The sequence below is a fragment of the Methylobacterium indicum genome, from assembly GCF_017347565.1.
Classification (GTDB): Bacteria; Pseudomonadota; Alphaproteobacteria; order Rhizobiales; family Beijerinckiaceae; genus Methylobacterium; species Methylobacterium indicum.
The window spans coordinates 678677-792117 of sequence record NZ_AP024145.1 but is presented as its reverse complement, the minus strand read 5'-3'; the positions used below and the strand labels follow the sequence as shown (position 1 = coordinate 792117).

General features: G+C 71.3%; 102 protein-coding genes, 4 tRNA genes and 1 pseudogene (2 of these 107 running past the window's edge). 52 read left to right on the top strand and 55 right to left on the bottom strand.

The features are described 5' to 3' along the window. Window positions 1–455 carry the final stretch of an SMP-30/gluconolactonase/LRE family protein gene (locus miv_RS03635; RefSeq protein ID WP_207181478.1) on the top strand. It extends 481 nt beyond the left edge of the window, so 455 of the gene's 936 nt are visible here — the last part of the coding sequence; its start codon lies off the left edge, out of view; the stop codon is at window positions 453–455. Window positions 456–479: 24 nt separating this feature from the next. Here the strand turns inward: miv_RS03635 and speB are convergent, their stop codons facing one another. Continuing rightward, the gene (gene speB, locus miv_RS03630) at window positions 480–1559 is read right to left on the bottom strand and encodes an agmatinase (RefSeq protein ID WP_207181476.1); all 1080 of its coding nucleotides are present in this window, start codon (window positions 1557–1559) and stop codon (window positions 480–482) included. 348 nt (window positions 1560–1907) lie between these two features. Between speB and miv_RS03625 the strand changes: the two genes are divergently transcribed. Both miv_RS03625 and miv_RS03620 read left to right on the top strand, forming a co-directional pair. Continuing rightward, window positions 1908–3206 (top strand): MFS transporter, encoded by a 1299-nt coding sequence (locus tag miv_RS03625; RefSeq protein WP_207181474.1) that lies wholly within the window; start codon window positions 1908–1910, stop codon window positions 3204–3206. Between the two features lie 121 nt (window positions 3207–3327). After that, window positions 3328–4359: a helix-turn-helix domain-containing protein gene (locus miv_RS03620; RefSeq protein ID WP_207181472.1), complete on the top strand. Its 1032-nt coding sequence runs from the start codon at window positions 3328–3330 to the stop codon at window positions 4357–4359. 86 nt (window positions 4360–4445) lie between these two features. Here the strand turns inward: miv_RS03620 and miv_RS03615 are convergent, their stop codons facing one another. After that, window positions 4446–4964 (bottom strand): Ros/MucR family transcriptional regulator, encoded by a 519-nt coding sequence (locus miv_RS03615; RefSeq protein ID WP_244748852.1) that lies wholly within the window; start codon window positions 4962–4964, stop codon window positions 4446–4448. A gap of 486 nt (window positions 4965–5450) precedes the next feature. On the opposite strand from miv_RS03615, the gene miv_RS03610 reads away from it, so the two are divergent. Both miv_RS03610 and miv_RS03605 read left to right on the top strand, forming a co-directional pair. Then, window positions 5451–7796 carry an Orn/Lys/Arg family decarboxylase gene (locus tag miv_RS03610; RefSeq protein WP_207181470.1) on the top strand — a complete coding sequence of 782 codons (2346 nt, stop codon included), beginning with the start codon at window positions 5451–5453 and terminating at the stop codon, window positions 7794–7796. After that, entirely contained in the window at window positions 7796–8401 is a 606-nt protein-coding gene (locus tag miv_RS03605; RefSeq protein WP_207181469.1) for a GNAT family N-acetyltransferase, read from the top strand. Before miv_RS03610 ends, miv_RS03605 begins: the two co-directional genes overlap by 1 nt. Window positions 8402–8936: 535 nt before the next feature. On the opposite strand, the gene miv_RS03600 is transcribed toward miv_RS03605, so the two are convergent. Further along, window positions 8937–9890 carry an acetyl-CoA carboxylase carboxyltransferase subunit alpha gene (locus miv_RS03600; protein ID WP_207183378.1) on the bottom strand — a complete coding sequence of 318 codons (954 nt, stop codon included), beginning with the start codon at window positions 9888–9890 and terminating at the stop codon, window positions 8937–8939. 271 nt (window positions 9891–10161) lie between these two features. Here miv_RS03600 and miv_RS03595 point away from each other — a divergent pair, with 271 nt between their 5' ends. From miv_RS03595 to miv_RS03575, 5 genes are all read left to right on the top strand, one after another. Then, window positions 10162–11289 (top strand): patatin-like phospholipase family protein, encoded by a 1128-nt coding sequence (locus miv_RS03595; protein ID WP_207181468.1) that lies wholly within the window; start codon window positions 10162–10164, stop codon window positions 11287–11289. A gap of 24 nt (window positions 11290–11313) precedes the next feature. Beyond that, window positions 11314–12057 (top strand): acetoacetate decarboxylase, encoded by a 744-nt coding sequence (locus tag miv_RS03590; protein ID WP_058618730.1) that lies wholly within the window; start codon window positions 11314–11316, stop codon window positions 12055–12057. Between the two features lie 13 nt (window positions 12058–12070). Beyond that, on the top strand, window positions 12071–12856 hold the full coding sequence (locus tag miv_RS03585) for a 3-hydroxybutyrate dehydrogenase (protein ID WP_048430949.1): 786 nt from the start codon (window positions 12071–12073) through the stop codon (window positions 12854–12856). A 948-nt stretch (window positions 12857–13804) separates the two neighbouring features. Then, complete coding sequence (locus miv_RS03580) at window positions 13805–14608, top strand: YfdX family protein (RefSeq protein ID WP_048430948.1); 804 nt, start codon at window positions 13805–13807, stop codon at window positions 14606–14608. A gap of 115 nt (window positions 14609–14723) precedes the next feature. Beyond that, window positions 14724–15161, top strand: a complete 438-nt coding sequence (locus miv_RS03575) for a hypothetical protein (protein WP_207181467.1) — start codon at window positions 14724–14726, stop codon at window positions 15159–15161. Between the two features lie 98 nt (window positions 15162–15259). Here the strand turns inward: miv_RS03575 and miv_RS03570 are convergent, their stop codons facing one another. Together miv_RS03570 and dapB are read right to left on the bottom strand one after the other, a co-directional pair. Then, entirely contained in the window at window positions 15260–15883 is a 624-nt protein-coding gene (locus tag miv_RS03570) for a 2,3-bisphosphoglycerate-dependent phosphoglycerate mutase (RefSeq protein ID WP_058619586.1), read from the bottom strand. Between the two features lie 32 nt (window positions 15884–15915). After that, entirely contained in the window at window positions 15916–16713 is a 798-nt protein-coding gene (gene dapB / locus miv_RS03565) for a 4-hydroxy-tetrahydrodipicolinate reductase (protein ID WP_207181466.1), read from the bottom strand. A 171-nt stretch (window positions 16714–16884) separates the two neighbouring features. On the opposite strand from dapB, the gene miv_RS03560 reads away from it, so the two are divergent. After that, entirely contained in the window at window positions 16885–17916 is a 1032-nt protein-coding gene (locus tag miv_RS03560) for an alpha/beta fold hydrolase (RefSeq protein ID WP_207181465.1), read from the top strand. Here the strand turns inward: miv_RS03560 and miv_RS03555 are convergent. Next, window positions 17882–18601: a MarC family protein gene (locus miv_RS03555; protein ID WP_207181464.1), complete on the bottom strand. Its 720-nt coding sequence runs from the start codon at window positions 18599–18601 to the stop codon at window positions 17882–17884. The two genes, miv_RS03560 and miv_RS03555, sit on opposite strands and share 35 nt — an antisense overlap. 5 nt (window positions 18602–18606) lie before the next feature. Then, window positions 18607–19347: a class I SAM-dependent methyltransferase gene (locus tag miv_RS03550; RefSeq protein ID WP_058619583.1), complete on the bottom strand. Its 741-nt coding sequence runs from the start codon at window positions 19345–19347 to the stop codon at window positions 18607–18609. Window positions 19348–19526: 179 nt separating this feature from the next. Between miv_RS03550 and gloB the strand changes: the two genes are divergently transcribed. The 5 genes from gloB to miv_RS03525 all read left to right on the top strand — a co-directional run bounded on the left by gloB (window position 19527) and on the right by miv_RS03525 (window position 22227). Next, window positions 19527–20306, top strand: coding sequence for a hydroxyacylglutathione hydrolase (gloB, locus tag miv_RS03545; protein ID WP_207181462.1), 780 nt, complete (start codon window positions 19527–19529; stop codon window positions 20304–20306). A 5-nt stretch (window positions 20307–20311) separates the two neighbouring features. Next, a complete protein-coding gene (locus miv_RS03540) occupies window positions 20312–20749 on the top strand; it encodes a cupin domain-containing protein (RefSeq protein ID WP_048430941.1) in 438 nt (145 codons plus the stop codon). 300 nt (window positions 20750–21049) lie between these two features. Continuing rightward, a complete protein-coding gene (locus miv_RS03535) occupies window positions 21050–21331 on the top strand; it encodes a hypothetical protein (RefSeq protein WP_207181460.1) in 282 nt (93 codons plus the stop codon). Continuing rightward, window positions 21331–21972 (top strand): Shedu anti-phage system protein SduA domain-containing protein, encoded by a 642-nt coding sequence (locus miv_RS03530; RefSeq protein ID WP_207181458.1) that lies wholly within the window; start codon window positions 21331–21333, stop codon window positions 21970–21972. Before miv_RS03535 ends, miv_RS03530 begins: the two co-directional genes overlap by 1 nt. 60 nt (window positions 21973–22032) lie before the next feature. Further along, a complete protein-coding gene (locus miv_RS03525) occupies window positions 22033–22227 on the top strand; it encodes a hypothetical protein (RefSeq protein WP_207181456.1) in 195 nt (64 codons plus the stop codon). An 18-nt stretch (window positions 22228–22245) separates the two neighbouring features. On the opposite strand, the gene yddG is transcribed toward miv_RS03525, so the two are convergent. Further along, window positions 22246–23133: an aromatic amino acid exporter YddG gene (gene yddG / locus miv_RS03520; RefSeq protein ID WP_207181454.1), complete on the bottom strand. Its 888-nt coding sequence runs from the start codon at window positions 23131–23133 to the stop codon at window positions 22246–22248. Between the two features lie 146 nt (window positions 23134–23279). Here yddG and miv_RS03515 point away from each other — a divergent pair, with 146 nt between their 5' ends. Beyond that, window positions 23280–23936 carry an alpha-ketoglutarate-dependent dioxygenase AlkB gene (locus miv_RS03515; protein WP_207183377.1) on the top strand — a complete coding sequence of 219 codons (657 nt, stop codon included), beginning with the start codon at window positions 23280–23282 and terminating at the stop codon, window positions 23934–23936. A gap of 127 nt (window positions 23937–24063) precedes the next feature. Further along, the gene (locus tag miv_RS03510; protein WP_244276333.1) at window positions 24064–25023 is read left to right on the top strand and encodes a hypothetical protein; all 960 of its coding nucleotides are present in this window, start codon (window positions 24064–24066) and stop codon (window positions 25021–25023) included. Between the two features lie 45 nt (window positions 25024–25068). On the opposite strand, the gene betA is transcribed toward miv_RS03510, so the two are convergent. The 5 genes from betA to miv_RS03485 all read right to left on the bottom strand — a co-directional run bounded on the left by betA (window position 25069) and on the right by miv_RS03485 (window position 31599). Continuing rightward, window positions 25069–26763: a choline dehydrogenase gene (gene betA, locus miv_RS03505; protein ID WP_207181452.1), complete on the bottom strand. Its 1695-nt coding sequence runs from the start codon at window positions 26761–26763 to the stop codon at window positions 25069–25071. A gap of 94 nt (window positions 26764–26857) precedes the next feature. Then, window positions 26858–28327 (bottom strand): betaine-aldehyde dehydrogenase, encoded by a 1470-nt coding sequence (gene betB / locus miv_RS03500; RefSeq protein ID WP_207181446.1) that lies wholly within the window; start codon window positions 28325–28327, stop codon window positions 26858–26860. A gap of 99 nt (window positions 28328–28426) precedes the next feature. Continuing rightward, a complete protein-coding gene (gene choV / locus miv_RS03495; RefSeq protein WP_244748851.1) occupies window positions 28427–29707 on the bottom strand; it encodes a choline ABC transporter ATP-binding protein in 1281 nt (426 codons plus the stop codon). Further along, complete coding sequence (choW, locus tag miv_RS03490) at window positions 29704–30561, bottom strand: choline ABC transporter permease subunit (RefSeq protein WP_048430935.1); 858 nt, start codon at window positions 30559–30561, stop codon at window positions 29704–29706. The genes choV and choW overlap by 4 nt, the downstream gene beginning before the upstream one ends. 96 nt (window positions 30562–30657) lie before the next feature. Further along, on the bottom strand, window positions 30658–31599 hold the full coding sequence (locus miv_RS03485; RefSeq protein WP_048430934.1) for a choline ABC transporter substrate-binding protein: 942 nt from the start codon (window positions 31597–31599) through the stop codon (window positions 30658–30660). Between the two features lie 291 nt (window positions 31600–31890). Here miv_RS03485 and betI point away from each other — a divergent pair, with 291 nt between their 5' ends. The 3 genes from betI (at window position 31891) to miv_RS03470 (ending at window position 36330) form a co-directional block, all read left to right on the top strand. Then, window positions 31891–33873, top strand: coding sequence for a transcriptional regulator BetI (gene betI, locus miv_RS03480; protein WP_207181443.1), 1983 nt, complete (start codon window positions 31891–31893; stop codon window positions 33871–33873). A gap of 486 nt (window positions 33874–34359) precedes the next feature. After that, complete coding sequence (locus miv_RS03475; RefSeq protein WP_053221129.1) at window positions 34360–35337, top strand: TorF family putative porin; 978 nt, start codon at window positions 34360–34362, stop codon at window positions 35335–35337. A 186-nt stretch (window positions 35338–35523) separates the two neighbouring features. Continuing rightward, window positions 35524–36330 (top strand): trypsin-like peptidase domain-containing protein, encoded by an 807-nt coding sequence (locus miv_RS03470; RefSeq protein ID WP_207181442.1) that lies wholly within the window; start codon window positions 35524–35526, stop codon window positions 36328–36330. 10 nt (window positions 36331–36340) lie between these two features. Here miv_RS03470 and miv_RS03465 read toward each other — a convergent pair whose 3' ends face one another. The 14 genes from miv_RS03465 to miv_RS03400 all read right to left on the bottom strand — a co-directional run bounded on the left by miv_RS03465 (window position 36341) and on the right by miv_RS03400 (window position 48532). Next, entirely contained in the window at window positions 36341–36703 is a 363-nt protein-coding gene (locus miv_RS03465) for a hypothetical protein (RefSeq protein WP_207181439.1), read from the bottom strand. A gap of 26 nt (window positions 36704–36729) precedes the next feature. Next, window positions 36730–37296: a hypothetical protein gene (locus tag miv_RS03460; protein ID WP_207181437.1), complete on the bottom strand. Its 567-nt coding sequence runs from the start codon at window positions 37294–37296 to the stop codon at window positions 36730–36732. 8 nt (window positions 37297–37304) lie between these two features. Beyond that, window positions 37305–38258, bottom strand: a complete 954-nt coding sequence (locus tag miv_RS03455; RefSeq protein ID WP_244748849.1) for a YncE family protein — start codon at window positions 38256–38258, stop codon at window positions 37305–37307. Beyond that, on the bottom strand, window positions 38255–38839 hold the full coding sequence (locus miv_RS03450; RefSeq protein WP_207181435.1) for an SRPBCC family protein: 585 nt from the start codon (window positions 38837–38839) through the stop codon (window positions 38255–38257). Before miv_RS03450 ends, miv_RS03455 begins: the two co-directional genes overlap by 4 nt. A 2-nt stretch (window positions 38840–38841) precedes the next feature. Next, window positions 38842–39822: a VWA domain-containing protein gene (locus tag miv_RS03445; protein WP_244748847.1), complete on the bottom strand. Its 981-nt coding sequence runs from the start codon at window positions 39820–39822 to the stop codon at window positions 38842–38844. Between the two features lie 26 nt (window positions 39823–39848). Next, on the bottom strand, window positions 39849–40469 hold the full coding sequence (locus miv_RS03440) for an MxaK protein (RefSeq protein WP_244748846.1): 621 nt from the start codon (window positions 40467–40469) through the stop codon (window positions 39849–39851). After that, window positions 40466–41530 (bottom strand): vWA domain-containing protein, encoded by a 1065-nt coding sequence (locus tag miv_RS03435; protein ID WP_244748845.1) that lies wholly within the window; start codon window positions 41528–41530, stop codon window positions 40466–40468. The genes miv_RS03440 and miv_RS03435 overlap by 4 nt, the downstream gene beginning before the upstream one ends. Then, window positions 41527–42495 carry a nonribosomal peptide synthetase MxaA gene (locus tag miv_RS03430; RefSeq protein ID WP_207181431.1) on the bottom strand — a complete coding sequence of 323 codons (969 nt, stop codon included), beginning with the start codon at window positions 42493–42495 and terminating at the stop codon, window positions 41527–41529. Before miv_RS03430 ends, miv_RS03435 begins: the two co-directional genes overlap by 4 nt. Then, a complete protein-coding gene (locus tag miv_RS03425; protein WP_207181429.1) occupies window positions 42492–43334 on the bottom strand; it encodes a DUF58 domain-containing protein in 843 nt (280 codons plus the stop codon). The genes miv_RS03430 and miv_RS03425 overlap by 4 nt, the downstream gene beginning before the upstream one ends. Continuing rightward, window positions 43331–44362 carry an AAA family ATPase gene (locus miv_RS03420; RefSeq protein WP_058619588.1) on the bottom strand — a complete coding sequence of 344 codons (1032 nt, stop codon included), beginning with the start codon at window positions 44360–44362 and terminating at the stop codon, window positions 43331–43333. Before miv_RS03420 ends, miv_RS03425 begins: the two co-directional genes overlap by 4 nt. Window positions 44363–44547: 185 nt before the next feature. Beyond that, window positions 44548–44832, bottom strand: a complete 285-nt coding sequence (locus miv_RS03415; protein WP_048431240.1) for a methanol dehydrogenase [cytochrome c] subunit — start codon at window positions 44830–44832, stop codon at window positions 44548–44550. A 111-nt stretch (window positions 44833–44943) separates the two neighbouring features. Continuing rightward, complete coding sequence (gene moxG / locus miv_RS03410) at window positions 44944–45540, bottom strand: cytochrome c(L), periplasmic (RefSeq protein ID WP_048431241.1); 597 nt, start codon at window positions 45538–45540, stop codon at window positions 44944–44946. Window positions 45541–45609: 69 nt separating this feature from the next. Then, window positions 45610–46557, bottom strand: coding sequence for a methanol oxidation system protein MoxJ (gene moxJ / locus miv_RS03405; protein WP_207181427.1), 948 nt, complete (start codon window positions 46555–46557; stop codon window positions 45610–45612). Between the two features lie 100 nt (window positions 46558–46657). Beyond that, entirely contained in the window at window positions 46658–48532 is a 1875-nt protein-coding gene (locus tag miv_RS03400; protein WP_048426430.1) for a methanol/ethanol family PQQ-dependent dehydrogenase, read from the bottom strand. A 554-nt stretch (window positions 48533–49086) separates the two neighbouring features. Between miv_RS03400 and miv_RS03395 the strand changes: the two genes are divergently transcribed. The 7 genes from miv_RS03395 (at window position 49087) to miv_RS03365 (ending at window position 58729) form a co-directional block, all read left to right on the top strand. Then, a complete protein-coding gene (locus tag miv_RS03395) occupies window positions 49087–49989 on the top strand; it encodes a LysR substrate-binding domain-containing protein (RefSeq protein WP_048426427.1) in 903 nt (300 codons plus the stop codon). A 318-nt stretch (window positions 49990–50307) separates the two neighbouring features. Beyond that, window positions 50308–51882, top strand: coding sequence for an ABC transporter substrate-binding protein (locus tag miv_RS03390; RefSeq protein ID WP_048426428.1), 1575 nt, complete (start codon window positions 50308–50310; stop codon window positions 51880–51882). 4 nt (window positions 51883–51886) lie between these two features. Continuing rightward, window positions 51887–52828 carry an ABC transporter permease gene (locus miv_RS03385; RefSeq protein WP_048426429.1) on the top strand — a complete coding sequence of 314 codons (942 nt, stop codon included), beginning with the start codon at window positions 51887–51889 and terminating at the stop codon, window positions 52826–52828. Further along, window positions 52825–53751, top strand: coding sequence for an ABC transporter permease (locus miv_RS03380; RefSeq protein ID WP_244748844.1), 927 nt, complete (start codon window positions 52825–52827; stop codon window positions 53749–53751). Before miv_RS03385 ends, miv_RS03380 begins: the two co-directional genes overlap by 4 nt. A gap of 8 nt (window positions 53752–53759) precedes the next feature. After that, on the top strand, window positions 53760–55433 hold the full coding sequence (locus tag miv_RS03375; protein ID WP_207181425.1) for an ABC transporter ATP-binding protein: 1674 nt from the start codon (window positions 53760–53762) through the stop codon (window positions 55431–55433). A gap of 200 nt (window positions 55434–55633) precedes the next feature. Next, window positions 55634–57112: an amidase gene (locus miv_RS03370; protein ID WP_207181424.1), complete on the top strand. Its 1479-nt coding sequence runs from the start codon at window positions 55634–55636 to the stop codon at window positions 57110–57112. Between the two features lie 165 nt (window positions 57113–57277). Then, a complete protein-coding gene (locus miv_RS03365; RefSeq protein WP_207181421.1) occupies window positions 57278–58729 on the top strand; it encodes a M81 family metallopeptidase in 1452 nt (483 codons plus the stop codon). 22 nt (window positions 58730–58751) lie between these two features. Here miv_RS03365 and miv_RS03360 read toward each other — a convergent pair whose 3' ends face one another. The 5 genes from miv_RS03360 to miv_RS03340 all read right to left on the bottom strand — a co-directional run bounded on the left by miv_RS03360 (window position 58752) and on the right by miv_RS03340 (window position 64562). Further along, window positions 58752–58898 (bottom strand): hypothetical protein, encoded by a 147-nt coding sequence (locus miv_RS03360; RefSeq protein ID WP_207181420.1) that lies wholly within the window; start codon window positions 58896–58898, stop codon window positions 58752–58754. A 291-nt stretch (window positions 58899–59189) separates the two neighbouring features. Then, a complete protein-coding gene (locus tag miv_RS03355; RefSeq protein ID WP_048427250.1) occupies window positions 59190–59753 on the bottom strand; it encodes a histidine phosphatase family protein in 564 nt (187 codons plus the stop codon). Window positions 59754–59894: 141 nt separating this feature from the next. After that, window positions 59895–62930, bottom strand: a complete 3036-nt coding sequence (locus tag miv_RS03350) for a response regulator (RefSeq protein ID WP_425312962.1) — start codon at window positions 62928–62930, stop codon at window positions 59895–59897. 124 nt (window positions 62931–63054) lie between these two features. Next, window positions 63055–64359, bottom strand: a complete 1305-nt coding sequence (locus miv_RS03345) for an MFS transporter (RefSeq protein WP_207181419.1) — start codon at window positions 64357–64359, stop codon at window positions 63055–63057. An 8-nt stretch (window positions 64360–64367) separates the two neighbouring features. Beyond that, window positions 64368–64562, bottom strand: coding sequence for an Rmf/CrpP family protein (locus miv_RS03340; protein WP_207181418.1), 195 nt, complete (start codon window positions 64560–64562; stop codon window positions 64368–64370). 148 nt (window positions 64563–64710) lie between these two features. Here miv_RS03340 and miv_RS03335 point away from each other — a divergent pair, with 148 nt between their 5' ends. Then, window positions 64711–66009, top strand: a complete 1299-nt coding sequence (locus miv_RS03335; RefSeq protein ID WP_207181417.1) for a PLP-dependent transferase — start codon at window positions 64711–64713, stop codon at window positions 66007–66009. A 199-nt stretch (window positions 66010–66208) separates the two neighbouring features. On the opposite strand, the gene miv_RS03330 is transcribed toward miv_RS03335, so the two are convergent. The 6 genes from miv_RS03330 to miv_RS03305 form a co-directional block, all read right to left on the bottom strand. After that, a complete protein-coding gene (locus miv_RS03330; RefSeq protein ID WP_207181416.1) occupies window positions 66209–66541 on the bottom strand; it encodes a hypothetical protein in 333 nt (110 codons plus the stop codon). 344 nt (window positions 66542–66885) lie between these two features. After that, the gene (locus tag miv_RS03325) at window positions 66886–67077 is read right to left on the bottom strand and encodes a hypothetical protein (RefSeq protein WP_048427246.1); all 192 of its coding nucleotides are present in this window, start codon (window positions 67075–67077) and stop codon (window positions 66886–66888) included. Window positions 67078–67165: 88 nt separating this feature from the next. Beyond that, on the bottom strand, window positions 67166–67408 hold the full coding sequence (locus miv_RS03320; protein ID WP_048427245.1) for a hypothetical protein: 243 nt from the start codon (window positions 67406–67408) through the stop codon (window positions 67166–67168). Between the two features lie 168 nt (window positions 67409–67576). Next, window positions 67577–67653 (bottom strand) — tRNA-Arg (locus tag miv_RS03315). A gap of 130 nt (window positions 67654–67783) precedes the next feature. Beyond that, window positions 67784–68854, bottom strand: coding sequence for a single-stranded-DNA-specific exonuclease RecJ family protein (locus miv_RS03310; protein ID WP_207181415.1), 1071 nt, complete (start codon window positions 68852–68854; stop codon window positions 67784–67786). Next, a complete protein-coding gene (locus miv_RS03305) occupies window positions 68851–69096 on the bottom strand; it encodes a hypothetical protein (protein WP_048427244.1) in 246 nt (81 codons plus the stop codon). Before miv_RS03305 ends, miv_RS03310 begins: the two co-directional genes overlap by 4 nt. A 151-nt stretch (window positions 69097–69247) precedes the next feature. On the opposite strand from miv_RS03305, the gene miv_RS03300 reads away from it, so the two are divergent. Next, a complete protein-coding gene (locus miv_RS03300; protein ID WP_058617357.1) occupies window positions 69248–70573 on the top strand; it encodes an MFS transporter in 1326 nt (441 codons plus the stop codon). Window positions 70574–70944: 371 nt separating this feature from the next. Here miv_RS03300 and miv_RS03295 read toward each other — a convergent pair whose 3' ends face one another. The 7 genes from miv_RS03295 to miv_RS03265 form a co-directional block, all read right to left on the bottom strand. Continuing rightward, on the bottom strand, window positions 70945–71676 hold the full coding sequence (locus miv_RS03295; RefSeq protein ID WP_207181413.1) for an esterase/lipase family protein: 732 nt from the start codon (window positions 71674–71676) through the stop codon (window positions 70945–70947). A 19-nt stretch (window positions 71677–71695) separates the two neighbouring features. Then, window positions 71696–71771, bottom strand: a tRNA-Lys gene (locus tag miv_RS03290). A gap of 95 nt (window positions 71772–71866) precedes the next feature. Then, window positions 71867–71942, bottom strand: a tRNA-Lys gene (locus miv_RS03285). Between the two features lie 99 nt (window positions 71943–72041). Then, window positions 72042–72117, bottom strand: a tRNA-Lys gene (locus tag miv_RS03280). A gap of 138 nt (window positions 72118–72255) precedes the next feature. Continuing rightward, entirely contained in the window at window positions 72256–73827 is a 1572-nt protein-coding gene (locus tag miv_RS03275; protein WP_058617355.1) for a 2-isopropylmalate synthase, read from the bottom strand. A 429-nt stretch (window positions 73828–74256) separates the two neighbouring features. After that, the gene (locus tag miv_RS03270) at window positions 74257–75942 is read right to left on the bottom strand and encodes a methyl-accepting chemotaxis protein (protein WP_207181411.1); all 1686 of its coding nucleotides are present in this window, start codon (window positions 75940–75942) and stop codon (window positions 74257–74259) included. A 182-nt stretch (window positions 75943–76124) separates the two neighbouring features. After that, a complete protein-coding gene (locus tag miv_RS03265) occupies window positions 76125–78491 on the bottom strand; it encodes an oxidoreductase (protein ID WP_207181409.1) in 2367 nt (788 codons plus the stop codon). A gap of 389 nt (window positions 78492–78880) precedes the next feature. Between miv_RS03265 and miv_RS03260 the strand changes: the two genes are divergently transcribed. The 14 genes and pseudogenes from miv_RS03260 (at window position 78881) to miv_RS03195 (ending at window position 92292) form a co-directional block, all read left to right on the top strand. Then, window positions 78881–80080 (top strand): ABC transporter substrate-binding protein, encoded by a 1200-nt coding sequence (locus miv_RS03260; protein ID WP_207181407.1) that lies wholly within the window; start codon window positions 78881–78883, stop codon window positions 80078–80080. A 26-nt stretch (window positions 80081–80106) separates the two neighbouring features. Next, a complete protein-coding gene (locus miv_RS03255; RefSeq protein ID WP_207181405.1) occupies window positions 80107–81030 on the top strand; it encodes a branched-chain amino acid ABC transporter permease in 924 nt (307 codons plus the stop codon). Then, window positions 81027–82016, top strand: a complete 990-nt coding sequence (locus miv_RS03250; RefSeq protein WP_207181403.1) for a branched-chain amino acid ABC transporter permease — start codon at window positions 81027–81029, stop codon at window positions 82014–82016. The genes miv_RS03255 and miv_RS03250 overlap by 4 nt, the downstream gene beginning before the upstream one ends. Further along, window positions 82013–82765 carry an ABC transporter ATP-binding protein gene (locus miv_RS03245; protein ID WP_207181401.1) on the top strand — a complete coding sequence of 251 codons (753 nt, stop codon included), beginning with the start codon at window positions 82013–82015 and terminating at the stop codon, window positions 82763–82765. The genes miv_RS03250 and miv_RS03245 overlap by 4 nt, the downstream gene beginning before the upstream one ends. After that, window positions 82765–83460: an ABC transporter ATP-binding protein gene (locus miv_RS03240; protein WP_207181400.1), complete on the top strand. Its 696-nt coding sequence runs from the start codon at window positions 82765–82767 to the stop codon at window positions 83458–83460. Before miv_RS03245 ends, miv_RS03240 begins: the two co-directional genes overlap by 1 nt. A gap of 24 nt (window positions 83461–83484) precedes the next feature. Then, window positions 83485–83943, top strand: coding sequence for a cupin domain-containing protein (locus miv_RS03235; RefSeq protein WP_048442117.1), 459 nt, complete (start codon window positions 83485–83487; stop codon window positions 83941–83943). 4 nt (window positions 83944–83947) lie between these two features. Then, on the top strand, window positions 83948–85204 hold the full coding sequence (locus tag miv_RS03230) for a flavin-dependent oxidoreductase (protein ID WP_207181399.1): 1257 nt from the start codon (window positions 83948–83950) through the stop codon (window positions 85202–85204). 287 nt (window positions 85205–85491) lie between these two features. Continuing rightward, entirely contained in the window at window positions 85492–86259 is a 768-nt protein-coding gene (locus tag miv_RS03225) for an SDR family NAD(P)-dependent oxidoreductase (protein ID WP_207181398.1), read from the top strand. Continuing rightward, window positions 86190–86507: pseudogene (locus tag miv_RS33885) on the top strand (hypothetical protein); the annotation flags it as partial. The gene miv_RS03225 and the pseudogene miv_RS33885, both read left to right, overlap by 70 nt. Before the next feature lie 258 nt (window positions 86508–86765). Further along, window positions 86766–87599, top strand: a complete 834-nt coding sequence (locus tag miv_RS03215; RefSeq protein ID WP_207183371.1) for an enoyl-CoA hydratase family protein — start codon at window positions 86766–86768, stop codon at window positions 87597–87599. A 193-nt stretch (window positions 87600–87792) separates the two neighbouring features. After that, window positions 87793–88938, top strand: a complete 1146-nt coding sequence (locus miv_RS03210; protein ID WP_207181397.1) for an acyl-CoA dehydrogenase family protein — start codon at window positions 87793–87795, stop codon at window positions 88936–88938. A 153-nt stretch (window positions 88939–89091) separates the two neighbouring features. Then, window positions 89092–90663, top strand: a complete 1572-nt coding sequence (locus miv_RS03205) for an AMP-binding protein (RefSeq protein WP_244749024.1) — start codon at window positions 89092–89094, stop codon at window positions 90661–90663. Window positions 90664–91006: 343 nt separating this feature from the next. Next, window positions 91007–91450, top strand: coding sequence for a RidA family protein (locus tag miv_RS03200; RefSeq protein ID WP_048425796.1), 444 nt, complete (start codon window positions 91007–91009; stop codon window positions 91448–91450). Further along, window positions 91450–92292: an alpha/beta hydrolase gene (locus miv_RS03195; protein ID WP_207181395.1), complete on the top strand. Its 843-nt coding sequence runs from the start codon at window positions 91450–91452 to the stop codon at window positions 92290–92292. The genes miv_RS03200 and miv_RS03195 overlap by 1 nt, the downstream gene beginning before the upstream one ends. A gap of 13 nt (window positions 92293–92305) precedes the next feature. Here miv_RS03195 and miv_RS03190 read toward each other — a convergent pair whose 3' ends face one another. From miv_RS03190 to miv_RS03150, 9 genes are all read right to left on the bottom strand, one after another. Beyond that, a complete protein-coding gene (locus miv_RS03190) occupies window positions 92306–93520 on the bottom strand; it encodes an MFS transporter (protein ID WP_244748841.1) in 1215 nt (404 codons plus the stop codon). A 141-nt stretch (window positions 93521–93661) separates the two neighbouring features. Next, window positions 93662–93976, bottom strand: a complete 315-nt coding sequence (locus tag miv_RS03185) for a hypothetical protein (protein WP_207181393.1) — start codon at window positions 93974–93976, stop codon at window positions 93662–93664. A gap of 50 nt (window positions 93977–94026) precedes the next feature. Beyond that, window positions 94027–95082, bottom strand: a complete 1056-nt coding sequence (locus miv_RS03180; RefSeq protein WP_207181392.1) for a CobW family GTP-binding protein — start codon at window positions 95080–95082, stop codon at window positions 94027–94029. After that, a complete protein-coding gene (locus tag miv_RS03175; protein ID WP_048425792.1) occupies window positions 95079–95372 on the bottom strand; it encodes a hypothetical protein in 294 nt (97 codons plus the stop codon). The genes miv_RS03180 and miv_RS03175 overlap by 4 nt, the downstream gene beginning before the upstream one ends. A 4-nt stretch (window positions 95373–95376) precedes the next feature. Next, complete coding sequence (locus tag miv_RS03170; protein ID WP_058617340.1) at window positions 95377–96276, bottom strand: polysaccharide deacetylase family protein; 900 nt, start codon at window positions 96274–96276, stop codon at window positions 95377–95379. 160 nt (window positions 96277–96436) lie between these two features. Beyond that, window positions 96437–97565 (bottom strand): peptide chain release factor 2 gene (gene prfB, locus miv_RS03165; protein WP_207181390.1). Its coding sequence is split into 2 segments (ribosomal slippage): window positions 96437–97495 and window positions 97497–97565, totalling 1128 coding nucleotides; the frame shifts between segments, so codons are not numbered across the junction. Between the two features lie 130 nt (window positions 97566–97695). Beyond that, window positions 97696–97977, bottom strand: coding sequence for an addiction module antidote protein (locus miv_RS03160; protein WP_207181387.1), 282 nt, complete (start codon window positions 97975–97977; stop codon window positions 97696–97698). A 404-nt stretch (window positions 97978–98381) separates the two neighbouring features. Then, window positions 98382–100811 (bottom strand): penicillin-binding protein 1A, encoded by a 2430-nt coding sequence (locus miv_RS03155; protein WP_207181385.1) that lies wholly within the window; start codon window positions 100809–100811, stop codon window positions 98382–98384. Between the two features lie 204 nt (window positions 100812–101015). After that, window positions 101016–102380, bottom strand: a complete 1365-nt coding sequence (locus tag miv_RS03150) for an N-acetylmuramoyl-L-alanine amidase (RefSeq protein WP_244748839.1) — start codon at window positions 102378–102380, stop codon at window positions 101016–101018. 817 nt (window positions 102381–103197) lie between these two features. Here miv_RS03150 and miv_RS03145 point away from each other — a divergent pair. From miv_RS03145 to miv_RS03110, 8 genes are all read left to right on the top strand, one after another. Continuing rightward, window positions 103198–106515 carry an Rne/Rng family ribonuclease gene (locus miv_RS03145; RefSeq protein WP_207181383.1) on the top strand — a complete coding sequence of 1106 codons (3318 nt, stop codon included), beginning with the start codon at window positions 103198–103200 and terminating at the stop codon, window positions 106513–106515. 352 nt (window positions 106516–106867) lie between these two features. Next, the gene (locus tag miv_RS03140) at window positions 106868–108190 is read left to right on the top strand and encodes a methyl-accepting chemotaxis protein (RefSeq protein WP_207181382.1); all 1323 of its coding nucleotides are present in this window, start codon (window positions 106868–106870) and stop codon (window positions 108188–108190) included. A gap of 90 nt (window positions 108191–108280) precedes the next feature. Continuing rightward, entirely contained in the window at window positions 108281–108667 is a 387-nt protein-coding gene (locus miv_RS03135) for a YciI family protein (RefSeq protein WP_207181381.1), read from the top strand. Continuing rightward, the gene (locus miv_RS03130) at window positions 108664–109911 is read left to right on the top strand and encodes an RNA polymerase sigma factor (RefSeq protein ID WP_207181380.1); all 1248 of its coding nucleotides are present in this window, start codon (window positions 108664–108666) and stop codon (window positions 109909–109911) included. Before miv_RS03135 ends, miv_RS03130 begins: the two co-directional genes overlap by 4 nt. 90 nt (window positions 109912–110001) lie before the next feature. Then, on the top strand, window positions 110002–110412 hold the full coding sequence (locus miv_RS03125; RefSeq protein WP_207181379.1) for a VOC family protein: 411 nt from the start codon (window positions 110002–110004) through the stop codon (window positions 110410–110412). A 62-nt stretch (window positions 110413–110474) separates the two neighbouring features. After that, window positions 110475–110939, top strand: a complete 465-nt coding sequence (locus miv_RS03120) for an SRPBCC family protein (RefSeq protein ID WP_207181378.1) — start codon at window positions 110475–110477, stop codon at window positions 110937–110939. Window positions 110940–110952: 13 nt separating this feature from the next. Then, a complete protein-coding gene (locus tag miv_RS03115; protein ID WP_207181377.1) occupies window positions 110953–111429 on the top strand; it encodes a VOC family protein in 477 nt (158 codons plus the stop codon). A gap of 78 nt (window positions 111430–111507) precedes the next feature. Beyond that, the gene (locus miv_RS03110) at window positions 111508–112896 is read left to right on the top strand and encodes a sulfatase family protein (protein WP_244748837.1); all 1389 of its coding nucleotides are present in this window, start codon (window positions 111508–111510) and stop codon (window positions 112894–112896) included. 97 nt (window positions 112897–112993) lie between these two features. On the opposite strand, the gene miv_RS03105 is transcribed toward miv_RS03110, so the two are convergent. Further along, window positions 112994–113441, bottom strand: the 3' portion of a protein-coding gene (locus tag miv_RS03105; protein ID WP_207181375.1) for a class I SAM-dependent methyltransferase. 323 nt of this gene lie beyond the right edge of the window; 448 of the gene's 771 nt are visible here — the last part of the coding sequence; its start codon lies off the right edge, out of view — the gene reads right to left on this strand; its stop codon occupies window positions 112994–112996.

Genomic DNA, 113441 nt, shown 5'->3' with positions numbered 1-113441 from the left:
CGCAGAACGTCTACCGCCTCGACCCGGTCACGGGGGTGCTGGAGGCAGCGGCGACCGACCTCGCCGGGCCGAACGGCCTGTGCTTCTCCCCCGACGAATCGATCCTCTACCTCGTCGAGTCGCGGGCGCAGCCGAACCGCCGCATCCTCGCCTTCGACGTCTCGGGCGGGCGCCTCAGCAACCGGCGCGTCCACATTGATGCCGGGCCGGGCACGCCGGACGGCTTCCGCTGCGACACCGACGGCAACCTCTGGTGCGGCTGGGGCATGGGCGACGACGCCCTCGACGGGGTGATGGTGTTCAACGCGGAAGGGACGCTGATCGGCCGCATCCGCCTGCCGGAGCGCTGCGCCAACCTCTGCTTCGGCGGTCGCCACCGCAACCGGCTGTTCATGGCGGCGAGCCAGTCGCTCTACGCGGTGTACGTCGATACGCAGGGCGTGGCCGGGGGGTGAAGCCCCGGCCCGCGGAGGGGGCGGCTAACCGCCCTTGCGCCCCGCCGCGACGAGGCAGAGCAGCTCGAACAGCACCTGCGCGGCGCATTGCGCGGTGTTGCTGGTCGGGTCGTATTGCGGCGCCACCTCGACCACGTCGCCGCCGACGATGGTCAGGCCGGCGAGCCCGCGCAGCAGCTCCAGCACCTCGCGCGGCATCAGACCACCCATCTCGGGCGTTCCGGTGCCGGGTGCGAAGCCGGGATCGAGGCTGTCGACGTCGAAGGAGAGGTAGGTGGGGCCGTCGCCCGCGACCGCGCGGGCCCGGGCGATCACCGCGGGAATCCCGAGCTGCGGCACCTCCTCGGCGTGGATCACCGTCATGCCCGAGACGTAGGAGAATTCCCACAGGTACTCGGCGCCGCCGCGGATGCCGATCTGGATCGTGCGGGCCGGATCGAGCACGCCGTCGAGCACCGCCTGCCGGAACGGGCCGCCATGGTGGAACTTCGAGCCCTCGTAGACGCCGCCGGTGTCGCAATGGGCGTCGATGTGGATCATGCCGACCGGGCGCGACGCGCCGACCGCCCGCAAGGTGGCGCGGCTGATCGAGTGGTCGCCGCCGACCGCGAGCGGGATCACGCCGGCCTTCACCACGGTCGAGAAGAAGTCCTCGATGTCCTGGTGGCAACTCTCGAGGGAGAAGCGGCTGCGGAACGGCACGTCGCCGATATCGGCGGCCTTCAGCTCGGCGGCCGGCGTCATCCGCAGGACGTGCTCGTAGGGGCCGACGCGCTCCACCGCCCGCACCGCCCGCGGCCCGTGGCGGGCGCCGGCCCGGTTGGTGACGCCGAGATCCATCGGCACGCCGATCAGCGCCACGTCGAGGCCGCCGAAATCGGGGAGGGTCGCGGCGTCGGGGCGGTACGGCAGGTCGAGGAAGGTCGCGACGTCCGCGAACGGCCACTTGCGCCGGTCGCTCTCGCTGAATTGCTGACGCGCCGCCTTGGCGAAATCCGGGTCGTCGATGTCGCCGCCGGTCGCGTCGAGGTAGCGGGCGCGCAGGGCCGCGAGCTTGGCGGCAAACTCGGCCTGATCCTCGGCCTGATTCTTGGCCTGATCCATGGAAGACATCCGGGACGAAGGGCCCGCCGGTCGTCGCCGGCCGGGCGCAGCACTCGGGAGGTCGGCTCCGCGAGGGGGAGCCCCGGCGCGCCCGGCGTGCCCTCGGCCCGCGCCGCCCGGGCGCGACTGAAGCGCAGGCCGGCCGCGCTGGCAAGCCCGCGGCCGAAAAGCCGGGCTCCCCCGACGGGCTATCGAGCGGCGACGTTTTCTGCGACGAGACCCCTCGTCCTGCCGTCGCGCGATCCCGCCTCGATCGCGGCACGTTCCACGAGCCGAGAGAGCCACCCCGCATGGGCGAGATCCGCGCCGCAGCCGGTTCCGGCCTTGCACCCGGCGACGCCTGATCCGGTGCGCGCGTCCCGCCCCGGGGGCTTCTCCCTCGCGCCGGCCTGGCCGGGGGTGTGGCTGCTCGCCGCCGCCCATCTCCTGGCCTTCGCGGACCGGTTCATCGCCGCCCTTGTCGCCCCGGCGATCAAGGCCGACCTGGCCTTGAGCGATTTCGAGCTCGGCCTCGCCCAGGGGACCGCCTTCGTGGCGACCTACGCCGTCGCCTCCCTGGCGGTCGGCCCCCTGGTCGACCGGGTTCACCGCCCGCGCCTGATCGCGGGCGGGATCCTGGTCTGGGGCCTGGCCTCCCTGGCCTGCGGGCTGGCGACCGGCCTCGGCGAGTTCGTCCTCGGCCGGGCGGTGCTCGGCCTCGGCCAGGCGGTGCTCACCCCGGCCGCCCTGGCTCTCATCGCGGCACGTCAGCCGCCGGACCGGATCGGTCACGGCGTCTCCCTCTACACCGCCGGCGCCACCCTGGGGCGCGGGACGGCCTTGATGCTCGGCGGCGGGCTCCTCGCCCTGCTGCCGGCCGCGGTCCCCCTCGGCCTCGGCGCCCCGGTCGCGGCCTGGCGGGTGCTGTTCGCCCTGAGCGTGCTGCCGAACCTCGTCCTGGCGGCCCTGATGCTGCGTCTGCCCGATCCGGATCGGGGCGGGAGGCGGCCGGCGCGGCGGACCGCCCTCGCCCCCTGGCTCGCCCGGCATGCCGGGCGCTACGCCGCCATCGCGATCGCCGGGACCGCCGTCACCCTGGTGGTGCAGACCACCAACGCCTGGGCGGTGACGCTGCTCGTGCGGCGCTTCGGCCTGCCTCTGTCCTCGGCCGGGATGCTGTTCGGGGTGATCGTCGCCGTCGCCGCGCCCCTCGGCCAGTTCACCGGCGGACGCCTCCTCGACCGCACCGCACGGCGGGGCCTGCCCGGCGGACGGCTGATCCTCGGCTCGCTCCTCGGCACCCTGCCGCTCGCCGCGACGCTGGGACTGACCGACCGCTTCGCGCTCGCGCTTGCGGCCCTCGCCGCCCTGATCTTCGGCCTGGGCATCGGCTCGGTCGCCACGCTGGCGGGCCTGCAGATCATGACGCCGCGGGCGCTGCGCGGCCGCGTCACCGCGCCGTTCATGGCCTGCATCACGCTCGCGGGGTTCGGCCTCGGCCCGCCGCTGGTCGGGCTTCTGGCCGACCGGGTCTTCGGCGAGGCCGCGCTCGGCCACGCCCTGCTGGCCGCCAGCCTGCCGGCCTACGGGGCGGGACTCGTTGCCCTTCTGCTCGGTGCGCGCTACCTCGGGAGATCAGCGGCCCCAGCGGCAGGGATGTGCCGCTGAGCAACCGGCCTCGGCATGCCGAAGCGTCGTGTCGCCCATCGCCCCGGTGGATCGCAGGTCTCCGTCGCGGAACCGGCGTCTGCCCGAGGGGAAACCAGCCGAGGAGCCGCCCGCGCGCACGATGGACACGATCACCCTCGGCCCGGACCTCGCCGCCGACGACGACGCGTTCGAGGCGTATCGCGACCTCTACAGCAGCGGCACCGACGTCGATCGCCTGCCCGGGCCGTTGCGGACCGAGGTCGTCGCCCACCGGCTGCCGCGGATGCTGATCTTCGACCGGCAGCTCGCCGGGGTGTCGCATGCCCGCGGGCCGCGCCGGGTCGCCCGCGACGGCTTCGACCACGTCACGCTTCACCTCGTCCTCGCCGGCCGCATGATGCTGGAGGTGCCGGACGCGGTCCGCGCGGTCGAGGCCGGAAGCCTCGCGCTGTTCGACCTCACCCGCCCGCAGCGCACCTGGACCACGGGCGCGCGCATCGTCACCGCGGCGATCGCCCGCGACCGCCTCGACCCGGCCGTCCTCGACGGGCTCGACCTGCACGGGCTGGTGCTGGGCCCGCGCGAGGCGGGCCTGTCGATCGATTTCCTGCGCTCGCTCGCCGCGCACGCCGCGGGGCTGACGCCGAACCTCGCCGGCGTCGCGACCGAGTCGCTCTGCCTCCTGCTGGGTGCGACGCTCGCCTCCCTGCGCGACCGGGCCGCGCCGGTCCCGCCTCCCGTCGCCGCCGGACGGGCGCGGGCACGCGCCACGGCCTTCATCGATCGGCATCTGGGCGACCGGGATCTGTCCGTCGCGACGATCGCGGCCGGGATCGGCGTGTCGCGCAGCGTGCTCTACCGCCTGTTCGAGCCGGCCGGCGGCGTCGCCCGGTTCGTGCAGCAGCGGCGCGTGGCGCAGCTGCGCCGGTCCCTGTCGCAGCCCGACGAGCACCGCACCATCGACGAACTCGCGACGGCGGCGGGCTTCACCTCGCCGAGCCATGCCGGCCGCCTGTTCCGCGACGCGGTCGGCGTGCCGCCCGGCGAGTATCGCCGCAGCGCGCGCGGCACCGCGGAGCCGGACAGGGCCGAACGGAGACGGCTCACCCGCCCCGATCCGGCCGGCGTACCGCCGCTCGGCTTCGTGACCTGGCACGGCGAGCTGATGTGACGCGACGCGCGAAGGGCGACCTGCCCCCGCAGGTCGCCCTTCACTGCCGCGTCACGTGCGCGTCGCTCGTCGGCGTCGGTCGGCCCTCAGGCGCGGGCGCGCTTGGACGGCTTGCCGGCGGCCTTGGCGTCCGCCTTGGCGTCGGCGACGGGGGCCTTCACGACCGCATCCGAGGTGGCGCGCTTGGCGGCCGCCGCGACGGTGCGGCCCCGGCCGAGACCGATGCTCTTCGCCAGCTCCGAGCGCTGGGCGGCGTAGTTGGCGGCGACCATCGGGTAGTCGTGCGGCAGGCCCCACTTGCGGCGGTACTCCTCGGGGGTGAGGCCCCGGGTGGAGAGGTGGCGCTTGAGCGACTTGTACTGCTTCCCGTCCTCGAGGCTGATCAGGTAATCCGGGGTCACCGTCTTCTTGATCGGCATCAGCGGGGTCGGCTTCTCGGCCTCCTTGGCGACCGGCTGGCCGAGGGAGACGAAGGCGTTGTGCACGGTGCCGATCAGGCCGGCGAGGTCGGCGGCCGGAACCGAGTTGTTGGCGACGTAGGCGGACACGACGTCGGCGGCGAGCGCCACGTAATCGACGTCCTGGACCAGATCTTCTTGCGACACGGATATTTGTCCTAAATCAACGCACCCGACGAGCGGGCCTGGAGCCGATATCGGGCACACGCGTGCAGTTTCAACCCACCGTCGTACGGTCAGCACCGAATTACCCACAGATGCTTTTTGTAATCGGGCCGCCTTCACGTCGCGCAACGGCTTCATGCCGGCCCGGAGATTCACCCAAGCCTTGCGCATCGCGCGGGCTACTCGGCCGCAAACTCGGTCGGCGGTACCCAGAGTGGATTAGTCAGCGCCTGACCGGCCCCGACGAAGGTCCACCCCGATTAGGCCGCATGGCGGATTGGCGTGCGGGGCGGGGGATGCCCGCGAGAGATGCCCGCGAGAGATGCCCGGATGTCCGGCGCGTCGCCGCCTTCCCCATGCCGGCATCGCCCGGGGGAGTGGATTCGCCGCAGGGCCGGGACCGTCATCGGAACGTCATGAGAGGGGCCGACACGCAGGTCCGACTGCCCAGGACAGGAGCCCCGCCCGATGGACTTCCACCGCCGCTTCACCGTGCTGATGTGCACGCCGGCCTTCGACCCGGACGACCTCGAGGGCGCGCGCGTCAACCAGATCGTGGCGGCGGTCGAGCATCGCGGCTTCGAGGTGGTGCGGGCGCGGCGGGTCGAGGATGCGGCGATCGCGGTGCAGACCGATGCGGCGGTCGGCTGCCTGGTGGTGGATTGGGGCAAGCGCGGCCTCGACGGCAAGGCAGCGGCGCTCATCGACATGATGCGCAAGCGCGGCCTCGAGATGCCGATCGTCATCATGGTCCGGCGCAAGCGGCTCGAGGACATCCCCGTCGAGCTCCTCGACTTCATCGACGGCTACATCTTCCTGGCGGAAGAGACCCCAGAATTCATCGCCCGCGGCCTCGTCAGCCGGGTGACGCAATATGCCGAGACCCTGAAGACCCCGTTCTTCGGCGCGCTTGTCGATTACGCCGAGAAGGGCAACCAGCTCTGGACCTGCCCGGGGCATAACGGCGGCATCTTCTACAACCGCTCGCCGATCGGCCGCATCTTCGTCGAGCACTTGGGCGAGGCGATCTTTCGCGACGACCTCGACAACTCGGTCCTCGATCTCGGCGATCTCCTGACCCACGAGGGCCCGGCGCTCAAGGCGCAGAAGGAGGCGGCGCAGATCTTCGGGGCCGAAAAGACCTATTTCGTGCTCAACGGCACCTCGGCCTCGAACAAGATCGTGCTGTCCTCGCTGGTGGCCGAGGACGACCTGGTGCTGTTCGACCGCAACAACCACAAGGCGGCGCATCACGGCGCGCTCTTTCTCGGCGGCGGCATCCCGATCTTCCTCGAGACCGACCGCAACGCCTACGGGCTGATCGGCCCGATCTTCCACGAGGCGCTGGACGAAGAAAAAATCCGCCGGAAGATCCGCGACAATCCGCTCGTCAAGGACAAGGAGGCGTGGCGCAAGGAGCGCCCGTTCCGCGTCGCGGTGATCGAGCAATGCACCTATGACGGCACGATCTACGACGCCCGCGAGATCGTAGCCAGGATCGGACACCTCTGCGACTACATCCTGTTCGACGAGGCCTGGGCCGGCTTCATGAAGTTCCATCCGCTGTTCCAGGGCCGCTACGCCATGGGGCTGACGGGGCTGGACGAGACCTCGCCCGGCATCATCGCCACGCAATCGACCCACAAGCAGCTTGCGAGCTTCTCCCAGGCCTCGCAGATCCACACCAAGGACGGCCACATCCGCGGCCAGACGAGGCGGGTGGAGCACCGGCGCCTCAACGAGAGCTTCCTCGTTCACGCCTCGACCTCGCCGTTCTACCCGCTCTTCGCCTCCCTCGACGTCGGCGCCCAGATGATGAAGGGGCGCTCCGGCATGATCCTGTGGGACGACACGATCCGGCTCGGCATCGAGTGGCGCAAGAAGGTGCGGGCGATCCGCAAGGAATTCGAGGAGAACGAGCGCGACCCCAAGCGCCGCTGGTTCTTCGATCCCTTCGTGCCCGACATGGCGACGGGGGCCGGCGGCGCCGAGGTGCCGTGGGAGAGCCTGCCGACCGACGAGCTCGCTTCCGACGCGCGCCACTGGGAGCTGAAGCCGGGGGCCGGCTGGCACGGCTTCACCCATGTCGCGCCGGGCTACGCCATCACCGACCCGAACAAGCTGACCGTGCTCACCCCGGGCTTCGACCGGCGGACGGGAGAATACACCGAGCACGGCGTGCCGGCGCCGATCGTCGCCCAGTACCTGCGCGAGAACCGCATCGTCCCGGAGAAGAACGACCTCAACTCGCTGCTCTTCCTGCTGACGCCCGGCGTCGAATCCTCGAAGGCCGGCACGCTGATCTCCGGCCTCGTCGCCTTCAAGCGCCTGCACGACGACAACGTACTGCTCGAAGAGGCGATGCCGGAATTCGTCCGGCGCCGGCCGCAGCGCTATGGCGGCGTGCGCCTGCGCGACCTCTGCGCCGATTACCACGCCTTCCATCGCCAGTCGGACACCTCGGGGCTCCAGCGCAAGCAGTTCATGCCCGAGCACCTGCCCGAGATGGTGATGCCGCCCAAGGCCGCGGCCCAGATGCTGACCCGCAACAACGTCGACTTCGTGCCGATCGCCGAGGCCGAGGGACGCATCGCCACGACCCTGATGCTGGTCTACCCGCCGGGCATCGGCACGGTGCTGCCGGGCGAGCGGCTGGACGAGCGGGCCAAGCCCATGCTCGACTACTTCAAGATGTTCGAGGCCGCCGCCAACCTGTTCCCGGGCTTCGAGGCCGAGATCCAGGGCGTCTACCGCCAGGTCGAGCCGGACGGGCGCATCCGCTTCTACACCTACGTGCTGCGCGAGGGGCGCTGATGGACTCGGCGCCGACCCAGCCCGGGATCGTGATCCGCCCGTCGACCGACGTCGACGTGGCGGCGATGATCGACATCTACGAGCACCATATCCGTCACGGCGTCGGCGATACCGGCGACTTCGAGGAGGACCGGCTCCGGCCGGACGACCTCAAGCGCCGACGCAAGAACATGCGGAGCAAGCGCCTGCCCCACCTCGTGGCCGAGCGCCACGGGATGGTGGCGGGCTACGCCTACGCGGTGCCGTTCCGCAAGCGGCCGGCCTACCGCTACACGCTCAAGCACTCGATCTACGTCCATGCCGGGCATCTCCATGCCGGCATCGGCCGGCGCCTGCTGCCGGCCCTGATCGAGGCCTGCGCGGCGGGCGGCTACCGCCAGATGATCGGCTATATCGACGCCGAGAACGAGGCGTCGTTGCGCCTGCATGAGGCCTGCGGTTTCACGCGTGTCGGCCACCTGCCGGCCGTGGCCTACCGCCACGGCCGCTGGGCCGACAGCGTGATGGTGCAATGCGCGCTCGGCACGGGGTCGTCGGACCAGCCCTCGACCTGGCGCCAGGAGGCGGCGGCGCGGGACGCGCAGGCGGCCGTGGCGACGACGTGAAGAGGGAGTGATCGGCTCCCTCGCCGGCTGTTCCACCCCCCACGTCATGGATGCCGTCGTGCCGTCGCGGTGCAGCGACGGGACGGCGGCGGGCCACCGAGGGGTTCGCACAAGCATGCCCTTGTGAAGACCAGGCTCCCAACATCCCGACGCGCTGTGACGCGCGACGACACGGCGGAATGTCCTGGTCCCAGGGTCCCTCATCCTGCTCTGGCCTTCCGCCCTGGCCTTGGCCGTGCTTGCGGCTCCTCGTTCACCGAGGGCGGCGTCCCGCCGCTCCTCGAGCGGCGGCGGAACGCAGCCGACCGGCCCGGCCCGACGGTGGCGGGGATCTTCTCGAGCGCCGGCAGCAGCTTGTCGCGCGAGAGGCGGTACGGACGCTCTCCTCGGTTGGGTGTTCGACGTCCTCAACCTGGCACATTCGATGCCGTCGGAGGCCGTCCACCCCAACATTCCGGGGCCGCGCAGCGGAGCCCGGGATGACCCGAAGGATGGGAGATCTGTCGCGCGAACCGAACGAGCGGCGCGATCCGCCCTACAGGCTCCGCCCGATCTCCAGGAACTTCTGCGCCCGCTTGTCCCGCAGGGTATCGGCGTCGAGGGCGGCAAGCGGCTCCAGGGCGCTCGCGATCGCCTCGCCGGTCGCCCGGATCGCGGCCTGGCCGTCGCGGTGGGCGCCGCCGGTGGGCTCGGGCACGATGGCGTCGATGACGCCGAGCCGCAGGAGGTCCTGGGCAGTGATCTTCATCGCGGTCGCGGCGTCCTGGGCCCGGCCGGCGTCGCGCCACAGGATCGAGGCGGCGCCCTCCGGCGAGATCACGCTGTAGATCGAGTGCTCGAGCATCAGCACGGTGTTGGCGGTGGCGAGCGCGATGGCGCCGCCCGAGCCGCCCTCCCCGATCACCACCGTGACGTTCGGGGTCGGCAGGCCGAGGCAGGCCTCCGTCGAGCGGGCGATGGCCTCGGCCTGGCCGCGCTCCTCCGCCTCGATGCCGGGATAGGCGCCGGCGGTGTCGACGAAGGTGAGGACCGGCAGGCCGAAGCGGCCGGCGAGCCCCATCAGGCGCACCGCCTTGCGGTAGCCCTCGGGCTTGGCCATGCCGAAATTGTGCCGGATGCGGGCCTCGGTGTTGGCGCCCTTCTCCTGGCCGATGACGCAGACCGGCCGGCCGCGGAAGCGGCCGAAGCCGCCGACCACCGCCTCGTCCTCGCCGAACACCCGGTCGCCGGCAAGCGGCTGGAATTCCTCGATCAGGCCGGCGCAGTAATCGACGAAGTGCGGGCGCTGCGGATGGCGGGCGACCTGCGTCTTCTGCCAGGGCGTGAGGCCGGCATAGAGCTCGGCGAGGGCGGCGGCGGCCTTGGCCTCGAGCCGGGTCACGTCCTCGCTGATCGCCACCGCGCCGTCGCGGTCGCCCAGCGCCCGCAATTCCTCGAGCTTCGCCTCGAGCTCGGCGACGGGCTTTTCGAAGTCGAGGTAGGAGCGCATCGGGACCTGTGTTGTGTCGGGCCGCATCGCGGTGGCTTCGGCGCGAAGCGCGGGGTCGATGGCACGGCGGCCGGCCCCGTCCTCGCGTCCGGGCCAGGGCGGCGCGGAGGGTTGGCGGAGGGGCCCGCGCATGTCAACCCGGGACATCCCGCCCGGGACGCCACCCGGGCCCCGGCGCGAAAAGCTCGGCCGCCGCCCGCGGTGAGGCTTGTCTTGCGGCACTGCACCATCATCTTACGGCCGGAACGGGCGACGTTTTCCTGGAGGCGCCATGGACGAGCCGGAGCGGGCGGAGCGCGACGAGTGCCGGGTGCTGGTGCTCCAGGGCGGCGGCGCGCTCGGCGCCTACCAGGCCGGCATCGCCGAGGCGATGCAGGAGGCCGCGCTCTCGCCCGAATGGGTCGCCGGCATCTCGATCGGGGCGATCAACGCCGCGCTGATCGCCGGCAACCCGCCGGAGCGCCGGATCGAGCGGTTGCGGGCGTTCTGGGACAAGGTCTCGTCCGGCATCACCGTGTCGCCCTGGTTTCCCGGCGAGCAGGCCCGGGAAGTGTTCAACGCCTGGAGCGCCGCCTTCGGGGCGGTGGTGGGCGTGCCGGGCTTCTTCGCGCCGCGCTGGCCGCCCGCCGCCCTCTACCCGGCGGGGGCGCCGCAGGCGCTGAGCTACTACGACACCGCCCCCCTGCGGCAGACGCTGCTGGAGCTGATCGACTTCGAGCGGATCAACCGGCGCGAGACGCGGCTCAGCGTCGGCGCGGTCAACGTCCGCACCGGCAACTTCGTCTATTTCGACAACCACCGCGACCGGATCGGCCCGGAGCACGTCATGGCCTCGGGGGCGCTGCCGCCGGGCTTCCCGCCGGTGGAGATCGACGGCGAGCCGTACTGGGACGGCGGCATCGTCTCGAACACGCCGCTGCAATACGTGCTCGACGAGGAACGGGCGCGCGACCTCGCGGTGTTTCAGGTCGACCTGTTCAGCGCCCGCGGGCCGGTGCCCCGCACCCTGGCGGAAGCGGCCGAGCGCGAGAAGGACATCCGCTTCTCGAGCCGCACCCGCCTCAACACCGACGACCAGATCGAGATCCACCGCGCCAAGACCGCGTTCCGGCGCCTGTTCGACAAGCTGCCGCCGGAGCTGCGCCAGGACCCCGACGTCGCCTTCCTCGCCGAGGTCAGCCACCAGAACGCGGTCACGATCCTGCAGCTGATCTACCGCGCCAAGAACTACGAGAGCGACGCCAAGGACTACGAATTCTCGCGCGCCACCATGCTGGAGCACTGGAAGGCCGGGCGCCACGACATGCGCCGCTCCCTGCGCCACCGCCGCTGGATCGAGCGCTGCCGGCCCGACCAGGGCGTGACCGTGTTCGACCTCACCCGCGACGCGCGGGATTGAGTTTTTGAGAGGAAGGGACGCCGCATGACCCGCGACGAGATCCTGAAGGCCCCCTCGATGCCGGCCTTCAGCCCGAGCTACCCGCACGGGCCCTACCGGTTCATGCGGCGCGAATACCTCATCATCACCTACGAGACCGACCCCGATGCGCTCCGGGCCGCCCTGCCCGAGCCGCTCGAGCCGGCCCCCGGCAACCTCGCCTATTACGAGTGGATGAAGATGCCGGATTCCTCCGGCTTCGGCGATTACGAGGAGAGCGGCTCGGCCATCGTCGCGACCTGGAAGGGCGAGCCCTGCAACTACTCGGTCCAGATGTATCTCGACGACGAGCCGCCGATCACCGCCGGCCGCGAGATCTGGGGCTTTCCGAAGAAGTACGGCGTGCCCCGCCTCAAGGTGACGAAGGACACGCTCACCGGCACCCTGCATTACGACGACGAGCGGGTGGCGATGGGGACCATGACCTACAAGCATCGCAGCCTGGAGGACCGGCTCGACACGGTGCGCGCCGGCATCGGCCAGCTCAACGTCAACCTGAAGCTGATCCCGGACGTCGACGGCGGGGTGAAGGTGGCCCAGCTCGTCGGCTACCGGCTCCGGGACATCCAGGTCCACGGCGCCTGGGAGGGCGAGGCGCGGCTGCACCTCATTCCCCACGTCAATTGCCGCGTCGCCGACCTGCCGGTGCGCCGGATCGTCGGCGGACGCCACCAGATCGTGGATTTCACCCTGCCGTACGGCCACGTGCTGCACGACTATCTGGCCTGAGGAGAGACCCCACATGTCCCTGCAATCCAAGACCGCCCTCGTCACCGGCTCGACCAGCGGCATCGGCCTCGCCATCGCCAAGGCGCTGGCGGGCGCCGGCGCCAACGTGGTCCTGAACGGCTTCGGCAAGCCGGACGCCATCGAGGCGGCGCGGGCCGGCATCGAGTCCGAGTTCGGCGTCAAGGCGCATTACTCGGGCGCCGACATGACCAAGCCCGAGGAGATCGCCGCCATGGTGGCGGAGGCCGAGCGAGCCTTCGGCGCGGTCGACATCCTGGTCAACAATGCCGGCATCCAGTTCGTCTCGGCGATCGAGGAATTCCCGCTCGAGAAGTGGGACCAGATCATCGCGATCAACCTGTCCTCGGCCTTCCACACCATGCGGGCGGCGATCCCCGGCATGAAGACGAAGGGCTGGGGCCGGATCATCAACACGGCGTCGGCGCATTCCCTCGTCGCCTCGCCCTACAAGTCGGCCTACGTGGCGGCCAAGCACGGCATCGCCGGCCTGACCAAGACCGCGGCGCTCGAACTCGCCGCCCACAAGATCACGGTCAACTGCATCTCCCCGGGCTACGTCTGGACGCCGCTGGTCGAGGCCCAGATCCCCGACACCATGAAGGCCCGCGGCCTGACCAAGGAGCAGGTCATCGACGAGGTGCTGCTGAAGGCCCAGCCGACGAAGGAGTTCGTCACCGTCGAGCAGGTCGGCGCTCTCGCCGCTTTCCTGTGCACCGATGCGGCGAGCCAGATCACCGGCGCCAACCTGCCGGTGGATGGCGGCTGGACGGCGCAGTAGCGGGAGCGGCCGGGAACCGCGCCGTCATGCCACGGACCCTCGGCGGTGGTCTTGGCACCTGATAGTAATCGGATCGAGCATTATCCGACGAAGCGGATCCCGGTTCGTCGGAAGAAAATACGGTAAAATCAAAAACACAGGATAGATCCTGGCTGCAACGCCACGGCACACGACGCAGCAGGTTGTGCGACGCAGGCGAGACGGCCGAGACGTGCGCCCTCCCCCCCTCTGCGGGGGATGGTGCCCTACGGCGAGTGCGAAGCACGCGTGCTGGGGCGGGAGAGGAACAGCGCGACGTTGCCGAGTGTGGCGCCCATCACTACGGTCGCGACCTCTCCGGAAGCGGCGTCCGCTCTCCCGGCCCCTTCCGGGGGCCGCCCTCCCTCGCAACGGGGGGAGTATTTACCCTCTCGGCGGCCGCGCCTGCACCGCGTAACCTGCTGCATCGTCTACCGTTTCGCCTCGCGATCGGGCATGGATGTCGTATAGAGATTCCCGGGACATCCTTCTCAGTCAGTCCGTCATTGAGGAACCGACGCCTCGGAACGACAGGGACGGTCGGACGCAATAATCGTCCGAATATATTATCGATCAATTTATAAAATATCCATTCCCGCGCCACCGTCGAACTTCTCTGCGTGACGTGGACAGACCGGCTCCGCGGCAGACTGCGGCGTCACGGGCCAGCTCGCCCGATCCTCCTGCATGTACGCCGCAATCCTGTTTGCCGCTTGCGTCGCCCCCGTGGCGATCGACTGCATACTGCCCTCGCCCCCTTCACACCTCGACCGCAAGTCGACCACCGCGCGAACGACACTCTTCCGTTGCGTTACGGACTCTTAATGTTTCAGACAGGCAACCTAGATCCTGCAAGCGTATTATCACGATGTAGACGATGCGTTGATGTCGCGAAAACAAACCGACATCAACTCAAGAGGAGGCACTATCATGTTCTATCGCAAGTCTCTCGCCGCCGCCCTCGTCGCCACCACGGTCCTCGGCGGTGCCGCCTATGCGGCCGAGCAGGCGACCAAGCCCGCGGTGGTGCAGGAGACCGCGGCCCAGAAGGCGGTCGACAAGGATGTCGGCAAGCTCTCGAAGGACGGGGCCCAGGCCTTCCGTGACATGCACCTCGCCCGCATCGCCATCTTCGATGCCGATCCCTCCCAGGCCAAGAGCCTGATCGGCAAGGCGCAGGCCGCCCTGGCCAAGGCGAAGACCGACGACGCGGTGTTCACCAAGGCCGAGGCCGAGCTGAAGACGCCGGCCGAGATGGCGGTGGCGAAGGACAAGGCCGCGGCCGACAAGACCGCCGCCGCGGATACGACCGCCAAGGATGCGACCGCCAAGAGCAAGGACAAGGTCGCCTGGGTGCCGGTCGACGCCCAGATGACCCTCGGCGAGGACTTCGTGGCGACTCCCGAGAAGGCGGCAGCGGTGACCGAGGCGAACAAGAGCCTCGCCAAGGGCGACCAGAAGGGTGCGATCGAGAAGCTGAAGCTCGCCCATGTCGACGTGAACTTCGTCATGGCGGTGCTGCCCCTCGACAAGACCACCGCCGACGTGAACCAGGCGGCGACGCTGATCGGCCAGGGCAAGTACTACGAGGCGAACGCGGCCCTGAAGACCGCCGAGGACGGCATGCGCTTCGACGTGATCGACGTCATCGGCATGCCGAAGGTGGCCGTCACCGGAAGCACCAAGGCCGCCGCGCCGGCTCCCGCCCACACCGACGCCAAGCCTGCGAAGTGATGAAAGCCTGCGACACGGGCGGGTGGTGAAAGCCTGATCGGGTGGTTCCGGGACGCGAGCGCCGTCCCGGAACCACCCGATCGAGCACGTCGGATCGACCGTGAGGAGGATGGCCGTGCAACCGGATGCCGCGCGATCGACCCGCATCCTGCTGGCTCTCGGGACCGGGCTGGTCCTGGCGGGGTTCGGCACGCCGGAGCCCGCCCGCGCCCGGTCCGCGGACGTCCCGGCCTTCCCGATCCGGGCGATGTGCCGGCCGGATCGCACGGCCGGATCCGGCATCGACGACCCGCAGCGCTACCGGGGCTGCCTCGCCGACGAGCGGTCGGCCCGGGCGATCCTGCGGCAGCGCTGGCGGCACTTTCCGGCCGCCGACCGGCGGGACTGCGTGCGGGAGAACGACATCGGGGCGCCGTCCTACGTCGCCCTGCTGACCTGCCTGCAACTCTCGGACGATGCGCTGCCCGGGCAGCCGCCGCCCCTGTCCGGGTCTAAGCAGATTTCGCCGAAGTGGACACCGGTTCGGCGGCAAAAATCTGCGACACATCAATAATCTAAGCGGGCGAAGCGTTGGCCTGCCAACGCAAGTCTGCTTAGGCATTAGCGGAGCGACGACGAGGGGCGCCCGGCGACGGGCGCCCCTCGCGCCGTTCAATCGCGGTCGAGGACGTCCTTCGTCTCGACGGTGGTATCGTCCTTGAGGCGATAGACCAGCGGCACGCCGGTATGCAGCTCGAGGCCCGGGATCGTCTCGGTGGTGAGCCCGTCGAGCACCATCACCAGGGCGCGCAGCGAGTTGCCGTGGGCGGCGACCAGCACGCGCTCGCCGCGCATCACCCGGGGCAGGATCTCCCGCATCGTGTAGGGCAGCACCCGCGCCACGGTGTCCTTCAGGCTCTCGCCGCCGGGCGGGGGCACGTCGTAGGAGCGGCGCCAGACATGCACCTGCTCCTCGCCCCACTTGGCGCGGGCATCGTCCTTGTTGAGGCCCGACAGATCGCCGTAGTCGCGCTCGTTGAGGGCGGCATCGGCATGGGTCGGCAAGTCGGATTGGCCGAGCTCCTCCAGGATCAACGCGCAGGTGCGCTGGGCCCGGGTGAGGTCCGACGTGAAGGCGACGTCGAACTGCACGCCCTTCGCCTTGAGCCGCCGCCCGGCCGCCCGCGCCTCCTCGACGCCGAGCTCGGTGAGCCCCGGGTCCTTCCAGCCCGTGAACAGGTTCTTCAGGTTCCACTCGCTCTGGCCGTGGCGCGCGAGGACGAGAAGACGCTCCATGATGCGGTTCGCTCCGTTTCGAGAAAAAGGGGTCAGAGGCCCAGCACGTCGTCCATGCCGTAGAAGCCGGGCTCGCGGGTTTGCGCCCAGAGGGCGGCCTTGACGGCACCGGCGGCGAAGAGGCCGCGGTCGCTCGCCAGATGGGTGAGCTCGATGCGCTCGCCGGCCCCGGCGAAGATCACGCTGTGCTCGCCGACCACGCTGCCGCCGCGCAGGGTGGCAAAGCCGATCGTGCCGGGCTCGCGGGCGCCGGTATGGCCGTCGCGCACCGCGACCTTGCGTTCGGCGAGCGCGACGTTGCGCCCCTGCGCCGCCGCCTCGCCGAGCAGGAGCGCGGTGCCGGAGGGGGCGTCCACCTTGTGGCGGTGGTGCATCTCCAGGATCTCGATGTCGTACTCGTCGCCGAGCGTCGCCGCGACCTTGCGCACGAGGCCGGCCAGCAGGTTGACCCCGAGCGACATGTTGCCCGACTGGACGATGCGGGCGTGGAACGCCGCCGCCTTGAGCTTCGAAAGATCGTCCGGCGACAGGCCGGTGGTGCCGACGACGTGGACGATGCGGGCCTGGGCGGCGAGCTCGGCGTAGAACACGGTCGCGGCCGGCGCGGTGAAATCGAGGACACCGTCGGCCTCGGCGAAGGCGGGCAGCGGGTCGTCGGTGACCGAGACGCCGAGCGGCGGGAGCCCGGCGAGCACACCCGCATCCTGGCCGAGCGCCGGCGAACCCTCGCGCTCGATCGCCCCCGACAGCGTGCAACCCTCAGCCTCGGCGACGGCCTGGATCAGCATCCGGCCCATCCGCCCGGAGGCGCCGACGACGACGAGACGCATGGGTCACGCTCCTGATGCGGGCGGCTCCCGGCCGTCCCTTCCGGGGCCTCGTACAGGGGCGGGCGGATGCTGCCAAGGCGCATGACCGGGATATGACTGGCCCGCGGGGATATGCGCGGGCCGGCGGATGCCCCATCTTCTCCCGCAATGCAGCATCGCGCCGGAGATCCCATGGCCTTTCGGTTCGTTCCCGGGCGCGCCTCGCGCCGCGCCGCCAGCGGCGCCGTGCGGATCCTGCGCGCCACCGCCAAGGCGAACGCCGCCGCCGCCCGCCAGACCGGCGCCCTGATGCGGCGGAGCTCGGAGGCTCTGAAGCCGGAGGAGCCGGCGCACACGCCGCCCGGGCGCTTCGTCGAGGTCGACGGGGTTCGGGTGCACTGCATCGTCAAGGGCCGGGGCCGGCCGGTGGTGCTGATCCACGGCAACGGCACGATGGCGGAGGACTTCGTCATCTGCGGGCTGGTGGAGCAGCTGGCCAAATCCTACCGGGTCATCGCGATCGACCGGCCGGGCTTCGGCCATACCGAGCGACCGCGGCACTGGGTCTGGAGCGCCGCCGCGCAGGCGCGGCTGATCGCCCACGCGCTCGCGGCGCTCAAGGCCGAGCGTCCGGTGGTCGTCGGCCATTCCTGGGGCACCATCGTGGCGCTGGCGCTCGCCATCACCGAAGGCCTCGACCTGCGCGGGCTGGTGCTGCTCTCCGGCTACTACTATCCGGGCCGGCGGGCCGACGTGGCGCTGATCGCGCCGCTCGCGGTGCCGGGCCTCGGCGACGCCGCCCGCGCCCTGGTGCCGGGAGCGGTCGGGCGGGCGCTGGCGCCCCAGGTCTTCCGCCACGTCTTCAAGCCGCAAGCCGTGCCGGACCGTTTCACCGCGCGCTTTCCCGTGGCGCTCTCGCTGTCGGCCACGCAGGCACGGGCGAGCGCCGAGGACACCGCCGGCATGAACGGCGCGGTCGCCCTGCTGCAGCCGCGCTACGCGTCCTTGCGCCTGCCGGTCGCGATCCTGTCCGGGGATGCGGACGCGGTCGTCGATGCGGACGAGCAGTCGCGCCGGCTGCACGCGGAGGTCGCGGGCAGCACCCTGACCCTGCTGCCGGGCCAGGGCCACATGATCCACTATGCGGCCAGGGCCCGGATCGTGCGGGCCGTCGACGCCCAGATGGCGCTCACGGGACGGACCCTGGCCTGGCGTTCGCGATGAGCGGACCCAGCACGTCGGTGACGCCGGTCAGCGTGATCTGGGTGCCGACGCACAGCAGCAGGAAGGCGGCGAGCCGTCCGAGCACCCGGGCCCGGGCGTGGCCGAGCCGCTCCACCAGCCGGTCGGCCGAGGCGTAGGCGAGCAGCACCATCAGGGCGATGACCAGGGCGGCGGCGGACGCTCCGGCGAGATAGGCGATCCGGTCGACGCCGGCCTCGGGCCGGCCGGCGCCGAGCGCGATCGCCACCGCGATGGTGCCGGGCCCGGTGGTGAAGGGCAGCGTCAGGGGGAAGAACGCCACCTCGGCCAAAGCGGCGGGCTCCGGATGCGCCTCGCTGCCCTGGACCGGCTCGGCCTGGGCGGTCTTGCGCGCCTCGCGCTGCTCGGGCGCGGCGAGCAGGTTCCAGGCCTGCGCCGCCACCACGAGGCCCCCGGCGATGCGCAGCGCCGAGAGTGAGATGCCGAAGAAGCTGAGCACCGAGGCCCCGGCCCAGAGCGAGACCAGCATCACGGCGGCGGCGTAGACGCCGATGCGGCGCGACAGCCAGGTGCGGTCGGCATGGCTGCGCCCGGCCGTCACCTGCGCGAAGATCAGCGCGGCGCCGGGCGGGTTGACGATCGAGAACAGGGCCGAGAAGGCCAGGAGAAAGCTTTGCAGCGCGGCATCCGCGCCCGGAAACGGCATCGGGATCAGGCTCCTCCCGGCACGGGGGCGGGCACCGGCACCAGGACCCGGGCGCCGAGCCGTGCGGTCTTGCGGGCATGGACCGCCACCGGGCGGTGGAGCTGCTTGCCGGCCTCGACGACGTGCAGGCCCGCGAAGGGCAGCGACAGGCCGGTCCCGACCCGCTCCCAGGCGCTGGCGGTGCGGAGCGTCAGCCAGCCCTCCACCGGCGGCACGTAGAGGGTCTCGGCCCAGTCCTCGGGGGCGAAGAGGGTCTCGCGCATCAGCCGGCCGAGCTGCGAGCGGCTGTAGGGCTGGCCGTGGCCGAAGGGCGTCGCATCCCGGCGCGCCCAGAGGCCGCGGCGGTTGGGCACCGCCATGATCAGCCGGCCGCCGGGCGTGAGGACGCGCCAGACCTCCTGCATCAGCTCGGCCGGGCTCTCCACCGCCTCGACGGCGTGGATCAGCAGCACCCGGTCCACGGCGGCGTCGGGCAGCGGCATCATGGTCGGATCGACGAGGCACGAGGCCGAGCGGCCGGAGACCGGCCAGTTCGTCACGCCTTGCGTCGCCGGCATGAAGGCCAGCGTCCGCTCGGCGGCGTGGCGCACCGGGCCGAGATACGGCACCGCGTAGCCGAGGCCCATCACCCGGAGCCCCGAGACCGAGCCGAGCATGCGGTGGACGGAGCGGCCGACGAGCCGCTGCGCCACCTCCCCGAGGGGGCTGGCGTAGAAGGCGCGCAGTTCGGTGACGTCGAGGCTCATCGGTTCTCGCGACGTGCGGCGGGGGGCGCCGTCGGGGCCATCAATGGGGAGTGGCCCAGCCCGCGGCAAGGCGTCAACCCGCCGGCCGGCCGCACGCTCCCCGCTATTCGCCGGAACCGCCTCACCCGGCGGCGCGCCCGCCCTATCTTCCGCTCGCAGAGCCGCCGAGGACTACCGCCATGCCCGAGACCCGTCCCCAGATCCGCACCTTCCCGTGCCGGAGCGACAATATCGGCGTGCTGATGCGCGATCCCGCGACCGGCGCCTGCGCGGCGATCGACGTGCCGGAGGCGGCGGCCGTGCTGCGCGCCCTCGACGAGACCGGCTGGACGCTCACCGACATCCTGGTCACCCACCGCCACGGCGACCACGTCGAGGGCATCCCGGAGGTGAAGGCCCGCACGAGGGCGCGGGTCACGGCACCGGCCAGATCCGGCAGCGCCGTGCCGCAGGTCGACGCCACGGTGCGGGAGGGCGACGTGGTGACGGTGGGCTCGCTCGCGGCCGCCGTCTGGGAGACCCCGGGGCATTGCGACGACCACGTCACCTACTGGTTCGAGGAGGCGGGCATCGCGTTCGCGGGCGACACCCTGTTCACCCTCGGCTGCGGCCGGGTGCTGGAAGGCCCGCCCCAGGTGCTGTGGCGCTCGCTGTCGCGCTTCCTGCCGCTGCCCGACGAGACCGTGATCTATTCCGGCCACGACTACGTGCTGTCGAACGCCCGCTTCGCGCTGGCCGCCGAACCGGAGAACCGCAACCTGAAGGACCGGGCGGCGCTCGCGGAGAAAGCCAAGGCGGAAGGCCGCGTCCTGGTGCCGACGACGCTGGCTGAGGAGAAGGCCACCAACCCGTTCCTGCGCGCCACCGAGCCGGCGCTCGCCCGCGCGGTCGGCCTGGAGCCCGGCGCCGACCCGGCGGCGGTGTTCACGGCGCTCCGCGAGTGGAAGAACCGGTTCTGACGACGATGCAGACTTTGACCGCCGCCGAGGTCGTGCGCCTCCTCGACCTCAAGCCCCACCCCGAGGGCGGGCATTACCGCGAGACCTTCCGGGACCCGCGCGAGATCGACGGCCGCTCCGTCTCGACCGCGATCTACTACCTCCTCGACATCGGCGAGACTTCGGAATGGCACCGGGTCGACGCGGCCGAGATCTGGCTGTGGCATGCCGGGGCGCCGATGGTGATCACGACGAGCCCCAACGGCCACGACGCCGAGGCCCGCCATCTCGGCCCCGACCTCGCCCGGGGCCACCGCCCGCAGGTCGTGGTCCCGGCCGGCCACTGGCAGACCGCCACCAGCCTCGGTGCCTGGACACTGGTGAGCTGCACCGTGGCGCCGGGCTTCCGGTTCGAGGGTTTCGAGATGGCGCCGCCGGACTGGCGGCCGATGCCGCGGGGGTAGCGGCGGAGCTGCTCGGCAGACTTGAGTTGGCAGGCCAACGCTTCGCCCGCTTAGGTTCTTGTCTTGTCGCAGATTTTTGCCGCCGAACCGGTGTCCATTTCGGCGAGATCTGCTTAGGTTCGGATCGCCAAGAGGCGCGAATGCCGAGAGCCGCGAATGTTGACGGCCTCGGCCGCTGGCAGATGGGCCGTCTTCCCTGCCGCCACCGATCGTGGTGTGGCTGATCGACCCGGAACGTAGACGGGACGGACGGCAACGCCTACATTGAGGCCGTCTCGCAAAGTGCAACGAGGATAAGCGATGGCGGCGGCGCAGCGACAGGAAGCCGGCTCTGCCGCTCGACGCGTGCTCGTCAGCAACACCGCGGCGAACATGGTCTCGTCGCTCCATCCGTTCGACAAAAGCAAGGCCGAGGCTACGCTGGCAGCGGTCAGGTCGAGCTTTCTCGACGCCGAGAAAGCCAAGATCGAGAAGATTGCGGGCGTCGACAACGCCTTCGTGGCGAGCGTCGGCGATTTGCGCGTGATGTTCAAAACTGAAGGCGACACGGTCATCGTCACGTCGGTGATCGCGCCGGGCTGATGGCGAAGCCGTATTTCGACGCGCATGCTTTCAGCATACGCGACGCAGAAACCGAACTCGCCCAGTTCAAGCACCTGCTGGACACCCGGACCGATCTCGGCGAGCGCGATCAGGTTCTCGCGAACTTCAAGTTTTGGCCGAACCTCTGTGCGATGATGGGTCAATACAACGCTCGCCTGGGCTTCGCCAACCTCATCAAGCGCGAATTTCGAATCCTGCCGCATTTCAGGACCGATCTTACCGTGCGCCGCGCAGGAACGGACAACGTCTGTCTGGTCGAGTTCGAAGGAGCGTCCGATCGGCATATCTTCGAAGATAGCGATCGCGGTATCGACACCTGGGCGCGCGCATTCGAGAAGGGATTCAGTCAAGTCGTCGATTGGACCTGGGCGCTCGATCACTATCGAAGGACCGGCGACTACGTGGACGCTTTTGGCGGCGAGCGACCCAACATCGTGGGCGTCCTGGTCATCGGACGCTCGACCTCGCTCTCGAGCGCAGTTCGCAAGGACCGGTGGGAGTGGCGACGGAACAAGGTGAAGGCCGACAGCTTCACGCTCACCCTCGTGACATTCGATGAGCTGTATCGCGACTTCGAGATGTGGCTCGGCTTGAGAAAGATGGATGCTGCAGCCTCGTGAAGGAGGCAAGGCCGCGAAGGCATCTTGCGGGCAGCCGAGGCGGCGTCGAAGAGCTCCCGTATGACGGCCGAACCGGCCCGTCCGCGATGGCTGACCACGCTTGTGCTCATGGCTGCCATCGTCGTGGCGGCCGGATACGCCTTCACCGTCGTGCTGGACGCCCTCAACCTGCATATCAGCCGCTGTTCGGACCAGTCGGCACCAGAATACATCGCCGACCGAGCCGAGCGTGCCCATTCCTGCGGCCGGGAATAGGGCTCCGTTCAAAGCCCTTCACCCTTCCGGCGCCGCCGCACGGCCGTCACCGCCCCGGGTCGCCACCAGGGCACCGGCCACGATGAGCCCGCAGGCCAGCGCCAGCGACCAGGTCGCCGGGGCGTAGCCGGCCGCGACCAAGATCAGCGTCGAGAGAACGGGCGCGGCGTAGGAGCCGACGCCGAGGAGGCGGATGTCGCCACGCTTCACGCCGATGTCCCAGAGGTAGAACGCCGCCCCGACCGGCCCGAGGCCCAGCGCCGCCACCGCCGCCCATTGCGCCGCGCCCTCAGGCCACACCGTGCGCTCGAAAGCGAGGTGGCAGATCAGGCTCAGGGCCGCGGTGGCGAGGCAGAATCCCGCCACCGCGTCGGTCGGCACCGCGCCGACCCGGCGCGACAGCACCGAGTAGCCCGACCACAGGAAGGCGCAGGCGAGCGCCGCGAGGTAGCCCGGCAGGGCGGCGGCCTCGAAGGAGAGCGAGCCGCGGCCGAGAAACAGCGTCACCACGCCGGCAAGCCCGAGGAGCGCCCCGGCGAGGTGGGCCGCGCGCAGGCCGCCCTCCCCCGGCAGGAGCGCGGAAAACAGAACGATGAGGAGCGGCCAGAGGTAGCTGATGAGCCCGGCCTCCGCCGGCGGGGCGAGGCGGAGCGCGGCGAAGTAGAGCGCGTGGTAGCCGAACAGCCCGACGATCCCGAGGGCCCACACCGAGGGCGGCTGGCGCAGGGACGCGAGCCCCGAGGGCCGCACAATCCAGCTGGCACAGCCGAGGAGGCCGCCGACCAGGAAGGTCATCGCGGCGAGCTGGAACGGCGGCACCGCGCCCGAGGCCGCGGTGAAGAGCGCGAGCAGCGACCAGAGCAGGATGGCGCCGGAACCGATCAGGGTGGCGGTGCGGGTCGTCATGGGCGGACTCGTCGGCGGGATCATGCCGCTGGGGAAGGCGGGGGACAGTCCTATCACGCCGGGCCCGCCGGCTCAGCGAGAAAAAGCTGGCCTGCGGCCTCTTCGAAAACCCGCTATGACATTCGCCCGAGCGGAGGAACCATCCCCTGATCGAACTCGCCCCCGGCCTGATCCACGTCCCGGGCTACCTGGATGCCGACGCGCAGGCCGCGCTCGCCGCGGAACTGGCGGAGGTTTTGCGCGAGGCCCCGGCCTTCACGCCGACGATGCCGCGCACCGGGAAACCGTTCTCGGTCAGGATGACGAATTGCGGCCCTCTCGGCTGGGTCTCCGACCGGGCGGGCTACCGCTACCAAGCGACACACCCGCAGACCGGACGGCCCTGGCCGGCGATGCCGGCGGCGGTGCTGCGGGCCTGGGCCGCCCTCGCCGGCTGCCCGGCCGAGCCCGAGGCCTGCCTCGTCAACCTCTACGCCCCCGGCGCCCGGATGGGGCTGCACCAGGACCGGGACGAGGCGGAATTCGCCGCCCCCGTCCTGTCGCTGTCGCTCGGCGCGACGGCCCTGTTTCGCTACGGCGGCACCGCGCGCTCCGACCCGACCCGCTCGGTGCGTCTCGCCTCCGGTGACGCGATGGTGATCGGCGGACCCTCGCGCCTGATCCTCCACGGGGTCGACCGCATCCTGAGCCCCGCCAGCGACCTTCTCTCTCCCGCGCCGGGGCCGCTCCTCCCCGATTCGGTACCGGCGGGCGGGCGCCTCAACCTGACCTTGCGGCGCGTCTCGGCGATCCGTCGCGCTTGACAGAGCGGCGCGCGCGGCAGAGGCATCCGCGCTCGAACCTCCCGCGCGGCCCGCTCCCGGACCGCGCCCTCTCCCGAGCGCCGCCCGATCCCGGGCGGTCGCCCCCGCGAACCCAGAGACGAGTCTGATGTCGACGAGTCCCCTGTCGCTGCGCAGCCTGGCGCTCCTCACCGGCCTGATCGGCCTGCCGGCCGGGGCCTTCGCGGCCGACCCGGTCTATCCGCCCGGCTCGCGCTTCGGCTTCGAGCCGGCGAAGGAGATGGTGGTGTCGCGCCGCTTCACGGGCTTCGAGCGGCAGAGCGGCGGCGCCACGGTCTCGGTGGTCGAGCTGCCGGCGCAGGCCTACAAGGATCTCGCCACCAACTTCACCGACGAGAACCTGAAGAGCCAGGGCCTCGTGGTGAAGACCCGCGAGACGCTCAAGCTGGCCGACGGGCGCGAGGGGATGCTGGTCACCGGCGAGCAGCCGATCGAGCAGCCCGCGGGCGCGCCGGCCCTGCACAAATGGGTCTTCCTCGTCGCCGATCCGACCGTGACCGGCATCGTCATCGGCCAGACCCTGCCGGGCGCCGAGAGCGACGAGGCGATGCGCGCCATGCTGACGAGCGTGCGGGTCCGCCCGGCCCTGACCATCGACCAGCAGGTCGCGGCCCTGCCCTTCCGGGTCACCGACACGGCGGGCTTCCGGCCGGTGCGGGTGCTCGGCGGCAATTCGGTGCTCTACACCGTCGGGCCGAAGGACCAGATGACCAACCTCGACCAGCCGATCCTGGTGCTGGCCGAGGCGGTGCAGCCGGCTCCGTCCACCGACCAGCGCGACGCCTTCGCGAAGGCCGCGCTGTACTCGAACCAGACGATGAAGGACTTCGCGATCGAGCGCTCGCAGAGCTACCGCCAGAACGGCGCCGACTGGCACGAGATCGTGGCGCGGGCCGTCGACATCCCGTCCGGCACGCCGGTGGTGGTCTCCCAGACCATCCGCTTCCAGCCCGACGGCTATTTCCGCGCCGTCGGCGTGGTGCGCGCCCAGGACCGCGAGACGATGCTGCCGCGCTTCCGCAAGGTGGTGGACACCATCGCGTTCTGAGCCGGTCCCGGAGGCCGGCCCCCCGGGTTTTCTTCGGCCTCGCCGTCACGCCGCGCGGGCGGGGGGACTGCGGACCGGGGCCGCCCCGGCGACGAAGTAGGGCGCCTCGCTGCGCGGCAGCGGCGCCCGGCCGCGGATCCGGTCGGCGATCTTCTCGGCCATCATGATCGTCGGCGCGTTGAGGTTGCCGGTGACGATCAGCGGCATGATCGAGGCGTCGACGACCCGCAGGCCCTCGAGGCCGTGGACCCGGCCCTCCCCGTCCACCACCGCCATCGCGTCCTCGCCCATCTTGCACGAGCAGGAGGGGTGGTAGGCGGTCTCGGCGTGCTCGCGCACGAAGGCGTCGAGCTCGGCGTCGGTCCGTCGCGCCGGCCCGGGGCTGATCTCGCGGCCGCGATAGGGGTCGAGTGCCGGCTGGGCGACGATCTCGCGGGTGAGGCGGATCGCGTCGCGGAACTCGCGCCAATCCTGCTCCGTCGCCATGTAGTTGAACAGGATGCTGGGGTGCTGGCGCGGGTCGCGGGAGGTCAGGCGGATGCGGCCGCGGCTCGGCGAACGCATCGAGCCGACATGGGCCTGGAAGCCGTGCGCCTTGATCGGATTGCTGCCGTTGTAGCTGATCGCCAGCGGCAGGAAGTGGTACTGCAGGTTGGGCCAGGCGAAATCCGGGCTCGAGCGGATGAAGCCGCCGGCCTCGAACTGGTTGCTGGCGCCGATCCCGGTACCGAGAAACAGCCACTGCGCCCCGATGGCCGGCTGGTTCCACGGCCGCAGGGCCGGGGCCAGGGAGACCGGCTTCGTGCATTCGTACTGCACGTAGATCTCGAGGTGGTCCTGGAGGTTCTCGCCGACGCCCGGCAGGTCGAGCACCACCGGCACGTCGAGGCCGCGCAGGAGATCCGCCGGGCCGACCCCGGAGCGCTGGAGGAGCTGGGGCGAGGCGATGGCGCCGGAGCAGACCAGCACCTCGCGGCGCGCCCGCGCCTCGGCCGGCCGCCCGCCCTTCAGGTAGGCGACGCCGCTCGCGCGCCGGCCCTCGAACAGGATCCGGTCGGTGAGCGCCCCGGTGACGATGGTCAGGTTCGGGCGCGCCCGCGCCTGGTCGAGGTAGCCCCGGGCCGTGCTGGAGCGGCGCCCCTTCGGGGTCACGCTCCGGTCCATCGGCCCGAAGCCCTCCTGCTGGTAGCCGTTGAGGTCGGGGGTGCGCGGGAAGCCGGCCTGCACCCCGGCCTCCACCATGGCGGCGAAGAGCGGGTTGCTGCCCGGCTTGGCGGTCGTCACGCTCAGGGGACCGTCGCCGCCGTGATAGGGGTCGGGCCCGATGTCGCGGCTCTCCGCCTTGCGGAAATACGGCAGGCATTCGTCGTAGGACCAGCCCGAAAGGCCCGGCAGCTGGGCCCAGCCGTCGTAGTCGAGGGCGTTGCCGCGGATGTAGCACATGCCGTTGATGAGCGAGGAACCGCCGAGCCCCTTGCCGCGGCCGCATTCCATCCGCCGCCCGTTCATGTGGGGCTCGGGATCGGTGAGATAGGCCCAGTTGTAGCGCCGGCCCTGGAGCGGATAGGCGAGCGCCGCCGGCATCTGGGTGCGGAAGTCGAGCCGGTAATCCGGGCCGCCGGCCTCCAGCAGCAGCACCGTCGTGTCCCGGTCCTCGGTGAGCCGCGTGGCGAGCACGTTGCCGGCGGAGCCGGCGCCGACGATGATGAAGTCGTACTCGGGTGCGTCTGTCTGCGGCATGGTCTCGGATCCGGTCTCGGGGGACGGGCGGCGCGGGTCGGTCGCGGGGACCGGGACGCCGCGCCGCAGCGGCGGGTCGGTGTCGGTTCCTGCGTCAGAACACGGGGGCGAAATCGCCGAGCTCGACCTGGATCGACTTCGTGCGGGTGAAGCGCTCGAGCGATTCGAGGCCGTTCTCGCGGCCGAGGCCCGATTGCTTGTTGCCGCCGACCGGCATCTCGGGGGGCGACTCGCCCCAGGTGTTGATCCAGCAGATGCCCGCCTCGAGCCCGTGGACGATCCGGTGGGCGCGGACGAGGTCGCGGGTGACGACGCCGGCGGCAAGGCCGTACGAGGTGGCGTTGGCCCGGACGAGCACCTCGGCCTCGGTCTCGTAGGCGAGCAGGCACATCACCGGTCCGAAGATCTCCTCGCGCACGATCTCCATGTCGTCGCGGCACTCGGCGAACACGGTCGGCGCCACGTAGGCGCCGGCCGCGAGGGCGCCCTCCGGCGCGTGGCCGCCGACGAGGAGCCGGGCGCCCTGCTCGACGCCCGAGCGGATGAAGCCCAGGACCTTGTCGCGGTGGGCGTGACTCGCCAACGGCCCGAAATTCGTCGCCTCGTCGAGCGGGTCGCCCATGCGGATGCGCGCCACGCGCGCCAGCACCCGCGCGGCGAAAGGCTCCATGAGATGCGCGGGCACGAAGACCCGGGTGCCGTTGGTGCAGACCTGGCCCGAGCTGAAGAAGTTCGCCGCCATCGCGATGTCGGCGGCGCGATCGAGATCGGCGTCGTCGAGAACGATGAGCGGCGACTTGCCGCCGAGTTCCAGCGTCACGTCCTTGAGGGTCGAGCGGGCGGCGCCCGCCATCACCTTGGAGCCGGTGGCGGTGCCGCCGGTGAACGACACCTTGGCGATCGCCGGATGCTCGGTGAGCCAGGTTCCGATCTCGGTGCCCGGGCCCGGCAGGACGCTGAACACGCCCGCCGGCAGGCCGGCCTCGGCGTAGATCTCGGCGAGCGAGAAGGCGGTGAGCGACGTCACCTCGCTCGGCTTGAACAGCATCGCGTTGCCGGCCGCGAGGGCCGGTGCCGACTTCCAGAGCGCGATCTGGATCGGGTAGTTCCAGGCGCCGATGCCGGCGACGAGGCCGAGCGGCTCGCGACGCGTATAGGCGAAGGAGGTCTCCCGCAGGGGGATCTGGCGCCCCTCGATCGCGGCGGCGAGGCCGGCATAATATTCGAGCACGTCGGCGCCGGTGACGATGTCGACGCTGCGCGTCTCGGCGATCGGCTTGCCGGTATCGCGGGTCTCGATCTGGGCGATCTCGTCGTTGTGCGCACGCAACAGGGCGACCGCCCGCATCAGCACCCGGCCGCGCTCGCGCGCCGGGGTGGCGGCCCAGACCGCCTGGCCGGCCCGCGCGGCCTCGATGGCGGCCTCCAGGTCCTCGCGGGTCGTGTGCTCGATCTCGGCCAGCACGCTGCCGTCGGCCGGGTTGATGGCGCGGAAGCTGCGCCGCCCGGCCTCGGCGGCGGGGCGCCCGGCGATGAAGGGACGATGGATCGGAACGGACGACATGGTGGGCGACCTCGGCGGAGGTGGGATGTCGGGACGGCGCGCCGAAACGCGCTCGCGCTGGGGCACCGCGCCGGGGGCGGCGCCGGTGCGGGACGGCGCTCAGGGGTGCTGGAGCAGCCCGCGATAGATCTCGGTGTGGTCGCACAGGCCGGCCAGGCGCCCGAGATCGTCCACGAACACGATCGGGTAGGGCGAGCGCAGGCGCAGGTCGATCGCGGCTCGCAGCGGCAGGTCCACGGGGGCGACCACGAGGCCGGCCGAATTGCCGGCGCCGCTGCCGTCGACGTGGCCGAGGGGCATCTCGCGCCCGCGGACCTGGGCCGAGACCGGGCGCTCGGACCGGTCGACGCGCAGGCGCACCTCGCCGCTTCCGTCGAGCAGAACGGCGTCGCCGTCCCGGCGCAGGGCTGCGGCGGGCGTCATCACCGAGCCGCTGTCGAACACCTCGAGGGGGTTCATGTGCTTGACGAACTCGGCCACGTAGGCGTTGGCCGGGCGCAGCACGATGTCCGAGGGCGTGCCGTACTGGACGACGTGGCCGCCCTCCATGATCGCGATGCGGTTGCCGAGCTTCAGGGCCTCCGACAGGTCGTGGCTGACGAACACGATGGTCTTGTTGAGCCGGCGCTGCAGCTCCAGGAGGTCGTCCTGCAGCTTGTCGCGGATCAGCGGGTCGAGCGCCGAGAACGGCTCGTCCATGAGCAGGATGTCGGCGTCGGTGGCGAAGGCCCGGGCGAGGCCGACGCGCTGCTGCATGCCGCCCGACAGTTCCTGGACCATCTTGTCGGCCCAGGCGTCGAGCCCGACCATCGCGAGCTTCTCGTCGACGACGCGGTTGCGCTCCGCGGCGGGCACGCCGCGCAGTTCGAGCCCGAACCCGACATTGTCGCGCACGCTGCGCCAGGGCAGTAGGCCGAATTGCTGGAAGACCATCGACACGGTGTTGAGCCGCACGTCGCGCAGGGTCGCGCTCCGACAGCGGGTGACGTCGACCGGCTCGCCGCGGTGACGCACCAGCACCGCGCCGCGCGCGACCTTGTTCAGCCCGTTGATCGCCCGCAGCACGGTGGACTTGCCGGACCCCGACAGGCCCATCAGGACGCAGATCTCGCCGGGGCGCACGTCGAGGTTGACCTTGAACGTGCCCATCAGCACGTCGGTGCGCCGGCGGATCTCGTCGCGGGACTTGCCCTCGTCGGAGAGCGCGAGCGCGGCCTTGACGTTGCGCCCGAAGGCGATGTCGACGTCGCGCAGCGCGACGGCGCTCTCCCGCGCGACGTCCTGCGGCGCGGCGCCGGTGGGGGCCGCCGCCGGGGCGGTGGGGGCCGCCGCCGGGGCGGGGGCCGAGAGGGTGCGCATGTCCTGGTCGACGACGGTCATCGGGCAGCCTTCCGTTTGCGTGGCGCCGGACGCTTGCACACCCGGTCGAGGATGACGGCGAGGACCACGATGGCGAGCCCGGCCTCGAAGCCCATCGCGATGTTGACGGTGTTGAGGGCCCGTACGACCGGCTTGCCGAGGCCGTCGGCGCCGACCAGCGCGGCGATGACCACCATCGACAGGCTCAGCATGATGCACTGGGTGATGCCGGCGAGGATGGTCGGCATCGCGCTCGGAAGCTCCACCTTGAACAGCATTTGCGTCCGGGTGGCGCCGTAGGCGAGGGCCGCCTCGCGCAGGCTCGGGGGCACCGAGGCGATGCCGAGCTGGGTCAGGCGGATCGGCGCCGGGAGCGCGAAGATCACCGTCGAGATGATGCCCGGCACCGTGCCGAGGCCGAACAGGACCAGGGTCGGGATCAGGTAGACGAAGGTCGGGATCGTCTGCATCAGGTCGAGCAGCGGCCGGATCGCCTCGTAGAACATCGGCCGGTGCGCCCCCATGATCCCGATCGGCACGCCGATCAGCACGCAGACCGCCGTCGACCAGATCACCAGGGACAGGGTCTCGATCGTGGCCTCCCAGTAGCCGAGATTCACGACGAGCAGCAGCGAGGCGACGATGAACAGGGCGAGGCCGATCGAGCGGTGCAGCAGGTAGGCCCCGAGGGCGAACAGCCCGATCAGCAGCAGCGGCGGCACGGCGGTGAGCCCGTCGGTCAGTCCCTGCACCATCGCGCTCAGGACCGTCGAGACGAAATCGAAGAACGGCTGCGCGTGCGTGTTCAGGAAGTCGACGCAGACCTTGAGCCAGATGCCGAGCGAGATTTTGTGGCTGACGATCCAGTCGTACATGGGGGGCCTGCCCGCTTCGTGGGATGACGGGGGCCCGCCGGGCACCGCCGGCAGGCTCGGGGGCGCGGCGGAGGACGACGCCCCCGCCGCAGGGCGTCAGTTGAGCCCGAGGCTCGCGCGGACCGCCGGCAGGGCGGGCTTGCCGTCGAGGGTCTCGACGCCGTCGAGCCAGTGCGCCCAGGTCTTCGGATTGGCCTTCAGCCAGGCGTCGGCGGCCTTCTCGGCGGGCAACCCGTCGAACAGGATCGAGCCCATCACCACGTTCTCGGTCGGCAGGTCGAAGGTCAGATTCTTGAAGAACTTGTAGAGGTTCGGGCACTGCTCGCCGTAGCCGGCGCGCAGGTTGGTGAAGATCTCGGCCCCGCCGTAGTTCGGGCCGAAGGTGTCGTCGCCGCCCGACAGGTAGCGCATCTTGAACTTGGTGTTCATCGGGTGGGGCTCCCAGCCGAGGAACAGGATCGGTTCCTTGCGCTGGACGGCCCGCTCGACCTGGGCGAGCATGCCCTGCTCGCTCGATTCGACGAGATCGAAGCTGCCCAGCCCGTACTTGTTGTCCTTGATGATCCCGAGGATCGTCCGGTTGCCGTCGTTGCCCGGCTCGATCCCGTAGATCTTGCCCTTGAGCTGGCGCTTGAATTTCTGGATATCGTCGAAGCTCTTGAGACCCTGGTCGTACAGGTACTCGGGCACCGCGAAGGTGTATTTGGCGCCGGTCAGGTTCGGCCCGAGCACCTCGATCTCCTTCTTGTCGAGGTAGGGCTTCCGGTCGGCCTCCATCGTCGGCATCCAGTTGCCGAGGAACACGTCGATGTTCTTGGCACCGAGCGACGCATAGGTCACAGGGACCGAGAGGATCTGGCTCTTGGGCGCGTAACCCATGCCGGTCAGCACCCGGGAGGCGAGTGCCGTCGTCGCCGTGATGTCGGTCCAGCCGACATCGGCGAAGCGCACCGCCTTGCAGGAAGCCGGATCGGCCGCCGCCGCCGGCGTGGCCAACAATGACGCGCCCAGGAGCGCACGAGCCAGGACAGTTCGCATGACACCTCCCACCACACCCAGGCCGCGCCACCCGTCGGCCGAACCCGTTGAACACCCATTCAATACACAGACTGGCGTAAAGTCACGCAAATTTTTTCAACAATCCATGCTGCTTTGCGCGCCGTTCGCGCCGGATATTGTGCGTCGCAGCACGTTGATCGAAGTCCATGGGGGTATAGGGCCGGTACGGTCGGCGGGGCGACCCGGCGGACCGGCCTTGCCGTCGAGAATGCTTTGAATGATCATTCAACCGGCTGACGGCGGTGTGGCCACCCACGGGGCGAGGGGCGGATGAATCGACAGGAGACCCTGCAGAGCTTCGAGGCGGTCCGGCGCCGCCACCTCATCGAGGCGACGATCGAGACCCTGGCGGAGGTCGGCTTCAAGGCCGCCTCGCTGAGCGAGATCGCGCGGCGGGCCAACGTCTCGACCGGCCTCTTCGCCCACTACTTCGGCGACAAGGACGGGTTGCTCGAGGCGACGCTGCGCTTCATGGCCGCCCGCCTCGCCCGGGCCACGGCGGCACGGCTGGCGGAGGCCGCAACCCGGCGCGACCGGCTGTTCGCGGTCGGCGACGCGGCGCTCGCCGACGAGGAGTTCGACCGGCGCACCAGCGCCGTCTGGCTCGCCTTCTGGGGCCAGATCACGCATTCGAGGCGCTTCCAGCGGGTGCAGCACGTCTACCAGCGGCGCATGGTCACCAACCTGAGCCACGCCCTGCGCGGCCTGGTGCCGGAGGATTGCGTGGCGACCTACGCGACGATGATCTCGGCGATGATCGACGGACTCTGGCTGCGCTCCCACGTCGCCGCGGGCGGCGACGGAAGCGACGGCGACGCCGCGCAGGCGCGCCGCACGGTGCACGCCCTCATCGACGGCCTGCTGGCCGGCGCCTCGCCGCGGCCCGAGGCGGCGGCGCCGTCGATCCGGGTCTCCCGCCCCGCGGACGCCGCGCCCCCCATCCGCCACCTCAGCCCCGCGACCGGGGAGGAGATGGCGTGCTTCTCCCCGGCGCGCGCGGCCGAGATCGACCGCGCGGTCGAGGACGCGGTACGGAGCCTTGCCGCCTGGAAGGCCCTCGGCGCGCCCGGCCGGGGACGGGTCCTGCGGCGTTGCGCCGAGAGATTGCGGGCGGAGGGCGCGGACCTCGCCCGCCTCGAGAGCCGCGAGACGGGCCGTCCGCTCCGCCACACCGCGGGCCCCGACCTCGCCGACGCGCTGACCCTGCTGGAGCGGGCGGCCGCCCTCGCCGAGGGGAGCGCGACGACCTGGACCGATCTCGGCGAGGGCCGGGTCGCCCGCCTGCGGCGCGGGCCCGCGGGCGCGGTCGGCGCCGTTCTGCACTGGAGCGCGCCGATGGTGGGCCTGTGCGCGCGGGCCGGCACGCTCGCCCGCGGCAACGCCCTCGTCGTCTGCGCCGATCGCCGCGCCACGCGCACGCTTGCCCGCCTCGCCGCGCTCCTCGTCGGCGCGGGCTTTCCCGAGGGCGTGCTCACGGTCCTGCCGGGCGATGCCGAGAGCGCGCAACTCCTGCGCGCCCATCCGGGCCTTCTCGGAGAGCGGGACGCGGCGGGCGGCCTCGATCTCGGCGCCGGGATCGGGGCCCGCAAGGCCGGCACGATCGTGCTGCCGGGGGCCGATCCCGCCCGCGTCGCCGCGGCGATCCTCGCCGGCGGCCGGAGCTGGACCGGATCCTCCTTCGCGAGCCAGTCGCGCCTCTACGTCCAGACCGAGGCGCTGCCGGGCCTCCTGGACGCCCTGCAGGCCGGGGCGGCCGGCCTGCATCCCGGCGACCCGCTCGACATGGCGACCGCGATCGGACCCCTGGTGTCGCCGGAGCACCGGGCCGGCCTCGAGGCGGCCCTCGACGCCGACCTGGCGGCCGGTGCGAGGCTGGCGACCGCCGGGCCTGCCGGCTCGGGCTGGCCCGCCGTCCTGGTGCTCGATCGCTGCACGGAGGAGATGCGGCTCGTGCGCGGCCACGCCTTCGCGGCCGTCGTGGCACCGATCCCCTTCGACGACGAGCGCGGGCTTGCCGCCCGCCTCGCACGGGGACAGGGGATGGACGGCCCGACGGCGTTCGGCCTCTTCTGCGGCGATCCCGGACGGGCCTGGCGCCTCGCCGATGCCCTCGACGCGGATCTCTGCGTGATCAACGACGACGCGCCGAACCGGGACGGCCGGGGCGCGGCGGCCATCGACCCGCCGGCCGCGGGACGGGAACAAGATCGTGCGATGCGCGTTATCGGCCCTGGCCCCGGCAACGTGGAATGAACCCAGCCGGGGCGCCGCGATGCCGCGACGAGGACGATACCGCCCTCGCGCGAGGTGATGGACTGGCCGCTCCGGGCGTTTTTCCGACGCCGGCCTGTCGAAAGGCCGCTTCGGACGGGCGCCCAGCGTCGAATACCGAATACCCCGCTTAACTTTGCGTTATTTGACTTTATTTACTGACGTAATGAACGGCGTATAGCAGCACATCAGATATTCTAAACTTGTTCTAATTAAGAATCCCGACGAAAGCTCGACAACGATACCCTCCCCGATTCCGATTGTGGCAGGATTACATCATCTTGCCGTACGTCAATCTTAATCCGGGTTGAACGCGTGACAGGATGCCGCTGCTGCGGAACAAATGAAGTGCTCAAGGTGCGTTCTTTGGTGCAGACAAAGAGCCGCGGAGCCAAACACCACGCCAGTCCCTGCGCGCCGACCCCGCGCGAACGCTGTGCTGTTTTCCTCCAGCATCTGGACAATCCGATGTCGATTCGCCTCGCGCTGCTGTCCCTTTCCCTTACCCTGACCCTTCCGACCCTGGGGCATGCGGCCGACGCGCCGGTGCCGAAGCAGGCCCCGGCGGTGGTGCCGACGCTGCCGGCGGTGGACCCGCAGATGGTCTCTGCGGCCTTCGGCTTCCGCTTCGTGTCCGACTACAACTCGCGCGGCATCTCGCAGACCAACCGCCATCCCGGCGCGCAGGGCTACCTCGAGTTCCAGATGCTCGACGGGCTGTTCTACACCGGCATTTCGGGCGAGCAGGTCGACCTGCCGAACCGGCCCTCGATGGAGATGGATTTCTCCGCCGGCATCCGGCCGACCTTCGGCGCCTGGTCGTTCGATCTGGGCTACGTGTTCTACAACTACCCCGGCGAGCGCGCCCTGATCGGCCCCGACGGCACGATCTACACCGCCAACAACGCCGATTACTACGAGTTCGTCGGCAAGGCCGCGTACGCGGTGAACGATGCCCTGACGCTCGGCGTCAACGTCTACCATGCGCCGAGCTACTTCGGCACGCACGCCCCGGGCACCTACGTCTCCGGCATCGCCAAGTACACGATCCCCGAGGGCACCTTCGGCATGCTGCCGAGCGGCCTCCTGCTCTCGGCCGAGGTCGGCCAGTACTTCCTGGGCACGACGAAGGCCTCCTTCGGCGTGTTCAAACTGCCCGACTACACCTACGGCAACGTCGGCATCGCCTACACCTACAAGAACTTCACCGTCGACCTGCGCTATCACAACACCAGCCTGACGAAGAGCGAGTGCGGCCTGCTCACCGCGGATCCGCGCAGCATCTTCAACGGCACGTTCCGCTCCAACTGGTGCGGCCAGGCGGTGGTCGCGACGGTGTCGGTCGACGTCACCTCGAAGGATCCGGGCATCTTCTCCGGCCAGGAGACCCTGGCGCCGTCGGTGCCGGCGCGCACCAGCGACGCGGAAGGGCCGGCGGTGCGCTGACCGGACGCCTCGTCCTCGCGGACGGGGCGCGAAGGTCCGGTGTTGCCAGAATCCGGCCCTCGCAGGCTGGATCGGCGGTGAACGCAGGTGTCGCGGCGGCACGCCGATGTTGCCGCTTGACGCTGGGGCGTCACCGATCTGTAATTCTCGCGGGTTCGACAAGAAGACCCGCGAGGATCCAGGCCCATGCCCCATCCGAGACGGCGGATCCTCGCGGCCCTGGTCGGCATCGCGCTCCTGCCGGGGCCGGCGGTGGCGGAGACCGTCCGGCTCGCCGCGCTCTACCCGCAGGACGGCCGCCGGGCGATGGCCGCGCCGGATTTCGCCCGCTTCCCGGGCGCCGGCATCCTGTTCTGCCGCGACGCGGGCGGCGTGCCGAAGCGGGCGGCGGCGGCCTGGCTGATCGCCGGGCCGCGGGTGGTGATGTTGAACGCCCACAATTTCCGCAGCCGGCGCCTCGAAGTCACCCGCGCGGTGGCCGATTGCTTCTTCCAGATCGCCGGCCGCAACTACGATTTCGAGCCCGAGAGCCTGCATCTCGGGGTGCAGCCCGGGGCGAGCGCACTCCACATCACCGACGACTGGGCCCTCCTCGCCCTGCGCGAGCCGGTGACGGCCGCCGCCGCGCAGCCGCTCCCGGACGAAGCGGACCGGCTGCCCACCGGCGGCGAGACGATCCCGGTGACGATGGTCTCCCCGGCCGGTCACGAGAATTTCGGCAGCGCGACCAGCCTCGAGACCTGCGCCATCCGGCAGATCGACCGGCCGGGCGAGGACGGGATCCGCATGGCCCGGCACGATTGCAACAACGGCTATGGCGGTTCGGGATCCGGCCTGTTCGACGCGGCCGGGCACCTGATCGCGATGCACAGCGCCTCGCTGTCGATGAATTCCCGCCGCAGCTATGACGGCGAGTTCCATTACGGCTCGGCCCTGATGCTCGAAGGCCCGCTCCTCGACGCCTTGCGCGAGGCGGCGGCCCGGACCCGTTAGGAGCGGGGTCTCAGCCCGGCCCGATCAGTCCGGGCACGATCGTGCCGTTCGGGCCGAACCGCTCCTGCGCCAGGCGGCAGCTCGCCGACGGGTCCTTCTGGTAGGCCTGGGTGTAGGTCGCGGAGCGGATCAGCGCCTCGCCGTGCGACAAGGCCGCCAGATCGGTTCCGAGCCGTTCGACGACCTCCTTGAAGCGGGCGTAGTCCGGCTTCGTGCCGGGGCAGGATTCGACCACGAACCGGACCAGACCGGACAGCTTGATCGCATCGTTGCTGACCGTGCCGGCGACGGCGGGTCCCGGGGCTTCGGCGGACAGCGCCGGGGTGAACCACAGGGCGGAAGCGAGCCCCAGGGCGACGAGGGTGGTGCGCATCGGGATATCCTCGGGGAGGGATCGGGTCAGCGGGGAGCCGGGGGGCTCGCGGGACGGCGGTCGTCCGCCCCGTTCTCGTCGCGGTCCGGTCCGCCCTGCGCCGCGTAGCGCTCCCGGAGCCGGTCGAGGGCCGTGGCGTGGTCGGCGCCGGCACTGCGCAGGTTGACGTAATGCTGGCACAGGGCGCCGTAGAGCTGCCGGCGCCCGGTCGGGGCCGCGACCGCGGTGAGGCCGGAGATCAGGATTGCGGGCTCGGGGGCGCCCGCGATCATGCGGATGACCTGCGCCGTGCGGTTGGCGATCATCCGCTCGTCCTCGATGAAGTGCGGCCGTGCCTGGTCCAAGGCCGCCTTCAGGGCGGAGACCGCCGCGTCCCCGGCCGGCACCGGATGTCCGGCGGCGCGGGCGGCGAGCCACAGGGCGGGATCGGTCCGGTCGTCGGCCCCCAGCCATTCGGAACGGGCCGCGTCGGCGCTGCGAACGACGACCGGCGGAGCCTCTTCGCGAGCCGGCTCGTCGCCGCAGCCGGCAAGCGGCAGGAGGATGGCGGGCGGCAGGAGGGCGGCGAGCGCCGCGCGGAGGGGGACCGCCACCGCGTGCCTCACCGGAGCGCGACCGCGAGGCCGCGGGGACCGTCGGCCAGGGGCAGCCGCGCCAGTTCCCGCCGCGCCTGTGGGTCGATGAAGGACAGGTCGCCCGAGAACCAGTTGGCGACGGCGACGCGGCCGTCCGCCAGAGCCAACACGCCCTCTGGGTAGCGTCCGACCGAAACGTCGCCGAGGGGCGCGAGGCCGTCCGCCGCGATCACCGCGACGGCGCCGGCATGCTGGCGGCTCACCACCACGAAGCGGCCGTCGGCCGTGACGGCGACGCCGTAGGGCATCGCCCCGACCGTGACGGTGGAAAGCGTCGTCAGCGTCCCGGTCTCGATCACCGTGACGTCGCCGCTGCGCACGTTGGCGACGTAGAGGCGCGCATCGTCCGGGCTCAGGGCGAGCGCGAAGGGCCCCTCGCCGGCCGACGCGGTGCCGACCTCGCGCATGGCGGCGGTATCGATCACGACGACCCGCCGGTGCTCGCGGTCGGCGACGTAGAGCCGCCCGCCTGTACGGTCGAGGACGAGGCCGGCGGGATCGGGCACCGGTACCGCCGGGCCCATGGCCTCGCCGGTGCGGGGGTCGCGCCGCACCACCTCGCCCCGGCGCCAGTCGCCGACATAGAGCGCCGCGCCGTCGGGCGCCGCCGCGATGCCGAAGGGCGAGCCCGGCTGGTCGAGGCGGGCGACGACGCGGGCCGCCGGCCCGTCGATCACCGTGATCGCCCGGTGATCCGGGTGAGTGACGTAGACCCGTCCCCCGGGCCCGGTCGCGAGCCCGGCGGGTCCCGGCCCGACGGGAATCGTGCCGACCACCCGCATCGTCGCGGGATCGACCCGCGACACCACCCCGGCTTCCTGGCCCGCGACGTAGAGGTCGCCCGCGAGGGCGGCCCGGATGCCGCCCGCCAGGGCGCCGTGCGCGCAGACCAGGACGGCGAGGAGACGGAGTCCCCTCACCGGACGGCCCCGGCCTTGGTCCCCGCCCCGTTCCCCTCCACCTTCGCCTTCAGGCCGGCGAGGCCGGTCTCGAAATACGCCTTCATCGCCGCCCGGCCGGCCGCGTCGCTCAGCTCCTCCGGCGGCTCGTTGCCGGTGTCGCCGCGATAGAACCGGCCGAACCACGCCACCTTGCTGCCCGTGCCGTCCGGCGTCACCGTCAAGGTGGCGGAATAGGACGAGACCGGGAGCGCCTTCAGGTCGGGATCGTCGAGGCGGTAGGAGTAGCTGCGCTGGGCCGCGTCGTACTCGTCGAGGCTCTCGTGCAGGATGCCGCCGTTCTTGAGCGTCAGGGTCCGGGTGTCGCCGTTCTTGGTACCGGTCCCGGTGCTCTTGCCGCTCGCGACCAGGGGGTTCCAGGCGGCGACGTCCCCGAACCGGCCGGCGACGGCCCAGACCGCGTCGGGGGACGCCGCGATGGTGACGTCGGCCTCGATCTTCTGCGGGGTCGGCCCGTGGGCCAGCGCCGAGGACAGGCCGGCCCCGACCATCAGCAGGACGAGGGCGGCGCGGCGGGGCGGGAGGGCTAAATGACGACGCATGTCTACGCTCCGTGACGAAGGCGGGAGACGGCCCCGCCCAGGCGCGCACGCCACGGCAGGAGACCGAACAGGACGAGGAGGAGGGCGAGCGCCGCGGCGCCGAGCCAAGGGCGCAGGTCGAGGAGGACGGGCCGCGGCCGCGTCGTCGCCACCGCCGTGAGGGCGGCGGCCAGCCCCGCGGGATCGTCGAGTGGCACGTAGGCAAGGCCGGTCTCGGCGGCGAGGCCGCGCAGGTAGGTCTCGCGCACGCTCGACAGGTGCTCGGTGCCCCGGGGCGCCACGCCGCCGAAGGGGGCGTTGCGCGGGTTGTAGCCCTCGCGCGTCTCGGCGCCCGGGGGCGGCGGACCGAACCGGTTCTCGTGCGGCACGTCCTCGGGGCCGTAGAACCCGATCTCCCGGCCGCGGTCGTCGTAGCGGGGGATCGGCGCCAGGGCGTGGCCGCCCGCGCCGACGATCAGCCCGCGCACCGCGCCGGGCTTGCCCTCGAAGGCGGGCCCGCCGCGAGCCGGCAGCGGCGGCGCCTCGTGGCCGTCGGTGACGAAGACGAGGTCGCTGCCGAGTTCGCCCGCGAGCGCGATGGCCCGGAAGAGCCCGGCGGCGATCCGGCTGTCCCCCTCCCAGCCCATGCGCCAGTCGAGGCCGGCGATCGCCCCGTCGAGGGCCGCGAAGTCGGCGCAGGTGTCGATCGGCTCGAACAGCAGGAAGGTGCGCCGCTCGGCGAACAGGCCGAGCCCGAGGCGGGAGCCGCAGGGCAGGTTGGCGGCGAGCGCCCGCAGGGCGGCCTTGGTCTTGTCGAGCCGGCTCACCGGCTTGCCGTCGAGATGCTCGTCGCGGGTGTTCATGCTGCCGGTGATGTCGACCACCACCACCGCCTCGACGCGCTGCCCCGTCACCGGCAGCCGCGGCGCCGCGAGGGTGAGGAGCGTGAGGCCGAGCGCGCCCGCGAGCAGCCGCCCGCGGGCATCGCCGAGAAGGCGCCGCACGGCACCGGGAAACGGTCCCGAGACGGTCACGGCAGGCCCCGCGGCTGGCCCGGGATGTCGGTCCAGATCTTCTTCGGGTCGGCGGGCATCTCCTCGCCGTGCTCGCGGCCCCGCTCGGGGAAATCGCGCACCAGCCGCGAGGCGACGTCGAGGTTGAACTTCGCGTCCCAGGCTTCCGGCCGCAGGGTGAGCGCCCGGCGATAGGCCTGGCGGGCGAGACCCACCAGGGGGGCGGCCGGGTCGAGCTCCCCGGCCTCCAGCTTGGCGAAGGCCTGCCGCAGCCGCGCATTGGCGAGGGAGATCTGGGCGCGGCCGCGCAGGTCCGCCGATCCGGTGCGGTCGAGGGCGGCGAGAAGCGGCTCGGCCGCCTCGAACCGCTCCCGGGCGACGAGGAAGCGGATGCGGGCGAGCAGGAGTTCGGGCGGCGCGTCGACGCTCACCGGACGGTCGGTGCCGGCCTCGAGCGCCGCGATGGCCCGGTTGGCGCTCACGTCGCGCCAGGCGAGACCCGCGCACAGGATCGCCCCGGCCGCGCCGACGAGCGGCACCGCCACGAGGAGGCCGGTGCGGACGGGCCCCCGGGCCCGGTGCAGGAGAGCGGCGATGGACGGGGGCCTGGCGAGCAGGGACAGGGGCTTGGCACTCATGCGGCGCGCCGGGTGGGTTGAGACGCGGGATCCTCGGACGGGCGGGCCGACCGTCGGGCCTCGACCTTCCATCCCGCGAGGTCGGTCTCGGCGAGCTTGCCGGCGAGGAGGAGCCCGAGCGCGAAGGCGGCGAGGCCGTAGGCGAGGCCGGCGAGGTCGTGCTGCGGCCGGCGTTCGACATAAGTGATCGGCTTGCGCTCGAGCCGGTCGATCTCGCGGATCGCCTGCTCCACCGCCTCCGGGCTCTCGGCCTCGAAGGCACGGTAGGGCACGCCGAGGCTCTTGAAGAACAGGTCGAGATGGCGCTCCGGCGCGGCCTGCGGCGTGTCCTCGCCCGCCGGCCTGTCGGCGAGGCCGGGCGAGCCGGCCGTGCGCAGGAAGAGCCAGTACAGGGTCGGGTGGATCTTCGCGAATTCCTCGCGCAGGAGCGGTTGCACCCGCCGGTCGATGACCGCGGCGCCGTCGGAGACGAGGAGCAGGACGCGGGAGGCCTGCGGCGCGCCGGGCCCGAACTGCGACAGGGCCAGGCCGAGGCCGCGGGCGACGTTGGTCGCCTCCAGCCCGGGCCGGTCGATGGCGCGGATCGCCGCCCGCACGGCGTCGTGGCGGTCGGTCATCGGCAGCACCGCCATCGGCGAGGTCGAGAAGGCCGAGACCGCCACGAGGTCGTGGGCGCGGCGCCCGACGAAGCCTTCGAGGATACGCCGGGAGGCGGCGGCCTTCGATTCCTCGGCCCCCGAGGGCTGCCGTCCGGCGAAGGTCTCGTTCATGCTGCCGCTGCGATCGATGAGCAGCGAGACCTGAGCCCCCTCCCCCGTCCGCACGACGCTCTCGCCGGCCAGCCGCGGCCCGGCCAGCGCCAGGACCAGGAAGCCGATCCCCGCGACGCCGGCGAGGGTCAGCACGGCATCGACGAGGCGCGACAGCCCGTCCGCCGGCACCATGGCGAGCGCGGGCACCGGCACGCGACGCTGCGCCGTGGCGGCGAGCGGCAGAAGGGCGAGCGGCAGGAGCCACAGCCAGCCCGGCGCCGTCACCCCGAAGCGGCTCAAGAGGCTCACGGCGTACCCCCGTTTCCGGCCGGCGGTCCCGCACGCTCCGCCGCGGCGAGGCGGCGGGCGGTGGCGACGAGGTCCGGGAAGGGCCAGGCGCGCCGCGCCGCCGCGGGGTCGCGGCCGAAGAAGGCGGCGCGGGAGGCCGCGAAGAACCGGCCGAGGGGCTGGGCGAGGGCGCCGTAGGCCGGGTGGCGGCCGAGGAAGTCGGCGAGGTCCTCGCCCATCACCCGCCGCCCGTCGGTGCGGTCGAGGCCGCGATGGAGCGCCAGCAGCGCCGCGCGGTAGGCGGCCTCGTCCTCCGGTCGGGCGGCGAGGCGGCGCACCTGCCGCGCCGCCGCCGCGAAGGCCCGGGCCGGGCGGCGATGGAGCGGCCACCAGGCCCGGTCGCGGGCGAGGAGCGCGAGGCCGGCAAGACCGAGCGCCGCGAAGGCCCAGGCGAGGGCCCGGGCGGGCCCCGGATCCCGGCGCGGCACCGAGCTCTCGGGCCGCAGGTAGTCGACCGGGTCGGCGACCGGCGGCGGCTGGATCTCGCGCAGGGGGGAGACGAGGATCGGCCAGGTCGGCACCTCGGCGGTCGCGCTCGTCGTCGCCCGGGCGGAATCGCTGGCGAAGGTCACGGTGAAGGCCGGGATGTCGAGGCGGCGCACGTCGAGGGCGGCGTAGAAGGTCTGGTAGGCGAGCGACAGGCGCCACAGCCGGTTGCCGTTCGGCAGCAGAGGACCGGCCGCGACAGAGAGGCCGGTCAGGTCGAGCCAGTAGGTCAGCGGCCCGGCCTTCGGCAGCGAGGCCGCCTGCGGCACGAACCCGTCCGCGGCCTCGATCTCGACGGTCGCGCCGAAGCGGTCGCCGAGGAACAGCCCGAACGGCCGCGGGCTGCGCACCGTCACGGTGCCGATCTGGGCGGCGGCAGGCAGAGCCGGGAGCAGGCTCGCCGCGAGGGCCGCCGCCGTCAGGGGGGCACGCAACCTCATGCGGCGGTCCCGAGCAGGTGGCGGGAGAAGTCGTCGCCGTCGAACCGGTCGGCGAGGCGGTAGGGCGGCCGGCCGTACCGCAGGGCGAGGCGGCGCAGGGCCTCGCGCCGGTCCGCCTCGCGGGAGAGCCAGCGCGCCCGCAGGGACGGCCGCATGAGCACCCGGCGGCGCCCGCCGCCCTCCAGATCCTCCAGCTCGATCAGCCCGAAAGCCGGCAGGCCCTCGTCGAAGGCGCCGTCCTCGACCGCGACCGGCACCACGTCGTGGCCCTGGAGCCGCTCGAACAGGGCCGCGAGCACGGGCGCGGGCAGGCGGAAATCCGAGATCGCCACAACGAGCTTGCGCCGGCCGGCGAGGCTCTCCCCCGCCTCCGCCAGCCCGGCGGCGCTCGCGCCCCGGGGCTCGATCGCCGCGAGCGCATCCGCCACCGCCTCGGCGGTGCCGCGGCGGCGCGAGACCGGGACGACCGTCTCGGCCCGCGCCCCGCACGCCATCACCCCGAAGGCGTCCCCGATCCGCGTGGCCGAGCGGGCGAGCGCGGTGCACAGCTCCGTCACCAGCGCCCAGGTCTCGCCCCGGCCCCGGAAGCGCATCGAGGCCGAGGCGTCGACGAGCGCCCAGACCTCCAGGGCCCGGCTTTGCTCGAACCGCCGCACGACCGTGCCCTCGAAGGGATCGCGCAGGGTCGCCCGCAGGTCGATGCGGCGGGCGTCCGGGTGGCGCCAGAACGGCACCTGATCGCGGAAGACCCCAAGCCCGCCGGTGTCGCGGGCGCGGTGCGCGCCGGGGGCCGGCCCGGCGGCGGGGCCGCGCAGGCGGTAGAGGATGTCGATGCTCACGGCGCCGGCACCGTGGCGAGCACGGCGCGGCAGAACTCGGGCACGATCCGCTCGCGGCGCATCTCGTAGACCGGTTCGAGGAAGATCCGGTGCGCCATGGTCTCGTGGAAGACGGCGCGCAGGTCCTCGGGCAGCAGGACGTCGCGGCCCTCCAGCCAGGCCCGCACCCGGGCGGCGCGGATCAGGAAGGCGATGCCGCGCGGGCTCGCTCCGCCCTGGACCAGGGAGTCCATGGCGACGTCCGGCAGGCTGATCCCGGCTTTCGCCGGCTCGCGCACCGCCGACCACAGCCGGACGACGTAGTCCTCGAGGGCGGGACTGGCGTGGATGCCGTGCTGGAGCGCCGCCGCGATGCCCGCGACCGCGCCCTGGTCGATCACGTCCGCGGCGACCTCGGCGACGAGGGTGTCGGTGTCGTGGAAGCGCGGATCGAAGGCGAGGCTGCGGCGCAGGGCCGGATCGGTCGGCGCCTCCATGCCGATCTCCATCAGGAACCGGTCGCGGGCCGCCGCCGGCAACTCGAAGGTTTCCTCGCGCTCGACCCGGTTGCGGTCGGCGAAGACCTGGAGATGGGGGAACCGGTACTCGCGGTCGAAGGCCTGGACGCTGCGCTCGGCCATCAGGCGCAGGAGCAGGGAATGGACCTGCGGCCGCGCCCGGTTGATCTCGTTGAAGAAGAACACCGAGAGATCCTGCGACCGGCGCAGCACCGGCCCGGGCTCGATCCGCGGGCGGCCGTCCTCGGCGAGGTAGGTGTGGTAGATCAAGTCGGCCGGCATCATGTCGACCGTGCCCTCGACGCGCTCGTAGGCGCCGCCGAGGGCCCGGGCGACCGCCCGCAGCAGGGTGGTCTTGCCGACGCCGACATCGCCCTCGAGCAGGACGTGCCCGCGGGCGAAGATCGCGATGGTGACGAGGCGGATCGCCCGCTCCTGGCCCACCACCGCCTTGGCGATCTCCGCCTCGAAGCGCAGGGCGGCCTGGCGCCAGTCGGTCAGGGCCGCGTCGGCCGGCCGGATCTGGTTCATGCGGATCGACAACTCCGGGACGGATGCATCGCAATCGCGGGGGCGCGGCGCGATCGGCGCCACGCGCTATACCCTCGCGCCTTGGCATCGACGCGTCGATGCCAAGGCGTCCGGCGCCTCAGCGCCGACGCCCATTCGGGCTTGCCTTGCGCCTTCGAGCAGATCCGCTCGAAAGCGCCGCGGGATTACTGGGCCGCGATCTTGCTGACGTCGTATTCGAACTTGCCGGTCTTCTTGAAGTTGTCGACCCGCTTCTTGTTGCGCTCCTCCATCGCCTTGATGGAATCGGCCTGCTTGTTCAGCTCTTTGGGATCGTGCTTGGGATCGTACTTCGTCCCCGCGACCTTCTCGGGGAAGCCGGGCTTGGGCTCCCAGCAATTGCCGGGGGCCTTGCACTTGGTGCCGTCGTAGGCGAGCGCCGGCAGGGCCGAGCCGGCGACGAGGGCGATGACGGCGAGGGTCAGGCGCATGGTGTTCCTCCTGTCGAATTATGGTTCGGGGCGTGCGGGTCGGGAGACGGAGCGAAGACCGGCTCCGGCCCCGTCAGCCCGGGTCGTGCGGCGACCCGGGATCGATCGCCGTCAGGACTTGCCGGTCTTGGCGCACATCCCTGGCGGGTTGTCGGGGAAGGTCTCGCCGAGCTTGTAGGGCTTGTAGGCCTTCTTCTGCTCGTCGTTCAGCCACTCGGCGTCGGCCACCGGGCCGCTGTAGAGATGGCGGACCCAGGCGGTGACCTGCAGCATGTCGTCGAGGGTCAGGCTCTCGTTGTGCGGGCCCATCTGGCCGTTGGCACCGCCGAACACCGTCGAGAACAGGCCGGCATCGGTCGTGTTCTGGGGGTAGGTCCAGTAATTGTCGGCGAGGCCGGGGCCGATCTTGCCCTCGCCGATATGGCCGTGGCAGCCCGAGCAGGCGGCCAGGAAGGTCTGCTCGCCCTTCTTCAGGCAGCTCGCATCGGTGATGTAGGGGTTGTGGCCGGTGGCGAGGAACTGCTTCACCCCCGGCGTGTCCTTGCCCTCCGGCAGCACGTCAGAGAAGTCGAGCTTCTCGCCGGTGACGACGTTACGCAGGTCCACGGCGCTGCTCTGGGCCGTGGTGGGCCGCGGCAGGGCGCCGAGGCTGGCGATGACGATGACGAGCCCAAGGCTGGCACCGAGGGCGGTCCTACGCTGGATCATGACGTGACGCTCTGTTGAAGGAAGGGGCCACCTCCGGCGGCCCGCAGGACGAGGGGATGAAGCGGGGAATCAGGACCCGGTCGGCACCGTCGGGACGCCCTCGTCCTTCAGGATCGCGTCGATCGCCGGACGGGCCTTGACGAGGGCCGTGTCGAGGGCGGCGAGCAGCGCGTCGTCGCCGCGGCGCACGCCCATCGACTGGTCGAAGCGCATGGCGACCTTCTGGCCGTCGGCGCGGGTGGCGTCGTCCTTCACCAGGGTCATGCGCAGGGGCACGGTCGAGGCCTTGACGAAGCGGGCGACGTCGGGAGCGAAGGGCACCGCGACGTCGGCCTTGCCGCTCGCGACCTCGCCGACGAGGCGCGCCGGATCGATCTGGGTGTACTGGTTGCGCGGCGAGCGGAAGTTCACCAGCGAGTAGAGGTAGGCCATGTCCTCCTCGTAGCGGCCGATGTTCTTCAGCATCGTCTCGCTCGGCGAGCCGAACGGCACCGCGACGTGGCCGACCTGCTTGAGCCGCGGATCGGACCAGGAGGTCACGTCGGGCCCGTCCTTGGCCCGGGTCACGAAGACGTAGCCGCTGCGGTAATACGGCTTCGTCGTCAGCACCCGCGGGTCGCCGGTATCGAGCCCGGCGACGACGTCGCACAGCTTCTTGTCGAGGAAGTCGCGCACCAGGTAGATCGCGGGCTTCTCCGACCAGACGAACTGGACCTTGCGCCCCATCGCCTCGGCCACCGCCGCGGCGATGCGGTTCTCCAGCCCGGTGCCGTCCTTCAGCGACAGCGGCGGCTGGTTCGCCGCGGCGCAGACCCGCAGCACGCCGTCATCCTGGGGCGCGGCGGCATCGGCCGAGGGCTGGGTTTGGGGCTGGGCTTGGGGCTGGGCTTGGGCCGGCGCGCTCTGCGCGGGCTTTGCCTGGGCCAGGGCCGCGGTGGCGAAGGCCGGAGCGGTGAAGGCGGCGAGCGCCGTCAGGCCCGCCAGGCGCAGGCGGGATCGTCCGAACGATCTCAACATGAACGGATCCGTCGTCATCGAGGGGCAGCGGGCTGCCCCTCCCCGCATGGGGAGGGGCACCCCGTCCCGCTGGGCGGGACGGGGCGGGAGGGTCGGCGGATCAGTTCGCCGAGTACTCGCCGACGTTCGGATCGTCGTACGGGCCCTTGCCGTCGAGGGAGAACACCGTCACGCCGCCGCCCATCTGGGTGTAGTTCGCGAGCTTCTTGAACGCGCCCACCGCGCCGAGGCCGGCGGTCGGGTCCTGCAGGTCGAAGACCAGGCCGACGCCCGGCCAGCCGCCGACGCCGTAGTAGATGGCGACGTATTGCGTGCCCTTGTGGGTGTAGGTGATCGGGTAGCCGATCGCGCCGGACGGCAGCTTCGACTTCCAGAGCAGCTCACCCGTGTCGGAGTTGCGCGCCTTGATGTAGCCGTCGAGCGTTCCGTAGAACACCAGGTTGCCGGCCGTCGCCATGGTACCGCCCCAGACCGCGAAGCGCTCCATCTTCTCCCATTTGAACTTGCCCGTGATGGCGTCGTAGGCCTTGATCTGGCCCAGCCCCTCGGCGTTCTGACGGTCGCCCTTCGGTCCCGGATACATGTTCAGCGTCGCACCGACGAAGAACTGGCCGGCCCGGTAGGGCAGCATGAAGGGCTCCCAATCCATGCAGATATGGTTGATGCCCATGTAGAAGAGCTTGCGGTTCGGATCGTACGAATCGTGGCCCTGGTTGTGGTAGCCCATCGCCGAGGGACAGATGTCCTTGGAAAGGTGGTCCATCCGGGTGCCGTATTCGGGATCGCGCACCGGCAGGCCCGACTTGAGATCGACCGTCTTGAACACGTTGACCGTGTCGTCGATCTTGCTCGCCGTGACCAGCGAACCGTCGGTGCGGTCGAGGGTGTAGACGATGCCGTTGCGATCCGGGTGCGTGAGGAGCTTCCTCATCTTCCCCTCGCTGTCCTTCTGGTTGGACAGCATCATCACGTTGACGCCGGCATAGTCCCACTCGTCGTGCGGGGTCTTCTGGTAGCCGAAATGCGCCTCGCCCGTATCGACGTCGCGACCGAAGATGGTCATCGTCCATTTGTTGTCGCCGGGACGCATGGTCTCGTTCCACGGCGCCGGGTTGCCGGTGCCGAAGTAGATCATGTTGGTGCCCGGATCGTAGGCGTACCAGCCCCAGTTGGTGCCGCCGCCGATCTTCCAGGAATCACCCTCCCAGGTCTGCGTGCCGAGGCCGAACTGGCCGTATTGCGGGTTCTTGATGTTGAAGTCGGGCGCGAGCAGCAGGTCCTTGTCCGGCCCGGTGGCATAGGCGCGCCACTTCTGCTCGCCGGTCTTGACGTCGTAGGCGGTGAGATAGCCGCGCACGCCGAGCTCGGCGCCCGACGAGCCGATGATCACCTTGTCCTTCACCACGTAGGGGGCGATGGTCAGGGTCGAGCCCATCTTGATGTCGGAATTCTCGATCTTCCAGACCGTCTCGCCGGTCTCGGCGTTGAGCGCCGCGACATGGCCGTCGAGCAGGGTCTTCAGGATCAGGGCCGGGGTCTTGCCATCACCCGGCCAGTAGGCGAGGCCGCGGTTGACGAGATCGCAGCAGGCCACCGAGCGCGCGGCCGGGTTCTGCTTCGGCTTGTCCTGCCAGATGATCTTGCCCGGATCGTCGAGCCCGAGGGCGAAGGTGTTGTTCGGGAACGAGGTGTGAACGTACATCTTGCCGTTCACGACCAGCGGGGCACCCTCGTGGCCGTTGAGCAGACCAGTCGAGAACTGCCAGGACACCTTGAGGTTCTTGACGTTCTTGTCGTTGATCTGGGTCAGGCCGCTGTAGTTGTCCGAATCGTAGTTCTTGCCCGGCATCAGCCAGTTATCGTCGCTCTTCGACATCTCCAAGAGCTTGTCGTTGGCGAGCGCGGCAGACGGCAGCGCGAGCGGCGCCAGCGCCATCAGGGCTGCCACGGAAACGGAGTTCACAAACTTGCCCATGTTCAGCGTCTCCATTCGGCGTTTCACGTTCACGCGGCCGGCAGCCGCAAAGCGAAGCGTGTTCGCATGATGAGAAATGTCGGACCCGAGAGAGAATGGCCGAGCCTTGACGGCGCAGTCATAGTTTTCTCTCATCGATCACCCTTATAAATAACTTATTACATTTGCTCACCGAAGCCACTTTAGCATCGTGCCATTCTGATGTCTTCCGCTGAGTCGATCTATAGATCGGGAACAAGCGGCAATTCGTATAGCCTATTATCTCGCTTGTGAGATCGTCTTTCGCGCAGGGTCCGCGGCGGGCGGGCGTCTTAGCGTCTTCACAAGCGATTGGAATCGCGACGGGTCTGGGCGCGGAAGCGATGGTTTTGCATTGCCGCAAGGTCAGTGCTGCATCGCAGCAATGGCGCCTCGCGGGCCGTGTCCGGCCCAGCAAACTTGTAGCCTATTGACACCAATGGTCTTTCTTGGCACCGCATCGCCCCTGCGCGCATGCGCGGGCCGGCCCCGCGGGCGCTCTGCGACGGAGCGCCGGTGTCTCGGGTCAAGGCGGCATGGCGAAGATCGTCGCTCTCCACTACTTCGCCGTCGTCACCCGATGCAGCTCCCTGCGCGACGCGGCGAGCCAGCTCGACATCCATCCCAACGTGCTGGCGCGGCACATCTCCCAGCTCGAATACTACATGGACGCGCCGCTCCTCGAGCGCGGGCCGCTCGGCATCCGGCTGACGGCTGCCGGCGAGTTGCTGGCGGCCAAGCTCGACCGCACCATCAATGAGCTCGACCACGTCGTGCGGCTCATCGACGACCTGAAGGGCCTGCGCGGCGGGCTCGTCGGCGTCCACGCGGCCGAGGGCGTCGCCTCGGCGATCCTGGTGCCGGTGCTCTCCGCCTTCGCAGGCCGCCACCCCCATGTCCGCGCGCGGCTGCGCACCGGAACCGCCAAGGACGCGGTGCGGGCGATCGAGGACGCCTCCTGCGACATCGCCCTCACCTTCTTCGCTCCGCCCTCCGACGCGGTCACGGTGGCCCAGCGGATCTGGCTGCCGCAATTCATCATCGCACCGCCGGACCATCCGGTGACGCGGCCGGGCGGGGCCTCCCTCACGGCGCTCGCCGGCTACCGCTGGGTCCTGCCGGGCCCGGATTTCGGACTCCGCACCTTCCTCGACAGGGCGGCGGCCGAGGCGGGATGCCGGATCGTGCCGACCTTCGAGGCTTCGTCCCTCGATCTCCAGCGCACCCTCGTGGCCCAGGCCGGCGCACTGGCGGTTCTGCCGCGCGCCGCGGTCGCCGACGAGCTCGCCACCGGCACCATGACGGCGGTCCCCTTCCCCGAGACGATGCCGGTCGAGACCTCCCTCGACCTCTGCGTCCCGGCCGATCGCCAGCCGAGCTTCGCCGCCGAGCGGCTGCGCCGCGACCTCGAGACCGCCCTGAAGCGCCTGCGCACCTGACTGCACCGCAGTTCGTGACCGAGCGGCAGGGGTGACACGAAAAACGGTGCACCCGTCGCACGCTTTCGTCGTAGTCAGCCCGCCCGGCCTCCCGCATCCTGCCTCGATCCGCAGCGGCAAGGTCGCGCGACTATTTCAATGGTCGTGCCGCTGCTTTCCTAGACTTGTCCGGCGCGCAGAATAACGGCGCCATCGATCAGCGTCGCAGGCTGCATGCGAGCTGGTCTGTCGATTGCATGGATGGTGCCGCGTCGGGCGGTACCCGACGGCGTGTTTCGCCGCCGCACCGGCGGCTCGTTTGCGAGGGGAGACAGCTTGATGGCGTTTCGTCGGTCCGTTCTCGGCTTGGTTGCCGCATCCGCGGCCCTGCTCGCGCCTGTCGGCGCGCCGGCGCAGACGCTCAAGGCGGTGATGCATTCGGACGTCAAGATCGTCGATCCGATCTGGACCACCGCCTACATCGTCCGCAACCACGGCTACATGATCTACGATACGCTGTTCGCCCTCGACGCGAAGGGCGAGGTCAAGCCGCAGATGGTCGATACCTACACGGTGTCGCCCGACACCCTGACCTACACGTTCACCTTGCGCGACGGCCTGCTCTGGCACGACGGCAAGCCGGTGACGGCGGAGGATTGCGTCGCCTCGATCAAGCGCTGGGCGGCCCGCGACTCGCTCGGCCAGAAGCTGATGACCTTCGTCGAGGGCATGAGCGCCGACGACGCGAAGCGCTTCACCGTCAAGCTCAAGTCGCCGACCGGGCTGCTGCTGTTCGGCCTCGCCAAGCCGTCCTCGAACGTGCCGTTCATGATGCCGAAGCGGGTCGCCGAGACCGACCCGAACCAGCAGATCTCGGACTTCACCGGCTCCGGCCCCTTCGTGATGAAGACCGACGAGTGGAAGCCGGGCGACAGAATCGTCTACACCAAGTTCAAGGACTACAAGCCGCGGCCCGAGCCGGCCTCGGGCCTTGCCGGCGGCAAGGTGGTCAAGCTCGACCGGGTCGAGTGGCTGGCGATCTCGGACCAGCAGCAGGCGGTCAACGCCCTGCTCGCCGGCGAGATCGACCTGATCGAGCAGCCGGCCTACGACCTGATCCCGCTGCTCAAGGGCGACGACGGCGTCAAGCTCGTCGACTACAATCCGCTGGGCTTTCAATACGCGATGCGGCCCAACCACCTGATCAAGCCCTTCGACAACCCGAAGGTGCGTCAGGCCATGACCTATGCCCTCAACCAGACCGACTTCCTCCAGGCGGTGGTGGGCGACCCCGATTACTACAAGCCATGCAAGGCGCTGTTCGTCTGCGGCTCGCCGCTCGCCACCGACAAGGGGATGGACGGGCTGCTCGAATCGAATTTTGCCAAGTCGAAGCAGCTGCTGAAGGAGGCCGGTTACGACGGCACGCCGATCGTCCTCCTGCAATCGACCGATCTCCAGACCCTGACCAATCTCGGGCCGGTGGCCAAGCAGCTCCTCGAGAAGGGCGGCTTCAAGGTCGATATGCAGTCGTCCGATTGGCAGACCGTGGTGTCGCGCCGGGCACGCAAGGATCCGGTCGACAAGGGCGGCTGGAACCTGATGAACACCTCCTGGGTCTCGGCCGACATCCTGAACCCGGTGATGTCGAGCTTCATGAACATGAGCTGCGACAAGGCCCCGTTCGGCTGGCCCTGCGATGCCGAGATGGAGAAACTGCGCGACGACTTCGCCCGCGAGGTCGATCCGGGCAAGCAGAAGGCGATCGCCGAGGCCGTTCAAGTCCGCTGGCGCGAGGTGGTGCCCTACATCCCGCTCGGCCAGTTCTACATCCCGATCGCCGCGCGCAAGAACATCACCGGCATCCTGACCGCCGCCGCACCGGTGTTCTGGAACGTCGAGAAGAAGAAGTAGGGCGATGGCCGGCTACGTCCTGCGGCGATTGCTCGCCGCCATCCCGGTCCTGGCGATCGTCGCGGTGCTGGTCTTCCTGATGCTGCGGCTCACCCCCGGCGACCCGGCGGCGGTGATCGCCGGGGACAACGCGTCGAGCGAGCAGATCGCGCTGGTGCGCCGGACGCTCGGCCTCGACCAGTCGCTGCCGGCGCAGTTCGCGATCTGGGCCGGCAACCTGCTGCACGGCAATCTCGGCGAGTCGTTCTTCTTCAAGAAGAGCATCGGCGAATTGATCCTCGGGCGGATCGAGCCGACCCTGTCGCTCGCCGCCGCCACGATGCTGATCGCGGTCTGCGTCGCGATTCCCCTCGGGGTGGTGGCGGCCTACCGGCACGGCTCCTGGCTCGACCGGATCGTGATGGGCGTGTCGGTGCTGGGCTTCTCGGTGCCGGTCTTCGTGATCGGCTACCTGTTGATCTACGTCTTCTCGATCACCCTCGGCTGGTTCCCGGTGCAGGGGTACCAGCCCCTCGCGGACGGGCTCGGCGGCTACCTGCACCGGCTGGTCCTGCCGGCGACGACCCTGTCGGTGGTCTACATCGCGCTCATCGCCCGCATGACCCGGGCGAGCGTGCTGGAAGTCTTGAACGAGGATTACATCCGCACTGCCCGGGCCAAGGGCCAGGTCGAGCGCAAGATCCTCTTCCGTCACGCGCTCAAGAACGCCGCGGTGCCGATCGTCACGGTCGTCGGCATCGGCATCGCGCTCCTCATCGGCGGCGTGGTGGTGACCGAGAGCGTGTTCGCGATTCCCGGCCTCGGCCGCCTCACGGTCGATGCGGTGCTGGCCCGGGACTACCCGACGATCCAGGCGCTGATCCTGATGTTCTCGGGCGTCTACGTCCTCATCAACCTCCTGATCGACCTGACCTACAGCCTGTTCGACCCGAGGATCCGTCATTGAGTGCCGAGCCGACCCTGCTGGCGCCCGCCGCGGCCGCACCCCTGCCGCCCGGCCGCACCCTCGCCGCCCGCCTCGTCCGCAACCCGGTCGTCGCGATCGGTGCCGGCTTCCTGCTCCTGATGGCGCTGATCGGGACCTTCGCGCCGTTCCTCGGCACCCTCGACCCGACCGCGATCAACCCGGCCACCCGCAACCGGCCGCCGGGCTTCGAGCGCACGATCCGGGCCGAGGACGGCACGGCCACGACCTACCGCCACCGGCTCGGGACCGACACCCTGGGCCGCGACGTCTACAGCCGGGTGCTCTACGGCGCCCGGGTCTCGCTCCTGATCGCCGTCTCGGTGGCGACCCTGTCGCTGGCGATCGGCCTGCTGCTCGGGCTGGTGGCGGGATATATCCGCCCCCTCGACGGGCCGATCATGCGGCTGATGGACGGGCTGATGGCGATCCCCGGCATCCTGCTCGCCATCGCGGTCGTGTCGCTCTTCCGGGCCGGCCTTCCGGCGGTCATCGCCGCGATCGTGGTGCCGGAGATCCCCCGGGTGGTGCGGCTGGTGCGCTCGATCGTGCTCTCGGTGCGGGAAGAACCCTATGTCGAGGCCGCGATCATGGCCGGCACCCGCCTGCCGCTGCTGATGGCGCGCCACATCCTGCCCAACACGATCGCGCCCCTGATCGTGCAGGGCACCTTCATCGCCGCCTCGGCGATCCTGGTCGAGGCGGTGCTCTCGTTCCTCGGCATCGGCATCCCGCCGGAGACGCCGAGCTGGGGCAACATCATGGCGGAGGGCCGCAACCTGTTCCGGGTCTACCCCCACACCATCCTGTATCCGGGCATCGTCCTCGGCCTCACGGTGCTGGCCGTGAACATGCTGGGCGACGGCCTGCGCGACACCCTCGACCCGAAGATGACAGGCCGATGAGCGCACCGATGACGTCCGTGCCCTCCCCCGTCCTGCGAGAAGCCGCTCCGCAAGGACCCGTCCTCGAGGTCGAGAACCTCGCCATCGCGCTGCCGGGCGGCGGCGACCGGCTCCGCGCCGTCGACGGGGTCTCGTTCACGGTCGCCCGCGGCGAGATCGTCTGCGTCGTCGGCGAATCCGGCTCGGGCAAGTCGGTCACCGCCTTCTCGGTGATGGGCCTGCTCGCGAAGGTGCTCAAGCCCGTGGCGGGCGCCATCCGGCTCATCGGCGAGGACGTGCTGACGGCAAGCCCCCAGCGCCTGCGGGCCCTGCGCGGCGACCGGATGGCGATGATCTTCCAGGAGCCGATGACGGCCTTGAACCCGGTCCTCACCGTCGGCGACCAGATCGAGGAGGTGTTGCGCATCCACACCGACCTCGGGCCGAAGGAGCGCTGGGCCAAGGTGCTGGCGATGCTGGACGCGATGCACCTGCCCGATCCGGAGCGGATGCACGCCTCCTATCCCCACCAGCTCTCCGGCGGCCAGCGCCAGCGGGTGATGATCGCCGCGGCCCTGATCCTCGATCCGGCGCTGCTCATCGCCGACGAGCCGACGACGGCGCTCGACGTCACCACCCAGGCCCAGATCCTCAAGCTGATCCGCGAGATGCAGGAGCGCCGCGGCACCGGCGTGCTGTTCATCACCCACGATTTCGGCGTGGTGGCGGAGATCGCCGACCGGGTGGTGGTGATGCAGCGCGGCCGCGTCGTCGAGCAGGGTCCGGCCGCGCAGGTGCTGGAGCGGCCCCAGCACCCCTACACCCGGATGCTGATCGGGGCGGTGCCGACGATGACGCCCGCCCGGCGCCCGCCGGTCACCGGCACGCTGGCGCTGGAGACCGCGGCCCTCGCCAAGACCTACCGCAGCGGCGGCCTGTTCAAGAAGACCCGCGAGGTCCACGCCGCCGCCGACGTGGCCCTCCGGATTCATCGCGGCGAGACGGTCGGCATCGTCGGCGAATCGGGCTCGGGCAAGTCCACGGTGGCGCGCTGCATCGCCCGGCTGATCGCCCCGAGCGGCGGCCAGATCATGGTCGGCGACCGGGACATCGCCCGGCTGACCGAGCGCCGGCTGCGGCCGTTGCGCCAAAAAATCCAGGTGGTGTTCCAGGACCCGTTCCGGTCGCTCAACCCGCGCCGCACCGTCGGCGCCTCGATCATCGAGGGGCCGGTGAATTTCGGGGCGAGCCCGGAGGCCGCAACCGCGAAGGCCCGGGAGCTGATGAGCCTCGTCGGGCTCGATCCGGCGGCGCTCGCCCGCTACCCGCACCAGTTCTCCGGCGGTCAGCGCCAGCGCATCGCGCTCGCCCGGGCGCTCGCCATGGAGCCCGAGATTCTCATCGCCGACGAGGCGGTCTCGGCCCTCGACGTCTCGGTGCAGCGCCAGGTGCTGGCCCTCCTCGACGACGTGCAGCGCCGCTTCGACCTCGCGATCCTGTTCATCACCCACGACCTGCGGGTGGCGGCCCAGATCTGCGACCGGCTGATCGTGATGCAGCGCGGCCGCATCGTCGAGGAAGGCCCGACCGCGGAGGTCTTCGCCCGGCCCTCGGCGGCCTATACCCGGGCGCTGATCGCGGCGGCGCCGGGGCGGGAGTTCGGGCGGGGGGACGCGCCTCTTCAGGAAGCGGCGTCCGCCTGATGCAGACGAACAAGGATGAAGCACGTCCCCTCCCCCCTGTGGGGAGGGGCCGGGGGTGGGGGTGGTGCCGGATAGACCTCGGCGGTGCCTTCTGCTCCACCCCCACGCGGGATCTTCGATCCCCATAACCCCTCCCCACAAGGGGGCGGGGAAGCGCTTTGTCTTGAAACGATCTTCATAACAAAAACAGGACCACACCAATGACCCTCGCCATGACCTGGGAGGAATGGGCGCAGCACGATGCCTGCGCGCTCGCCGCGCGGGTGCGCGCCGGGGAAGTGACGGCGGCCGAACTCGCCGCGCAGGCGGCGGCCGGCGTGGCGCTGACGAACCCGGCGACGAGCGCCGTGATCGAGTTGTTCGACGACGCGGTCGCCGATCCCGCCCGGGACGGCACGAATCTCGACGGCGCCTTCGCGGGCGTGCCGTTCCTGATGAAGGACCTCGGGCCCACCCTGAAGGGTCGGCTCCAGGAGATGGGCTCGCTGCTGATGCGCGGGAACCGCGCGGCGAGCGACAGCCACCTGACGACGAAGATGCGGCAGGCCGGCCTCAACCTCGTCGGGCGCACCACGACGCCGGAATTCGGCGTGTGCAGCTCGGCCGAGAACCCGGCGGTCTACGTCACCCGCAATCCGTGGAATCTCGACTACACCACCTGCGGCTCCTCCGCGGGATCTGCCGCCGCAGTGGCGTCCGGCGTGGTGCCGATGGCGCATGCCACCGATGGCGGCGGCTCGATCCGCATCCCGGCGGGCGTCAACGGCAATCTCGGTCTCAAGCCCTCCCGCGGCGTCTTTTCGATCGCGCCCTACGGCTCGGACCTCACCAGCATCGTGTCGATCCAGGGCTGCCAGTCGCGCACCGTGCGCGACACCGCGACCTTCGTCGACCGGTGCCGCGGCGGCGCGCCGGGCGAGTTCATGCCCTACTGGACTGCGCCCGAGCCCTACGCCACGCTGATCGAACGCGATCCGGGCCGGTTGCGCATCGCGCTGTCGCACGAATGGGGCGATTACCGCGCCGTGCCCCACCACGTCGCCGAACTGGAGCGGATCGGGCGCTTCCTCGAAGGGCTCGGCCACCACGTCGAGTGGGCGCTGCCGGCCGTCGACATCCGGGCCGCCTTCGAGGCGCAGACGACCTGCTACATCACGAACTTCGCCCAGACCATCAACGGGCTCTTGGCCCTGAAGGGCCTCGAGCGGCCGCCCGAGGATCGGGTCGAGCCGATGAACGTCCGGATCTGGGAGGCCGGGCGCCACGCCGGCTACACCGAGCGGGCGGCGATGCAGGCGGTGTTCAACAGCACGGCGCGGGGCTTCGGCGCGTTCTTCGAGGAGTGGGACATCATCCTCACCCCGATCACCGCCCTGCCGACGCCGCGTGTCGGCACGACCGAGTACCTGACGATCAGCGACGAGCCCTCGGTCCACGCCTGGTTCGAGAACCTGTGGCGCAACTTCGCCTACACGCCGCTCGCCAATCTCTGCGGCCTGCCGGCCCTGTCGATGCCGCTCGCCTGGAACGAGCACGGCCTGCCCCTCGGCATCCAGGCCCAGGCGGCGCAAGGGCGGGACGGGCTGCTGCTGCAACTCGCCGCGCAGGTCGAGCGGGCGATCAGGGGGCAATGGAACGACGGGCGGCGGCCGGGGGTGCATGTGGCGGCGAAGGGCTAACGTGCCGCATGGATGAGGGAAGAAAGACCTGCCCGATCCCACCCGCGACCTCAGAATGAGGTTCGTGGGCAGGATGGACATTCCTCAGCCAGCCGGCAGCACAGCTGCCCGCAAACCAACACCCGAACACATCCAAGACCGGCCGATCGTCAGGAGACCCCACCCGTGAAACTCTTCATCGCCGCGCTCGGCACCGAGACCAACACCTTCTCTCCGATCCCGACCGGGCGCGCCGCCTTCCTGGACGACCTCTACGTCGAGACCGGCGCCTCCCGCACCTCCGATCACTGGTTCGCCGGGCCGCTCAAGGTCTGGCGCACGATGGGCGAGGCCGCCGGGTACGAGGTGGTGGAAAGCCTGGCGGCCTTCGCGCCGCCCGGCGGGCCGACGCGTCAGGACGTGTGGGAGGGCCTGCGCGACCGCGTCCTCGCCGATCTCCGGGCGGCGGGCCCGGTCGACATGGTGCTGTTCGACCTTCACGGCGCGATGATCGCCGAGGAGCAGGACGATTGCGAGGGCGAGCTCGTCGCCGCCGCCCGTGAGATCGTGGGCAAGGGGGTGACGATCGGGGTCGAGCTCGACCTGCATTGCCACCTGAGCGAGCGCATCGTCGCGGCCTCCGACGTCCTGCTCACCTACAAGGAATACCCCCACATCGACGTCGACGACCGGGCCCGCGACCTCTTTCGCCTCTGCGACGCGGCGCGCGCCGGCCGGATCCGGCCCGTGATCGCGGTCGCCGATTGCCGGATGCTGGCGGTGTGGCGCACGCCCAACCAGCCGACCCGCGGCTTCGTCGACCGGATGAGCGCCGCCGAAGGGCGGGACGGCATCCTGTCCCTGTCGCTCGCCCACGGCTTTCCCTGGGCCGACATCCCGGATGTCGGCGCCAAGGTGGTGGCGGTGACCGACGGCGACGCGGAGCTGGCCCGCCGCACGGCCGAGGCGCTCGCCCGCGAATTGTGGGAGATGCGCGAGGCGACCACCGACCGGCTGCTGACCCTCGACGAGGCGGTGCGGGTGGCGCTCGATCCCCCGGCGGGCGTGACGGTGCTGGCCGACGTCTCGGACAATGCCGGGGCGGGCTCGGCGAGCGATTCGACCTTCCTGCTGCGTGCGCTTGTGGAGGCCGGCGCGACGCGCTGCGCGATCGGCAGCTTCTGGGACCCGGTGGCGGTGCGCCTCTGCCGCGAGGCCGGCATCGGCGCGCGCCTCAACCTGCGCATCGGCGGCAAGACCGGGCCGATGTCGGGCGACCCCGTCGACCTCGCGGTGCGGGTGCTCGGCATCCAGGCGGACGCGGTGCAGACCTACGGCAACGGCAAGCAGCCGATGGGCGACTGCGTCATGGTCGAGGCCGGTGGCCTGCACATCGTCCTGAACGCCCTGCGCACCCAGATCTTCCAGCCCTCGGCCTTCGAGCAGTTCGGCGTCTCGCTGACCGACTACGCCACCGTGTTCGTGAAGTCGGCCCAGCACTTCAATGCCGGCTTCGCGCCGCGGGCCGACCGCATCCTCCACGTCGCGGTGCCGGGCAGCGCCAACCCGAACTTCGCCGCCCTGTCCCTGCCGCGGGCCGGCCGGCCGCTCTGGCCGATCGTCGCCGATCCGTTCTGACGGGCGGCGGCCGGGGGCCGGCTCAGGCCGCGTTCCCCCGGTCCTTCGCCCCCGTCACGACGGACAGGAGCTTCGCCAGCTGGGCCCTGACATGCGCCCGGATCTCCTCGCTGGACGCCTCCGTCGCAGTCTCCGAGAAATCGACCATGCGTCGTGCCTGAAGTCTCATCGCGCGGACCCTTCTCGATACCGGTGAGAACTGCGCGCCGCCGTCCTCGATACGGCGAACGCTCGGTTCTACGCCTCACAATGCCGGACCGGAAATATATCAATTGATGAACCGACGGCCGATCACGCCGTCGGTCCTCGATAGTGTGATGCATGTGTTGCGCCAATATTGCGTGCACGAGGCCCGAGAGCGCCGGCTCTGCACGGGGGTCCCGGCCCGCGGACGCGATGCGGGACCGATCGCTCCACGGTCTCGACCCGGGTCGACGACGCGGAGGCCGCACCCGGCGCGTCAGCGCTCCACGGCCGCGAGCCGTCCGGCCTCGTCCATCCGGCAGCGGACCCACTCGCCGTTGGCGAGGCTGCAGCCGGTGACCGCCATGATGAACCCCCAGTGGCACACGACGAGGGTATGGGCCCAGTCGGGATCCCCGGCCATCGTGGCACCGAAGGTCGCGACACGGGCCTCGAACAGGTGATCGGGCTCCTGGTCCGCCTCGTCGGCCCCGCGCCACCAGACCTCGTCCATGTGGCTGAGATCGAGATGCGGCCAGGCACGGGCGAGATCGGTCCGGCAGGTGCCGGTATCGCAGCTCGCGCCCCGGCGCTCACGCACCATCGGCGTGACAAGGATCGGCAGGCCGAGGCGGTCCGCCACCGGCGTCGCGGTCTGGAGCGCCCGGGTCAGGGGCGAGCACAGGATGCGCCGAAGCCCCTCCCCCGCCAGCGACCGGGAGGCGGCCTCCGCCTGCCCGTGACCGAGCGGCGTCAGGGGCGCGTCCACGATGCCGGGGTCGAGGCCGGTCGCGTGGAAATGCAGGTTGAACTCACTCTGGCCGTGGCGAAGCAGGATCATCGGGCCAAGGTAGGGCGCCGCGTCGCGCCGGCCCCGCGACGCGCAGCCGCGAGGCGGAGTGCCGGCGGATCGAACGGCCGTCGCCGCGCGAGGGCCCGATGCCACGGCGGCTGCGGCGTCGGCCCGCGGGCATGCCCCCTCTCACGGCGCGACCGGCCGGTCCGGCCCTTCCGCACCATCGCTCCCGGAGGACGGTCCCATCAGCCCGCGCAGGGTCGCGGCGAGGTCGGCCATGCCGAGGCCGGCCTTGGGCAGGATGCGGTCGGCCCGGCCGGCGAGGCGGCGGCGGTCCTCGGCGGTCACGTCCTTGGCGGTCAGGACGACGACCGGGATGTCGCGCCATTCGGGCTTGTCGCGCAGCGCCCGCAGGAAGCCGAAGCCGTCCATCTCCGGCATCATCAGGTCGAGGAGGACGAGGCCGGGCTTGCGCACGCCGACGGCCTCGAGGCCGGCAAGGCCGTTCTCGGCGCTCGCCACCCGCCAGCCCTCGCGGGTCAGCATGGTGGTCATGCGCTCGCGCACGTCGGGGTCGTCGTCCACCACCAGGACCGGCCCCTCGTGGATGGCCGGGCGGAAGCGCTCCATCGCCTCCTTGAGCGCGCCCCATTCCACCGGCTTGTGCAGGTAGTCGGTCGCGCCGAGGGAAAAGGCGAGGTTCTGCTCGTCGAGCACCGTGACCATGATCACCGGCGTGGCCCCGAAATCCGGATCGGCCCGCAGGGCCCGCAGCACCGCCCAGCCGTCCATCCGGGGCATCGTCACGTCGAGGAGGACGACGCGGGGGCGCAAGGCCCGGGCCTGCTCCAGCCCGGCGCGGCCGTCCGGGGCGGTCGCGACCTGGAACCCGTCCCGCTTCAGGAAGCGGACGAGCAGGTCCCGGGTCGCCGGGTCGTCGTCGACGACGAGGACGAGGTTGGAGCCGGCCTCGGGCCGGGCCGCGGCCGGGATCTCCGGCGCGTCGGGCGCGGGCGCGGCGGCCGGCTCGGCGGGGTCGCGCGCCTCGTAGAGGGCCGGCAGTTCCAGGGTGAAGGTGGTGCCCTCCCCGGGCCGGCTCGCCACCGCGATCTCGCCGCCGAGCATCCGGGCGAAGGCCCGGGTGATGGCGAGGCCGAGGCCGGTGCCGCCGAAGCGGCGGGTGGTCGAGGCGTCGGCCTGGGTGAAGCGCTGGAAGAGCCGCGCCTGCTGCTCCTCGGTCATGCCGATGCCGGTATCGGTCACGGCGAAGCGCAGGACGTCGCCGCCCGGTCTGCGCTCGCGCACGGCGGACAGGACGATCCGGCCGCCCTCGGTGAACTTCGCGGCGTTGCTCAAGAGGTTGATCAGGCACTGCCGGAGCTTGGTCGCATCGGTATGCGCGTGTCCGAGGCCGTCGCCGAGCTGCAGGTCGAGGGTATTGTCCTTCTTGACCACCAGGGCGTCGACCGTGGTGGCGACGTCGCGCAGGGTCTCGGCCACGTCGAGATCCTCGGCATAGACCTCCATCCGCTCGGCCTCGATCTTCGAGAGGTCGAGCACGTCGTTGATGAGGCCGAGCAGGTGGCGGGCATTCGCCTCGATCTTGCGCATGTCGGCGAGCAGGCTCTCCTCGCCGAGATCTTCCATCTCCTCCTGCAGCATCTCCGAATAGCCGATCACCGCCGAGAGCGGGGTGCGCAGCTCGTGGCTCATGTTGGCGAGGAACTGGCTCTTGGCGCGGTTCGCTTCCTCGGCCGCCTCCTTGGCGGCCTCGAGCGCCAGCTCGGCCTCCTTGCGGGCGGTGACGTCGGCATGCGCGCCGACCCATTCGCGCACCCGGCCGTCCTCCTCCAGGATCGGGACGGCGCGGCCCTCCATGTACCGCCAGACGCCGTCGTGGCGGCGCAGGCGGTGCTCGATGGCATAGAGCGTGCGGCCCGCCACCGCCTGCTCCCAGGCGACCCGCGTCGCCTCCCGGTCGTCGGGGTGGACCGCTTCCAGGAAGCCCTGGCCCGCCGCCTCGGCGGGGGGCTGGCCGGTGAAACGGGTCCATTCCGAGGTGATCTCCCGGAACGCCCCGTCCGGCGTCGTGGTCCAGACGATGGCCGAGGTGGCCTCGGTCAGCGAGCGGAATCGCTCCTCGCTGTCGGCGCGGCGGCGCTCGGCGAGCTTGGCCAGCGTCACGTCGTCCATCACGATGCCGACGCCGTCGGCCCGCTCGGTCTCGGGCCCGCGGCCGCGGCGGCGCAGCGGGAAGAAGCTGACCTCGAAGTGGCGCACGCCGCCCGGCGCGCTGGGTGCCGGCACCCCGACCTCGATATTGGCGGTGACGAGGCCGTTGTCGCGGGCCGCCGCGAGCTTCGGCGCCAGCGCATCGCGCAACGAGGGCAGCAGCGCCCAGATCGGCGCGCCGACATCGGCGCCGAAGCCGCGCTCGCTCATGTTGCCGAGCGCCCGGTTCATGTGGCGCAGGTTCAGGTCGCGGTCGAGGAAGCCGAGGCCGACGGGCGCGTTCTCCAGGACGCTCTCCAGGAGGTCGGCCATGCGCTGGCTCTCCCGGCGGCGCACCAGGGCGAGGCGGGCGAGCAGGCCGGCCGCCGCGAGCGCCGACAGGAGGGTGACGAGGGAGAGGAGCGGGGTGCGCAGGGCATTCGCCTCGGCGAGGCGACGCATCCCGCCGGTGGTGTCGTCCTGGACCTCCCGGGTGAGCGCACGCACCGCATCCATGGCGCGCTTGCCCTCCCCGGTCTGGATCAGCGCCAGGGCCGCGTCGCGTCCGTCGGCCCCTTCGCCACCGGCTCGCCGCGCGGCGACGACGCGACCGGCAAAATCCATCTCGGTATCGATCACGGCCCGGCGGCGCGTGCGCAGGGCCCGGTCGGGCGTGTCGGCGTCGAGCCGGTCGAGCTCGCCGCCGATCCGGCCGAGAGCCGCGGTATAGGGATCGAGGTAGTCCTCGCGGCCGGTGAGCACGAAGCCGCGCTGGCCGGTCTCGAGATCCTTCATGCTCGAGAGCACGCGCTCGCTCTGGGTCAGGACCCGGCCGAGCCGCTCGGCCTCCGCGCGGTTGCGGGCGGCCTCGACGTAGTTCCAGCCCCCGGTCGCCACCGCGATGGCGAAGAGCAGGAAGGCGAGCGGCGATCCCGGGACGCGCCGGCCGGGGGCGAGGAAGCGCCACCTCTGCGTCGTCTTCGCTTGCATCGTCTCAGTCTCGAGGCTCATGACGAGGTGGGTTTCCGTTCGAGGAACGCGGGGCGGGAGCCGCATCTCCGGCTTGTGGCACGGTTTGCCGTACGGGCCCGCCCGAAAAGTGCCCCACCCGAAATCGACGGGCGGGGCGCGACGATCATGCGGTGTCGTCGAGGTCGCGCCCGCGGGTCTCGGGCAGCATCCAGGCCGCCACCGTGCCGACGAGGCTGAAGGCGGCGAGGTAGTAGGCCGGCGCCATCCGGTCGCCCGTCGCCGCGATCAGCCAGTTGATCACGTAGTTGGTGCTGCCGCCGAAGACCGAGACCGCGAGGGCGTACACGATGGCGAGGCCGGAGCTGCGCACCGCGCGCGGCAGCGATTCCGGGATGCCGACGATGATCGCCGCCGCGTTGATCGAGGACAGGGCCGAGAGCAGGAAGGTCACCGCGTAGACCGCGATCGGCCCCGGCGCCCGCAGCAGCCAGGCGAAGGCCGGCACCGCCAGCAGCAGGATCAGCACGCGCGGCCAGATCATCACCGGGCGCCGGCCGACCCGGTCGGCGAGGAACCCGCCCAGCAGCGGAAACACCACCGAGGCGAGGCCGAGCGCGATCGGCACCGCGGTCGCGGCGGTCTCCGACAGGCCGAGGGTCGCCCCGGCATAGACCGGCATGTTGGTGCCCACGGCGTTCGAGACCGTCGAGGCGGCGATGACCAGGAAGGTCAGGGCGAGCAGGCGGCCGTGGTCGCGCAGGAGCCGGCGGATCACCGCGCCCGTCGAGGCGGCGGCTTCCGGATCGGCCTCGGCGCCGCCGGTCTCCGGCAGGTGGCTGCGGATGATCAGGCCGACCGGCACGACGGCGAGGCCGACGAGGAACATCACCCGCCAGCCCCACTGCGCCATGGCGGCATCGCCGATCGTGAGCGCCAGCGCCGTGGCGAGCAGCCCGGCGAAGAGGGCCGCGCAGCCCTGGCTGGCGATCTGCCAGCTCGTGACGAAGCCGCGATGCCGGGGCGGCGCGGCCTCGATCAGGTAGGCGGTGGAGGGGCCGACCTCGCCGCCGAGCGCCAGCCCCTGGATCAGCCGGCCGGCGATGACGATGGCCTGCGCCCAGCCGCCGATCTGCGCGTAGCCCGGGCAGGCCGCGAGCATCAGCATGCCGAGCGCCATCAGGGCGATGGTCACCAGCATGGCGGGCTTGCGCCCGACCCGGTCGGCGAGGGCCCCGATCAGGGCGCCGCCGATCGGCCGCATGACGTAGCCGACGCCGAACAGCGCCAGCGAGGCGAGCAGGCTGTGGCTCGCGTCGGAGGCCGGGAAGAATGCCTCGCCGATTGCCTTGGCGAAGAAGGCGTAGACGGTGAAATCGTAGAATTCGAGGGCGTTGCCGAGCACCACGGCGCCCACCGCCTTGCGGTCGAGGCGCGCGCCCGGCGGATGGGCGGGATCGATCGCGTCCATGCCGGGGCTCAGCGGCCCGGCTCGCGCTGGATCCCGCCCGTCACCGGCACGGTGCCGGCCGCCACGGCGGCGTCGTAGCCGGACAGCCACAGGGTGCGGGCCTGCGTCCCCTCGGCATACGGGCAGGCCTCGCGGGCCAGCCCCTTGGCGGGGGCGGCCTCGCCGAGGGCGCGGGCGTCGAGGTCGTCGGGCGGGGTCTGCATCGGGAGCGGCTCCGGTCGGGTGTTCGCCACGATCTAGGGCCTCGCCCGGCGAAGGGGATGGCGCCGCCCGGCATGCCCGACGGCACGAGTTGGCCGCCGAGGCGGCATCCTATAGGGCGGGATCTCCCGCCCGAGACGGAGCCGACCCGTGCCGCCCTCCCCGCCCTCCTCCGCGCCCCTCTCTCCCGAGGCCGGCGGCAAGCCCGGACGCCGCGCCGGCTTCCTGGCCGGGTGCCGGCCCGCCACGCGCCGCATCCATACGCCGATCCTCGACCTCGCCGCCTCCCGCGGCCACCTCAACCCGCGCGGCCTCGGCCGGGCCCGGGCCTTCTCGGATCTCGGCTCGCTCGGCCAGAGCAGCGTCGGGTTCGAGACGCTGGCCGCCTACGCGGCGGCCGACGAGGCCGGCCGGGCGCCCTATGGCGGCGCCGAATACGGCATCGTCCAATCGCCGGAAGCCGACGCGGTCGGCCGAAAGTTCGCGGCCCTGCATGGCGGGGCCGGCGCGATCGTCTGCGCCTCGGGCCTTGCCGCCATCGCGACGGTGCTCGACGCCTTCGCGCCGAAGCTCGTCCTGATCCCGGACGGGATCTACTTCCCGGCCTGGCGCTACATGAGCGAGACCGGGCGGGTCGACCTCCTGACCTACCCGGCCGGCGCCTCGGGCGCGGAGGTCGGCGCCCTGATCGGCGAGGCCGGTCGGCGCGCCGCCCCCGCCGACACGATGCTCTACCTCGAGGCGCCGGGCAGCGGCACGTTCGAGATCCCGGACATCGCCGGCCTCGTCGCAGAGGCGGCGCGGGCGGGCCTGCGCACCGTGATGGACAACACCTGGGCGAGCCACGTCCGCTTCCGCCCCCTCGACCACGGCATCGCCGTCGCGATCCAGGCGACGACGAAGCACGAGGGCGGCTACGGCGACACGCCGAGCGGCATCGCGGTGGCGCGGGAGGAAACCGACCTCGCGCGGCTGCGCCGACAGTTGCGGATCGGCGGCCACGGCGCGGTCTCGCCCCAGACCTGCACCCGGCTCTTCCACCGGGTGGACGGGACGGCGGCCCGGCTCGACCGGCACGCGGCGAGCGCCGCGACGCTGATGCGATGGTTCGAGGAGCAGGCCTTCACCGCCGACATCCTGAGCCCGGCGCGGCCGGCAAGCCCGTGGCACGCCCGCTTCACGCGGTATTTCGGCGCCGGGAACGGGCTGTTCACGGTGGCGTTCGACGAGGCGCTCCCGGCCGAACGGGTCCACGCCTTCGTCGATGCGCTCCTGCTGTTTCGCGTGGCCGAGAGCTGGGGCGGCCACGTCTCGCTGGTACTGCCGGTCCATCCGCGCCGCGATCCGGCGTTGCTGCCGAAGGGCACGATGTTCCGCTTCCACGCCGGCCTCGAGGAGGCCGACGACCTCGTCGCCGACCTCGCCCAGGCGGCGCGCGCCGTCTTCTAAGCAGACTTGCGTTGGCAGGCCAACGCTTCGCCCGCTTAGGTTCTTGTTTTGCCGCAGATTCTTGCCGCCGAACCGGTATCCACTTCGGCGAAACCTGCTTAGAGCGCTTCACGATCGGACTGCCATCGCGACGCGCTCCAAGTCTTTGGCTTGCCGAATTTCCTTCGACGAACCGGCATCCGCTTCGCCGGAGAATGCTCTAGCCCGGGTAGCCGTAGCGGGCGCGGGCGGCGGCGAGGAGGTGCAGGGCCTCGCCGTCGCGGCCGGCGGCGCAGGCCGCGGAGGCGTTGGCGAGATCGGCCGAGAAGCGCTTGCCGACCGGGGCGTTGAGGTTGCCGGTGGCGACGTCGCTGTCGACGATGGCCTGGGTGCGGGCGATGGCCGGGCCGCAGCCGGACCCGGCGGGCAAAGCCGCCGCCGGCAGGGCCGCGACCGGGGCGAGGCCCGCCGCCGGCGGGGCGGCCGGCTTCGACTGGCAGGCGGCGAGGGCGAGAAAGGCCGCGAGGGCGAGCCCGGGCTTCAGCTGCGACACGGGTGAGGCTCCACCATGAGAGGGCGCCGGGAGAGTGCGCTCATGCGGCCAAGCTTGTGGCAAGCGCGGCCGGGGTGGTCAATCGTGGGGGTGTTTCCGCCGCGTGGCATGGCGGATGCGGACCCCGCGCACGTCACAGGGGCCGGTCGGGCGGGCCGAGGGGACGGGGCACTCGATTCAAGGCGGCGGAGCCGCGGGCGGCCTCCGCCCGTACCGCCGCACGGTGCGATGCCGACGGCGTGCGCGAGCCCATCGAAAACAAGGCTGCCCCGAACCCTCGACCGCCCCTGCGAGACCGGGCCTGGCGGCGCGGTTCGATCGTCGAGGCTGGCGCGTGGCGGATCTCAGTCGTAGTCGAGCCCGACGGAGTGCTCGAACGCCGTTCCGCTCGTCCGCCGGCCCTTCGGGTCCGCCACCGAGATATCGCGGAAACCGCGCCCCATCAGCTCCCGGACCTTGTCGAGCGCCTGCAGATCGGTGCCGCAGGCGAAGGTCAGCGCGCGGCCGGTCGGGTCGGTTCCTGTTACCTTGTACACGCTCGGTTCCCTGTTCGGCGGTGAGCAGACGGTGGCAGGGATGTACCCGCTCGTCCGTCGCCTGTCGCCTTCGTCGCAGGGCCGATCCTCAGGCTCCCGGCGTCCAGTCGATCTTGGGCTTCTGCGACAGGATGCGCTCGAAGTAGTCCGCCACCGCCTGCGCGCCGTTCGCGTGCATCATCGCGACCGGATGGGCGAGGTAGGCCCGGGCGAGGTCGAGCGGGATCTCGCCGGCCTGGAGCGCGCCAAGCACCGCATCGATGAAGGCGTCGTTGGCCTCGTTGAAGTCGGACGAGAGCTTCTTGCGGTCGTTGAGCGCCTTGATCGGCATCGTGCGGGTCGTCCTCTCGTCGGTCTGCCCGGCCGCCGGCCGAGTCATCTTGGTCTCACAAGCAGACCGTGTACACGTCGAGGCCGCACCGAACGAGCAAGCTGCCACCGCAACGCGGTGCACAACCAACCTGGCGGAACAGTCGATCAAGCGACTTTTGGAGAAAGTTGGCGCACCCGACACGATTCGAACGTGTGACCTTTGCCTTCGGAGGGCAACGCTCTATCCAGCTGAGCTACGGGTGCTGACCGCGAAGCCTCTGTAGCCCGGCCCGAGGCGGAGCGCAACAGGCAAAGGGAGTGCGCATCCGCTCGACGGGTTCGGGCGATGGCACCGGCCGCAGGGATGACGCTTGTCGTGACCGCGCGGCCGACATCAGGCCATGGCCTCGGGCCCGAAGCCGAGACCGGCGGTGAAACGGTTCCAGGTCTCCCGGGTCACCTGCCCGCCGGTCGCGCGCCGGTGGCCCTGCGCGAACTGGTCGTCGGGGCCGAGGCGGGGGGCCCGTTCCTCCAGGAAGGCGATCAGGTCCGGCACCGTGGCGCTGCGCGCGGCGAAGTGGACGAAGCCCTCGCGAAAGCCCGCATTGGCGCCGATCACGACCTGGCGGCGCAGGCGGTGGGTCCAGGACTGGGCGACGAGGGGATGGATCTGGCAGGGCGAGTCGCAGCGGATCAGCGCGACCGGACCGGCGAAGAGCGGCGCCACCGTGCGGGCGGCGTCGAGCGCCTGCTTCACCTCGGCGCGGGCAGCATGCAGGGCTTCGCCGTCCGGCGAGACGTCCGACAGGATGTCGTCCGGGCCGTTCCCCCGCAGCAGCAGGCGCAGGGCGGGCGTGGCGTCGCCGCGGCGGGAGCGGCGCGGGGCGTTGACGAGGCTCACCGCCTCGCGCAGGGCCTTCAGGGTGGCGTGCCGTCGCGCACCGGCCATCACCTCCGGAAACTGCGCCGCGGCGGCGCGGTCCCCGAGATCCCCGATCGCCCCGAGGGCGGCGAGCCAGACGAGGGCGCCGGCCTCCGCCGCGCCGAGCCGCGCGACCGCGCAGCGATGCGCGAGCAGGCTCGATGTCGGCGTCGGCTCCTCGCCGTAGCCGCTGATCACGGTCGCGACGTCGGGCGCGGGCAGGCTGCGCGGCACGTGGTGATCGACGATCAGGGTCGGCAGCCCGGGCAGGATCGGCTCGGCCTGCACGCCGAGATCGGTGACGACGAGGCCCGCGACCGGCGGCCCGGCCGACAGTTCGGCCCGGATCGCGTCGGACCAGGCGCTCTCCCCCCGCCCGATCACCCGCACCCGCGCCGGGCCGTGCGCCGGGCTCGCGAGTATGCGGGCGAAGAGCGCGCCGGCCGACAGACCGTCGGCATCGTCGTGGCAGAGCACGACCGGCGCACCGGCCCCGAACCGCGCCAGGGTCTCGGTGAAGCCGGCGGGGGCGTCGCCACTCACGGCCGGGCTTCGGCCCGGAGGCTGGCGACGAAGCGGCGGGCGATCGCGCGCACGGCCTCGTCGTCCCGCGTCGCATCGCCGGCCGGATCGCCGAGATGGTCGACGCTGGCCTCGAGGGCGTCGAGCAGGTCCGGGTGCCGGGCCGCCACGAACCGGATGGTTGTGAAGAGCAGGTGCTCGGCGACGATCTCGCGGCGGCGGGCCTGGATCGTCGCGTCGGAGGGGGGCTGTGTCTCGGTCATGCGGGGGCAACACGCGAGCGGCGCCCCGGTTCTGCGCCTGCCGTCGCACACCGGGTCCGGCTTTGGACTCCCCTCACCGCCCCGGTCTCTGCTAGAGAGCGTCGAGGGCTGCCGCTCTGCAAGAACACAACCCAAGGGCAGGAACATCGCCGTGGAAGAGATCGAAACCAGAACAATCCGTAAGGTCATGTGGCGGCTGATGCCGTTTCTGGTCGTTTGCTACTTCGTTGCCTATCTCGACCGGGTCAACGTCGGCTTTGCCAAGCTGCAGATGAATGCGGCGCTCGGATTGTCAGAGGCGGCCTACGGCTTCGGCGCCGGGCTGTTCTTCATCGCCTACTTTCTGCTCGAGGTACCGTCGAACCTCGCGCTGGACAAGTTCGGTGCGCGGCTCTGGATCGCCCGCATCATGTTCAGCTGGGGCCTGATCTCGGCCCTGTTCGCCTACATCCAGCCAATCTCGCGCGCGACCGGGATCTCGAACGAGTATGTGTTCTTCATCTTGCGCTTCCTGCTCGGCATCGCCGAGGCGGGATTCTTCCCGGGCATCATCTTCTATCTCACATTGTGGTTCCCGTCGGTCTACCGGGCCCGCGTCGTCGCCCTGTTCATGCTGGCGATCCCGTTCTCGTCGATCGTCGGCGCGCCGGTCTCGGGCGCGCTCCTGAACATCACCGGGGCCGGTCACGACGGCTGGCAGTGGCTGTTCATCCTCGAGGCGCTGCCGTCGATCGTGATGGCCTTCGTGGTGATCTTCTACCTTACCGACCGGCCAGGCCAGGCGAAGTGGCTCGGCGAGGACGAGAAGGCCTGGCTCGAGACGCGGCTCGAGACCGAGCGCAAGCAGAAGGTCGCGGTCGAGCACATGAGCATCGGCAAGGCGCTGTCCGACCCGCGGGTGCTGGCCTGCTCGTTCGTGTATTTCTGCCTCAACGCGGCGAGCTACGGCGTGGCGTTCTTCCTGCCGACCATCGTCAAGGGGTTCGGCGTCAGCAACTTCCAGACCGGCCTGCTCTCGGCGCTGCCCTTCGTGTTCGGGGCGGTCGGGATGGTGCTCCTCGGCCGCAGCTCCGACCGGACCCTGAAGCGCCGGGAGCACGTGTGCTTCGCCATGATCGTCGCGGCGGTCGGCGTCGCGGGGGCGGGTCTCGTCTCGAGCCCGGTCCTGATCCTCGGGCTACTCTGCCTGAGCCAGATCGGCGTCTCGGCGACGCCGCCGCTGCTCTGGCCGATCCCGAGCGCCTTCCTCACCGGCAGCTCGGCGGCGGCGGGCATCGCGGCGATCAACTCGATCGGCAACCTGTCCGGCTTCGCCGGGCCCTACGTCATGGGCTACCTCAAGGACCTGACGGGCACCTTCACGGCCGGGCTGCTGGTGCTCGGCGCCGTCACCCTGGCGGGCGGCCTCGTGGCGATGACCCTGAAGGTCAGCCGCGACCTGGAGAGCGCGGCCACCAAGGCGGCACCGGCGGAGTGAGGCCGAGCGGCGGGCGGAGCGACGGCCGGACCGGTCTCCGCCCGCTTGCCTTGTCGCGCGCGACCGGTTCGGCGTGACGGACCGGTCGCCCTCCGGCCCCCGAGGGCCGACGCGGCGAGGCGCAACCCAGCGCCCGGCGTGAGCAACGGACCGGCTCGGCCGACATCGAGAGTCGCGCGACGCGCCATCGACCGGGCCGCTCCGATCCCGAGAGGTCGAGGACATGAGGGGCGGACGGCGCCGAGGGCCGTCCGAGGCCTGCGGCGTGCGGGCAGCCCCCTGGCGGATCACGGTGTCCGCTCAGTACCGTCCCCCAGCGCCCCCGCTTCCGATCACGGCGCCATCCCAGCCCTCCGACCAATGCGGTCGTTTCACCGGGAGGATCGCCCGCGCGGCTCAGAGACGTTGCGCGGATCGGATGCCCCGCCCTCCCCCATCGGCCTCGCCCGGCGGAGCGACGTCCAGGCGGCGAGCGCAGCGAGCGCGGCGGCGACGGTCGCGGGGTGGTCCATCAGGCGCGTGTGGTCGCCCGGGACCGCGCACCAGGTCTCGCCGAGGCCGGGCCGGGCCCGTGCGAGGCTCACCAGGCCGTCATGCGGCGGCGTGAGCCGGGCACGGAAGAACGGGATCAGCGCTCGGGTGCCGGCCACCGCGACCATCGGGCAGGCGGGCATCGGGATCGCGGCGGCGGCATCGGTGCGCAGGTCCAGGAGGGCCGGGCCGAACAGCATTCGTCCGAACCGGAAGGCCGAGACGAGATCGGCCGCCTCGCTGCCGCGGTGCGGCGTGCCGATCGTCACGAGGCCGGCGGCGAGGTCGGGCTGCGCCGCGGCGAGGTGGCGGGCGACGAGACCGCCCATGGAATGGCCGACGAGGACGATCGGGCATCCCGCCCGCTCATGGATCGCCGAGACGGCGGGCTGCACGTGGTCGGCGCAGGCTCGGAGGCCGAGGCGGCGGGAGGGATAGCCGAGGCACGCGGTACGGTAGCCGGCGGCGTCGAGATGCGCGGCGAGGCGCGCCATGCTGCGCCGGGAGCGCCCGAGGCCGTGCAGGAGCACCACCGTCCCGGGCGCGTGGTGCAGGCCGGTGCCCTGGGTCAACGTCGATCTGGGGAGAAGATGGTGGGCGCACTAGGGCTCGAACCTAGGACCCGCTGATTAAGAGTCAGCTGCTCTACCAACTGAGCTATGCGCCCATCGCCAGAAGGCGACAGGGGAGCGGCCACCAACCGCTCCGCCGGTTCCGATGGCGCGAGGCCGCCGGGGTGAGTTACCGCGAGAGTAACCTGAATGGTGGGCGCACTAGGGCTCGAACCTAGGACCCGCTGATTAAGAGTCAGCTGCTCTACCAACTGAGCTATGCGCCCATCGCCAGGAGGCGACGAGGGGAACGGCCACCAACCGTTCCTCTGGTGCCGAGTACCGCAAGGGTATTCGGGATCAGTTACCGCGAGAGTAACTTGGATTGGTGGGCGCACTAGGGCTCGAACCTAGGACCCGCTGATTAAGAGTCAGCTGCTCTACCAACTGAGCTATGCGCCCGCTCTCACAAGAGAACGTCCGGGGAAGCCACCAAACCGCCCCGGCGGTGAGGGTCGTTTAATCGGCCGGCGGGGGGCTGTCCAGCCCCGAAACCCGCCGGCCGTTCGATTTTTTGCCGGCTCGCGCCGGCATCCCCGACTACTCGGCGGCCGCGTGCTGGGCGTGCAGGCGGCTGGCGCCGGCCATCAGTTTGTTCAGCGCGGCGAGATAGGCCTTGGCCGAGGCGACCAGGGTATCGGGATCGGCGCCGCGGGCGGTGACGATGCGGTCGTCCTGGCGCAGGCGCACCGAGACCTCGGCCTGGGCGTCGGTGCCCTCGGTGACGGCGTGGACGTCGTAGAGCTCCAGGGCGGCCTCGTGCGGCACCAGGGCGTGGATCGCCTTGAACACCGCGTCGACGGGCCCGTTGCCGTCGGTCTCCTCGGTGACGATGCGGCCCTCGATGTCGAGCTTCATCGTCGCGCGCTGCGGGCCGCGGGTGCCGGCCATCACCGTGAGCGAGACGAGCTTGATGCGGTCATGGGCGGTGGCCAGATTCTCGTCGACCAGCGCCTCGATGTCCTCGTCGTAGACGTGCTTCTTGCGGTCGGCCAGCGCCTTGAACCGCTCGAAGGCGTCCTGGAACTGGTTGTCCGACAGCCGGTAGCCCATGTCGTCGAGCTTGGAGCGGAAGGCGGCGCGGCCCGAATGCTTGCCCATCACCAGCGAGGTCTTGTGCACGCCGACCGATTCCGGCGTCATGATCTCGTAGGTAGTCTGGTTCTTCAGCATCCCGTCCTGGTGGATGCCGCTCTCGTGGGCAAACGCGTTCCGGCCGACGATCGCCTTGTTGTACTGGACCGGGAAGTGGGTGGCGCCGGCCACCAGCTTCGAGGCGCGCACCAGCTGGGTGGTGTCGATGCCGGTGGAATAGGGCAGCACGTCGGCGCGGGTCTTGATCGCCATCACGATCTCCTCCAGCGCGGCGTTGCCGGCCCGCTCGCCGATGCCGTTGATGGTGCACTCGATCTGGCGCGCGCCGCCCTCGATGCCGGCGAGCGAATTCGCCACCGCCAGGCCGAGATCGTTGTGGCAATGGACCGAGAAGACCGCCTTGTCGGAATGCGGCACCCGCTCGCGGACGGCGCGGAACATCGCCCGGTACTCGTCGGGGGTGGCGTAGCCGACCGTGTCGGGCAGGTTGATGGTGGTGGCGCCGGCCCGGATCGCCGCCTCGACGCAGCGGCACAGGTAGTCGATCGGCGTGCGGGTCGCGTCCATCGCCGACCACTCGACGTCCTCGACGAGGTCGCGGGCCTGGGCCACGGTCTTCAGGATGATTTCCAGGACCTCGTCCTCGGTCTTGCGCATCTGGTGGGCCAGATGGATCGGCGAGGTCGACACGAAGGTGTGGATGCGCCCGCGACGGGCGAACTTCACCGCCTCGCCGGCCCGGGCGATGTCGGCGGGGATCGCGCGGGCGAGGCCGGCGATCACCGCGGACTTGGAGCGGCGGGCGATCTCGGCCACCGCCTCGAAATCGCCGTTGGAGGCGATCGGGAAGCCGGCCTCGATGATGTCGACGCCCATCGCGTCGAGCATCTCGGCCACCGCCAGCTTCTCCTCCAGCGTCATGGTGGCGCCGGGGCATTGCTCGCCGTCGCGCAGGGTGGTGTCGAAGATCAGGACGCGCTCGGAGGACGCGGGGGTGCGGGCGGTCGTGTCGGTCATGTGCGAAAAATCCTGGTTCGCCCGGGATCGCAAGGTCGCGCGGGCGCGGCTGGTCGGCAGGTCTCTCAGATCCCCCAAGGGCCCAGGCGCACGCCCGGACGGCCCTCAGGGGCTGGTAAGGAGAAGGCCGGCGAGGAGGAGCGCGCGCGACCGCGCCGCCGCGAAGGCGGTCGTCGGGGGCGTCAGCAGGGAGCCGGCATGAGCCACGGCTCGCGTCTCCTAAAGGGTGCGGGACCCGGTGCGAGACTCGTCGTTTACCGGCCCGCGGGCGCGATGACAAGCCGCGGCGCGCGCGGCGCGGGAGCGTCCGGCGGCGCGGCGCCGGGATATCCGGGTGGGCGAGGGCCTCGGCCCGGCCGATTCACGAGACGACGGCAGCCGGCTTCGCCGCTGGAGCGGGACGATTGCCGGCTGCCGATTCGCGTTCCCTCAGGCCGCCCGGACGGTGGCGAGGAAGCGCGTCACCTCCGCCGAGAGATGCTCGGACTGGCGCGACAGCGCGGAGGCCGCCGAGAGCACCTGACCCGCCGCCGCGCCCGTCTCCTCCGCCGCGCCCGCCACGCCCGCGATGGTACCGGTCACCTCGCCGGTCCCGGCCGCGGCCTGGGAGACGTTGCGGACGATCTCCTGGGTCGCCGCACCCTGCTCCTCCACCGCCGCGGCAATCGAGGTCGCGACGCCGGAGATCTCCTCGATCCGCGCGGTGATCCCGCCGATCGCGCCGGCGGCGAGGCCGGTCGAGGCCTGGATCGCCGCGATCTGGCCGGTGATCTCCTGCGTCGCCTTGGCCGTCTGACCGGCGAGCTCCTTCACCTCGGCGGCCACCACGGCAAAGCCACGCCCGGCGGTCCCGGCGCGGGCGGCCTCGATGGTGGCGTTGAGCGCCAGAAGGTTCGTCTGCGCGGCGATCGACGAGATCAGCCCGACCACGTCGCCGATGCGGGCGGTGGCCTCGGTCAGGGTGCGGACCTGATCGGCGGTCTGCCCGGCCTCCACCACCGCGGCCCGGGCGAGCCGGGCCGAGCCGTCGACCTGGCGGCCGATCTCCTGGACCGAGGCGCCGAGTTCCTCGGCCGCCGCCGCCACCGTGCCGACGTTGGAGGACGCCTGCTCGGCGGCCGCCGCCACGGTGGTCGATTGCGCGGCGGTCTCCCGGGCGGTGGCGGTCATCACTTCCGCGGTCGCCTGGAGCTGGATCGCGGAGGCCGAGACCCCGCCGACGATGCCGCCGACCGCCGTCTCGAAGGCATCCGCCATCTGGCGCATGCCGACCCGGCGCTGCTCCTCGGCCGAGGCACGGGCGAGGGCCGTCTCCTCCTCCAGGGCGCGAGCCCGCAGCATGGTCTCCTTGAACACCTGGACGGCGCCCGCCATCGCGCCGATCTCGTCGCGCCGGCCGATGCCCGGGACCGGCACCGCGAGGTCGTGGCGCGCCAACCGGCCCATGGCGTCGGTCATGCGGGCGATCGGGCGGGCGATGCCGAGCAGGGAAAACACGATCGCCCCGATGGCGGCGGCGAGCGCCAGCGCGGTCATCACCCCGGCGGCCAGGATGCCGCTGCCGGCGCTGGCGCTGCTGCGTTCGGCGCTCGCGAGCGCCGCCCCGGCATTCATCGCGACGATCGACTTCAGGGCGCCGGTCGCCTGCGCGTTGGTGGCGGTCATCTCGGGCCCGGTCAGCGTCGCCAGCGCGGAGGCCTGGTCGCCGGCCGCCATCGCGCCGGTCACCGCCTTCTGGCCTTCGAGATACTCGCTCCACTTGGTGACGAAGCGGTCGAACGCCGTCCGCTCCTCGGGGCCGGAGATCAGCGGCGCGTAGCGCGCCTGGAGGTCGATCAAGGCCTGACGGCTCTTGATCAGGGCCTGCTCGTTACGGTCGTAGGCGGCATCGTCCGTCGAGGTCACGACGAAGCGGTACAGGTTGAGCCGGTAGCTCTGGGTCTCGGCGTAGATCTGGCTGATCAGGTTCGAGGCCGGGAGGCGGGTCTGGGCAATCGCCACGATGTCGTCCCGCAGCGTCATCAGGCGCAAGATGCCGTTGCCGCCTTGCGCCACACCGAACAGCATCAACGTCAGGATCGTCCCGATCAGGACCTGCTTGAGAGACAACTTCATCACGAAACCGCCCGGCATCGATGGTCGCGCCTCACGATCCGAGGCGCCAGACTTCATAGAGGCGGACTTGTTATGCCTTGATGAATCGATCTGTTGTTGGCGCACAAAGCGTCACGACGTCGAAAAGATCGGCAGCGCCGCCGCCGATGGCCGTAGGGGCGGCGCGATCCTCGCGCGGCGGACTACTCCGCCGCCGCCTGCCCCGCCTGGTGCGGCCGCGGCCGCGCCTTGCGGCGCAGGGCGATCTCCTGCTCGCGCGCCTTGGGCAATTCGCGATGGGCCTGGTCGCGGCCCGGCCGGTAGGGCTTCGGCCAGGATTGGGTGCGGGCGTCGTACCAGGCCGCGGCCTGGCGGCAGAAATTCGGGTTCCACAGGTGCGGCCGGCCGAGCGCCACGATGTCGGCCCGGCGGGTGTGCAGGATGGTGTTGACCTGCCCGGCTTCCGTGATCGCGCCGACCGCCATCACGGCCATCGGGGCGCGGTTGCCGGCGCGGTTGCGGATCGCGTCGGCGAACTGGACCTGGAACATCCGGCCGTAGACCGGGCGCTGCTCGGCGACCGTCTGGCCGGCCGAGACGTCGACGAGGTCGCAGCCCGCTTCGTGCAGGGCCGCGGCCACCGCCACCGTGTCGGCCTCAGTCATGCCGCCCTCGGCCCAGTCGGTGGCGGAGATGCGCACCGACATCGGCCGCTCCGCCGGCCACGCGGCCCGCATCGCCGAAAACACCTCGAGCGGGAAGCGCAGGCGGTTCTCGATCGACCCGCCATAGGCGTCGGTGCGGGTGTTGGTCAGCGGCGAGAGGAACGAGGCCATCAGGTAGCCGTGGGCGCAGTGCAGCTCCAGCATGTCGAAGCCGGCCCGCGCCGCCCGCTCGGTCGCCTGGACGAACTCGTCGCGCACCCGGTCCATCCCGGCCCGGTCGAGGGCGTGCGGCACCTGGCTCACGCCGTCGAGGTAGGGAAGGGCCGAGGCCGAGACGATCGGCCAGTTGCCCGCGGGCAGCGGGTGGTCCATCCGCTCCCAGCCGACCTGCGTCGAGCCTTTGCGGCCGGCATGGCCCAGCTGCATCACGATTCTGGTGTCGGAATGGGCGTGGACGAAAGCGACGATGCGGGCCCATTGCGCCTCGTGCGCGTCGGTCCACAGGCCCGGGCAGCCGGGGGTGATGCGGGCCTCCGCCGACGGGCAGGTCATCTCGGTGAAGAGCAGGCCGGGCCCGCCGAGCGCGTGCGAGGTGTAGTGGACGAAGTGCCAGTCGGTGAGGTTGCCGTCCTCGTCGGCCGAGTACTGCGCCATCGGCGCCATCGCGACCCGGTTCGGGATCCGCATCTCGCGCAAGCGCAGGGGCGTGAACATCGGCGTCGGCCGGCTCGTCCGGTAATCCTCGCCGGTCTCGGCCTGGAGCCGGGCGTAGAACGCGTCGTCGACGGCCGCGACGTAGGCGGGATCGCGCACCACCAGGTTGTCGTAGGTGACGGACTTCGCCCGGCACATCACCACCATGGAGAACTGCTCCGCATCCATGTCCCAGGAGCGGTTCATGTGCTCGAACCAGGCCAGCGACACGTCGGCATTGTGCTGGACGACCTGGCACGGGGTGCGCCGCGCCCGGTCATAGGCCGCAAACGCCGCCTGAACGTCCGCCTCGGCCTTGTCCACGAGCGCGTCCGAGAGCGCGATGGCGCATTCCATGGCGAGCTTGGTGCCCGAGCCGATCGAGAAATGCGCCGAGGCCTTGGCGTCGCCCAAGAGCACGATGTTGTCGTGCGACCACGCGTGGCAGAAGATCCGCGGGAAGCGGCGCCAGGTCGAGCGGTTGAGGAGCAGGCCGTGGCCCTGCAATTCCTCTTCGTACATCTCCTCGAGGACCCGGCGCGCGCCCTCCTCGTCGGCCTCGGTGAAACCGTGGCCCTGCCAGCAGGCCTCGTCCATCTCGAACACCCAGGTCGAGCGGCCGGGCTCGTACTGGTAGGTATGGGCACAGACGATGCCGTGCGGCGTCTCGCGGAAGAAATAGTTGAACTCGTCCATCGGCCGGGTCGAGCCCATCCAGCAGAAGCGGTTGGACTTGATCTCCACCTCTGGCCGGAACGCATCGCGAAAATGCTCGCGGATGCGCGAGTTGATGCCGTCGCAGGCGACGATGACGTCGGAATCGGGGAAGCGTTCCTTGAGCCGGTCGGGCGGGACGCTCTCGCCGAAATGCAGCTCCACCCCCTCCTCGCGGCAGCGCTCCTGCAGGATCTGGAGCAGGCGCATCCGGCTCACCCCGGCAAAGCCGTTGCCGCCGCAGCGCATGACCCGGCCCTCCTTGTGGATCGCGACGTCGTCCCAGTACGAGAAGGCGTCCCGGATCCGGGAGAACGAGCGCGGATCGCGCGACAGGAACTCGTGCAGGGTCTCGTCGGAGAAAACGACGCCGAAGCCGAACGTGTCGTCGGCCCGGTTCTGCTCGTAGACCTCGACCTGCCAGCCGGGCCGGCGCTTCTTGGTCAGGAGCGCGCAGTAGAGCCCGCCGGGTCCGCCGCCGATCACCGTGACGCGCATGGAGGGCTCCTTCTCGTGGCGGCGGGCTCGCCGGCATAGAAACTTTATACTTGAAATATCGCGACGCAAGAGGGTGTGCGGCCCGGGATCGGGCCAGCCTTCGACGACCCGATACCCGACCGCGTTAGTCGGTTCGAATGCTGCGATGCAGCGATCGAAACGTCTTTCTTTTCAGCATAGTGCTCGTTGCATTGCACACAAATGCGGCATGGCAGAAAAATCGCCGAGGGCGGTTGTCAGGCGATATTTCATGCGTAAAGTATTTCAGGTGAGACGGCTCGGGATCCGACGAAAGACGCGCCGCTTTCGTCTCCCGCGCCGACTCGACTTCGGCCGCGGCGCACCGGACAAGTGCCGACGATGCTCTCGACCAGAAGGGGACACACGGAATGACGCTGATCCGGACCACCGCCAGCCGCCTCGCGACCGCGCTTCTCTGCGCCACGGTGCTGGCCGGACCCGCCGCCGCGCAGGGCCAAGGGGAAGGATCCGGAAAGGTCCGGGTCGGGCTGATGTTCACCCTCTCGGGGCCCTCCGCGGTGCTCGGCGAGCAGGGCCGCGACGGGTTCCTGCTGGCGCTGGACACCCTCGGCAAGAAGCTCGGCGGTCTCGACGTGGAGGTGGTGACGGTCGACGACGAGCTCAAACCCGATGTCGCGACCAACAAGGCGCGGGAGCTGGTCAAGCGCGACCGGGTCGATTTCGTGGTCGGCCCGACCTTCTCCAACGTGCTGCGCGCGGTGGTGCGCCCGGTGACCGATGGCGGCGCCTTCCTGATCTCGCCCAATGCCGGCACGTCGAACTATGCCGGGGCGGAGTGCAACCCGAACCTGTTCGTCTCCTCCTACCAGAACGATCAGGTCCACGAGGTTCTGGGCAAGTACGCCCAGAACAAGGGCTACAAGCGCCTCGTCCTGCTCGCGCCGAACTACCAGGCGGGCAAGGATTCGCTCGCCGGCTTCAAGCATTCCTACAAGGGCGAGGTGGTGAACGAGATGTTCACCCCGCTCGGCCAGCTCGATTTCTCGGCCGAGCTCGCCCAGATCTCGGCGGCCCAGCCCGACGCAGTCTTCGCCTTCATGCCCGGCGGCATGGGCGTCAACCTGGTGCGCCAGTACCGCCAGGCGGGCTTGAGCACGATCCCGTTCCTCTCCGCCTTCACGGTCGACGAGAGCACCCTGCCGGCCCAGAAGGACGCGGCGGTCGGGTATTATGGCGGCGCCAACTGGGCGCCGGACCTCGACAACCCGCAATCCAAGGCCTTCGTCGCGGCCTACGAGAAGAAGTACGGCAGCGTGCCCGGCACCTACGCCATGCAGGCCTACGACGCCGCCCTGATGATCGACGCCGCGGTCAAGCGCGCCAAGGGCGACCTCAAGGACAAGGACTCCCTGCGCGCCGGTCTCAAGGCCGCCGAGTTCCCCTCCCTGCGCGGCAACTTCAAGATCGGCAACAACCACTACCCGATCCAGGATTTCTACCTCGTCAAGGCCGCCAAGCGCCCGGACGGCAAGTACGAGACTCAGATCGCCGAAAAGATATTTTCGAATTATCAGGACAATTACGCTGCCGATTGCAAGATGAAGTGATCGATGGGTAAAATGGTGCCGGGCCGATGCTCAACCTGTTCCTGATCCAGGCGCTGAACGGCGTCCAGCTCGGCATCCTGCTGTTCCTGGTGGCGGCGGGGCTGACGCTGATCTTCGGGGTGATGGACCTCATCAACCTCGCCCACGGCGCGCTCTACATGATCGGCGCCTACCTGGCGGCGACGTTCACCGCCGCCACCGGCAGCTTCGGCCTCGGCCTGCTGCTGGCTTTGCCGGCAACGCTCCTCTTCGGCCTCGCCCTCGAGTTCCTGGTGGTGCGCCACCTCTACGGGCGCGACCATCTCGACCAGGTGCTCGCCACCTTCGGGCTGATCCTGATCCTCAACGAGGGCGTGCGCATCGTCTGGGGCGCAGCCCCGATGAGCGTGCCGGTGCCGGACGCCCTGTCGGGCTCGGTCCGGCTCGTCGGCACCCTGCATTACCCGCTCTACCGGGTCGCGATCATCGCCGCCGGCCTCGCCACGGCGTTGGGCCTCCACCTCCTCGTCAACCACACCCGGCTCGGCATGCGGCTGCGGGCCGGCGCCAGCAACGGCCCGATGGTGGCGGCGCTGGGTATCGACATCCGGCGGCTCTTTCTGGTGGTGTTCGGCCTCGGCGCGATGCTGGCGGGCTTTGCCGGCGCGATGGTGGCGCCGATCCTGTCGGTCGATCCCGGCATGGGCGATTCGGTGCTGATCCTGACCTTCGTGGTCATCGTCATCGGCGGCGTCGGCTCGGTGCGGGGCGCCTTCGTCGCCGGGCTCCTCGTCGGCCTCGCCGACCAGCTCGGGCGCACCTTCGGGCCGATCCTGCTGCGCAGCGTGATGGATGCCTCCGCCGCCTCGCAGACCGGGCGGACGCTCGCCCCGATGCTGATCTACATCCTGATGGCCGCCGTGCTGTTCTTCCGGCCCTCCGGCCTGTTCCCGGCGCGGGGGTCCCGATGAGCACCCTCGTCGCCCGCATGGCGGCCGCGCCGCCCCGCCGCCGGGCCGCGCTCCCCGGCACGGCTTTGGCCGGGCTGGTCCTGGCGGCTCTCGCCGCCCTGCCGGTCGCCGCGGAAGCCGCCGGCCTGCCTTTCCTGGTCGTCACCGCGACCCGGATGATGATCTTCGGGCTCGCCGCCCTCTCCCTCGACCTCGTGCTCGGCTACGGCGCGATGGTGTCGTTCGGCCACGCCACCTTCATCGGTTTGGGGGCCTACGCGGTCGGCATCCTCGACGCTCACGGCATCCGTGACCTCGCGGTGCAGGCGCCGGTGGCGGCGGTGACGTGCGCGCTCTTTGCCCTCGTCACCGGGGCGATCTCGCTTCGCACCCGCGGCGTCTACTTCATCATGATCACGCTGGCCTTCGGGCAGATGGCGTATTTCTTCATGGTCTCGCTCGCGCCCTACGGCGGCGACGACGGCTTGCCGCTGTCCGGCCGCTCGACCCTGTTCGGGATGCGGCTGATCGAGGGCGATCCGGCCCTGTTCTATCTGGTGCTCGCGGTGCTGGCTGTGGCGCTGCTGGCACTCCGCCGCGTCGTCGCCTCGCGCTTCGGCCGGGTGCTCCGCGGCAGCCGCGACAACGCGGTGAGGATGCAGGCGATCGGCTTCTCGCCCCTGCCCTACCGGCTCACCGCCTACGTGATGGCGGGCGCCGTCGCGGGCCTCGCCGGGGTGCTGCTCGCCAACCAGGCCGAGTTCGTCTCGCCGGCCTATATGAGCTGGCAGCGCTCGGGCGAGCTGATCGTCATGGTCGTGCTCGGCGGCATGGGCACGCTGGTCGGGCCGGTGGTCGGCGCCGCCGCGCTCATCGCCCTCGAAGAGGTGCTGGCGCATTACTCCGACCATTGGCGCCTCGGCCTCGGGGTGATGCTGGTCGCCGTCGTGCTCCTCTCCCGCGGCGGCCTCGCGGGGCTGGCGGCGAAGATCGGGAGGCGCGCGTGACCCCGCTCCTCTCCGTTCGGAATCTGCGAAAATCTTACGGCGCCCTGAAGGTGACGGACGACGTCAGCCTCGACGTGGCTCCGGGCGAGTTGCACGCGATCATCGGCCCGAACGGCGCCGGCAAGACCACGCTGATCCACCAGCTGTCGGGCAGCCTGCCGAGCGATTCCGGCACGGTCCATCTCGCCGGCGAGGACGTGACGGCGCTCCCGATGGTGGCGCGGGTGCGGCGGGGGCTGGCCCGCTCGTTCCAGATCACCTCGATCCTCGACGGGTTCTCGGTGCTGGAGAACGTCGCGCTCGCGGTCCAGGCCCGCGCCGGCTCAAGCTTCCGCTTCTTCCGCCCCGCCGCGAGCGAGACCCGGCTCAACGCCGAGGCGATGGATGCCCTCGGCCGCGTCGGCCTCGCCGACCGCGCCGCGCGGCGGGCCGGCAGCCTGTCGCATGGCGAGAAGCGCCAGCTCGAACTGGCGGTCGCGCTCGCGACGAAGGCCCGCCTGCTCCTCCTCGACGAGCCGCTGGCCGGCACCGGCCCGGAGGAATCGGCGATCCTGGTCGGGCTGATGCGCGAGCTGAAATCCACCCACACGATCGTCCTGATCGAGCACGACATGGAGGCGGTGTTCGCGCTGGCCGACCGGATGAGCGTGCTCGTGTACGGCCGCGTCATCGCGAGCGGCGCGCCGTCCGTGGTCCGCTCCGATCCGGCGGTGCGCGCCGCCTATCTCGGCGAGGAGGAGGCGGCCTGATGCTCACCGTCGAGGGTCTGGAGAGCGCCTACGGCGATTCCCGCATCCTGTTCGGGATCGACCTCTCGGTCGCCAAGGGCGAGGTGGTGACGCTGCTCGGCCGCAACGGCATGGGCAAGACCACCACGGTGAAGTCGATCTTCGGCCTCCTGAAGCCCCGGGCCGGCCGCATCCTGATCGACGGCGAGGACATGGCCGGGCGCCCGTCCCACCTCGTCGCGCGGCGCGGCCTCGGGCTGGTGCCGGAGGGCCGCCAGGTTTTTCCGACGCTCTCGGTCGAGGAGAACCTGGTCGCCACCCATCGCGGCGGGCGCGGCGCCAAGTGGACTTTGGAGGCGGTCTACCGCCTGTTCCCGCGCCTCAAGGAGCGGCGGCGCAACGGCGGCGACCAGCTCTCGGGCGGCGAGCAGCAGATGCTGGCGATCGGCCGGGCGCTCATGACCAACCCGCGCCTCGTCGTCCTCGACGAGGCCACCGAGGGGCTGGCCCCGCTGATCCGCGAGGAGATCTGGGCCTGCCTGCAGGCGATCAAGGACGAGGGCGAGGCGATCCTGGTGATCGACAAGAACGTCGATGCGCTGGCCCGCTTCGCCGACCGGCACGTGGTGATCGAGAAGGGCCGCGTGGTCTGGACCGGCACGAGTGCGGCGCTCCGCGAGGCGCCGGAGGTGAAGGATCGGTTCCTTCATGTGTGAAACATCCGTCGAAGGAGTAGGCCCATGACCCCCATGACCGCAGGCATCACCCGCGCCGGTGAGGGCATCGAGGGCGTCCGCTGGAACATCCTCGGGCAGATCTACGTCCCCAAGCAGCTCTCCGAGAGCTCGCTGTCCTGGCACGCCACCTTCCCGCCGGGCACCTTCGTGCCGCCGCACATCCACCCGACGCAGGACGAGTTCCTGTACATCCTGCAAGGCCGGCTCACCGCCGTGCTCGACGGACAGGAGAGCGTGGCCGAGCCGGGCGACACGATCCGGCTGCCGCGGGGCCAGCCGCACGGGCTGTTCAACCGTTCGGACGCCGACGTGAAGTGTTTCTTCTGGGTCTCGCCGGCCCGCCGCCTCTACGACCTGTTCTGGGCCCTGCACAATCTGGGACCCCAGGCGAACCCCGCCGATGTGGTGGCGATCTCGGCCAAGCACGAGGTCGACTTCCTGCCGCCCCCGGACGCGGAGTGAGGCGATGCGCGTCCTGATCGTCGGCGCCGGGATCGGCGGGCTTGCCACCGCCCTGATGCTCCACCGGCGCGGCATCCGCGCCACGATCGTCGAACAGGCCTCCGAGGTGCGCGAGGTCGGGGTCGGCATCAACACCCTGCCGCACGCGATCCGGGAACTGGCCGAGCTCGACCTGCTGCCGGCCCTCGACCGGGTGGCGATCCGCACCAAGGAACTGGCCTATTTCAACCGCCAGGGCCAGGAGGTCTGGCGCGAGCCGCGGGGGATCGAGGCCGGCCATCCGGTACCGCAATTCTCGATCCATCGCGGGCGCCTGCAGGCGGTTCTGTACGAGGCGGTGCGCGAGCGACTGGGGCCGGACGCGGTGCAGACCGGGCTGGCGCTCTCCGGCTTCCTCCAGGACGAGGGCGGGGTCACCGCGCACTTCACCGATGCGCTCCGGGGCGATGCCGGCCGGACGATCAGAGCCGACGTGCTGATCGCCTGCGACGGCATCCACTCGGTGGTGCGTAAAAAATTCTTCCCCGACGAGGGCCCGCCGCGCTGGGACGGGGTGCTGATGTGGCGCGGCGCCACCGAATGGGCGCCCTGGGGCGACGGCCGCACCATGGCGATCGGCGGCGGCATGGGGGCGAAATGCGTCCTTTACCCGATCGCCGAGGCCGAGGGCGGCCGCCAGCTGATGAACTGGGTGGTGTTCGTGAAGATGGCGGACGGGCAGGTCTCGCCGCCGCCCAAGGAGAGCTGGTCGCGGCCCGCCCACCGCTCGCAGGTGCTGCCCTACGCACGGCGCTTCGCCCTGCCGGGCTTCGACCTCGCCGCGCTCGTCGAGGCGACGCCGCAGATCTTCGAATACCCGATGTGCGACCGCGATCCGCTGCCGCGCTGGAGCCACGGCCGGGTGACGCTTCTGGGCGACGCCGCCCATCCGATGTACCCGGTCGGCTCGAACGGCGCCTCGCAGGCGATCCTCGACGCGCGGGCGCTCGGCGACGCGCTGGCGAGCGCCGAGCACCCGATGCAGGCGCTCCATACGTATGAGGCCGAGCGCCGGCCGAAGACCGCCGAGATCGTGATGCTCAACCGCAAGGGCGGGCCGGAGCGGGTGATCGACGAGGTCGAGAAGCGGGCACCGGCCGGGTTCGCCCGGGTCGAGGACGTGCTGAGCCATGCCGAGCGCCAGGCGATCGTCGGGGGCTATGCCGGCAAGGCCGGGTTCGCGGTGGCCGGGAACGTGAGTCCGCTGCGGGTGGCGGTGTAGATCAAACGTTTTGTTCCGCGGGCGGCGAAGGCTCTCCGGAATAAGGAAAAGGCGCGAGGATCCCCCCTCTCCCGTGTGGGAGAGGGGCCGGGGGTGAGGGTGACACGCTTCAGTGTGAACGACTGAGCGCGGTGCTGGCAGCTCGACAGTCGAGCGATGTTCGGAACCGCGCCACCCTCACCCCTACCCCTCTCCCACACGGGAGAGGGGATCCCGCGCCCAGCAGTCTCCCGGAAGATCCTCATTCGTGGGTACCCACGCCCAATTCCTTTAAGGTTGAAATATCCATGCCCCACACCTCTCCCTTTCCCCGCCACGTCCTCGTCACCGGCGCCGCCCGCGGCATCGGGCGGGCGATCGCGGCCGGGTTCGTGGCGGCGGGGGAGCGGGTGACCGTGCTCGGCCGCACGCCTTCGAGCGCCGAGCGGGCGAAGGCCGAACTCGGGGCGGCCCACGCGGTCGCGGCCGACGTGACCGATGCGGCGGCCCTTGAGCGCGCCCTGACCCATGCTGCCGAGCAGGCCGGCCCGGTCGCGGTGCTGGTCAACAATGCCGGCGGCGCCGAGACCGCGCCGCTCGCCCGCAGCGACGTCGACACCCTGCGGCGGATGATGGCGCTGAACGTCGAACCGGTGCTGGTCGCCGCCCGCGCCGTGGTGCCGGGCATGAAGGCGGCGGGTGGGGGCCGGATCGTCTCGGTCGCCTCCACCGCCGGGCTCAAGGGCTACGCCTATGTCGGGGCCTATTGCGCCGCCAAGCACGCGGTGGTGGGTCTCACCCGGGCGCTGGCGCTCGAACTCGCCGCCACCGGCATCACCGTGAACGCAGTCTGCCCCGGCTTCACCGATACCGATCTCGTCGGCACGGCCATCGACGGGCTGGAGGCGAAGACCGGCCGCGACCGCGCCGCCCTGCTGACCGAGTTCACCCGCCACAACCCGATGAGCCGGCTGGTCCGCCCGGAGGAGGTGGCCGACGCGGTGCTGTGGCTGGCGGGAGCGGGCGCCGGGGCGGTCACCGGCCAGGCCGTCGCGGTGGCGGGAGGCGAGCTGTGACCGCCGCACCGGACCTCTCCGCCGAGATCCCCGCCCACCGCACCGAGTTGCGGCTGTGGCTGCGCCTGCTCACCACCGCCAACACCATCGAGGCGGAGATCCGCCGGCGCCTGCGCGACCGCTTCGACACCACGCTCCCCCGCTTCGACCTGCTAGCGCAGCTCGAACGCGCCCCGGACGGCATCCAGCTCGGGGAATTGTCGCGCCGGATGATGGTGTCGAACGGCAACGTCACCGGCCTCGTCGAGCGGCTGGCGCAGGAGGAGCTGATCGACCGGCAGGTCTCGGAGACCGACCGCCGGGCGGTGCAGGTGCGGCTCACGCGCCAGGGCCGCGCCGTCTTCGCCGAGATGGCCCGGGCCCATGCCGACTGGATCGCCGAACTCGTCGGCGCCCTCGGGCCCGCCGAGCAGGAAGCCCTCTCGACCCAGCTCTCCGCCCTCAAGGCCTCGGTGCGGCCGGGCGGGGCCCCAGCAAAACCCAAGCAGAAACGTCAGGGAGGCACCATGAGGCGCCAGAACGCCATCGCGGCCCCGCTCGCGGGCTTCACGCCGCAGCATTTCGGCTTCGCGATCGAGGGCGGCATCGCGACCGTGACCTTGAACCGGCCGGAGAAGAAGAACCCGCTCACCTTCGAGAGCTACGCGGAGCTGCGCGACACCTTCCGGGCGCTCCGCTTCGAGGAGAGCGTGACCGCCATCGTCATCACGGGGGCCGGCGGCAACTTCTCCAGCGGCGGCGACGTGTTCGAGATCATCGAGCCGCTGACCACGATGGGCGCCGCCGATCTCCACGCCTTCACGACCATGACCGGCGACCTCGTCAAGGAGATGCGGGCCTGCCCGCAGCCGGTCGTGGCCGCGGTCGAGGGCGTCTGCGCGGGCGCGGGCGCCATCATCGCCATGGCCTCCGACCTGCGGGTGGCGGGCACCGGCGCCAAGGTGGCGTTCCTGTTCAACAAGGTGGGGCTCGCCGGCTGCGACATGGGCGCCTGCGCGATCCTGCCCCGGATCATCGGCCAGGGCCGGGCCTCGGAGCTTCTCTATACCGGTCGCTTCATGAGCGCCGAGGAGGGCGAGCGCTGGGGCTTCTTCAACCGCCTGGTCCCGGCGGGCGAGGCCCTGAGCACGGCCCGCGAAACCGCCCGCGCGCTCACGCAGGGCCCGGCCTACGCCAACGGCCTGACCAAGCGGATGCTGCACATGGAATGGGCGATGGGGGTGGATGCCGCCATCGACGCCGAGGCGATGGCCCAGGCGCTCTGCATGAAGACCCAGGATTTCCGCCGCGCCTTCGAGGCCTTCGCGGGCAAGACCAAGCCGGTCTTCGAGGGGGATTGAGCGATGGTCATCGGTATCCCGATCTCTCCCACCCTCGACCTCATCCTGAGGTGCGACCGCAGGGAGCCTCGAAGGAGGGCTCCAGACATCGCCGTGGCCCCTGGAGCCCTCCTTCGAGGTCAGTCGATCTTCGATCGACTGACACCTCAGGATGAGGTCGAGGGTAGGATGAACCAAGTGGGGAGGCCCTGACATGCCCGACCGGACCTTCCTCGACTGGCCCTTCTTCGAGCCCCGCCACCGCGACCTCGCGGCGGAGGCCGATGCCTGGGCCGCCCGCACGGTGCCCGATCTCGTCGACCACCACGACGTCGACGGCTCGTGCCGGCGCCTCGTCGCGGCCCTCGGCGAGGCGGGGTTCCTGCGCTTCGCCGCCCCCGAGGACGGGGTGTTCGATGTCCGCGCGCTCTGCCTCCTGCGCGAGACCTTCGCCCGCCATGATGGGCTGGCCGATTTCGCCTTCGCCATGCAAGGCCTCGGCACCGGGGCGCTGACGCTCGCCGGCACGCCGGCCCAGCGCGAGGCGGTGCTGCCCGGGGTGCGGGCGGGCCGCCGCATCGCCGCCTTCGCGCTGACCGAGCCGGAAGCCGGCTCCGACGTCGCCCAGATCGCGCTCGCGGCGGTGCCGATGCCCGACGGCACGGTGCGGCTCGACGGCGAAAAGACCTGGATCTCGAATGGAGGCATCGCCGATCAGTACGTGGTCTTCGCCCGCAGCGGCGAGGCGCCCGGCGCCCGCGGCCTCTCGGCCTATCTGGTCCCGGCCGACACGCCCGGGCTGGGGATCGCGGAACGGCTCGACACCATCGCGCCCCACCCGCTCGCCCGGCTGCTTTTCGAGGATTGCCGGGTGCCGGCGGGAAACCGCATCGGCGAGGCGGGAGCGGGCTTCAAGGTCGCGATGGCGACGCTCGACGTGTTTCGCGCCACCGTCGGCGCCGCGGCCCTCGGCTTCGCCCGTCGCGCCCTCGATGCCTCCTTGCACCGCGCGCAGAACCGCAGGCTGTTCGGGGCGCCGCTCGCCGCGATGCAGCTGACCCAGACCAGCCTCGCCGAGATGGCGACGGCGATCGATACGGCGGCGCTCCACGTCTACCGCGCCGCCTGGACCCGGGATTCCGGCGCGCCGCGCATCACCCGCGAGGCCGCGATGGCCAAGATGGTGGCGACGGAAGCAGCCCAGGAGGTGATCGACCGGGCGGTGCAGCTCCATGGCGGCGAGGGCGTCCGCTCCGGCTCGGTGCCGGAGACGCTCTACCGCGAGATCCGGGCGCTGCGGATCTACGAGGGCGCCACCGAGGTCCAGAAGCTCGTCATCGCCCGCCAAATTCTCGCCTGAGAGGAGGTTCGTCCGATGGAGGCTGCCGTGCCGCAAACTCGTCCCATCGCGTATCCCGAAGCCGTCGCCGGGGATGCTCCCCGCCCGGGCGGCAGCCCGTGGGCCCGGCGGCCGGACACCTTCGTGCGGGACAACCTGCCCCCGCCGGACCGGATGCCGGACTTCGTCAACCTCGACCGGCTCGGCTATCCCGAGCACCTGAACGCCACGGTCGAACTGGTGGACCGGCACGTCGCAGAGGGGCGCGGCGAGCGGGTGGCCCTCGTCGGGCCGGACGTGACCTGGACCTATGCCGAACTGGCGCGCCGGATCGACCGGATGGCGAACGTGCTGGTCGACCGGCTCGGCCTCGTCCCGGGCGGGCGGGTGCTGCTGCGCTCGGCCAACAACCCGACCAAGGTCGCGCTCTACCTCGCGATCATCAAGGCGGGCGGGATCGTGGTGGCGACCATGCCGCTCCTGCGGGCGCGCGAACTGACCCAGATCCTCGACAAGGCGCGGATCCCGCTCGCCCTCTGCGATGCCGGCCTGATCGACGAGATGGCGAAGGCCGTGGACGGGCGCGCCGAACCGGTGCGGGTCGTCACCTGGCGCGGCACCGCCGGGGGCGAGCTCGGCGACCTGCTGCGCGACGCCTCCGACCGGTTCGAGCCGCCCCTCACCCGGGCCGACGATCCGTGCCTGCTCGGCTTCACCTCCGGCACCACCGGCCTGCCCAAGGCGACGATCCACTACCACCGCGACCTCCTGGTGATCTGCGACGCCTACGGCCGCGAGGTGCTGCGGGCGAATGAGGACGACGTGTTCATCGGCTCGCCGCCGCTGGCCTTCACCTTCGGACTCGGCGGGCTGGTGCTGTTTCCCTTCCGGGTCGGCGCCCGGGCGGTGCTGCTCGAGAAGGCGGGCCCGGCCGATCTCGCGGCGGCGATCGCGCGATACCGCGCGACCGTGCTGTTCACGGCGCCCACCGCCTACCGGGCGATGCTCGGCCTGATCGGCCAGCACGACCTGTCGTCCTTGCGCAAGTGCGTCTCGGCCGGCGAGACCCTGCCGGCGCCGACCTGGCATGCCTGGGCGAAGGCGACCGGCCTCAAGCTGATGGACGGCATCGGCGCGACCGAGATGCTGCACATCTTCATCGCCTCGCCGGAGGACGAGATCCGCCCCGGCGCGACGGGGCGGCCGGTGCCGGGCTACGAGGCCAGGGTGATCGATGCGGAGGGGAAACCCTGCCCGCCCGGAATGCCGGGGCGGCTCGCGGTGCGCGGGCCGATCGGCTGCCGCTACCTCGCCGACGAGCGCCAGGTCGTCTACGTGCAGGACGGCTGGAACGTCACCGGCGACACCTACCTGCAGGACGCGGACGGCTATTTCTGGTTCCAGGCCCGCAACGACGACATGATCGTCTCGGCCGGCTACAACATCGCCGGCCCCGAGGTGGAGGCGAGCCTGCTCGCCCATCCGGCGGTGGCGGAGGTCGGCGTCGTCGCCGCGCCCTGCCCCGAGCGCGGCCGCATCGTCGCGGCCTACATCGTGCTGGATCCGGGCTTCACCGGCGACGACGCCCTGACCAAGGCGCTGCAAGAGCACGTCAAGCAGGACCTCGCGCCCTACAAGTACCCGCGGGCGGTGCATTACGTGTCCGCCTTGCCCAAGACCGAATCCGGCAAGCTGCAACGCTTCGCCCTGCGCCGGCAGGCCGAGGTGGAGGCCGCAGCCTCCTAGGTTTCGATTATTCTTTGGGGACGACGCGCCGGTCTCCCCTCTCCCCGCGGGCGGGGAGAGGGCTGTGTCTCCGTCCAGGAGACGCAGCAAGCGCAGGCGAAGCCGGAGCGAGGGTGAGGGGGCCTCGACAAGTGAGACTCCTCCGGCAACACCCCCTCACCCTCGCGGCGAACCTGCGGTTCACCGCTCCCCGAGCCCCTTCGGAGCTCAGGCCTCTCCCCGCCCGCGGGGAGAGGAGAAACCCGCGCTTCTTCATTTCCCCGGACGACCCTGGATGACAGGGAGGAGAGGGGAATGCCCATCACAACTTCAGCGATCCACAAGCCGCCCAGGGAGAGACCAGATGACCGCCAGCCCGATCCCGCTCCGCCCCGCGACGGAGGCGCCTGCGCTCACCACCCTCCAGCCCCCGGGCTGGAAGAAGCCGAAGGGCTACGCCAACGGCATGGCCGGCCGCGGCACCGTGGTGATGACCGGGGGCCTGATCGGCTGGGACGAGAACGAGGTGCTGGCCGAGGGCTTCATTCCCCAGGTCGAGCAGATTCTCCGCAACATCCTCGCCGTGCTGGCCGAGGCCGGGGGCGGGCCGGAGCACGTCGCGCGGCTGACCTGGTACGTGCGCAGCGTCGACACCTACCGGGCGTCGCTCGCCGAACTCGGGCCGGTCTACCGCCGGGTGATGGGCCGCAACTTCCCCGCCATGGCGCTGGTCGGCGTCGCGGACCTCGTCGAGCCGGGCGCATTGGTCGAGATCGAGGCGACCGCGATCGTGCCGGACGCCGCCTGATGCAGCCCGTCTCCTGGGTCACGGGCGGGGCGCTCGGCGACAGCGACCGCGCCTACGACAATCTCGGCGCCATCGCGGGCGCCAAGACCTATCCGCCGCGCTGGATCGCGGCGGCTGCGGCGTTCCGCGAAGGCCTCGTCGCGCAAGGGCGCGCTCGCCTGGGCCTGTCCTACGGGTCGGGCCCGCGCCACGCCTACGACCTCTTCCTGCCCGAGGGCGTGCCCGCCGGCCTCGCGGTGTTCGTCCATGGCGGCTACTGGAAGGCCTTCGACCGCTCGGTCTGGTCGCACCTCGCCGCCGGGCCGCTCGCCCACGGCTACGCCGTCGCGGTACCGAGCTACACGCTCTGCCCCGAGGCCCGCATCGCCGACATCACGACCGAGATCGCCGCCTTCCTCGACCGGGCGAGCGCCGAGGTGGCGGGGCCGATCCGCCTCGCCGGGCATTCCGCGGGCGGGCACCTCGTCAGCCGGATGCTCTGCACCGACGTCGCCCTCGCCTGCGCCGGGCGGATCGACCGGGTGGTGTCGATCAGCGGCGTCCACGATCTGCGCCCGCTGCTCGCCACGGCCATGAACGAGACCCTGCGCCTCGATCCCGAGGAGGCCCGGGCCGAGAGCCCGGCCCTGCGCGAGCCGCGCTCGGGCACGCACCTGATCGCGGTCGCGGGCGCCGACGAGCTGCCGGAGTTCCTGCGCCAGAACCTGCTGCTGCCGACGATCTGGCACGGGCTCGGGGCGCGAACCGAGGCGTTCGAGATCCCGGGGCGTCACCACCTCGGCGTCGTCGAGGACCTGGCCGATCCGGGCAGTCCTCTGACGCGGGCGCTGGCGGGCGGCTGAGGCCGCCCCCTCTTCAGATCCGCACCGTCCGGTTGCGGGCCGCCAGCAGGCCGAAGCTTCCGGCCGAGAGGCACAAGACCCCGTAGAGCGCCGCCGGCAGTCCCCAGCCGCCGCTCCACTCATGGGCGATCCCGACCAGGAACGGACCGAGCGCCGCTCCGCAATAGCCGACGCCCTGCGCCATGGCGGAGAGCTCCGCCGCGGCCCGGGGATCGCCGGCCCGCAGCACGATCAGCGTGAGGGCGAGGCCGAAGCAGCCGCCGAGACCGAGGCCGAGCAGCAGCGCGAAGCCCCAGGCCAGCAGCAGCGGACCGACCAGGAGCCCGATGAAGCCGACGAGCGGCAGGCTGACGACCAGCACCACCCAGGGCCGCTGATCCGGCCGGCGCGCCGCCAGCGTCGGTACTACGAGGGCGAGCACGCCCTGCGCCAGCGCGGAGACCGAGGCGACGAGGCCGGCCGTCACGATGTCGAAGCCCCGGTCGACCAGGGCCGCGGGCAGCCAGCCGAACACGATGTAGGCGAGCGAGGATTGGAGGCCCATGAAGGCGGTGACCTGCCAGGCCAGGGGATCGCGCCACAGCGCCCCGCTCGGCCGCGCCGCCCCCCTGGCGGGTTTTTCGCGATTGCGGGCGAAGGGCAGCCAGGCCGCCGCGGCGACGAGGGCGGGGGCGGCCCAGAGCATCAGGGCGCCCTCCCAGCCGAGGCCGAGGGCATGGCGCACCGGCACGGTGAAGCCCGCCCCGGCGGCGGCGCCGAGGCAGAGGAGCGCGGTGTAGAGCCCGGTCATCAGGCCGGCCCGGTCGGAGAAATCGCGCTTGACGATGCCCGGCAGGATGACGCCGACGATCCCGATCGCCGCCGCGGCGATCACCGAGCCGAGAAAGAGCAGCGGCAGGCCACCGAGGCCGCGCACGCCGAGGCCGAGCGCCAGGACGAGGAGCGCCGCCAGCACCCCGGCATCCGGCCCGACGCGCCGCACCAGGAGCGGCGCCAGGCGGCCGAATATGCCGAGGCACAGGACCGGCACGGTGACGAGGGCCCCGGCGAGCGCACCCGAGAGGCCGGTCTCGGCCCGGATGCCCGGCAGGAGCGGGCCGACGCTCGACAGGGCGGGCCGCAGGTTGAAGGCCACCAGCATCAGCCCGAGACCGATCAGGACCGGGTGGAATCCCGCCCTCCCCGGCCGCGCGGCAGCGGCGCCCGGCTCCCGTTCGATGGTCCGCACCGGCCTTCCTCCCCTCGCGCGTGACGCGCGTTGAGAGGGGTCATACCGTCCCGGAGCACGGCTGAGGACCGGCAAGTTTGCAACCCCGCACCGATGCGGAGCGCCACGGGCGGGGATTCAGCGGCGCAAGCCCGGTCCCGATCAATCCGCCTTGACGGGCGCGCGCTTGCCGGCGGGCTTGCGGCGGGGCTTGGCCGCCGGTGCGGCGGCCTCCGGCTCGCTGGCCGGCGCCTTGGCCGGTTCCTGCACCGGCTCGGGCACCTTGGCCTCGCGGGTGATCATCTCCACCATGCTCTGCGGCAGGCGGACGAAATGGCCGGTGCCGTGGCCGGACCGGTCGAGGATCTCGGCGAAGACCGGCTTGTGCGGCTCGTGCCCGGCCTCGCCCAGCGCGCAGGGGCGGCGCGGCAGGGCGCTCAGCTTCGCGGCGAGTTCCTTCGGCACCAGTGCGTTCACGCCTCACCCTCCCGACGGCCGGACAGAGCGGAGGTGTAGGACCCGCAGGGTTAACGATCGGCTGCCGGCGGCGCAGCGGCGGCGTGCGCCTCCGGGACGCCCGGCGAGGCGGCAAGAGGCGTCGCGCCGGTAAAGGCGCCGTAGGAGCGGCGCAGCAGGGCGCCGTCGAGGTCGTGCCCGATCAGCACCAGCTGGGTGCGGGCCCCGCCCTCGGGCCACTCGGCCAGGTGACGGGGCGGATGGACGAGGTGCTGGACGCCCTGGATCACCACCGGCGTCGCGACGCCCTCGACCGCCACCAGCCCCTTGAGCCGCAGGATCCGGGCGCCGTGGCGGTTGAGCAGCATGCCGAGCCACAGCCCGAACCGGGTCCAGTCCACCGGCCCGCTCTCGATCGTCACCGCTCCGACCGGGCCGTGGGATTCCGCCGGCACCTCGGCGCAGAGCCAGCGCCGGGCATTCGCAGGACCGGTCGGGTCGTCGGTGAGAAGGGCCGCTTCCGGCGCGTCGTCGAGGGTGAGGTCGGTGACCGGCGCGAGCGGGTTGAGGGCGGCGAGCCGCGCCCTGAGGGCGGCGACGGCCGCCGGCGGGGCGAGGTCGGTCTTCGACAGGATCAGCCGGTCGGCGCAGGCCGCCTGCCGTACCGCCTCCTCGTGGGTGTCGAGGGTATGGGCGCCGTTCACCGCATCGACCACCGTGACGATGGCGGCGGTCGTGAAGGCGTGGCGCAGGACCGGGTCGGCCACCAGGGTGGCGACCGCCGGACCCGGATCGGCGAGGCCCGTCGTCTCGATCACCACCCGGCGGAAATCCGGCACCAGGCCGCGCCGGCGCCGGTCGTGCAGGTCGACGAGCGCCGCCTTCAGGTCGCCGCGGATGCTGCAGCAGACGCAGCCGCCGCGCAGGAGCGCCACCTCGCCCTCGAGCGGCTCGACCAGCAGGTGGTCGAGCCCGACCTCTCCGAACTCGTTGATCAGGACCGCGGTGTCGCGTAGCGCCGGCCAGCGCAGCAGGCGCCCCAGCAACGCGGTCTTGCCGGCGCCGAGGAAGCCGGTGAGCAGGGTGACGGGCGTCGCGCCGGGAGAAGGTGCCGAGCCGGGCGTCACCGCGCCTCCAGGGCGGCGATGATCGCGGGATCGAGGGGGTCGCAGGCGCGGCCGGTCAGGCGCTCCGCCGCCGGCCAGAGCGCGCCGAGATGGTCGACCATCGCGGTTCGCCCCGTGCGGCCCGACAGCGTGTAGCGGTCGGCCCAGGCCGCGAGGCGCAGGCCGTAGAGGCCGAGCACCCGGTTGGCGGCCTCCGCCCGGGCCCGCCGCCCGGCCTGGGCCGGGCCCGGCCGGGCCACCCCGTCGCTCCAATGACCGGGCGCCCCGAAGGCGCCGCACAGGCCGCACATCGAATCAGGATTCCGGCCGCGCCGTGCCCTCGAACGGGAAGCGCCTCGCAAAATCCTCGGCGATGGTCTCCATCGTCACGAAGCGCACGCCGTCATGGGCCTTGAAGTGCTGGAACAGGCGCTCGTGCATCTGCAGCACGTGCGGCTTGCCCGAGACGTCCGGGTGGATGGTGATCGGGAAGACGGCGTAGTCGTAATTGGCGTAGACCCAGTCGAACTGGTCGCGCCACATCTGCTCGATGTCGCGCGGGTTGACGAAGCCGTGGCTGTTGGGCGCCGCCTTGACGAACATCATCGGCGGCAGGTCGTCGAGGGTCCAGGAGGCCGGGATCTCGATCAGCCGGGTCTCGGTGCCGTGCTCGAACGGGCGCATCCAGGTCGAGGGATGCTGGGCGTAGTCGATCTTGGTCCAGCTCTCGTCCACCCGCACGTAGTAGGGGTGGTGGTCGTTGTGCATCAGCGAGTGGTCGTAGCGGATGCCCTTCTTCTGCAGGAGCTCGTTGGTCTTCGGGCCGAACTCCCACCAGGGGGCGACGTAGCCCCGGGGCGGCCTTCCGGCGAGATCGGCGATCAGCCCGACGCACTTGTCGAAGATCGCCTCCTCCTGCTCGGGCGTCATCGCGATCGGGTTCTCGTGGCTGTAGCCGTGCATCCCGATCTCGTGGCCCGCCGCCGCCACGGCCCTCATCTCCTCGGGAAAGGTCTCGATCGAGTGGCCGGGGATGAACCAGGTCGTCTGGATGCCCCACCGCGAAAACATCCGCAGCAGCCGGGGCGACCCGACCTTGCCGGCGAAGACCCCGCGGGAGATGTCGCAGGGGCTGTCCTCGCCGCCATACGATCCGAGCCAGCCCGCCACCGCGTCGACGTCGACGCCGTAGGACACGAAGATCTCTTTCGCCATGCGCGTCATCCCGCCTGCCCGGCGGGCATCTGACAACCGGCGGCGCGGCGCGGTCAAGCCGTAACGGGCCCGGCACCAGGATGTAAAAAGGGCGCGGCCCCTCCCCCGCTCCGGGGGAAACGCCGCGCCCTGGTCTCAGGGTCGAAAGCCTTGCGGATCCTCAGTCGATATCCGCGACCGCCTCGGCGCCGCCATAGACCCGGTGGGCGAGCGAGGCCTCGATCAGGTCGTCGATGTCGCCGTCGAGGACGTCGTCGGGGCTGGTCGACTGGGCGCCGGTGCGCAGGTCCTTCACCAGCTGATAGGGCTGGAGCACGTAGGAGCGGATCTGGTGACCCCAGCCGATATCGGTCTTCGAGGCCGCCTCGGCATTGGCCTTCTCCTCGCGCTTCTTCAGCTCGAGCTCGTAGAGGCGGGCGCGCAGCATGTTCCAGGCGGTGGCCCGGTTCTTGTGCTGCGAGCGCTCCTGCTGGCACGCCACCACGATCCCGGTCGGGTTGTGGGTGATGCGCACCGCCGAATCGGTGGTGTTGACGTGCTGGCCGCCCGCACCCGACGACCGGTAGGTGTCGATCCGGCAGTCCGATTCCTTGATCTCGATCGTAATCCGGTCGTCGATGACCGGATAGACCCAGACGCTGGCGAAGCTGGTGTGCCGCCGGGCGTTGGAATCGTAGGGCGAGATCCGCACCAGGCGGTGGACGCCCGATTCGGTCTTCAGCCAGCCATAGGCGTTGTGGCCCTTGATCAGGAGCGTGGCGCCCTTGATCCCGGCCTCTTCGCCGTCGGACCACTCGACGATCTCGACCTTGTACTTCCGGCGCTCGGCCCAGCGGGCATACATGCGCTGGAGCATGTTGGCCCAGTCCTGGCTCTCGGTGCCGCCGGCGCCGGCATGGACCTCGACATAGGTGTCGTTGCCGTCGGCCTCGCCCGAGAGCAGGGTCTCGATCTGGCGGCGGGCCGCCTCGCCCTGAACGGCACGGATCTGCTCCTCGCCCTCGCGGATGGTGGAGGTGTCCTCCTCCATCTCGCCGAGCTCGATCAGCGTCGCGCCGTCCTCCAGCCCCTGTTCGAGGCGGCGGATCGCGGTCGCGGCGTCGTCGAGCTGCGTGCGCTCGCGCATGACCTTCTGGGCCTCCTCCGGATCGTTCCAGAGCGAGGGGTCCTCCGAGCGGGCGTTCAGCTCCGCGAGGCGCTTGTCAACGGTATCCCAGTCAAAGATGCCTCCTCAGCAGTCCGATCGACTGCTTGGCGGCATCCGAGAGTTGCTCGATCTCGGCGCGCATCTGGTGTGGGTTCACTCGCGTGAGGTGGGGTGCAGGGTGATAGCGCCGAGGGGCGCGGGTGTAAACGGATTGCAGCGACGCCGATGCGTCAGCACCCCTACGGCCATCGAAACCGGTTCCCGGCTGTCCATCAGGATGCGGCGCGCACGGGCATGGGCAAGAAGCCGACCCCGAGGGCCTTCATCACGGCCAACAGAGTTGCGAGGGTCGGATTATCCAGATCGTATCCCTCCTCCGATATCCCCGCCTTCGACGCGATCCGTGCCTCGCCCTTGGCGCGAACGGCGATCTCGAGAGCTGTCGCGATATGGTTCGCATCGCCCGTCTCGAAGGCGTCCGAGAGGAAGACCGCGATGGCCTCGTCGGTTTGGAGCGAGGCCGCAAAATCGTAGTCGGTGATCTCTTCAGCCATGGTCAGGCCTCGTCGGCGGCAAGTTGCAGCGCCTTCTGGATCTCGCGATTCTGGCTGGATTTGTCATCCCCGCAGAGGAGAAGCACGATGTCATCGCCCCGCCATCGAAAATAAAGGCGTTAACCAGGGCCATAGTGGATACGCAGTTCGCTCACGCCGCCACCCACGGGAGCCGCGTCTCCGATGAGGCCGTTCGCGAGCCGCAGGAGACGAGCTGCGATGGCTGCTCGCGCTCGCTGATCCTCGAGCTGCTGTTCCCAGCGACTGTAGGTTTTCGTCTGCCTGATCCGAATCATCGCGTTCGACCCTGCAGGACGGAACAACCCGGTATGGACAGTGAAGGAACACGGATCACATGCGCGAAGGGCGAGGCACCCGCCGGCGCCTCGCCCTCCCTGTCGCCGTCAGTACAGCCCGCCCGCCTGGGCCGCCCGGTCCGCGTCCGGCGGCACCGCCGCCGGGGCCGCCGGCTGGGCGCTCGGCGGGGCCGAGTAGCTGTCGGGCGGGGCGGTGCCGGGCTTGAAGGCCTCGAGCAGCCCGCCTTCCGAGCCGCCGGCGCGGGTGCCGGTGGCGGCGTTGACGCGGATCAGCTTGATGCCCGGGGGCACGCGGAACGGGGTCGGCGGCTTGTCCTTGAGGGCGGCCTTCAGGAAGTCGCGGGCGATCGGGGCGGCGAGCCCGCCGCCGGTGGCGCTGTCGCCGAGCGAGCGGGGCTTGTCGTAGCCGATATAGATGCCCACCGCGAGGTCCGGCGAGAAGCCGACGAACCAGGCGTCCTTGGAGTCATTGGTGGTGCCGGTCTTGCCGGCGAGCGGCTTGCCGATCTCCTTCAGGATCGTGGCGGTGCCGCGCTGGACCACGCCCTCCATGATCGAGACGATCTGGTAGGCGGTGAGCGGGTCGAGGACCTGCTCGGAATCGTCGACCAGCTTCGGCTCGTCCTGGCCCGACCACTTGTCGGCGTCGCAGCCGATGCACTTGCGGGTGTCGTGGCGGTAGATGGTCTCGCCGTTGCGGTCCTGGATCCGATCGATCAGGGTCGGGCGAATGCGCCGGCCGCCGTTGTCGAGCATCGAGTAGGCGGTGACCATCCGCATCACGGTGGTCTCGCCGGCGCCGAGCGACATCGGCAGGACGGGGAGCATGTCGTCGTAGACGCCGAAGCGGCGGGCGTACTCGGCGATCAGCGGCATGCCGACATCCTTGGCGAGCCGCACCGTCATCAGGTTCTTCGAGTGCTCGATGCCGTAGCGCAGGGTGTGAGCCCCTCCGCCGGCCTTGCCGCCGTAGTTCGTCGGGGTCCAGGCCTCCTGGCCGGGGCCCGCCTCGATGGTGATCGGGGTGTCGAGCACGAGCGAGGACGGGGTGTAGCCGTTGTCGAGGGCCGCCGAGTAGACGATCGGCTTGAACGACGAGCCGGGCTGGCGCATCGCCTGGGTGGCGCGGTTGAACTCGCTCTCGTCGTAGGAGAAGCCGCCGACCATCGCGTGGACGCGGCCCGTATAGGGATCCATCGCCACGATCGCGCCGGAGACCTCCGGGATCTGGCGCAGGCGGTAGGCGTTGCCCGCGCCCTCCATGCGCTCGACATAGACCACGTCGCCGGTGTTCAGCGCCGAGGCGACGCTGCGCCCGGTCCAGCGCACGCCCTCCGCCGAGATGATCCCGGTCTCGCGGTCCTTCGAGACCTGGCCCGAACTCTCGCGCTTGGGCTGCAGGCCGATCGTGGCGCGGCCGCCGGAGGTATCGAGCACCACGGCCAGGCGCCAGGGCTGCACGTCGCCGAGCGCCGGCACCTCGGCCACCGCCATGCCCCAGTCGCGGCCGGCGAGCTCGACGCGGCTCTTCGGGCCGCGCCAGCCGCGCGCCTGGTCGTAGCGGACGAGGCCGTCGACGAGCGCCTTGCGGGCCATCGTCTGCATCTTCGGGTCGAGGGTGGTGCGCACCGACAGGCCGCCCTCGTAGAGCTTCTTCTCGCCGTAGCGCTCGGAGATCTCGCGGCGGACCTCCTCGGCGAAGTAGTTCGCGTTGGCGGTGTTGGGCGAGATGGTGCGCGGGTTGACGCCGAGCGGCAGCTTGCGCTCGGACTCGGCCTCCTCCTTGGTGATGTACCCGTTCTGGGCCATCAGGCCGATGATCTCGTTGCGGCGCGCCAGCGCCTGCTGGGTGCGGCGATAGGGGTGGTAGTTGTTCGGGCCCTTGGGCAGGGCCGCGAGATAGGCCGCCTCGTGGATCGTCAGCTCGTGCACCGACTTGCCGAAATAGTCGAGCGCGGCGGCCGCGATGCCGTGCAGGTTGCGGCCCGGCACGATCGTGCCGAGGAAGATCTCGTTGAGGTAGAGCTCGAGGATCTTGTCCTTCGAGTAGGTCGACTCGATTCGCAAAGCGATCAGCGCCTCGCGGACCTTGCGGTCGAGGGTCTGCTCGGACGAGAGCAGGAAGTTCTTGGCGACCTGCTGGGTGATGGTCGAGGCGCCCTGCTTCTTGCCGCTGGACGCGTTGGTGACGATCGCCCGGACGATGCCCTCGGGGTCGATGCCGCCGTGCTTGTAGAAGTTCTTGTCCTCGGCCGACAGGAAGGCCGCGATGACGATCTTCGGCATCGCCTGGATCGGCAGGTAGAGCCGGCGCTCGCGGGCATATTCCGCGAGCAGGCTGCCGTCGGCCGCGTGGACGCGGGTCATCACCGGCGGCTCGTAATTGGCGAGCGCCGCGTGGTCCGGCAGGTCGCGCGAGTACTTCCAGAAGAAGTAGCCGCCTGCCGCGGCGCCGACGACGACCGCCATCGCGCCGATGCTGAACAGGAAGCCGAAGAAGCGGAGGATGAAGCGCATCGAAACCCGATCCGTCGATGATGCCGCGGCGGCCCTCTTGGCCGAGCGATCGCCCGAGGCCCGCAGCGGACGGCCACGCCTCGGTGCGGCTCCCCACCGGAACGCGACTCGCCATGACGACGCGCAGCCGCTCCCGCGATTAACGGAGGACGGGCGCGAAAGCCAGGACAGCGAGGGGCCGACAGGGCCCTATCGACACGGGATCTATGGTGAAACTGGGGCGGGTCCGTGCTCGGCGGCCCGGGTCATCCGCAGCCCGTCGCCGTTCAAGGCCGTCATCGCCTGCCCCGTCGGCGGAACGCGGCCGGCGAAGAACCGCTCGATCGCCCCGGCCATCTGCGCCGTCACTTTGGCGCGCCACTCGTCGGAGAGCAGCAGGTCGAGGTCGCGCTTGCTCGACAGGTAGCCGAGCTCGACCAGCACCGAGGGCACGTCGGGCGAGCGCAGCACCCGGAAGCCCGCCTCGCGGTGGGGCTTCACGCTCATCTCCATCACGCCGGAGAGGTTGGTGAGCAACCCTTGCGCGAACCGGGCCGAGAACCCGCGGGTCTCGCGCAGGGTGAGTTCCTGCAGGATGGTGGCGACGTCGCCCGGGCCGTCGCCCTGGTCGGCGCCGGCCGCCGCGTCGGCCTTGTTCTCGCGGTCGGCCAGCCGCGCCGATTCGGCGTCGGTCGCCTTCTCGGAGCCGGTATAGATCGTGGCGCCGCGCACCTGCGGGGCGGCCGAGATCGAATCGGCATGGATCGACACGAACAGGTCGGCGCGGGCGTCGCGGGCGATGCGCACCCGCTCGGCGAGCGGCACGAACACGTCGCGGTCGCGGGTCATCTGCACCCGGATCCGGCCGCCGGCCTCCAGGCGCTGGACCAGCCCCTGGGCGACCCCGAACACGATGTCCTTCTCGTAGACGCCGTTGCCCGCGATGGCGCCCGGATCGATGCCGCCATGGCCGGCATCGACGATGACGAGGGGCCGCGAATCGACCGGATCGCGGGTCGAGGGACCCTCGGCCCGGGCGGGCGCGGCCGGCTGGGCGGCGCGCCGGAACGCCTCGCGGTCGCTGCGGGCGAGATCGATGGTGAGCAGCGTCGCCCCGTCCCGCGGCCGGGTGGTGGTCGCGACCCGCGCCACGGTCGCGGCCTGGGCGAGATCGATGACGATGCGCGAGCGCCCGGGAGCGAACAGGCCGTAGCGGTAGGAGGCGACGAGGCCGTCGCGCTTGCGGCCCGCCTCCGCGGGCAACTGGAAGTTGACCTCCGGCAGGTCGACGATCGCCCGGTCGGGCCGCTCCATCACGAAGGCCCGGGCCTCGACCGGCCGGGACAGGACCACGGTCAGGCGGGTGCCCTCCGGAACCGCCGAGGTCTCGGCGCCGATCGCCACCGCGGGGCGGTCGGCGGCACGCTCGGAGGCCTGACGGTCGGGGCTCGAGCGCTCGGAATTCGGGCGCTCGACGGCCGGACGCTCCGGCGCGGACGGCGCCGCGAGGCCGGCGAACGGCGCGAGGAGGCCCACGGCCACCAGGGCGGCGCGGAGGGGCAGGCGGATCGGACGTGCGCGTGTCGGCATGGTCTCGCGGCGACTTCAGGCGGCATCCCGGTTACGCGATAACCGCGCCATGGTTAACGCTTCGCAAAGCCGTCCGGATCGTCCGCCGCCCGCCTGTGGCCGGGCGGGTACAGCACGGCGGCCGGCGGGGCGGCGCGCGGGCGTCCGGGCACGCACGGGGGGTGGGCGTGCGAGACCGACGATCCGGGGATGATGCTCGTGATGATGCTTGCAAATTCGCCGCGACACTCTGTAATGGTATGGACCCCTGCCCGATGCCGCCGGCTCTCCGCCGCGGCCCGCGGGCCCGCCCGGACGCTCTCGCAGCGGCTTCGGCGTTGGCCGGCCGCCGGCAGATCGTCCGACGATCAGCGTGCCGGGCAGGTGTCGCGTGATCCGCGGCGGCGTTCCCGAACGTCGTCGCCCGTTTTCCAACGGCCGCGGGGCCTTCCAGGCCCGCGCGCCCTGATTCGAAAGGTCGGTGGGAGTATGCGTGGACGCACAGCCTCGGATTTCGAAGCTGCCGTCCCCGGCGCACGCGCTCCGCGTCGCGCCCGTCCGCGCCCCCTGCCCCCGGCCATCGTCAACCCCTCGCGCGCGTGGATGCGCGCAGCGGCGATTGACGGCATCCCCCGCACGACATCATCCGCCGGGCCCGGAAGGGCACGGCACGGGAGAGCCCTCCCGGCGCAGGTTTCCGCGCCCGGGGCGGCACCGGACTACGGAGGCTCGTCCTCCCGCGCACGGCCCGGATCCCTGAGGTCACCCGCCCCAGGGTCCGTTCCCGGATGCCCCCGTCCAGCGGCACTGCCGTCGGTCGCCATGCCGAAAGTTCGTCATGGCCAACAAGATGCTCATCGATGCCGCCCACCCGGAAGAGACCCGGGTGGTGACGGTCAAGGGTTCCAAGGTCGAGGAATTCGACTTCGAGTCCGCTAGCCGCCGCCAGCTGCGGGGCAACATCTATCTCGCCAAGGTCACGCGGGTCGAGCCGTCGCTGCAGGCCGCCTTCGTCGAGTACGGGGGCAACCGCCACGGCTTCCTCGCCTTCAGCGAGATCCATCCCGACTACTACCAGATCCCGATCGCCGACCGGATGGCGCTCCTCGAGGAGGAGGCGCGGGCCGAGCGCGAGCTCGAGGAGCGCCCCGAGCGCCAGGAGCGCAGCGAGCGGCCGGACCGCAGCGAGCGGTCGGAGCGCGGCGACCAGCCGCGCCGCCGTCGGCGCCGTGGCCGCCGGGCCGAGGCCTCGTCGCGCCCGTCCGACGCCGTGGTGAGCGCCCCGGCGGAGGATCTGCACGAGACCGGCCAGGAGATCCGCCAGGAGGCCGATGTCGAGACGAGCGGCGCCGAGGCGACCGGCTGGCAGGACACGCACCCGCGCGAGACGCTCGCCCAGGGGACGTTCAGCGAAGGGACGTTCAGCGAAGGGACGCCCGGCCAGCCCGAGAGCGGCGAGCATCCGGCGCAGGCCGCCCACGAGGCTCCGGCCGAGGCCCAGGCCGGCGACGCCGTCGCGCAGGACAACCTGATCCAGGAGACCCAGGCCCAGGACGGCCAGGCTCACGAGAGCCCGGCCCAGGAGGCTCCGGCCCAGGAGACTCCTGCCCAGGAGACCTCTGCCGCGGCGCCCGCCGCCGAGCATCACCCCGTCGAGGCCGCCCCGCTGCAGGGCGAGGCCGGCGCCGAGACCCCGGCGGCGATCGCCGCCGCCGTGTCGGCGGAGCCCGCCCCCGTCGCGGACGCGACCGAGGCCGCTCCCGCCGCGTCCGAGCCCGTCGCGGCCGCGGGTCAGGCCGACCCCGCCGGCGAGAGCGACGACGCGGGCGTCCTGCCCCAGCCCGTCGCCGCTTCGCAGCCGGTCGAGGCGCCGCAGGCCGACGAGGACGCGTCCGACGACGAGGACGACGACCACGAGGATGATGGGGACGACGACGAGGACGAGGACGACGGGGAGGACGACGAGAACGAGGACGACGACCACGAGGAGCCGATCGTCGAGCAGGTCGGCGGCCGCGGCGACGCGCTCGCCGAGATCCCCGAGCGTCCCCGCACCCCGCGCCGGCACTACAAGATCCAGGAGGTGATCAAGCGCCGGCAGGTCATCCTGGTCCAGGTCGTCAAGGAGGAGCGCGGCACCAAGGGCGCGGCGCTTACCACCTACCTGTCGCTCGCCGGCCGTTACTCGGTGCTGATGCCGAACACCGGCCGGGGCGGCGGCATCTCGCGCAAGATCACCAGCGCGGCCGACCGCAAGCGCCTGAAGGAGATCGCCACCGACCTCGAGGTGCCCGAGGGGATGGGCGTCATCCTGCGCACGGCGGGTGCCTCGCGCACCAAGCCGGAGATCAAGCGCGACTTCGAGTACCTGATGCGGCTGTGGGAGAGCGTGCGCGAGCTGACGCTGTCGTCCGCCGCGCCGGCGCTCGTCTACGAGGAGGGTTCGCTGATCAAGCGCGCCATCCGCGACCTCTACAACAAGGACATCGACGAGGTTCTGGTCGCGGGCGAGGACGCCTACCGCGAGGCCAAGGACTTCATGCGGATGCTGATGCCGACGCAGTCGAAGGTGGTGAAGCCCTACCGCGACCCGTCGCCGATCTTCGCCCGCTTCGGGGTCGAGCAGCAGCTCGACGCGATGTTCTCCAACCACGTCTCCCTGCGCTCGGGCGGCTACCTCGTCATCAACCCGACCGAGGCCCTGGTCTCGATCGACGTGAACTCGGGGAGAGCCACCCGCGAGCACGACATCGAGGACACCGCGTTCAAGACGAACCTGGAGGCCGCCGAGGAGGTGGCGCGCCAGCTGCGCCTGCGCGACCTCGCCGGTCTCATCGTCATCGACTTCATCGACATGGAGGAGAAGCGGAACAACCGCGCCGTCGAGAAGAAGCTGAACGAGTGCCTGAAGAACGACCGCGCCCGCATCCAGGTCGGCCGGATCTCGCCCTTCGGCCTGCTTGAGATGTCGCGCCAGCGCATCCGCACCGGCGTGCTCGAATCCTCGTCGGTGCCCTGCCCGCATTGCGGCGGCTCGGGCTTCGTGCGGGCGACCGCCTCGGTGGCCCTGCTGATCCTGCGGGCGATCGAGGAAGCGCTGATCAAGTCGAACAGCCACAACCTGATCCTGCGCACCCGGACCGAGGTGGCGCTCTATATCCTCAACCAGAAGCGCGCCCACCTGCACGAACTCGAGGCGCGGTTCGGCGTCGCGATCATCATCGCGGCCGACGAGCGGCTGGCCGCCACCTCGGCCTTCCACCTCGAGCGCGGCGACATCGCCCAGCGGGTCGAACCGCGCCCCGTCAGCAGCATCCGGGCCGAGGCGGTGCTGCCGCCGCCGCTGGAGGAGGATGACGAGGACGAGGAGATCGTCGAGGAGGCCGAGGAGATCGCCGAGTCCGAGACCGACGGCGACGCCGAGGCGGAATCCGACGAGGAAGCCGGCGACGGCGCGCCGCGGGGCGAGGACGAGGGCGGGGGCAAGCGCCGCCGCCGCCGTCGCCGCCGGCGCGGCCGGGGCGAGCGCTCCGGGTCCGAGGACGGCGAGGCCGAGGGTCACGAGAGCGACGGCGACGAGGCCGGCGAGGCCCCGGGCGAGCACGCCGCCGAGGGCGAGGCGGTGTCGATTCCGATCACCGAGGACGGTGCGTCGGCTCCGCGCGCTGAGCGCGAGAGCCGCGAGGACGCCCTGAGCCGGCGCCGCCGGCGCGGGCGCCGCGGCGGCCGCGGTCGCGACCGCTTCGAGGAGACCGGCGGCACGATCGGCGACGAGGTGGTGGCCGGCGCGGAGCCCGGCGAGGCCGGGGGCAGCCTGGTGCAGGACGCCCTGGCCGAAGAGATCGTCGCCCTTGACGAGATCTCCGGCTCCGCGCCCGAGGCGGTCGGCCGCCCGGTCGAAACGCCGGACCTCCCGGCCGTCGAGCGCGAGGCCCTGACCGCCGAGGCGATCGAGGCTCCGGCCCCGGCCGGCGAGTCCGAGCCTGACCACCCGGCGGAGTCCGGGGCGGCCGAGCCGGCTCCCGAGACGCCGGTTACGGCGCCCGAGCCCGAGCCCGAGCCGGTAGCCGTCGTGCTCACCCCTCCGGCGGATCCGGACCGTCCGAAGCGGGCCGGCTGGTGGTCCCGCACCAAAGCGGCGATCGGCGGCGAGTGAGTGTCTGCGGGACGGCCGGACGGCGCCGTCCCGAGCAAGTCCCGAACCGTTCGACGCGGGCCGCGCTCCGAAGGGAGCGCGGCCCGTGCCGTTATGGGAGGGTGCCGTATGACAGACGGCCTAGAACGGATGACCGAGCTGCGCCGCATTTTATACAATTCGTCATCGGCATCTGGCCGCAACCATCGAGTGCAGATGCATCGTTGCAGGCCCACCCGGAACTCTCGATGATGTGGAAATCCTGAAACGACTGAGGGTCACTTCACACGCTAGACCAAGATCCACCGTGGCCGTTAACGGAAACGATACGGTGATCGGTGGAGATCGTGTCATCACTTCGTGGATTCTCGCCATGTTCCGTTCCCGCAACGCCCCCGCGCCCATTCCCGTCGAGACCCCCGACATGGTCGAGGAGCGCCTCGCCGGTCTCGTCGACAGGGCCGGGTCCGGGTCGGATCTGGGCCACGGGCGCCTCGCCCGCTCCCTCGGGCAGCTCGTCGGCCGGATGCAGGGCACCGCCGCCGCGGATCTGGGCAGCACGGCCCGTATCGCCGCGGAGGCCTCCGAAGCGGCGACCGTGCTCGGGTGGATGACGCACGACGCCAGCGAGATCGCCGGCCAGACCCGCGCCATGGCGGCGGCGGTCGAGGAGGTGGCGGCCTCCACCCGCGAGCTCTCCGGTCGCTCGCAGGCCAGCGCCGAGGTCGCCGAGCAGGCGAGCGGCGGCATCGCGGCCTGCGCGGCGGACATGCGCGAGGCGAGCCGCACCATGGCGGCGATCGAGACCCATGCCGAGCAGATCGAGCGGCGCCTGACCGGCTTCGAGAGCGCGGCCCTGCAGATCCAGGAGATGGCCGGGACGATCGAGGCGATCTCGAGCCAGACCAACCTCTTGGCGCTGAACGCCACGATCGAGGCGGCGCGGGCCGGCGAGGCCGGCCGCGGCTTCGCGGTCGTCGCGGCGGAGGTCAAGCAGCTCTCCGGCCAGACCGCGCGGGCGACCGAGCAGATCCGCGGCCGCCTGGCGGTGCTGCTGCAGGAACTTGCGGCGATCCAGGGCGCCGTGGCCGAGAGCCGGCATGCGGTGGCGAGCGGCACCGCCGCGGTGACCCGGGTCGAGGCCCGGGTGGTGCAGGAGGGCGACGCCGTCGCCCGCTCGGCGGAGGGAATCCGGGCGCTCGCCGAGGTGCTGGGCCAGCAGGAGGCGGCCACCGCCGAGATCTCGTCCGGCGTGCAGCAGGTCGCCGGCAAGGCGCAGAAGACCCGGGACGAGATCGACGGCCTGATGGCGATCCTCGTGCGGGCCGAGACGAAGGCCCAGGAGGTGCTCGACGCCGGGACGGCCCGCAGCCTGCCGGGATACCGCCTGCTGCGCATGCCCGCCGATGTGGGGATGTGGAAGCGCCGGCTCGCAGCGACCCTGGTCGGGCTCGGCCAGGCCTCGGCGGCGGTGCCGCCCTTCGCCTCCGGCGATGCCGCGGAACTCGGGATCGATCCCGCGCATCCGGCGGCGTCCCAGATCACCGCATCCTGCGCCGAGGCCCGCCGCCACGCCGCCGCCATGGTCGAGGCCCTGGCCGCGGGCGCCTGGGACAAGGCGATCCCGGCCTTCCAGGCCTTCGAGGCCGTCGCCAAGACCCTCGTGGCCGCCGCCGAGGGCGCGACGCGCCACTGAGCGGAGCGGGGTTCACAGCCGGGGAAGACTTCGGCGATCCTTGTCGGATCCGGGCCGCCTCGCCCGTCCCGTGACGGGAGGGATCAGCCGATGCTCTACGCCATCCTCTGCTACAAGGACGAGGACGTCGTCGCCGCCTGGAGCGCGGCGGACGATGCCGCCGTGATGGACCGGCTCGGCCGGGTCCACGCGCGGCTGGAGCGGGACGGCAAGCTCGGCCCGTCGCTGCGGCTCCTGCCGACGAGCACCGCCACGACCCTGCGCAAGGCGAGCGAGCCGCCGCTGGTGATCGACGGCCCCTTCGCCGAGACCAAGGAGCAGCTGCTCGGCTTCTACGTCGTCGACGTCGCCGACCTCGACGAGGCCTTGGAGATCGCCCGCGACCTCGCCGGCGCCAATCCGGGGGGCTCCTACGAGCTGCGCCCGGTCCTGCTCTACAATCCCGATCCGCGCCCGGGCCGGGGTGGGCCGAGGTGAACGACGCCTCGCCCGACGCCGCCTGGCTCGCCGCGTCCCTGGCGGCGGCGAGGCCGCGGGTCGTCGCCGCCCTGCTGCGGGTGTTTCGCGACCTCGACACCGCCGAGGAGGCGTTCCAGGAAGCGAGCCTGCGGGCGCTGCGCACCTGGCCCCGCACCGGACCGCCGCGGGACGTGGCGGCCTGGCTGATCCTGGTCGGGCGCAACGCCGCCCTCGACGGCCGGCGCCGCCTCGCCCGCCTGACCGCCCTGCCGCCGGACGACGCGCTCTCCGACCTCGACGACGCCGAGACGCCGCTGGCCGAGGCGATCGACGCCGAGGCCTATCGCGACGACATCCTGCGGCTCCTGTTCGTCTGCTGCCACCCGGACCTGCCGGCGACGCAGCAGATCGCCCTGGCGCTCCGCATCGTCTCGGGTCTCTCCGTCCCGCGCATCGCCCGTGCCTTCCTGGTCTCGGAGGCGGCGATGGAGCAGCGGATCACCCGCGCCAAGGCCCGCATCGCCAAGGGCCCGGTGCCCTACGGCGCGCCCGGGCCCGCCGAGCGGGCGGAGCGGCTGACTGCCGTCGCGGCGATGCTCTACCTCGTCTTCAACGCCGGCTACTCGGCCGCGACCGGCTCGGAGCGGGCGGCCCTGTGCGACGAGGCGATCCGCCTCGGCCGCCTGCTGCTGCGGCTGTTTCCGACCGACCCGGAGGCGATGGGTCTCCTCGCCCTGATGCTGCTCCAGCACGCCCGCTCGCCGGCCCGCTTCGACGCGAACAGTGAGATCGTCCTCCTGGAGGACCAGGATCGCGGCCTCTGGCGCGGGCCGATGATCGCCGAGGGGCTCGCCCTCGTCGACAAGGCGATGCGCCACCGTGCCCCCGGCCCCTATCAGGTCCAGGCCGCCATCACCGCCCTGCACGCCCGCGCCGCGCGACCGCCTGACACCGACTGGGCCGGGATCGAAGCGCTCTACGCGACGCTCGAACGGATGCAGCCCTCGCCGGTCGTGACCCTCAACCGCGCCGTCGCGACCGCCAAGGTCGCCGGGCCGGCGGCTGGGCTCGCCCTCGTCGAGCCCCTGGCCGGGCCGCTCCAGGGCTATTTCCACTTTCATGGCCTGCGCGGCGCCCTCCTGATGCAGCTCGGCCGCACCGCCGAGGCCAGGGAGGCGATGGGCCGGGCGATCGCGCTCGCCGGCACCCCGGCCGAGGCCGCGCATATCCGCCTGCAGCTCGACCGGCTGACCAGCGCGTGAAAAAAGTTCGGGCGGCGCTGTCGGGACCCGGCCGGGCCGCCCGTCCTTGAAGCGAGGCCGCGAGGCGGCCCGACCGGAGGAGAGGACCCGATGCGCGACGAGATCCCGGCCATGGCCCCCGTGAAGGGCGGCCTCGTCACCTACCTGATGCTCGACGGCGCCCTGAAGGCGGCGGAGTTCTACGCCCGTGCCTTCGGGGCGAAGATCGTCGCGGCGATGCCGGCCGATCCGCAGGGCCGGACGCCGCACGTCCACCTCCACGTCAACGGCTCGTCGCTGATGCTGAGCGACGCCTTTCCGGAGCATGGCTGCGGGCTCCAGGCGCCGCAGGCCTTCACGCTGACCCTGATGGTCGAGGACATCGACGCCCGCTACGCCCGCGCCGTCGAGGCGGGCGCCACCGCGGTGACGCCGCCGGCCGAGATGTTCTGGGGCGACCGCTACGGCCAAGTCCGCGATCCCTTCGGGGTGGTCTGGGCGATGAACCAGCAGAAACGCTGAACGCCGTTCCCAAGGACCGGGCAGCGCCGGTCCGCCTCCCCCATCCGACGCCGAGCCCTCCGATGACCGATCCGACCGGACGCGACCTCGTCCTCACCCGCCTGATCCCCGCCACGCCGGCCGCGCTCTACCGGGCCTGGACCGAGCCGGACCTCCTCGAGCGGTGGTTCGCCCCGCATCCCTTCACGGTCGCGCAGGCCGAAACCGATCCGCGTCCCGGCGGTGCGACCCGCATCGTCATGCGGAGCCCGGACGGCACCGACTTCACGAGCCGCGGCGTCTATCTCGAACTGGTCGAGAATACCCGCATCGTCTTCACCGACGCCTATACGGACGGCTGGGAACCGGCGACGAAGCCGTTCTTCACCGGCATCATCACCTTCACGCCGAAGGGCGAGGGCACCCGCTACACAGCCCTTGCCCGGCACTGGAATGCGGAGGACCGCGCCGCCCACGAGGCGATGGGCTTCCACGACGGATGGGGCCGCTGCGCCGACCAGCTCGCCGACCTCTGCGCCCGGCTCTGACGGGAGACGCACCATGGCCTCTGTCAGCACCTGCTTGTGGTTCGAGCGCGACGCCGAGGCGGCGGTGCGCACCTATGTTTCCCTCGTGCCGGGCTCGCAGCTCGGGCCGATCCTGCGCGCGCCCGGGCCCTGGCCCGGGGGCGAGCCCGGCGCGGCGATCCTGGTGAGCTTCACCCTCGGCGGCCAGAGCTTCCAGGCGCTCAACGGCGGCACCCGGGCCGAGTACGGAACCGCCGCCTCGATCGCCGTCGCCTGTCCGGACCAGGCCGCGGTCGACCACCTGTGGGACGGACTGCTCGCCGGGGGCGGCACCGCGATCCAGTGCGGCTGGCTGCGCGACCGCTGGGGCGTGCCCTGGCAGATCTTTCCCGAGATCCTGCCGCGGCTGCTCGCCGACCCGGACCCCGGCGTCGCCGCCCGGGTGTTCTCTGCGATGCAGGGCATGGTGCGGATCGACGCCGCGGCCCTGGAACGGGCCGCCGCGGGATGATCCGTCCCCCGGTTGCCCGCCGGTCCGCCGGCCCTTAGCCTCGGCCCAAGGACCGGAGGGAGGACAGGCATGGCGGGGATGACGCGCAGGCGCGTGCTCGGAAACGCGGCTCTTGGCGCAGCGGCACTTGCCGGCCCGCGGACGGCGCGGGCGGCGCAAGCCCCGAACATCGTCTTCATCATGGCCGACGACCTCGGCTACGCCGACGTCGCCGCTTACGGCCGGCCCGACATCGCGACGCCCCACATCGACCGGATCGCCGCGAAGGGCGTGCGCTTCACGCAGGCCTACGCCAACTCCGCGGTGTGCTCGGCCACCCGCACGGCCCTGATCACCGGGCGCTACCAGTACCGTCTGCCGGTCGGGCTCGAGGAGCCGGTCACGACCCGCTTCACCGGCGGCCTGCCGGCGGAGCACCCGACCCTGCCGGGCCTGCTGCGGCAGGCCGGCTACCGCACGGCGCTCGTCGGCAAATGGCATCTCGGCAGCGTGCACGATTACGGGCCGCTGCAGCGCGGCTACGATGCGTTCTGGGGCTTTCGCGGCGGCACCATCGACTATTTCAGCCACCGCGGCACCGACAACAAGCCGGACCTCTGGGACGGCGACGTGGCGATCGAGGAGGCCGGCTACGCCACCCACCTGCTGGGACAGCGCGCGGTCGAGACGGTCTCCGCCGCCGCGAAGGCCGGGCGGCCGTTCTTCCTCAGCCTGCACTTCAACGCGCCGCACTGGCCCTGGGAGACGCCCGACGACGAGGCCGAGTCGCGCCGGATCGCCGGCAGCAACCTGCGCCACTTCGACGGCGGCACCCAAGAAACCTACCGCCGGATCGTCGGCGAGATGGATACCCAGATCGGCCGGGTTCTCGACGCGCTCGAGGCGAACGGCGTCGCCGAGGACACGATCGTGGTGTTCACGAGCGACAATGGCGGCGAGCGCTTCTCGGACACCTGGCCGTTCACCGGCCGCAAGACCGAATTGCTGGAAGGCGGCCTGCGCATCCCGGCGATCGTGTCGTGGCCGCGGCGGCTGAAGGCGGGTTCGGTCTCGGCCCAGCCGATGATCACCATGGACTGGCTGCCGACGCTGCTGGCCGCCGCCGGCTCCGCCCCCGATCCGGCGTATCCCTCCGACGGCATCGACCTCCTGCCGATCCTGACCGGTGAGGCGCCGGAGCGCCCGCGCACCTTCTACTGGCGCTACCGCGCCAACGCGCAAGCGGCGATGCGCGACGGCGACCTCAAGTACCTCAAAATCCGGGACAACACCTTCCTGTTCGACGTGGTCGCCGATCCGCTGGAGCGGGCGAACCTCAAGGCGCGGCGTCCGGACGACTTTTCCCGGCTGCAGGCGGCCTGGACTGCGTGGAGCGCCACCATGCTGCCGGAGCGCCCCGACAGCTTCACGGAGAGCTACACGGGCGCGCAGCTCGCCGACCATTTCGGGGTGGGGGCGCCGAAATAAGGTTCGGCACCCACGAACACCCCGTCGCCACGCTCTCCGTCATCCCGCGGCCGGGCAGCGGAATGACCAGGAGGGTCTTGCGGCCTCCCGTGGCAGATCAGACTTTCCGCTCGCACCAGTAGACGTGCGTCCGGTACGGAAAGGTCACCTCGCTCCGCCCGTCGAGATCCGGCGTGCGTGCGATGAGCGTCCGCACGTCGTGCGCCACCCGCGCCCGCTCCGTCTCCGGCAAAGCCGCGATGAAGCTCACCGACAGCGTGCGGTCGAGGATCACCTGTTCGGGGGTGCCGGTATGGCCGTGCGGGAACGCGTCCTCATGCAGCGGCCCGAACCCCTCCGCCGGGAACAGCCGCCGCCACGCCCCCGTGTGGTAGCGCGGCGCGTCGCCCTCATGGGCATTCATGATCGCCGTCAGTTCCCCGACCCACGGCGTTGCGTCGTCGCGGACGTTCCAGACGAGGCCGAAGCGGCCGCCGACCTTGAGCACGCGGCGGATCTCGGCCAGGGCCTCAGGCGTCGAGAACCAGTGGAAGGCCTGGGCGCAG

What these genes read in the sequence shown, in the direction of transcription:
- miv_RS03345 (WP_207181419.1), bottom strand. Translation starts at nt 64,359, where the DNA reads ATGGACGCGATCGATCCCGCCCATCCGCCGGGCGCGCGCCTCGACCGC.
- miv_RS03530 (WP_207181458.1), top strand. Translation starts at nt 21,331, where the DNA reads ATGGCGAAGCCGTATTTCGACGCGCATGCTTTCAGCATACGCGACGCA.
- miv_RS03215 (WP_207183371.1), top strand. Translation starts at nt 86,766, where the DNA reads ATGAGGCGCCAGAACGCCATCGCGGCCCCGCTCGCGGGCTTCACGCCG.
- miv_RS03510 (WP_244276333.1), top strand. Translation starts at nt 24,064, where the DNA reads ATGTCGACGAGTCCCCTGTCGCTGCGCAGCCTGGCGCTCCTCACCGGC.
- miv_RS03355 (WP_048427250.1), bottom strand. Translation starts at nt 59,753, where the DNA reads ATGATCCTGCTTCGCCACGGCCAGAGTGAGTTCAACCTGCATTTCCAC.
- miv_RS03370 (WP_207181424.1), top strand. Translation starts at nt 55,634, where the DNA reads ATGACCCTCGCCATGACCTGGGAGGAATGGGCGCAGCACGATGCCTGC.
- dapB (WP_207181466.1), bottom strand. Translation starts at nt 16,713, where the DNA reads ATGCGTCTCGTCGTCGTCGGCGCCTCCGGGCGGATGGGCCGGATGCTG.
- miv_RS03430 (WP_207181431.1), bottom strand. Translation starts at nt 42,495, where the DNA reads ATGAGGTTGCGTGCCCCCCTGACGGCGGCGGCCCTCGCGGCGAGCCTG.
- miv_RS03270 (WP_207181411.1), bottom strand. Translation starts at nt 75,942, where the DNA reads ATGAAGTTGTCTCTCAAGCAGGTCCTGATCGGGACGATCCTGACGTTG.
- miv_RS03170 (WP_058617340.1), bottom strand. Translation starts at nt 96,276, where the DNA reads ATGGCGAAAGAGATCTTCGTGTCCTACGGCGTCGACGTCGACGCGGTG.
- miv_RS03550 (WP_058619583.1), bottom strand. Translation starts at nt 19,347, where the DNA reads ATGAGCCTCGACGTCACCGAACTGCGCGCCTTCTACGCCAGCCCCCTC.
- miv_RS03470 (WP_207181442.1), top strand. Translation starts at nt 35,524, where the DNA reads ATGCCCCATCCGAGACGGCGGATCCTCGCGGCCCTGGTCGGCATCGCG.
- miv_RS03225 (WP_207181398.1), top strand. Translation starts at nt 85,492, where the DNA reads ATGCCCCACACCTCTCCCTTTCCCCGCCACGTCCTCGTCACCGGCGCC.
- miv_RS03485 (WP_048430934.1), bottom strand. Translation starts at nt 31,599, where the DNA reads ATGCGAACTGTCCTGGCTCGTGCGCTCCTGGGCGCGTCATTGTTGGCC.
- miv_RS03205 (WP_244749024.1), top strand. Translation starts at nt 89,092, where the DNA reads ATGCCGGACTTCGTCAACCTCGACCGGCTCGGCTATCCCGAGCACCTG.
- miv_RS03475 (WP_053221129.1), top strand. Translation starts at nt 34,360, where the DNA reads ATGTCGATTCGCCTCGCGCTGCTGTCCCTTTCCCTTACCCTGACCCTT.
- betI (WP_207181443.1), top strand. Translation starts at nt 31,891, where the DNA reads ATGAATCGACAGGAGACCCTGCAGAGCTTCGAGGCGGTCCGGCGCCGC.
- miv_RS03260 (WP_207181407.1), top strand. Translation starts at nt 78,881, where the DNA reads ATGACGCTGATCCGGACCACCGCCAGCCGCCTCGCGACCGCGCTTCTC.
- miv_RS03535 (WP_207181460.1), top strand. Translation starts at nt 21,050, where the DNA reads ATGGCGGCGGCGCAGCGACAGGAAGCCGGCTCTGCCGCTCGACGCGTG.
- miv_RS03155 (WP_207181385.1), bottom strand. Translation starts at nt 100,811, where the DNA reads ATGCGCTTCATCCTCCGCTTCTTCGGCTTCCTGTTCAGCATCGGCGCG.
- miv_RS03240 (WP_207181400.1), top strand. Translation starts at nt 82,765, where the DNA reads ATGCTCACCGTCGAGGGTCTGGAGAGCGCCTACGGCGATTCCCGCATC.
- miv_RS03275 (WP_058617355.1), bottom strand. Translation starts at nt 73,827, where the DNA reads ATGACCGACACGACCGCCCGCACCCCCGCGTCCTCCGAGCGCGTCCTG.
- miv_RS03110 (WP_244748837.1), top strand. Translation starts at nt 111,508, where the DNA reads ATGACGCGCAGGCGCGTGCTCGGAAACGCGGCTCTTGGCGCAGCGGCA.
- miv_RS03140 (WP_207181382.1), top strand. Translation starts at nt 106,868, where the DNA reads ATGTTCCGTTCCCGCAACGCCCCCGCGCCCATTCCCGTCGAGACCCCC.
- miv_RS03135 (WP_207181381.1), top strand. Translation starts at nt 108,281, where the DNA reads ATGCTCTACGCCATCCTCTGCTACAAGGACGAGGACGTCGTCGCCGCC.
- miv_RS03560 (WP_207181465.1), top strand. Translation starts at nt 16,885, where the DNA reads ATGGCCTTTCGGTTCGTTCCCGGGCGCGCCTCGCGCCGCGCCGCCAGC.
- betB (WP_207181446.1), bottom strand. Translation starts at nt 28,327, where the DNA reads ATGTCGTCCGTTCCGATCCATCGTCCCTTCATCGCCGGGCGCCCCGCC.
- miv_RS03175 (WP_048425792.1), bottom strand. Translation starts at nt 95,372, where the DNA reads ATGTGCGGCCTGTGCGGCGCCTTCGGGGCGCCCGGTCATTGGAGCGAC.
- miv_RS03555 (WP_207181464.1), bottom strand. Translation starts at nt 18,601, where the DNA reads ATGCCGTTTCCGGGCGCGGATGCCGCGCTGCAAAGCTTTCTCCTGGCC.
- miv_RS03265 (WP_207181409.1), bottom strand. Translation starts at nt 78,491, where the DNA reads ATGCGCGTCACGGTGATCGGCGGCGGACCCGGCGGGCTCTACTGCGCG.
- miv_RS03210 (WP_207181397.1), top strand. Translation starts at nt 87,793, where the DNA reads ATGCCCGACCGGACCTTCCTCGACTGGCCCTTCTTCGAGCCCCGCCAC.
- miv_RS03610 (WP_207181470.1), top strand. Translation starts at nt 5,451, where the DNA reads ATGGACTTCCACCGCCGCTTCACCGTGCTGATGTGCACGCCGGCCTTC.
- miv_RS03120 (WP_207181378.1), top strand. Translation starts at nt 110,475, where the DNA reads ATGACCGATCCGACCGGACGCGACCTCGTCCTCACCCGCCTGATCCCC.
- miv_RS03360 (WP_207181420.1), bottom strand. Translation starts at nt 58,898, where the DNA reads ATGAGACTTCAGGCACGACGCATGGTCGATTTCTCGGAGACTGCGACG.
- miv_RS03570 (WP_058619586.1), bottom strand. Translation starts at nt 15,883, where the DNA reads ATGGAGCGTCTTCTCGTCCTCGCGCGCCACGGCCAGAGCGAGTGGAAC.
- moxG (WP_048431241.1), bottom strand. Translation starts at nt 45,540, where the DNA reads ATGATCCAGCGTAGGACCGCCCTCGGTGCCAGCCTTGGGCTCGTCATC.
- miv_RS03340 (WP_207181418.1), bottom strand. Translation starts at nt 64,562, where the DNA reads ATGCAGACCCCGCCCGACGACCTCGACGCCCGCGCCCTCGGCGAGGCC.
- speB (WP_207181476.1), bottom strand. Translation starts at nt 1,559, where the DNA reads ATGGATCAGGCCAAGAATCAGGCCGAGGATCAGGCCGAGTTTGCCGCC.
- miv_RS03235 (WP_048442117.1), top strand. Translation starts at nt 83,485, where the DNA reads ATGACCCCCATGACCGCAGGCATCACCCGCGCCGGTGAGGGCATCGAG.
- miv_RS03200 (WP_048425796.1), top strand. Translation starts at nt 91,007, where the DNA reads ATGACCGCCAGCCCGATCCCGCTCCGCCCCGCGACGGAGGCGCCTGCG.
- miv_RS03590 (WP_058618730.1), top strand. Translation starts at nt 11,314, where the DNA reads ATGACCCGCGACGAGATCCTGAAGGCCCCCTCGATGCCGGCCTTCAGC.
- miv_RS03125 (WP_207181379.1), top strand. Translation starts at nt 110,002, where the DNA reads ATGCGCGACGAGATCCCGGCCATGGCCCCCGTGAAGGGCGGCCTCGTC.
- moxJ (WP_207181427.1), bottom strand. Translation starts at nt 46,557, where the DNA reads ATGTTGAGATCGTTCGGACGATCCCGCCTGCGCCTGGCGGGCCTGACG.
- miv_RS03420 (WP_058619588.1), bottom strand. Translation starts at nt 44,362, where the DNA reads ATGAACCAGATCCGGCCGGCCGACGCGGCCCTGACCGACTGGCGCCAG.
- miv_RS03305 (WP_048427244.1), bottom strand. Translation starts at nt 69,096, where the DNA reads ATGACCGAGACACAGCCCCCCTCCGACGCGACGATCCAGGCCCGCCGC.
- miv_RS03255 (WP_207181405.1), top strand. Translation starts at nt 80,107, where the DNA reads ATGCTCAACCTGTTCCTGATCCAGGCGCTGAACGGCGTCCAGCTCGGC.
- choW (WP_048430935.1), bottom strand. Translation starts at nt 30,561, where the DNA reads ATGTACGACTGGATCGTCAGCCACAAAATCTCGCTCGGCATCTGGCTC.
- miv_RS03605 (WP_207181469.1), top strand. Translation starts at nt 7,796, where the DNA reads ATGGACTCGGCGCCGACCCAGCCCGGGATCGTGATCCGCCCGTCGACC.
- yddG (WP_207181454.1), bottom strand. Translation starts at nt 23,133, where the DNA reads ATGACGACCCGCACCGCCACCCTGATCGGTTCCGGCGCCATCCTGCTC.
- miv_RS03115 (WP_207181377.1), top strand. Translation starts at nt 110,953, where the DNA reads ATGGCCTCTGTCAGCACCTGCTTGTGGTTCGAGCGCGACGCCGAGGCG.
- miv_RS03540 (WP_048430941.1), top strand. Translation starts at nt 20,312, where the DNA reads ATGCAGACTTTGACCGCCGCCGAGGTCGTGCGCCTCCTCGACCTCAAG.
- miv_RS03585 (WP_048430949.1), top strand. Translation starts at nt 12,071, where the DNA reads ATGTCCCTGCAATCCAAGACCGCCCTCGTCACCGGCTCGACCAGCGGC.
- miv_RS03390 (WP_048426428.1), top strand. Translation starts at nt 50,308, where the DNA reads ATGGCGTTTCGTCGGTCCGTTCTCGGCTTGGTTGCCGCATCCGCGGCC.
- miv_RS03525 (WP_207181456.1), top strand. Translation starts at nt 22,033, where the DNA reads ATGACGGCCGAACCGGCCCGTCCGCGATGGCTGACCACGCTTGTGCTC.
- miv_RS03465 (WP_207181439.1), bottom strand. Translation starts at nt 36,703, where the DNA reads ATGCGCACCACCCTCGTCGCCCTGGGGCTCGCTTCCGCCCTGTGGTTC.
- miv_RS03415 (WP_048431240.1), bottom strand. Translation starts at nt 44,832, where the DNA reads ATGCGCCTGACCCTCGCCGTCATCGCCCTCGTCGCCGGCTCGGCCCTG.
- miv_RS03230 (WP_207181399.1), top strand. Translation starts at nt 83,948, where the DNA reads ATGCGCGTCCTGATCGTCGGCGCCGGGATCGGCGGGCTTGCCACCGCC.
- miv_RS03350 (WP_425312962.1), bottom strand. Translation starts at nt 62,930, where the DNA reads ATGAGCCTCGAGACTGAGACGATGCAAGCGAAGACGACGCAGAGGTGG.
- miv_RS03395 (WP_048426427.1), top strand. Translation starts at nt 49,087, where the DNA reads ATGGCGAAGATCGTCGCTCTCCACTACTTCGCCGTCGTCACCCGATGC.
- miv_RS03400 (WP_048426430.1), bottom strand. Translation starts at nt 48,532, where the DNA reads ATGGGCAAGTTTGTGAACTCCGTTTCCGTGGCAGCCCTGATGGCGCTG.
- miv_RS03595 (WP_207181468.1), top strand. Translation starts at nt 10,162, where the DNA reads ATGGACGAGCCGGAGCGGGCGGAGCGCGACGAGTGCCGGGTGCTGGTG.
- betA (WP_207181452.1), bottom strand. Translation starts at nt 26,763, where the DNA reads ATGCCGCAGACAGACGCACCCGAGTACGACTTCATCATCGTCGGCGCC.
- miv_RS03195 (WP_207181395.1), top strand. Translation starts at nt 91,450, where the DNA reads ATGCAGCCCGTCTCCTGGGTCACGGGCGGGGCGCTCGGCGACAGCGAC.
- miv_RS03385 (WP_048426429.1), top strand. Translation starts at nt 51,887, where the DNA reads ATGGCCGGCTACGTCCTGCGGCGATTGCTCGCCGCCATCCCGGTCCTG.
- miv_RS03580 (WP_048430948.1), top strand. Translation starts at nt 13,805, where the DNA reads ATGTTCTATCGCAAGTCTCTCGCCGCCGCCCTCGTCGCCACCACGGTC.
- miv_RS03150 (WP_244748839.1), bottom strand. Translation starts at nt 102,380, where the DNA reads ATGCCGACACGCGCACGTCCGATCCGCCTGCCCCTCCGCGCCGCCCTG.
- miv_RS03450 (WP_207181435.1), bottom strand. Translation starts at nt 38,839, where the DNA reads ATGCGTCGTCATTTAGCCCTCCCGCCCCGCCGCGCCGCCCTCGTCCTG.
- choV (WP_244748851.1), bottom strand. Translation starts at nt 29,707, where the DNA reads ATGACCGTCGTCGACCAGGACATGCGCACCCTCTCGGCCCCCGCCCCG.
- miv_RS03160 (WP_207181387.1), bottom strand. Translation starts at nt 97,977, where the DNA reads ATGGCTGAAGAGATCACCGACTACGATTTTGCGGCCTCGCTCCAAACC.
- miv_RS03620 (WP_207181472.1), top strand. Translation starts at nt 3,328, where the DNA reads ATGGACACGATCACCCTCGGCCCGGACCTCGCCGCCGACGACGACGCG.
- gloB (WP_207181462.1), top strand. Translation starts at nt 19,527, where the DNA reads ATGCCCGAGACCCGTCCCCAGATCCGCACCTTCCCGTGCCGGAGCGAC.
- miv_RS03600 (WP_207183378.1), bottom strand. Translation starts at nt 9,890, where the DNA reads ATGCGCTCCTACCTCGACTTCGAAAAGCCCGTCGCCGAGCTCGAGGCG.
- miv_RS03320 (WP_048427245.1), bottom strand. Translation starts at nt 67,408, where the DNA reads ATGCCGATCAAGGCGCTCAACGACCGCAAGAAGCTCTCGTCCGACTTC.
- miv_RS03375 (WP_207181425.1), top strand. Translation starts at nt 53,760, where the DNA reads ATGACGTCCGTGCCCTCCCCCGTCCTGCGAGAAGCCGCTCCGCAAGGA.
- miv_RS03145 (WP_207181383.1), top strand. Translation starts at nt 103,198, where the DNA reads ATGGCCAACAAGATGCTCATCGATGCCGCCCACCCGGAAGAGACCCGG.
- miv_RS03250 (WP_207181403.1), top strand. Translation starts at nt 81,027, where the DNA reads ATGAGCACCCTCGTCGCCCGCATGGCGGCCGCGCCGCCCCGCCGCCGG.
- miv_RS03440 (WP_244748846.1), bottom strand. Translation starts at nt 40,469, where the DNA reads ATGAGTGCCAAGCCCCTGTCCCTGCTCGCCAGGCCCCCGTCCATCGCC.